Genomic DNA, 115,343 nt, shown 5'->3' on the forward strand with positions numbered 1-115,343 from the left:
AAATATAAGAATCTGGAATGATGAAGGTAAGCTCAGATGGTATTCTAAGTTTTATTTCTGCTTGGAGAAAGAACCGGAAATTATTTCCATTCATATTGATGATGAAATAGTAGAGGATACTGAATCTGCTATAGAAGTCACCATTGAATTTTCTGACAAAACAAAATATTGGATGACCTTCACTACTCCAAAGTATTTAGATAAAATATTGGACGGAAAGTCTTACTTTTCTTCAAAGCATTTTATGATTATAAAATATCTGACTGAAGAATCAATCAAATCAACAGTCCTGAAACTGGATGAACAGAATGAATTGATTGAAAGTTGTAAAAAATACTAATAAGAAAGCCTCATCAGTGATGAGGCTTTTTATATGTTGATTGGTAACTATTAGATAGTCTGTTCCTGCAATTGAGGTCCTGAAGCTACTAATTTTTTACCTTCTTCAGTATCACAGTACTGCTCAAAGTTCTTGATATATCTTGAAGCAAGATCTTTTGCTTTTTCTTCCCATTCTGAAGCGTTCTCATAAGTATCTCTAGGATCTAGAATACCTGTAGAAACGTTTGGCAATTCAGTAGGAATTTCAAGGTTCATGATCGGAACCTGAGTTTTAGGAGCATTATCAATAGAACCGTCAATGATGGCATCAATGATTGCTCTGGTATCTTTTAGAGAAATTCTCTTTCCGGTACCATTCCAACCTGTGTTTACCAGATAAGCTTTAGCTCCGTGCTCCTTCATTTTACCGATTAATGTTTTAGAATACATTGTTGGGTGCAATGTAAGGAATGCTTCACCAAATGCTGGAGAGAAAGATGGCTGAGGTTCAGTAATTCCCCTTTCAGTTCCTGCTAATTTTGATGTATAACCGCAAAGGAAGTGGTATTGAGCCTGATCTTCATTCAGGATAGAAACCGGAGGAAGTACTCCGAATGCATCTGCTGAAAGATAAACGATCTTTTTGGCATGACCTGCTTTGGAAGGCAATACAATTTTGTTGATATGATAGATTGGATAAGAAACTCTTGTGTTCTCAGTGATAGATCCGTCTGTATAATCCGCTACTCCATTGTTAACAACAACGTTTTCAAGAAGTGCATCTCTCTTGATGGCAGCAAAGATATCCGGTTCTTTTTCTGCAGATAAGTCGATAACTTTAGCGTAGCATCCGCCTTCATAGTTGAATACTCCGTTATTATCCCATCCGTGCTCATCGTCACCGATAAGGTATCTTTTAGGATCTGCTGATAAAGTTGTTTTACCAGTTCCTGAAAGACCAAAGAATAAAGCTACATCACCTTTTTCTCCTACGTTTGCAGAACAGTGCATTGAAGCCATCCCTTTTAATGGAAGATAGTAGTTCATCATAGCGAACATCCCTTTCTTCATCTCACCTCCATACCATGTACCTCCGATGATCTGTAGTTTTTCAGTAAGGTTGAACATGATGAAGTTCTCAGAATTTAATCCCTGAGCTTCCCAGTTCGGGTTGGTAGTTTTTGATCCGTTGATAACTGTGAAATCCGGCTCGCCAAAGTTTTCAAGCTCATAGTGAGAAGGACGAATGAACATATTAGTAACAAAATGTGCCTGCCAAGCCACTTCAACGATAAATCTTACTTTAAGTCTCGTATCCGCATTCGTTCCGCAGAATGTATCTACTACATAAATCTTTTTAGATCCGGCAAGCTGGTTCAGCACTAGTTCTTTACAAGACCCGAAAATTTCTGCTGTTGTAGGTAAGTTTACTTTACCATCCCAGAAAATTGTATCTCTTGTAACATCATCCTGAACAATATATCTGTCTTTAGGTGAACGACCTGTGAAAATTCCTGTTTTTACTGATACTGCGCCTGATTCTGTAAGCTCAGCTTTCTCAAACCCCTGATTTTCAGGAGAAACTTCAGCCTGATATAATTCTTCATAAGAAGGATTATACACTACTTCATAGTTTCCTTTAATCCCTAATTTCTCTAAATCCTGGATGATTTTAGTGTTTTTCATTTTACTTATATTTTCTATTTCTTTATTGCTTTCAACAAAAATAATATTAATTATTTGTTAAAGGTGGTTTAAATATACTGATATAAGTCAGAATGGCAAATAAAAAAACAGGATTGTAATATATTGATTATAAACCAATTATATTTTCCCATTCAAAAACAGTTGTAAAACCTTTCTCCCAAAAATAGTTCTTATAGTCCCCAAATTTGGCACTCATCACAAAATCTCCACCCCATGCGCCTAAACTTTTGACAAATGAAGGGCAATCTGAGAAAAATTTTTCTTTAACTGTGAGTATTTCAAGAAAATCGGCAATTTTTCGTTCATGAATCATCATTAATTCAGAAAATTTTTCCAATTCACTGCATACCATTATTTTCTTTGTGATATCCGAAAATTCATCAACCAGTTCCGGGGACTTCTTTTTTGATTTGTAAAAATTGATTCCTTCTCTACTATCCTGCTTCTGATTTAAATGAATAAAAATCAGTTCATTTTTAAAGGACGGATTAAAATCTACTTTCTCATATTTTATCTCAGGCTTGCTTTGGAAAAGGATTGCAGATTTTTCTTTGGCTACAGCGATATCGTATCCACTGCCACCTAAACTAATTGTATTAAGATGAAAAGGATCAATATCTGCCCACTCTGCCAGGTTATTCATCAGGGTGGAACTGCTCCCAAGCCCATAATCCGCAGGAAACTGAAGGTTTGTTTTTAAATAATAAGTAAGGTTTGTTTTGAATTTACTGTCAGAAAGCAGCTGAACATTTTGTAATGTTTTGGTAATAAATTCAGCGCTTGACGGAATATTGGTTTCTAAGATCTGCCAGTTTTTATAATCAATGACAGCTTTTAACCATAATGTATTCTGATGATAGGCTTCCCAAAGAATAAGAGATTTTCCATCTTCTTTTTCTTCAAAGAAAAACTCTTGTCCCAGTCTGGTAGGTACCGCTAAGACAAGAGCTCCATCGATTGCGAAATATTCTGAAGTAAGCATAAGCTTGCCCGGTGAAAAAATCGCGCTCATATTTTTTTATTTAGATTGCAGAAGTTGCTTCTACAGATCCGTCAATTTTTTTGATCAATCCCTGAAGGGTTTTTCCTGGTCCTACTTCCACAAAGTTAGAGGCACCATCTTTAATCATATTCTGAACAGACTGAGTCCATTTTACAGGACCGGTAAGCTGAGCGATCAGGTTTTGTTTGATCTCATCAGGATTGGTTACCGCTGTTGTCGTGATATTCTGATATACAGGAATTGTTGCTTTTCTGAATTTTGTCTTTTCGATAGCTGCTGCCAGTCTTTCCTGTGCAGGCTGCATCAATGGTGAGTGGAAAGCTCCGTTTACCGGTAACAGCAATGCTCTTTTAGCACCTGCTTCTTTCAGCTTTATACAAGCTTCTTCTACTGCAGGTGTTTCCCCTGAAATAACCAATTGTCCCGGACAGTTATAGTTGGCAGGAACAACAACCCCGCTAATCTGTGCACAGATTTCTTCAACCTTGGCATCGTCTAATCCTAAGATTGCAGCCATAGAACTTGGATTGGCGTCACAAGCTTCCTGCATCGCTTTCGCTCTTTCAGAAACTAATTTCAAACCGTCATCAAAGGATAAAACTCCGTTGGCAACCAAAGCTGAAAACTCTCCCAAAGAGTGTCCTGCTACCATTTCAGCACCAAGACCATTTACGGCTTTTAATGCTGCTACTGAATGTATAAATATTGAAGGCTGGGTAACCTCTGTTTTCTTAAGATCCGCATCCGTACCGTTAAACATAATGGAAAGAATGTCGAAACCTAAAATTTCATTGGCAGATTCCATCAGATCTTTAATATCTTTTCTAGAATCATACAATTCTTTTCCCATTCCTACGAACTGAGAACCCTGCCCTGGAAATACAAGTGCTTTCATGTATTGAATTAAATATTATGCAAATATAACTATAATGTTAACAATATTCGTTTTAAGTGCTATAAATCATTTATGGTACTAACCTGATTACTCTGTAACCTGTATTTACATAAGCACCGTTAGCTTTAGATTTTACAAACTCAAATTTGGTCGCAAGCTGAGTCTGAACTTTATTCATTTGTTTAAAGATCTCTCCTTTTTTATTCTCTCTGGTTAACATGTCATTTACCACATCAAAACCTACAATAGCATATTTTGGTGGAGTTTTGCAGTATTTGCTTTTATAAGCAGCCAGAATTTCTTTCTCAAAGCTTCCGTCTGTATTGATCTTTCTATCCATCAGATATACAAGACTTGCCTGGCTCAGCTCATCCACTTTCTTCTCGAAAACAGGAGAATAGAACATACTGAAGGCTTTTATTCCCTGAACTTCTTTAGACATCGCAATTATTCTGTTGGCAAAAGCATCTCCTGCAGTATTATCATCATTTGCTAAAATGGCAATAACCGGTGCAGACTGTCCTGTCATCATATTCTGGTCCGGCTGAATATCTGCCGACGAATTAACAATAATGATATTAGGATTTTTTACAGCTTTTTCAAGTCCGCCTTTAATATAGTTGGCATCTTCTTTTTTAGCATCTGCCACTATATATATTTTCTGATCTGAATACACTGCTTTTACTTCTTCTACAATCTTATCAGCATAGGTCTGATTGTTGGTTTCTACAATAATAAGGTTACTGTAGTTATAGAGTTCCGGAGAGTTGGCAAATGGTGCTACAATCGGGATTTTCTGATTTTTGGTAAAATCAAGAACATCTATTACATTAGATTTGAAGAAAGGTCCGATAATAAGATCTGTATTATCAGGGTTGATCTGCGTCAAAGAGTTTTTGAACGAAGCTTCATTCCCTGAGTCTACTACTTTAATATCCAGTTTTTGTCCTCCTCTTGCATTTCTTTCAATAGCGAGTTTAGCTCCTGTCAAAAAGTCAAGTGCCATTCCTCTGTACTGGGTTTCATTGGTGCTGTACCCGAAAGGAAGCATCAAAATAACACTTAAAGCATCACCATTCTTCTTTATGTATGCAGCATCCTGCTTTTTGATTTTTAAAACCATTCCGGTTTTCAAACCATGTGAAAGATCCGGGTTAAGAGCAATAAGCTCATCAATAGAAACACCGAATTTATTAACAATAGAGAACACTGTATCTCCCTGCTGAACTGTGTAGGTAACATAATCATCACCTGCAGCAACAGTGGAAGCAGCGGTTGATTTTTCGTTGCCTGAATCCATTTTTGCTTTTGGATTTGAAGTTTCAGCAACAGTATCAGTATTATTGTTATTGGATCTTTTTATTGTTATGGTATCACCAGGTTTCAGTCCTTTTTCTTCCAATCCCGGATTTAAAGCATAAAGGTCCTGCTGGCTGATGCCAAACTGTTTTGTAATTCTGTAATAATTATCTTTTGCCTGAATCACATAAGATTCTCCTTCTGCAGCAGCAGTGGTAGCAGATGTAGCAGCAGTTGCTGTTACTTTTTCTACAGGAGCTTCAACGTGCTTTTCTGCTGTTACAGCCTGTTGCTCGCCACCATATTTTTTAATACTGGCAAGAGGTAATGTGATTTCGTCTCCGATTTTCATGTGAGAATCCAGTTCAGGATTCAGTTTTCTTAAATCAGTTTCGGAAATTCTGTATTGTTTTGTAATACCATAGATTGTTTGCTTTGGCAGTAAAACAATTTTACCCAGAGAAGAAGCACCTGTATTTGAAGTTACTTTTTGTGCCGGAGCTGTTTTTGTTAAAGCCGGAGTGGCTGCTTTTTCTGATTTTATCGTTAAAACATCTCCGATCGCCAGTTTGCCATCTTTATGTTTTGGGTTTAGCTTCAGCAATTCATCTACAGTCATTCCATACTTTTTGGCAATGTTGTAAGGATTGTCACCTTGCACAACCGTATGTGATTTCTGGGCTGAAACTCCCAAAACCATACATAAACTGGATAGAATAAAAAACCTCTTTATCATATTCGATAATTATAATTTACAAAAATACTTCTTTAAAATTAAATGGCAACAATTATTAATTTTGAATCTTGAACCACCATTTCTTCCAAACAATTTTCAAGCCACGAATAGCCATAATCCGAAAAGAATACACTAAAGTTATATACCCTCTCCTGCCATGTTTTTGCGGGATGAACATCTAAAAACAGATTTTCAAGTCTTTCCAGCAATTCATTCTGTTTTATTTTTTCTGCATGAAGCAGTCGTTTTTTCATTCTTTTAAAAGATTTCAGCTGTCGTACTTCTTCTGCCTTCACCATATTACCGAAAGATCTCTCCGTAGTTTCCGCGGATGCTTTCAGTGCAGAAAAATTACTAATCAATACTTCTTCTTTTTCTTCGAGCAATCGTAGAACAGAGTTATCTTTTAAAATCTTCCGATTCGTAAGTACCGTAAAATTCTGGAAAAAATCTTCGATTTTAAGATCAAGCTTTTCTATTTTCCCTAAGGTTTTTTCTTTCAGGAAAAGCATAGAATTTCTTGGAATCAGGATAGGAAAAGGAATATTGATTTTTGAGAAATAATCTTTCAGTTCCAGCCAGTACATGATTTCGGCATTTCCACCGATATAAGCCAGATTGGGAAGTACGTTTTCCTGATAAACCGGACGCATTAATGCATTCGGACTGAATTTTTCAGGATGATTTTCCAGTTCAGCCAGAATCTCTTCTTCTGTAAACTGGATGGTCTTATCCACAATGATATACTTCTGACCATTAAATTCAATTCTGTCTCTGGTGTCAGAAAGATAGAAAAGGTTAATTTCACGAGGATTTACCTGAACCTTTCCATATTTCTCAGTAAGAAAATCTACTTTGTCTTTGGAAGTTTTCTGTAAACTGAAGTTCAGAAGCTCATCTTTAAAAATCGTTTTCATCTGATTCTTAAGTTCTACAGAATCTCCATCCAGAATCAAAAGTCCGAATTCTGAAAAAAGACGGTTGACAAGAATCTTAATGGCTTCCGTTAAGGTGTTTCCTGCTTTATAAGCTTCCTTCATCATTAAAATCAGCTCTGTTCCGAAAACAGAATCTTTAAATTCTTTTTCAAATTCAGAAATAAAATAGGTATCACTGATTTCAATTCGTCCTACCGGGCCGCCGGATTTCCCGTTGGTTTCGTAATAGTTATTTTCAGTTTTAAAATGGTTGATCTCTGCAAAATCATGATCCTCCGAAGCCATCCAATATACCGGAACAAAATTAAAATCGGGAAAATTGTCTTTCAGATAGGTGCAGGTCTTTATCGTCTGAAGAATTTTATATACAAAAAAAACAGGTCCGGAAAACAGGTTCAGCTGATGTCCTGTTGTTATCGTAAATGTGTTAGGCAGTTTAAGATTCTCAAGATTTTCTCTCTGCTTTGAGGAAAGAGAAAGGTTTTCTAATTGTCCCTCAAACACATCAGCTAAAATGCTTCTTTTCTCTGATGCGAAAGAATCTTTCTTTAGATGAATCTGCTGACTGAAATGTTCTAAGGAAAATGTGTTATTTTCAAAACCCTCAATTTTCTGATGTAAAAAATCTTTTACCAGCTGAGGAATGCTTTCTATATCGTTAAATGATATTTTATTAATTGTTTTCAACCTGTACAGTTTTTAGTTGAACAAATACCACACAATTCCGATATTCAATCTGAAATCATACACCGGGTAATGTGGAAATGCATATGCTTTGTTGTTGGAGATCACCGTTCCTATCTGCTGTCCTTCTATGAAAAAGAACATTTTCTTCACCTTCATATTAATATAAACATCGGCGATGGGCTGTCCTCCAATTGAAAATGAATCTGCTCTTGGCAGAATGTATTCATTAAGAACCGGGAAATATTCTCTTGAAGCGAATTTAGAGAAATAATATACTTTAACCCCTGCCTGAATTTCTGCTGCTTTTTTAAAGGCCTGTGTCTGATAAAAGAAGTTGGCCCTACCGATAAAACCTGGTAAAGGAAGCAATTCTTTATTGGTTAAAGTATTCTGGAAATGCACTCTTGTATTCAGGTGGAATTTATTGAAGCTGAATGTGGCATCTCCTCCGATCTGAGAAATATTCACAGAATTATTACTTTGCTTCGGACTTCCGTTACTATCAAAATACGTATAGTTATCAATTCTGAAGTAATTGGCGAAAAGCTCTGTTTTGAACCATTTCAGATTGATGCTTCCTCCTACTTCCATTACAGACTGGTTCTTCGCATCTTCAAGATAATAATTGAAATTGTTATAAACGGAAGTATTTAATAAATAATTGAAAGAAGGATAGGCACTCTGGAAGTTTACTTTTGCATTAACGAAATAATCTTTGATTGGTTCAAACTTCAGATTATTGGTTGTTTTCAGATAACTTTTAAACTGGCTTCCGTTTGAAAATTCCAGGAATGAATTCAATTGAATTTTGTCCCAAAGTTTTACCTGCAGATTTCCTACAGCTCCGATTCTGTTTTCTTTCAGTTCACCAGGAAAAGAAACACCGTTCAATGCAACAACATCTCTTATGCCTAATTTAATCATCTGATAACGTACCCCAGCATCCAGCTTGAATTTTTCATTATTAAAGATCAGGCTTACAGTATTGCTGAAGTTTTCAGAATACTTTTTGGTTGTGAGTGGAAAACCATTCACCAATTCAGAAGGATCATCATACCAATATGGCTCTGCAGCAGTTTGATTGTAATAATATTTGTTCCCCTGATGAGAAATAATATGTCTTATACTGAAAGGGAATTTCCCGGAATTGAATGGCGTAAACTGATGACTCAGATAGTATCTTCTGTAAGAAAACTGTGAGCTTGAAGAGGCCAGATTTACCTGCGCATTTTGTCTGTTGCTATAATTACTGTCGCCACTCTGAAACAGATTATCTTCGGTAATCCCTCCACTCTCCTGATTATTTACATTCTGATGAAGATAATGGGCAAAAAGCTCATAATTTCCACTTTTCGAAACATAGTGACCTGAGAATAGCGTATTGTTGTTTGCTGATAACGAGTTTCTGTAAAGTCCCTGAGAACGAAGTCCCATATATTCAAGAGCAAAGTTGAATCTTTTTCCGATATTCTGAGTATAGGTAGACTTTAAAGCGGCCCCGTTTCGCATCGCATTATGATAAATGAATGATGCGGTAGGTGTTTTTACGTCGTAGTATTTCACATCATTGGCTCCAATGATCATGTAAGATTTATTGGAAGGAAGTAATGAAAGATTTTCTTCCGGATTTACTTCAAATACAAGAGGATTAAATCCTGCACCAATGTTGGCAGGCTGCACTCTCCCAAAATTATCTTTATTATTTTGCTGTGAAAAGATATAGGTTTTATCAAAAGTCATTACGGTATCAAAAACTTTCTTTTCAGAAAACTGAGTCTGATATTGGTAATCATTAATGGTAGGCTTAAAAATTTTCAGGGAATCTTTTTTCCCGGAATCTATCACAAGGGTATCTTCTTTTTTGGACTGAGGCTTTGTCTCTGCTTTATTCACGACCTGAGCCTTGGCTATAAAACCTAAAGAGAAGAGTATGAAAAGGATGTACTTCATTATTCATTATTGTACAGCAAAAATAAGAAATAAAAGGACATAAAAAACCCCTGCTTTGAGCAGGGGTTGTATATCAAATGATTATTGTATGATTAATAACCAGGGTTTTGCTGACAATTTGGATTGGCAGAAGTCTCTTGCACAGGTATAGGTAATGTATACTTATAACTATCATTTGGTAAGTTAAGAGATGGTAACGTGATAAAATCATCTTTAATGTTTCTATCCATTGTTACTCCTGCAACTGCAGCAAGTCTCTTTAAGTCAATATATCTGTGTCCTTCTAAAGCAAGTTCAATTCTACGCTCTTTCAAGATATCAGCGTAAGCAAATTGAGCATTAGTATACACAGGAGTTGTTGCAGTACCTAAATAGTTTCTTGCAACTCTCACCTGTTGAATAAGTGCTTGAGCGGAAGCTAAGTTACCTGCCGCTACTTCTGCTTCTGCTAAAATAAAGTACATTTCTGACAATCTGAATACCTTAAGGTCATTTCTCGTTGCTGTACTTGTTTTACCAGGATACTTATCAATAACTAATCTATCATTTCTAGAGTCAACATTCTGGTAGTTTGTCTGTATAATTGACGTTGGATCAATGTAATTATATCTTCTAACATCTCCTTTATCAGGTTGTCCGGCAGGAGTATAAATTAAATTGAATAAGTTTCTACCTAAGAACCACATTGGTACTCCACTTACTGTAGATTGGTTTGTATTCCATCTAGATCCAATCGTTGCACCAGCACCCAAAGGAAGTCTGTTCAAAGAGAAAATAATTTCTCCTCTTGACGAGTCATTCCATAGATTTCTGTATGGGTTGAAAGAAGACGCAGTTCCATAAAATTCACTTCTCCAAGTACTACCAGTACTTAAATCAATTGCAGGTGATGTAGTAGTTACAATAGGATTGGCTACAGTTAACTTAGAACCTGTTGCTGCATCCAAAATAGGAGAATTATTAATCACATCCTGAGCATATTGCTTTGCTAATGTAGTATTCCCTCTATATAAATTGAAACGAGCAGAAAGAGCGTTAACGAATCCTTTACCAACAGTATATCTTGCAGCTGCAGTATTAGAATATGTTAAAATACTTCTGGCATAATCTAAATCTGCATTAATAAGGTCGTAAACATCCTGATTCTTAGCTCTTGGTAATTTAGCATCAGTTGCCGGAACATCTTTTATAAGAATAACACCTAATCCGTTAGGGTCTTTCATATTAGGAGCAAAATAAGTTTCCAATTGAACATAGCAAAATGCTCTGATCGCTCTGGCCTGTGCAATGATACTGTTATATTGAGCAACTTCACCAGAACTAGGAGTGATATTTTTAGCTCCTTCCAATAATCTGTTAACTCTGTTAATTACTTTGTAATTGTTAAGCCAGATTCCATCACTTGAACCAGTACTTACTGATCCCCCTCCTACAATTTGAGTAGATGGATCAAGGAAAAATCTATGTAGTTCGTACTCCTGACCACCACTACCGCTTCCAGGCTTAACTTCATCTGTGAAAACTGCAGTAAAATATATTTCATCGATTGGATCAAACACAGCATATACCGATCCATTTAAAGCTTCGTTCAAATTTGATACATTAGTAAATACTTCTTCAGGCTTCAATTCCCCCGCCTGTTTAATATCTAGTGCATCCTGGCAACTATTTAAAGCAAATCCTGTTGCTGATAAAGTTGCTAAAATTAAAACTGTATTTATAATTCTTTTCATAATTCTTTTTTATTAAAAATCAACATTTAACCCAACTGAAACTGTTTTAGGGTTAGGATATACATTTAACGAGTACGTAGTAACCGGCTCAGGGTCAAATCCTTTCCAGCTGCTCCATGTATATAGGTTTTCAGCCTGAACAAACACTTTAATACCTTTAACAGGTAATTTTCCTAACTGATCTTTAGTAAATGAATATCCTAAAGAAACATTCTTAAGTCTTATGAAATCTGATTTATATAAGAATCTATCTGAAGAACCATCTGTACCAGCGTTATCAGCAAATAAGTTAGGTACATCAGATCCAGTATTTTCCGGAGTCCAAGCATTTAATAAATTAGCAGATACGTTAATGTTAGCAGCTGCATAATCAGGATTCATTACCCAAGAGTATAAATTGTCATAAATATATCCTCCTTGTTGGTATGAGAATAATGTATCAAGGAACCATCCTTTGTATTGGAAGTTAAATCCAAAACCTCCTGTAAATTTAGCATATGGAGATTTCCCTGTCAATCTTCTGTCTGAAGGTTGTGGGTTCTCTGTAATATTTCCATTGATATCAAGGAATTGCATATTTCCATTTGCCGCGTTTACTCCTACGTATGGATATAGCTGATACTGGCTAGCAGGACCTCCAATAGCATTAACAACATCTCCTGACAAATCTTCATTACTCATAGAAACGATTTTGTTAGAGTTGTAAGCTCCGTTAACAAAGATAGATAGTTTTGTGTTCTCTGTTCTTATAGCATTAACCCTGATTAGACCTTCAACCCCTTTGTTATCAAGGATTCCGTCATTCCCTCTAATACCGTAAGTACCTGTAACAGCTGATCTCTGCAACGTATTGAACATTCTTGTTGTTCTTTTTTGATAGTAGTCAAAGCTACCTTCTACAAGACCTTTATAGTTGAAATCAACCCCAACATTTGTTTGTTTTACCTGCTCCCATTTCAAATAAGGGTTAGATAAATTCACAAAATTATATCCCAATAAGTTTTGATATCCAGAGATTCCTGAATATAAATCAAGGAAGTTATTCGGAAGTAATGCTAAAGGGTTTTGGTTATTAGCTGCAACTCCTAAATTCTGGTTACCTGTAGTACCAATAGAAGCTCTTAATTTAAGCAATCTGAATCCAGACTCAGCCATGAAATCTTCTTTGTCAATATTCCATCTTACGGCTGCTGACCAGAAAGTTTCCCATCTGTTAGTAGGTAAGAAACGGTATGATCCATCTCTTCTGATAACTCCACTTACTCCATATTTATCTTTATAATCATAGTCTACAGTACCGAAGTAAGCCAAAGTACCCGCAGTTACTTTTGAAGCTCCTACAGTAGGTCTGTAAATATTCGGTGTATCAGGATTAAATGGAATATATCCTGTTCCAGCACCAAACTGCCATTGTAATGGGTTTAATCCATTTTGAGTTTGTGTATTTGTATTTACATGAGCTTTAATATAATCCATGTAAGCAGCAACTGAAATAGTATGGTCACCGAATGTTTTATTGAAAGTAATGTTTGTGATACTGTTAAATGTCAGATCCTGAGTTGTTGTAAAACTTTCTGATCCTCCATACTTAGCACCAGCTCCCGCTGCTACAGCTGTAGATAAATACCCCTGAGCACCTCTTGCAAAGATTCTTTCGTATTCTTTATATTCTATACCAGTTCTGTTACCTACACTTAGGTAATCAGTAATCTTATAATTTACATTTGCATTAGCAGAAATACTTAATTCAGTAAATCTGTTTCTAACTCCTCCATTAATATTATCCTGAAGGATCCAAGCTCTGTTTCCTGCACTGTTTTGTCCAATAGCATTGAATAGTTCTACTCCATTAGAATATGGATTAGGAGCCACATAAGAAGGAGAAAGTACGCTACCAAATAATGCATTCTGGATTACATTGGAGCTGATTCCTGTATTTTCTTCATCATCTAGCTGATTTCTTTTGGAATATCCTAAACCTAGAATTGTACCGAAAGTTAATCTGCCATCTTTAGACTTACCACTTAAGTTGTTTCTTAATGTAAATCTCTTGAAATCGGTAGATTTTACAGTACCTTCACTGTCTAAATAACCTAAAGATAAGAAGTTGTTTATATTTTCTCCACCTCCTGTAATCGCTAAATTATGTTGCTGAGAAATACCTACACGAGTAAATTGCTTTCTCCAGTCAGTATCTATTGCCCAGTTATCAATATCTTCCTGAGATAGGCCTTGATCTGCCGCAAAACCACCTCCGTAAATTTTTTGTATCTGTAACTGCTGTTTAGCACTAGACATATTATAGTCAGGCTTAGGTATCATTGAGAAAGAAGTCAGGGCATCATAAGAAATCTTCAGTCCTGAATTAAATTTCCCTCCTTTTGTTGTAATTACAACAACTCCGTTTGCAGCTCTGTTACCGTAAATTGCTGTAGCTTGTGCATCTTTCAGAATACTGAATGTCTCAATATCATAAGAGTTTAAGTTTCTGAACTGTGAACCTGAAGTGATAACACCATCTACTACGTATAATGGATCTCTTGAACCATTCAAAGAACTCATACCTCTAATCAAGATATTGAATTTACCAGAACCAGGAGAACCAGATCCAGAGTTAATCACAATACCTGGTGCTGTTCCCTGAATTGAATTCAGAACAGAAATGTTAGGTCTGTTTTCTAAGGTTTCAGCACCTACAGTTACTGAAGAAGTTGTAGATTTTGCTTTTGTAGCGGTCTTACTATATCCTAAGACAACTACTTCCTCAATTTTTGTCTCCTTGTCTTTTTTATCCTTGGAGTCTTTTTCCTGAGCAAATACAGCCTGTCCTGTAAAAAACAAAACACCAGCCGTTAATACACGTAATTTAACATTCATATTAACAAATTTTAATATATTTTAGGAGCAAATATGTTAATAAATATTAACACTAGCAAATTTTTCAGATTCACAAATCATAGATATATTCATGATAAGTCAATCTAAACCCACCACATACATTATAATTCACAATATTAGCTGTAAAAAATTATTACATTTTAAATTAGAAACTAAATTATTTACTTTTTAACACTTTAAAATCAACAGAAAAATAATTATTTATAATGAATCTAAATTAAAACAATACTAATATTCAAGCTTATAGGTATTTTTTTAATTAACGACATCATTAATTTCAATCTTTTTCAACACAACCACTTTCTCTGATTAAAAAGACAAAAAAGCACTGGTTTCTTTTAAAAAGTAATATATTTATAACTTAAAAAAAAATTAAACATGAAAAAAATAGTTTTAACAGCAATAGCCATATTTAGCTTCAGTTTTAGCTTTGCACAAAATACACTATCAGTAAACGGCGCTACAGGAGCACAAGCCGTATTTGATGGCATCAACTCGACTACAGGTAAAACATTTAAATATGATGAGATTTCAGGGGATTCACCATATATTGGTAAAGAATTTTCTGATGCAAAGATTGCTGTTAATTATGAACAGCTTCCCGTACGTTATAACAGTTACACTGATGAAATCGAATTTAAGAAAAACGGACAAGTTCAGGTTCTTCCAAAAACCACTGATTTTTCAAGAATTGAAGTTCTGTCTCCTAAGCAAGTATTAGTTTTAGTTGACACATCAGATGATCTCAACGGCTATTTTTTTGAATTGGCCAACGGAAAAAACACTCTGTACAAAAAAGTCAAAACTAAATTTACAGATGTTGTACCAGCGCCAAATTCTTATGCTAGTGAAAGACCAGCTAATTTCAGGAAATTACCTCCTGTATATTACATCAAAACACAAAACGGCTTTATCAAAAAACCTAAAAACCCAAAGGATATTATCAACCAATTTCCAGATAAAAAAGACAGCTTAGCCAGTTTCTTTAAATCCAATAAAATAAAGTTTGATAAGGATGAAGATTTAATAAAGCTTGTGACTTTTCTGAACCAGAATTAGATTATTTATAACTATTATATTAGTAAAAAGCAGGCATCTGAGATGCCTGCTTTCTTTATCTTAAATTATTTATTATTTCAGTTTTTTCTTAACCGCTACTTCTTCGTAAACTTCAAGAATATCTCCGATTTCAATATCATTATAACCTTTAAGGTTCAGACCACATTCGTAACCTTTTGTTACTTCCTTCACATCATCTTTGAAACGTTTCAAACTTTCAAGTTCACCGTCAAATTTAACAATACCGTCTCTTAGCAAACGTACTTTTGACTGTCTTGTTACTTTTCCGGTAAGAACCATACAACCTGCAATTGTTCCTACTTTAGAAATCTTGAATACTTCACGGATTTCAACATTACCAATCACCTGTTCCTGAATTTCCGGAGAAAGCATTCCCTCCATCGCTTCTTTTACTTCATCGATTGCTTTATAGATTACAGAGTAAGTTCTGATCTCAATTTCCTCACGATCGGCAAGTTCTTTTGCATTGGCACCTGCTCTTACATTGAATCCAATGATAATGGCATCTGATGCTGCGGCTAAGTTGATATCAGATTCAGTGATCTGTCCAACACCGGAGTGAAGAATCTTCACACTGATTTCTTCTGTTGATAATCTTTGTAACTGATCAGAAAGAGCTTCTACAGAACCATCCACGTCTCCTTTCAGGATAATGTTCAATTCTTTGAATTCTCCTAAAGCAATACGTCTACCCAATTCTTCAAGCGTTGTATGCTTCTTGGTTCTGATCGATAATTCCCTCTGCAGCTGTTCTCTCTTATTGGCAATAGCTTTACCTTCACTTTCATCAGCATATACACGGAATTTATCACCTGCAGTAGGCGCTCCGTCCAAACCTAAGATTGTTGCAGGAATTGATGGCCCTGCTTCTTTTAGATTTTTACCTCTTTCATCAAGCAAAGCTTTTACTTTACCGTGATTTTTACCTGCTACTACATAATCACCGACTCTTAAAGTTCCGGTCTGTACCAACATTGTTGCTACATAACCTCTACCTTTATCTAAAGATGCCTCAATAACAACTCCGTTTGCTGCACGGTCAGGATTTGCTTTCAACTCAAGCATTTCAGCCTGTAGTAAAACTTTTTCCAACAATACATCTACGTTATTACCGAATTTAGCTGAGATCTCCTGTGCCTGAACATTCCCACCCCATTCTTCTACTAAAACCGGTGGATTTAATCCTGATAACTGCTGACGGATGTTGTCCGGGTTTGCATTCGGCTTATCTACTTTGTTGATAGCAATAATCATTGGTACTCCTGCAGCCTGTGCGTGAGCAATTGCTTCTTTTGTTTGTGGCATTACATCATCATCGGCAGCAATTACGATAATTGCAATATCCGTGATCTGTGCCCCTCTTGCTCTCATCGCTGTAAAGGCTTCGTGACCTGGTGTATCTAAGAATGTAATTCTCTGACCATTTTCCAGTTTCACATTATAAGCACCGATATGCTGAGTAATACCTCCTGATTCACCAGCAATTACGTTGGTTTTTCTGATGTAATCCAATAATGAAGTTTTACCGTGGTCAACGTGTCCCATTACAGTAACTACAGGAGCTCTCTGCAATAAGCTTTCTTCAGTATCCACTTCATCTTCGGCATCTGTATCTTCAAGATCAGCATCTGAGAATTCGATTTTATAACCGAATTCATCTGCTACTAATAATAAGGTATCCGCTTCAAGTCTCTGGTTCATGGTAACCATTACCCCTAATGAGAAACAAGCAGAGATTACTTCAGTTGGAGAAACATTCATCAAACTTGCCAATTCACCTACTGTGATGAATTCTGTTACTTTAAGAGTTCTGTCTTGTGCTTCAAGCTCCTGCTGGCGCTCATCCTGCTCTCTACGGAAAGTTCTTTTGTCCTTTCTGTGTTTTGCAGATTTAGATTTCCCTCCTTTATTAGTAAGTTTTTCTAATGTTTCTTTGATCTGGTTTTTAACCTGTTCGTCAGTTAATTCAACTGGCATAACTCTTTGCCCTGGTCTGTTGTTCTGACCTCCTTTTTTGAAGCCACCACCTTGACCCTGACGGTTTCCACCACCCTGGTTATTTCCAAAACGGTTTCCACCCTGGCCACCCTGACCTTGAGGACGGTTTCCTTGTCCTCCCTGACCCTGACGGTTTCCGCCTTGTCCACCGTTATTATTCTGACGGTTTCCCTGGCCCTGACCACCTTGGTTATTATTTCCTGAGTTTTGATTATTCCCCTGACCTTGTTGGTTATTCTGACCAGGTTTTTCAATTCTCTTTCTTTTCTTTTTTGCTCCGGCACCCGGCTTCGGCGCAAACTGAGTCAAGTCAATCTTTTCCCCAACGATTTTAGGACCGTCAAGTTTTTGATATACTGTCTCAATTTTCTGTGGTTCCTGAGATTCAGGCTCAGCCTCTGCTTTTGGAGTTTCCACTTTTTTCTCCTCTGCAACCACTGGTTTTGGAGTTTCTTTTACTGGTTCCACAGGTTTAACTTCTTCTTTTTTCTCCTCCATTTTTGGTTTGTCTTTTTTCACAGGTCTGTTTCTAGATTCTATTTGAGACAAATCAATTTTATCCAAAACTTTAAATTCCTGCTTTTCAGGCGCTGCTTTAACTTCCGGTTGTTCTTCTTTCACGATTTCTTCTTTCTTTTCTTCAACCGGTGTCGCAACAGGAGCCACAGGAACTGCAGGAGCTGCAGGAGCCTCTTCAGCTTCAGGCTTCTTAGGTTCCAAATCTATTTTACCTAAAATTCTAGTTTCTGGTTTATTTGCTTTAGCTCTTATCACTTCAGGGGTTTTCTTTTCTTCAATTTCCAGTTTTTCTTCCGGAACTTTAGTGATCACCACCTCATGGGAAGCCTTTCTTTGTTCGCCGTCTTTAGCAAACTCAGCCTCCAATGCAGAATATGCCGCTTCTTCCAATTGAGCGTTAGGATTGCTTTCAACCTCGAAACCCCTTGACTGTAAAAACTCTACTAATCTGGACATCGAAATGTTGAATTCCTTAACCGCTTTATTTAATCTAATTTTTGGCATTTATATTATTTACTGTTTTTAATTTTTAAAATTAAAGTATTTCTTTTTTACTGTTTATTAAAATTTATTTAAAATCTTAATCTTCAAATTCTTCTCTCAGAATACGTTTCACCTCTTCAATAGTTTCTTCTTCAAGGTCAACCATATTTAAAAGACTTTCAGTTTCTTTATCCAATACTGATTTTGCAGTCGTAAGTCCTACTTTCTTAAACTCATCCAAAATCCACTGCTCGATATCATCGTTAAATTCTTTCAATTCAACATCATCATCCTCGCTGGACTCTCTGTATACATCAATCTCATATCCTGTCAACCAAGAAGCCAGTCTGATATTCTGACCTTGTTTTCCGATCACTTTAGAAATTTCTTCAACAGGAGTATATACCAACGCATAGTTGGTCTCCTCATTGATTTCAATTTTGTTAATAGTAACATTTCCTAATGCTCTCTTCACCAAGATCTCAGGGTTTTTAGACCACTGAATAACATCGATGTTTTCATTTCTCAACTCTCTTACAACGCCATGAATTCTGGATCCTTTTACTCCAACACAAGCTCCTACCGGATCAATTCTGTCATCATAAGCATCTACTGCAATCTTCGCCTTTTCACCAGGAATTCTCACTACCTTTTTCAGGATAATTGTTCCGTCCTGGATCTCAGGAATTTCCAGCTCTAATAACTTCTCAAGGAACTTAGGTGCAGTTCTGGAAATAATAATCTGTGGTTTAGAACCTTTAAAATCTACTGTCTCAACAATAGCTCTGATATTCTCACCCTTTTTAAAGAAATCGGATGGGATCTGGTTTTCTTTCGGTAAAATAAATTCATTTCCTTCATCATCCAGCAGAATCACGTGCTTATGACGGATGTGGTGGATTTCCCCTACAACAATTTCACCAATTTTATCTCTGAACTGTTCGTACAGCATTGCATTATTGTGTTCCTGAAGTTTTGTAGCCAGAATCTGCTTAAGGGTAAGAATATTTCTTCTTCCCAACTGTGCAACAGGAATTTCCATTGTAAAGTCCTCACCTACTTCGAAGGTAGGATCAATCTTCTTTGCTTCAGAAATTTCAATTTCCAAATCATCATCTTCAGACATTTCGTCCTCTACAATTGTTTTATTTAAAAATATCTGAAAATCTCCTTTATCCGGGTTTACAATCACATCAAAATGATCATCTGAATCAAATCTCTTTCTTAAAAGAGTTTTCAGTGAATCTTCAATAATTGCCATAAGATCAATCTTACTGATCCCTTTTTCGTCTTTAAAATCACCAAAGGATTCAATCAACGCTATATTATCCATCTATTCTTTTTTCTTTTTAAAATTTAATTACTACTAATGCTTTTTTGATCTCAGGATAAGAAATTTCTTTCTCCTCCTCCACATCTACTTTTCCTTTTCCGATATCTTTCGGTTTCCGGTAACGTAGAACAAGTGTGATCTTCTCATCGTCTACTTTTGACAATTCTCCTTCAATTTTAGAAGAATCCTCCAGCATCACCTCAATCTCTCTTCCAATGTTTTTACTGAACTGTCTTGGTGTGGATAATGGCTCGCTCAGTCCTGCAGACATCACCTGAAGGCTGAAGTCATGCTCTTCGCGATCCATATTGAATTCAATTGCGCGGCTTGCATCAAGACAATCCTGCAAAGAAACTCCGTTATCACCATCCAAAATCACTGTAATATCATCCCCTGCAGAAATTTTAAGATCAATAAGAAACAGATCTTTTCTGGTCTCAAGGAATTCATTTAATAATTCTTCAATTCTTTTTCTAAACTCCATATATTTTTATCTTGATTTACAGTACGAAAAAAGGCTTTCTTCCGAAGCCTTCCCATTTTTTCCGTAAATCCATTGCAAATATAAGCTTTTTTTCTAAAAATGCAAAATAATCTTAAGTATCAAGTAAATAGCGCCAGATTCATTTACAATAAATTAAAAGAATATGTCAGAAGATTTTTATTACTTTTGTCTTAGAATTTAAAAACAGACATTTTGAATATAACGATTGTAGGAACAGGTTATGTAGGTTTGGTTACAGGAACCACTCTGGCAGAACTTGGCAATTCAGTATACTGTGTTGATATTGATGAAAAAAAAGTAGAAGGTATGAAAAACGGCATAGTTCCCATCTATGAGCCGAACCTTGAAGAAATGTTTTTAAGAAACATTCAGTCTGAAAGATTATTTTTCACGACCAACCTTAAAGAAGCTTTAGACAAAAGCGAAGTGATTTATCTGGCATTACCTACTCCTCCGGGAGAAGACGGATCTGCAGATCTGTCTTATGTACTTCAGGTAGCTGATAATATTGGCGAAATGATAACAGGATACAAAGTCATTGTCAATAAAAGTACGGTTCCTGTAGGAACTGCAGACAGAGTAAGAGAAACCATCTCAGCAAAAACAAATATCCCTTTTGATGTTGTTTCAAATCCCGAATTTTTAAGAGAAGGATTTGCGGTTGAAGATTCAATGAATCCCTCAAGAGTAGTGGTTGGTGCAAGTTCGGAAAGAGCCAAAGACATCATGTCTAAAATATACCAGCCTTTTACCAATACCGGAATTCCCATCATTTTCATGGATGAGAAATCCTCAGAACTTACAAAATATGCCGCGAATTCATTTCTGGCAGTAAAAATTACCTTTATGAATGAGATTGCGAACTATTGTGAAAAAGTGGGCGCAGATGTAGATAAGGTAAGACTGGGAATGGGTAGTGATGACAGAATCGGACACAGATTCTTATTCCCGGGAATCGGATATGGAGGTAGCTGCTTTCCTAAAGACGTAAAAGCGCTTATAAAATCCGGAAAGCAGGAAGATTTTAATTTTCAGATCCTTGAAGCTACGGAAAATGTAAATACAGCCCAGAAGGTAATCTTAGTATCTGAAATTGAAAAATATTTCGGAGGAAATATTGAAGGAAAGAAAATTGCTATGTGGGGGCTTGCCTTCAAAGCCAATACGGATGATATCAGAGAAGCCTCATCATTAGACAACATCGCTCTTCTATTGGAGAAAGGTGCAGAGGTAATAGCCTATGACGCTGTTGCAGAAAGTAATGTTCAGAAGCTTTTAGGCGACAAAATACAATACGCCAAAGGAATGTATGATGCACTCGAAGATGTAGATGCACTGTTTATTGCTACAGAATGGCCGGAGTTTAAAAATCCTAATTTTGAACTGATGGCTAAAAAGATGAAAAACAAAGTCATTTTTGACGGCAGAAATATGTACCCGCTGGAAATCCCTGAACAGAACGGATTTCATTATAAAAGTATAGGAAGAAAGACCATCACAAAATAAATCAATGAAAAATATTATCATTACAGGAGGTGCCGGATTCATCGGCTCCCATGTTGTAAGAGAGTTTGTAAAAAACAATCCGGATACTACGATCATCAATCTTGATGCTCTTACCTACGCCGGAAATCTGGAAAACTTAAAGGACATTGAAAATGAGCCGAATTATATTTTCGAAAAAGCAGATATTACAAAACCGGAAGAGCTTAGAAAAGTTTTCGAAAAATATAACCCGGATGCTGTTGTACATTTAGCAGCAGAAAGCCACGTAGACAGAAGTATTACAGATCCAATGGCATTTATCAATACAAATGTAAACGGAACCGCTAATCTTCTGAACCTTTGTAAGGAATTCTGGACATTAAATCCTGATCATACCCACGGCAGATTCCCGGATGAAAAAAGAGACAATCTTTTCTATCATATTTCCACGGATGAAGTATATGGAAGCTTAGGGGAAACAGGTTTCTTTTTAGAAACCACATCATACGACCCTCAATCTCCGTATTCAGCATCCAAAGCAGCTTCTGACCATTTGGTAAGAGCTTATGGAAATACCTATGGAATGCCTTTCATCGTATCGAACTGTTCCAACAACTACGGCCCGAATCATTTCCCTGAAAAGCTTATTCCTCTTTGTATTTCGAATATCATCAACGAGAAACCACTTCCTATTTACGGTGACGGAAAATATACCCGAGACTGGTTGTTTGTCATTGACCATGCCAAGGCGATTCATCAGATCTTTAAAGAAGCAAAAACCGGTGAGACTTACAATATCGGAGGATTCAACGAGTGGCAGAATATTGACCTTGTCAAAGAACTGATCAAACAAATGGATGCCAAACTGGAAAGACCGGAAGGTTATTCAGAAAAACTGATCACTTTTGTAAAAGACAGACCAGGTCACGACAAACGTTACGCTATTGATGCAACAAAACTGAATAAAGATTTAGGCTGGAAACCTTCAGTTACCTTTGAAGAAGGATTAGCAAAAACCATCGATTGGTATCTGGAAAATAAGGAATGGCTGGAGAATGTAACTTCCGGAAATTATCAGGATTATTACAGCAAACAATACAGCTAAATATATTATTTGAGATACAGAGCAATAGAACTCTTTATCTTCCACAGAAATTCAACTCACAACACAAAAGAAATAAGCGTCTTACGCACCAAAACATGAAAGGAATAATATTAGCCGGAGGTTCCGGAACAAGACTTTACCCTCTAACCATTGCAGTAAGCAAGCAGCTGATGCCTGTTTATGACAAACCTATGATTTACTATCCGCTTTCCACACTGCTTTTAGCAGGAATCAAGGATATTCTGATCATCACCACTCCACATGACCAGGAAGGTTTCATCAAACTTTTGGGCGACGGCTCGCAAATCGGCTGTAATATAGAATATGTTGTACAGCCAAGCCCTGATGGTTTAGCGCAAGCTTTTATTCTGGGTGAGCAATTTATTGGTAACGACCCCGCAGCACTGGTATTGGGAGATAATATTTTCTATGGTTCCGAAATGGGAACTTTATTGAAAAACAAAACCAATCCGCAGGGAGGAGTTGTTTTTGCTTACCACGTAGCAGACCCTGAAAGATATGGTGTAGTAGAATTCGACAAAAACCTGAAAGCTGTTTCCATTGAAGAAAAGCCTTTAAACCCTAAGTCAAACTACGCTGTTCCCGGCCTGTATTTTTATGATAACAATGTCGTTGAAATCGCTAAAAACATCAAGCCCTCTGCAAGAGGTGAGCTGGAAATCACAGACATCAACAATGTTTACTTAAGCAATGGAAAACTTGAAGTAGCTGTTCTTAACAGAGGAACGGCATGGCTGGACACAGGGACCTTTGATTCTCTTCATGACGCTTCAGAATTTGTAAGTGTTATCGAAAAAAGACAAGGATTTAAAATCGGCTGCATCGAAGAAATTGCATTCAGAAACAAATTCATTAATGAGGAGAAACTGCTTGAAACGGCTACCAAATATGGTAAAAGCGGATACGGTGAATACCTGAAACAACTTATCAGAAAATAACAATTATAATTTATAAAATTCATAGACTATTGGCTTTATGGCCAATAGTTTTTGCTCATGCCGACAAATATCAATATATTAGTTGTTGATTTTTAGTTTTATGGACTATGAAAATTTATAAACTAATACATACGGTAAGAATTAATTATTATAAATTTGCAAAAACTTACACAGATGAATGAACCACAACAAAAGTGGACAGAAACGATTGATGCTGATCATTCGTTATTTGACTTGAAGCTAAAAGAAGTCTGGAGATACAAAGATCTTGTTTATATGTTTGTAAAAAGAGATTTTGTATCCAGCTTTAAGCAGACTATTTTAGGTCCGATCTGGTTTTTTATCAATCCAATTCTAACGACGATTGTTTATTTAATTGTTTTCGGAAGAATTGCCAACCTTCCAACTGACGGAGCACCACCATTACTTTTCTACCTTGCAGGAGTGACCCTCTGGAATTATTTTTCAGCTTGTTTATTAGGAACATCTTCAACTTTTGTTGGTAATGCAAATATTTTCGGCAAAGTATATTTTCCAAGACTGGTTTCTCCTTTATCCATTGTAATTTCTAACCTGATGCGTTTTGGAGTACAGTTTCTCCTATTTATTATCGGTTGGGGTTATTATTTATCAAAAGGACAGATTCATCCTAATATCTGGATCTTAGCAACTCCCTTTTTAATTTTACTAATGGCATTATTTGCATTGGGAGTAGGAATGATATTTTCTGCGTTAACCACAAAATATAAAGATTTAAGTATGTTGTTGGGGTTTGGAGTGAGTCTGTATATGTATGCAACACCAGTTATTTATCCAACCTCAGCTTTACCGGGATTCTTTAAAAGCATTTCATTTTACAATCCTTTAACAGGGATTTTCGAATGTTTTAAATATGCCTGGCTTGGTGTTGGGGACTTTTCTCCAATAATGCTCACTATCAGTACATTTATCATCCTTATTTTATTGGTAACAGGTACTTTCATTTTCAACAAGGTGGAAAAATCCTTCATGGACACAGTTTAAAAATTTATTAACTTCCCCTAAACAATTTAAAAATGCTAGCTTTAAAAGCAGAAAATATATCAAAACAATACCGTCTCGGACAGGTCGGAACGGGTACCTTATCTCATGACTTAAACAGATTCTGGCACAAAGTAAGAGGAAAAGAAGATCCATATCTTAAAATTGGCGAGGTAAATGACAGAACAACCAAGGGAACTTCTGAGTACGTTTGGTCACTTCGGGATATCAATTTTGAGATTGAACAAGGAACTGCAGTAGGAATTATTGGGCGAAACGGGGCCGGAAAATCTACCCTGTTAAAACTTTTAAGTAAGGTAACAAAACCTACAACCGGTAAAATATACACCAACGGAAGAATTGCCTCTTTATTGGAAGTCGGAACCGGGTTTCATCCTGAAATGACAGGACGCGAAAATGTTTTTTTAAATGGAGCAATTCTTGGAATGACCCGTAAGGAAATTTCAAGAAAATTTGATGAGATCGTAGCTTTTTCAGGGGTAGAAAGATATATTGACACTCCGGTAAAAAGATATTCATCGGGAATGTATGTTCGTCTGGCTTTCGCTGTAGCAGCTCACTTGGAATCTGAAATTCTGATTGTAGATGAAGTATTGGCCGTGGGTGATGCAGATTTTCAAAAAAAATGCCTGGGAAAAATGAACGATGTAGCAAAAGGAGAAGGAAGAACCATTCTTTTTGTAAGTCATAATATGACTGCCGTAAAAGAACTTTGCAACAAAGGAATCCTTTTAAACCAAGGAACTTTGGCCTATGAAGGAGATATGCTAAATACAATTATAGAATATCAAAAAAGCAGTACAACAGCAAGTTCTTATTATTACAATGGAAATATTAATGAAGCTCTAGGAAATAATAACATCAGAATAAAAGAATTTTCTGTAAATCCTATTCATGGAGATCTCATTGATATTGATTCCGGAATTCATGTAAAGCTTGTTTTTCAGAATAATTGTGCTAATATCAATCTGGATGCTACTTTTGAACTAAGAAATTATGAAGAGCTTATTATCTTCCATGTAGGAAAACTTATTACTGAAAATAATAATTCCGAAACTGGGGATTATACAGTAGAATTTGATATTCCGGCAGGTTTAATTAATGCAGGAAATTACTATTTTAAATTAATTTTCGGAAAAAATCAAACTGAAGTATTATTTGCAGTCGACAGTATTGTAGGCTTTGAGGTTGAAAATGTAAAAGTGGGCAGCAAACTTCATCTGTATCCGGGAATTACAAGACCGAATTTTGATTATAAAGTACAGACTCCATGATTCCAAAAATAATAGAACTTCCAAAAATTTATGACAAAAGAGGAAATCTTTCCTTTTTTGAGCACCCCAATCAACTACCTTTTGAAATTAAAAGAACGTATTGGATTTATGATGTTCCGGGAGGGGAAACAAGAGGAAGTCACGCTTTTAAAGAACAGCAGGAGTTTATTATTGCTCTTTCGGGAAGTTTTGATGTAGTGATTCATAATGGTAAAGAAGAGCAGCGGTTTTCTTTAAACAGATCCTATTATGGATTATATATTCCGAAAATGTTTTGGCGGAAACTAGAGAATTTCTCTACCAATTCACTTGCTCTTATTGTTTCTGATCATACTTATAATCAGGATGATTACATCAGAGATTTTGAAGAATTTAAAAAGCTGGCAAATGAAAAATAAGCTTTCAGTATTTGATTGTAGTGTTATAGACCTTGGAAAAATAAGTTTTGATGAGGGTAATCTTACAGTGGTTGAAAACAATTCAAACTTCCCATTTGATGTTAAAAGAATATTTTATTTATACGACATTGCGGGTGGAGAAAGCCGTGGTGCACATTCTCATAAAGAATGTCATCAGTTTTTGATTGCAGCCAGCGGAAGTTTCGAGGTTTCACTGGATGATGGAAAGTTTAAAAGACAGGTTTTTCTGAACCGCCCGGATATTGGGCTTCACATTCCACCGGGAATTTGGGCTTCAGAAATTAATTTTTCATCAGGTGCAATTTGTCTGGTTCTGGCATCTCATCATTATAATGAGGAAGACTATGTCAGAGATTATGATACATTTTTAAAAATACAAAATGAAAAATAAAATTCATCCATTAGCCGATGTCCAAAGTGAAAACATAGGAGAAGCCACCATGATTTGGCAATTCTGCGTTGTTTTAAAAGGTGCTGAAATTGGTAAAAATTGCAATATAAACTGCAATGTTTTTATTGAAAATGACGTAAAAATAGGTGATAATGTAACAATTAAACCCGGCGTACAGGTTTGGGACGGGGTAACATTGGAGGACAATGTATTTATCGGTCCAAATGTAACTTTTACGAATGATCTTATTCCGCGTTCAAAACAATATCCTTTAGAATTCAGTAAAACACTGGTGAAAAAAGGTGCTTCAATTGGGGCCAACTCTACAATTATTGCTGGGAATGTAATCGGAGAAAATGCTTTGATCGGTGCCGGAAGTGTCATTACAAAAAATATTCCTTCAAATACAGTTTGGTATGGAAATCCTGCCAGACAAACTGGTTTTATAACTTTAGACGGAAAGATTTTAGACCTGAATATGAAAGACAAAGAAGGAAATTCCTATGAAATTCAAAATGATTAGAACGTTTTTCATTATGCTCCCTGTAAGTATTTTTGCATATAAAGTAATAGAAAAGCCTTTCAACAAAAAAATAAAAAATTTATTCTCATGATTAAGTTCCTCGATCTACAAAAAATTAATCTACAGCACCAAGAAGAAATTGAGGCAAAGCTCTTGCAGGTTTTCCGTTCCGGATGGTATCTTATGGGCAATGAACTGAATCTATTTGAGAAAAATCTTTCTCAATATATCGGAACAAAACACGCAATCGGTGTTGCCAATGGTTTAGATGCTCTTCGCCTTATCCTAAGAGGATATATCGAAATGGGATTAATGAAAGAAGGAGACGAAATTTTAGTTCCATCAAACACTTATATTGCTTCTATTTTAGCCATTTCTGATAATGGACTCGTACCCGTTTTGGTAGAACCAGATATTGCCAACTATAATATTGACGTATCAAAAATTGAAGAAAAAATCACTCCAAAAACAAAGGGTATTTTAATTGTGCATCTTTACGGAAGAGTTATTTTCTCTGAAGAATTGCAGCAATTGGCTCAAAAATATAATGTAAAAATCATTGAGGATAATGCTCAGGCTATTGGAGCAGAATGGGAAGGAAAAAAGACAGGAAATCTTGGTGATGCCTCTGGTTTTAGTTTCTATCCCGGAAAAAATTTAGGTGCTTTGGGCGATGCTGGCGCAATTACGACTAATGATGAAGAATTGGCAAAAACCATAAGAGCTTTGGCAAATTATGGTTCAAATAAAAAATATGTAAATATTTATCAAGGATTAAATTCCAGACTAGACGAAATTCAGGCTGCTGTTTTAGATATTAAGCTAAAATACATTGATGAAGAAAATGAGGTGAGAAGAAAGATCGCAAGACAATATATCAGCAAAATTTCAAATTCCAACATTATTCTTCCGGAAAACCCTGAAAATGAGAACGAGCATGTTTGGCATATTTTCCTTATCAGAACAGAAAAAAGAGACGAGCTTCAGGCCTATCTTACAGAAAATGGTGTTCAAACTTTGATTCATTATCCGATTCCTCCCCACAAACAGGAAGCTTATAAAGATTGGAATTCACAATCTTTTCCGATCAGTGAAAAGATTCATCAAGAAGTTTTAAGCCTGCCTATTTCTCCGGTAATGGAAAACGAGGAAATAGCTAAAGTTATTGAATTATTAAACAAATTCTAATGGAGAATCCGTTGGTAAGTTTTATTGTTGTTTCATACAAACACTCAGAATTTATCCCTGAGTGTTTAAATAGTATTAAAAATCAAACTTATAAAAACTGGGAACTCATTATTGCTGATGATGCTTCACCAGACAATTCTGTGGAGATCACAAAAAACTGGCTGAACGAAAACAACATTTCTGCAAAAACCAATTTTCATGAAACAAACATAGGATTCGCTGCAACACTTAATGAATGTATTGAGATGACTGAGGGAAAATATGTAAATATTATAGCCGCCGATGACTACCTTCATCCTTCATTTCTTGAAAAGTGTATAGCCTCTTTAGAAAAAAAGGGGAATGATTTCGGAATGATTTTTTCAAGCTGCTTTATCATCAAAGAAGATAAGACGTTAATTAATTATCTTGATGATTTGAGTTTTTATAAAGATGAAAATCAATTTAAAAGTACATTGAAAAAGATCAACCCTATCCCAGCTCTTGCTACATTGGTTAAAAGAACGGTCTTAATTGAGACAGGTCCTTACGATAAAAATATTCTTATCGAAGATTATGACAGATGGTTGAGAATTAATGAGAATTATTTTATTGATTTTATCCCTGAAAATCTTGCATATCATAGAAAGCATGGTGAAAACATTTCTAAAATAAAAGAAAGGATTGTTTTTGTGGAAGAAATACTTTTGAGGTTAAAATATGATCATAATCTTGAAAATAAGACAAAAATAAATAACGACATCAAAAAGATCTACATAACATCCACAGATAAAAAGGAAATCCTGAAAGTGTCTGAACAATATTCTCAATATAGAGGAAAAGAACGTTGGCTGAATCTATGCCTGAAATATAACCTGCCTGTAAAATTATATTATCTGAAATATAAATTTTTCTAAAATGCTTACAAACATAAAAAAAAATATCGCAAAAAAAATCATTACTCTTGTCGAGAATAATGATAAAAGGAAAAAACAGGAAAAATGGAATATTTTCATGTCCAAACCTAATATAAATATTCATCCAAGTTTTTCTCCAAAAGATGCAGATATTTTTAAAGGTGAAAATAATCAAATAGGAAATATTACAATTAGTGAAAATTTTTTATTGAGAGAATACTGCAATATTTTAGTTTTTCCGAATGCTGAGCTTAGAATTGGAAAAGGTGTTTTTTTCAACAATTATTGTTCTATTAATTGTTTAGATAAAATTGAAATTGGTAATGATACCATTTTTGGTGAAGGCGTAAGACTATACGATCATAATCATCTTATCGAAAAAGGTGAAAAACTTTTTGTAGAAAAAGAAAAATATATGACGTCTCCTATTAAAATTGGTAAAAATTGCTGGATTGGAAGCAATACTGTAATATTAAAAGGGGTTACTATCGGAGATAATTCCATTATTGGAGCCGGCTGTGTAATACACAAATCTGTTCCGGAAAACACAATTATGAAAAATAGCCAAAATTTAATTTCTCAAACCCTCTAAAATGAGTACAAAAAAAATATTATTTATTTCTCACGAAGCTTCTTTATCCGGTGCTCCCATTCTTGTTTTAGATTTAATAAAAAGATTAAAAAAAGAAAAAGAGAATTATCAGATCGATATTTTATTGATCAGAGGAGGAGAATTGTATGAAGAATTTGCAAAAGTAGCTAACAATATTGTTGTTGCTCATTATCATTTACAGTCTTTTTCGTTTTTAAAAAGAAATTTAAAAAGAGTTCAATCAATTGTTTTCAGAAAAAAAGAGACTCAACAAGACAAAATTGATAAAATTACTACCTCTCTTCTTGAAAACAAATACGATCTGGTGTATGGAAACACAATGGAATCATTGATTTGGACGCTTCCTTTTTATAAAAAAAATATTCCTACAATTGTTGCTATTCATGAGCTTAGTTTTGGGATTGAAAGTACTTACTCTAAAGAGTTTGTTTTGGAAAACATTTCAAACATCACCCAAATCATTGCAGGTTCGCAAGCTGTTGCCGACAATCTTATCAACAAGTACAATGCAGACCCTCAAAAAGTAACAGCAATACATTCTTTCGTAAACAATGTTCTCAATCTCCAGAAGGATAAAGAATTATTGAAAAAGGAACTGAATATTAAAAATGAAGAATTGATCGTTGGAATTGCGAGTTCTCAGGAATTAAGAAAAGGTACAGAGATGGTTCCTGTCTTGGTTCAGAAAATAAAACAGAAAACTGATCTTAATTTTAAATTTATCAACCTTGGAGGGACATCCAAAAGCGCTGCTGTACGATGTGCCAAACTGGATGCTGAAAAATTAGGGGTAGAAAAGGACATTATTTTTATCGATCATAACAAAACGCCAAATGATTATATAAATATTTTTGATGTTTTTCTTTTAATGTCCCGTGAAGATCCTTTCCCATTAGTTATGCTGACTGCTGCAAAGCTAAAAAAACCAATCGTAGCTTTTGAAAAAAGTGGTGGTGCCGTTGAATTTCTGGAAAACAATCATGGAGTACTTGTTCCCTATCTGGATATGGATGCCATGGCTGAAGAAACCGTTAAACTTATGCAGGATGCCAATCTAAGAGAAAGTTATGGCGAAAATATTTATCAGAGATTGGAAAACGAATATTCTGACAAGAAATTGGCAGGTAAAATTTTTACAATAATTGATAATTTGCTTTAAGATGATCTCCATCATAATCTCATCATACCTTCCTGACTATTTTTCTGCACTTAAAAAGAATATTGCAGAAACGATTGGTGTGTCTTATGAAATCATTAAAATAGACAATCCTGGATTGATGGGAATTTGTGAAGCTTATAACAAAGGTGCAGAAAAAGCTGGTTTTGATTATTTGCTTTTCATCCATGAAGACATCTTATTTAAAAATGAAGATTGGGGGAATACGCTTATAAATCATTTAAACCAGGAAAATACAGGAGTTATAGGACTTGCAGGATCATCCTACGTTCCTTCTGCTCCATCAAGCTGGACCGTTACAGAGAAGTATAATTTCGTAAATATTTTACAGGGAAATAAAGAGAACACCTTGTATTTTCCCATTCAAACAACGAGGGAAAACAGAAATAAAGTCTTTGCTGTTGACGGTGTTTTTCTGGGAATTAAAAAAGAAATATTTAATCAGTTTAAATTCAGCGAAAATCTATTGAAAGGATTCCATGGTTATGATCTTGATTTTAGCTTAAGAGTTTCTACAAAAAAACAGAACTATGTGGTTAACGATATCCTGATTCAACATTTTTCTGGCGGAAATCCGGATAAAAATTGGTTAGATGCCAATATCAAAGTAAGGGAAAGTATAAGATCTGATTTTCAAAAAGAAATCGACACCGAAGCTGAAAAGAAAATATTTTTAGGGTTTTTGCACAATTTTTTTAAATACTACCCTGTTAATAAAAAAAACCTATTTCTGACATTAAAATTTTATCCCAAAAAACTTAATTTTAATGAGCATTTGGAAATAGCAAAAAAATATTACGCCTATATAAGATACGCTGGAAGTATCAATAAAAAACACAACATAAAGAATTAAAATTTATCTAAAACTGTTTAATAAAATATGATCATAGGAAACGGACTTATTGCCAATTCATTAAAAAATATAGACTCAGAGGAAAATCTATTTTTCGCTTCTGGCGTTTCGAATTCTCTGGAAACGACAAGTTCAGAGTTTGAAAGAGAATTTACTCTGTTGGATAAATGTATTGAAAGTAATAGCAATCACAAATTAATTTATTTTTCTACTCTAAGCATTCATGATCAATCAAAACAGGACAGTCTTTACGTTTTACATAAAAAGGAAATTGAAAATTATATCAAAAATAAGTGTAAAAACTACCTGATTCTCAGAATCGGGAATATTGTAGGAAACGGAGGAAACCCAAATACATTATTCAATTTTCTTAAAAATCAGATTAAAAATTCAAATCAGTTTACAGTTCATACAAAGGCCAGAAGACTATTGCTGGATATAGATGATATTTCTAAATTTTTAGAGTCCTACTGCCTGCATCTTTCTAATAAAGTCATTAATTTTTCTTTCCCCTATAATTTTGATTTAAAAGAAATTATAGGTGCTATTGAAAAAGAAACCCATCAAAAAGCCTATTATTCAGAAGTAAACGAAGGAGACTTCTACAGAGTAGATTTTGATAAAGAAATTCACGACTTCTTTTCAGGTATCAGTCCTGAAAGTTATCTGGAAACGTTAACCCGAAAGTATATTTAAAATGGCGGCTATTCATGTAATCATTGTTACTTATAATGCCATGAAGTGGGCAGAAAGATGTTTTTCAAGTTTAAGAACCTCTTCAGTTCCTGTAAAATGTTTTGTAATAGATAACGGATCCACAGACGGCACTCAGGAATATATCAAAAAGTATTTTCCTGAAGTAGACTTCACTCAGTCTCCACAAAATCTAGGTTTTGGAAAAGCGAATAATACAGGGATAGAAAAAGCGTATAAAGAAGGAGCCGATTTTTTCTACCTGATGAATCAGGATGCGTGGATTTATCCGGACAGCTTTCAAAAACTATTGGATGTCTACAACGCGTACCCAGACAAAAATCAGCTGGGAATTTTAAGTCCGATACATATGGATGGCAGCGAGAAAAAGCTCGATATTTTTTTCGAACGTTATCTGGCAAGAAATACTCCGGATAACAGAATATTTTCAGACAGCTTTAACAATAGTCTGAAAGATTATTATGAAATCGATTTTGTGAATGCCGCTCACTGGCTGCTTCCCAAAGCAACCATTGAAGAAATCGGGGGCTTTAATCCTTACTTCTTTCATTATTCTGAAGATTATGAATATGTACAACGTATTTCTTTTTTCAGGAAAAAAATCATCGTATGCCCGCCCAGCAGAGTTGTACATGATGGCAAACAGGATTTCCATAAAACCAGCCATATCAATGCTCTGAGAGTGCAGCGGGAACAACGCTATCTGAATCCGGTGCTCGCGTTTGATTCCAAAATATTGAACAGAGATTTCATTCCTAAAATAATAAAGCAGGCTCTCCAATTGCAGTTTTCTGCTGCTTCCAATACTTTGAAAGAATATCAATATCAGAAAGCCAGATTTAATGAAATCATAAACGCAAGAACCATCATTAAAAATAAAGGTGCTGCTTTTCTCAATATATTGAAGTAATCCCACTGATTAAATATTAATTCAAATTGACACAAATGAACAGAGCCAGTCTTATTAACAACACAATACAAAAGGGAAATCTTAAATATAATCCCCAGGAATTAATAAATTTGATATCTAAAGAGATTCTTCCATCTTTTATTAACAGATTTCATTACTAAATCAATGAAGCCAGAAATATCGGTCATCATGCTCACCTATAATCACGCCCCTTATTTAAAGGAGGCTATTGAAGGTGTGCTCTCCCAAAAAACAGACTTTCCGTTTGAGTTGATTATTTGCAATGATAATTCACCGGATGATTCTGACAGTATTATTTCAGAATTTGCAACGCAATACCCGGATATCATCCGGTATTTTAATCATAAAGCCAATATCGGTTTTGTGGAAAACCAAAGATTTGCATTCGCACAGGCTAAAGGAAAATATTTGGCCTACTGTGAAGGGGATGATTACTGGACTGACCCGCAAAAGCTACAGTTTCAGTATGATTTCCTTGAGAACAATTCAGAATATGTCATGGTGACCGCCAGAAATTTACTGTTCCATCAGGATGAAAATAAACTGACAGACGATGGAAAAGACTCCATGTTCAACGGACAGAAATATATTGATTATACCCAGGACAGCTTTTTTGTACAGCGCCCTACCCAAACTTTTACTTATCTGATCAGAAAAGACTGGATTGATGAGAAATGGATTGACATTTATCCCAATTACAGGGATCTTTATTATTTTTATCATGCCCTTGAATTTGGAAAAGGCAGAAGCTTTAATAAAGTAGTGGGCGTTTACCGGCTTCATAGCGGCGGCGTTTACAGTTCATTAGAAACAGAAAAACAATACCGCACTTCTATTGATATTTTTAAAAATATTAAAAGGATTAATAATGATCAGAGAGCAGACCAGCAGATAGTGAAAACCCTGGATCAGCTCATCAATAAATATTATTACGAAAAGGAGTTTGTTTCTCCTTTATGGAACAGAAAGCTTTATGCAGCCATCTTTGAACGCTTTTCCATTTCCAAAAATATCGGAACGGGAATAAGCCAGCTACTAAAAATTATAAAATATACTTTCACCAGATAATCAATATCTACAATGGCTGATATTGATGATGAGTATCCGACAAAATAAAATCATAGTTATCAGATCCTTGTACACAGATGGTTCAGAACCCAGCAGATTCAATAGTTGTGAGAACAGCCGATATAAACCGATCGAACTTTCCTCAATTTATTGTAATTTAGCTTTACTAAATGATAAAATTAATGATGAAAAATAAAAGCATATGTGCGGAATAGCCGGAATTATAAGCAATAATGCAGCAAATTATCAGGAGGAAATCAAAAAAATGACAGACTCTCTGGTTCATCGCGGACCCGATTCTTCAGACTTTGAATTCTATGATAATGCAATATTAGGCCACCGCAGACTTTCCATTATAGACTTGTCCGAAAACGGGAAACAGCCTATGTTCTCCAATACAAAAAATGAATGTATTGTCCTTAACGGTGAAATCTATGGATACCAGGATATTAAGAGACAATATGCAGAATATCCTTACCATGGAGGTTCCGACACAGAAGTCATTCTTGCGATGTATCAGAGAAAGCAGCAGAACCTCATCCATGATCTTCCGGGAATGTTTGCTTTTGCCATCTGGGATGACCGTGAACAGCAATTGTTCTGTGCAAGAGACCGTTTTGGTGAAAAGCCATTCTATTATGCCATCGGAAATAATAATGAATTTATTTTTGCTTCAGAGATCAAAGCGATTCTTGCATCCGGATTAATCCGTCCTAAGGTAAATCCTGAAGCCATTTCCAACTATCTCCAATATGGATATGTAAGCACCTATCAGAGCATTTACAGCAATATATATACTTTACCACCCGCTCATCAGCTAATCTGGAAAGAGGGAAAGGTGATTGTTTCACGGTATTACAGCCTGCCGTCAAAAGACAGGGTGATCAGCCTCTCTGATGCTAAGGAGGAGTTTCTGTACCTTCTGAAAAATGCTGTTAAAAAACAGCTTATTGCAGATGTGCAGGTTGGCAGTTTTCTGAGCGGCGGCCTGGATTCTTCATCTATAGTTGCTCTTGTGGATGAGTTCTTACCCCATCAGACGACAATCAGTTTCGGTTATGACCATAAAGACAGCGAGCTCAAATATGCCAAAGAAATCGCAGATAAATACAACACCAATCATATAGAAGTTCATGAGCAAAAAAAAGATCTGGCTGAATCATTACTGCATGTTTCTCCTTTCTTTGACGAACCTTTTGCTGATACCTCTTACCTTCCACATTATGAGATCTGTAAAAATGCAAGAAAAAATCTGACTGTAGCCCTTTCAGGCGATGTTGGAGACGAGCTGTTCGGCGGATATCATTTTTATACGGTAGAAAATATGATGAAAAATCATTTCAGTTATAAAAATCTAATCGCCAGATTCGGCCTTAACCTTTACAAAAAAGCAAAGACGGTTTCGTTCGTAACCCAACAGAATTTAAAGTACGACTCCATTCTGGATTTTCATCTGAATTCCGTCAGAAATGTTTTTAATAAATCGGAACGTGCCCTTTTGGGATGTTCACAGGATTATCAGCAGGGATACAGTTTTACTCCGAATCCTGATTTGTTGAATGACATCATGAGAGTGGATCTGGAAAATTATGTCCCTGGAAATATGATGGTCAAATCAGACAGAATGGCGATGGCTAATTCATTAGAAGTAAGAACTCCTTTTCTTGATATTGATTTTGCAGAATTCTGTATTCAGCTTCCTGATCAGCTGAAAATTACCGGTGAAAACGATAAAATTATCCTTCGTGAATCCATGAATAATTATTGGACAGATACAATCAGAAAACGTCACAAGCAAGGTTTCGGACACAGTGTTAAGAACTGGTTTAATGAAGAAAACCTTATTAAGCTCTCCGACGATCTTCTAAGAGATTCGTCTCAAAAGGTTTTTAACTATATTGATTTTGATACTACCCAAAAATTTCTGAACAAAGACCATAAGCACTGGAATTTATTGCAGCTTGCTCTTTGGGCTCATAATAATAAATATGTTCTCTGATGCTTGATATTTCTGTCATTATCCCTGTATATAATGCTGCTGATTTTCTAAAAAAATCAGTACAGTCAGCCCTGCAATTTGAAGAAGTGAAGGAAGTTATTTTAGTTGAGGATAAATCTTCTGATCATTCATTGGAAATTTGTAAAGAATTAGCTGGCGAAGATCAAAGAGTTCATTTGCTACAGCACCCTGACAAAGGAAACCATGGTGCTGCTGCTTCAAGAAATCTGGGTATTGAAAAGGCCGCCTCAAGCTTCATTACATTCCTGGATGCTGATGATTATTATCTTCCCAATAGGTTTGATGCGGAGAAAGAGCTTTTTAAAGAACAACAGGTAGACGGGATCTTCAATGCCATAGGGGTTGAATATCTCACTGAAAAAGGGAAAAAGGAATTTCAGTCTAAATTCAGTGACAATACATTGACAACAGTAAACTATCCGGCAGAAGGAAAAGAAGTATTCAGAGGGCTTCTCGGGCTTACACCGAAAACTTTCGGTACATTCTTTCATTTGAATGGACTAACCGTCAGAAAATCTGCCCTGGATCAGAATAAGCTAAGGTTTAATAATATTCTCCGCGTACATCAGGACTCTGATTTTATCATTAAACTGGCTTATCACTGCTATCTGAAATCAGGTATTATAAACCAGGCCGTTGCGATAAGGGGAATACATGATGATAACAGAATTACCAAGATTGTCCGATACTCGCCACAGTATAACAGCAGACAATTCCTTTTCTGGAATTCCTTATACGAGTGGTCCCTATCTGTGCCCCTGGATAAAGATGCTGCAAATCAACTTTATTTACGGAAAAAAGCATTTGAACTTTCGGAGAAAAAAGGAATTTCTAAAATGATGAGTCTATTGGCTGCTATTCTAAAAAATCCAGATATTCTGAAAACACAATACCGCTTTACGTACATGCACTCATGAAGCTTAATGACCTAAAGAAATATTTTTCAGAAAATTAAAAGCAGAAGGATATTCAATATTCCTTTTATATTTAAAATACTTGTGGTGTCCGCATTTCTATTTCATTTTGCAGAAAAAAGATAACCCATTACTTAAAAATAAAATTAAAAGCTTAAATTCTCCCGGTAAGAAGATAATGCATAAACACAATATAATTTCCAATTGAAAAAATGAAAATCTCAGTCATCATTCCCGTTTATAATGCAGAAAAATATGTCTCCCAAGCAGTAGAATCTGCGCTTCAATTTGATGAAGTTCATGAGGTTATTCTAGTGGAAGACAAGTCTCCTGACAACGCTTTGCAGGTCTGTCAGCAACTCGCTGAAAAATACAGCAGAGTTCAGCTTTATCAACACCCCGACAAAGGCAATCATGGTGCAGGCCCTACCAGAAATCTTGGGATAGAAAAGGCTACCGGTGATTTCATTGCCTTTCTGGATGCTGATGACTATTACCTTCCCAACAGATTTGATGCTGAAAGGGAATTATTTAAAAATCCCGAAGTACAAGGCGTTTATGGTGCATTGGGTGTACATTATTACTCGGAAAAGGCAAAAGAACAGTATTATAGACTTTTCCAGGATCGCTTAACTACGGTGTACAAAATTCATGAGCCTAAAGAGGTATTTCCGGGGCAAATGAATATGTTGGGCAGCTTTGGTTTATTTAGTATTGATACTTTAACGATCAGGAAAGAACCTTTACTTCGCAAGATGAATCCTTTATTCAAAACAAATTTAAGATTGCATCAGGATACTGAATTTTTATTCCGTTTATCCTATTATCTTGATCTTTATCCGGGTATTTTAGACAAAGCGGTTGCAGTAAGAGGTGTACATGAAGACAACAGGATTACAAAGGTAGAATCCAAGAAAATAAAACCTGCCACAACAAGAGTTTTGCTTTGGAAAGAGGTGAAAGACTGGTCTGAAAACGAAAGTACGATTCCCGCTCATATGAAACTTCATATTAAAAGAATGCACCGTAGTTTTGAAATTGCCAATGCTCCCCTCCTCAAAAAGTGGAATATGATTTTAAAGTATCTTGTCACAGATTATCCAAGCATCCGTTCCGGCTTGTATAATATTAATTTCAGGAAATACTTATTCTGATCCGGATCTGAGAGATTATGCTGCGCTACATTCAGGACATTGTACTTATCTTTTTGTTTTAGACAGAATAGAATCTGCTATTTGTGTGGTAAATACTTTTCCGGATTCTTTATACATATGATTTCCATCTGTGTATTGATATTCCCTGGCTTTGGAAGAGAAATCAAAGAAATAAACGCCATATTTTTTGGAGATATCTTCCATTTTTTCATTAAAATTGGGTGAATAAGACTGTTCCAGTGCTAACAATTTTTCTGAAGCAGGAATTCTTACCAGATAAACAGTTCCTTTACTTTTAAGAAATTTGATAATATCTTCTAAGGCATTAATCCTGGCTTGGGAAATATTCTGTTTCTGAGTTAATTGTTTGTAGAAATTTACTTTCTCAATTTCTCTTTTCGCTACAGAATCTTTTTGCATGTTCACCGTTACTTCCATCCAACCATCTTTATGCAGATAGGTGCTTGATCTTCCTGCTTCTTCTCTCTCAGTGTAAATCTTAAACCAACTTCGAACGTAATTTCTCAGCAGATATTCATAATTCGGAGAGAGATCATAAAAATACATATTCTTCAACGGAGAATGATTTTCCGGAAAGTCTTCTTCTTTTTTCACATTTTTATCCAAGGATAGATTCCATGGATCTACAGTGATAATAAATAATCCGTTTTTGGTTTCCGGGTCCAGCTTTCTTTGTAATGCCTTATAATAAATTTGTCCGTACGGAGACTGTACAACGTTCAATGCAAAATTATCAAAGTCTCTTCCCAATTTTTGATTTAAAAGCCGGGGAAGAACTGCCTGAGCTCCTCTTGAATCTCCCAGAATAATATTCTGTGGTTTTTTTACTGCGAAATGCATATAGTTATCATCTGTATTTCCATCCGCAAACGACCCCAAAACTCCAAATATGAGCAGAATTCCGATGATATAAAATGATATTTTAAATAAAAACTTTTTCATATTAAAACTGAAAATAAATAAATTCATTATTCCCGAAATTGGCATACCGGAGAATGATATAGATGATTATTCCGTAAAGAATGCGACGAACCCACGGATTGAATCTTCTTATCTGCAGCCCGTGGAATTGTTCCCTGTTAATCCATTCTATAATCAGCATACAGCCGGACAAAGCAAAAACTTTCACTGGTATCTGAGCTGGAAAGGAGAACAGTTCCACGCTGAAGATACGTTTGATATACTCAAATGCCTGAAGTACAGATTCTGACCTGAAAAATATCCAGGCGATACAGGTAGCAGAAAAGGTAATCAGTATCTGCAGGATTTCCTTAAAAGATGGAAACCATTTTCCCTGTGCTGCAACTTCTATATTGGTTCTGTTTTTCTCCATAATCAGCAGTGGCATAAAGAATAAGGCATTAAGGCCACCCCAGATTATAAACGTCCAGTTGGCACCATGCCAGAATCCGGATACAAGAAAAATGATAAATGTATTTCTTATTTTCATGACCAGGCCTCCTTTACTACCTCCTAATGGAATATAAAGATAATCCCTGAACCAGGAAGACAATGAAATATGCCATCTTCTCCAAAACTCAGCAATATCTCTGGAGAAATAAGGGAAGGCAAAATTCTTGAGAAGTTCTATTCCAAACAGCCTTGAAACTCCTAATGCAATATCTGAATACCCTGAAAAATCCCCATAAATCTGGAAAGCAAACAAAACAGCTCCGATTAAAAGATTGGCAGGACTTTCTGTTTGGTAATGGGTAAAAATCTCGTTCACTAATGGTGCACAATTATCAGCAATCACCATCTTTTTGAAGAAACCCCAAAGAATCTGACGCATCCCGTCTGCGGCCTGCTCGTAGCTGAATGTTCTTTTTTTCTGAATCTGGGGTAACAGATGGGTCGCCCTTTCTATAGGTCCTGCCACCAGCAAGGGAAAATAACTTACAAAAACTGCATAGTCAATAAAACTGCGTTCAGCACGGATCCTCTTCTTATAAACATCAATTACATAAGATAGCCCATGGAAAGTGTAAAATGAAATCCCCACCGGCAGAATCACATTCAGCAGCCAGATATTCACCTTAAATCCCATACCACCGAGGAGGTCTGCAAAACTTTCAATAAAAAAATTATAGTATTTAAAAAATCCCAGAAATCCCAGGTTGATCACAATACTTAAAGTAAGCCAGAATTTTGCTTCACGTTTATTCCTGCTATTTTCGATCTTAATACCTGAAAAATAATCCAAACCAATCGAAAACATCAGTAAAAACAGAAATCTCCAATCCCAGCACGCATAGAAATAAAAGCTTGCCAATAGCAAAAGCTTATTTTGATTCTGATATTTCTTATTAAAAACAAACCAGTATAAACAGAATACTATAGGTAAAAAAATAAGAAATCCTATTGAATTGAATAACATAATGTGTTTTTAAAAGTTATGAGATACAGGACCCTGAAACTATGGATTTCTTCCGGAAATAAATATACATTTCTTTTTCATATAGCTGCCTGACAGTTTTTAGAGAAATACACTTATTTCTGCTTGACCGGAAAATATACGGAATGGTAAATTTTGATTTCATAATTGTGTGTAGGTATGTTGATGTAAATTAATACATTTTTATCTTATTCGTATCTTTTTCAGAGAGTTTCTTAAAGGTTTTTCTATAAACTGATAAAACAAAACTGAAGTACAGGTTAAAACAATAATATAGATCCCAAATACCTTATCGATCCCTATGTTACGGCCGCTCCATTGTATGGCTTCCCTCAATATATATAACACGGGAATATGGGTAATATAAACGGCATAACTCGCTTCTCCCAGATATTCCAGTTGTTTTAAAGAAAAAAATCTGGTAATCAGTCCGTTATTTTTGGATATGAGAACAATAAAAGGGATAAACAATATAGCCATTAAGCCATTGTGATAGAAAAGAGGAATAAAAATAAGTGACAATATGATAAGGATGAAAATGATCACTACAGGTACATCATAATTCTTACGCCTATGATTGTTCACAAAAAATATTCCAGCCAGATTTCCTGCTAAAAATTCGTTGATATGCATTAAAGGAAAATAGTAAAGCAGTTCATGACTTTGCGTATGCGGGCCTTCATAATAAGATGATTCCACATAAAGCCCCGAAAATATCTGTGTAATGATCCAGATAATGACGGTAATCAACCAAATACTTTTATTCCCTTTGACATAGAAATAATTATAAAGAACAGGAAAAATCAAATAAAATAAAAATTCTACAGAAATAGACCAACCTGGAAAATTCAGGATCATTGCTTCTCCCGGAATCCAGCTCTGAAGGCCAAACAGATATAAAAAGGCTTTATAAAAACTGAAATTGGAAGACCTTGTTACCAGATAAAGCAAAAGACCCAATACATAAAGCGGATAAATTCTTGCGAACCTGTTTTTGTAATAATCAAAATAATGTATCCTTTCTTTCTTATGATAGGCTACCACCATGATAAATCCCGAAAGTATAAAGAAATAACTTACTCCTACATTAGCCTTCAGAAAAACATTTGAAATGTAATCTATATTGTAGAGGAACATATCTTTGTTAAAATGGGAAATGACAATAGCCATTGCCGCAATAAACCGTGTAAACGTAATCTGAGGTATTTTCATAAGAACGGTCTAAACAGACGTATTATAAGTATATTTAAACTTTCCATGACCCAGATTTAAATGATTTCCAGCAACAGACTTCCCGCCTGGTCTACTTGATAAAAATTCCGATGTATTTTCCCTCGTATTCTACTACTGTTGTTTCTATATTATTCTTGTCACAGAAATCCTGATAGGCAGAATTATCACCGATATCATCACTGATAAAAACCCCGCCTTTTTTTAAACGCATATAAAGTTCATCATAAGCCCACATTCTCCCGTTATAGCTTTTATCGGAATCATAGTGTAGAACATCAAATACAGCATTTTCAGCAAAAATCTTAGGAAGCGATTCTTTATCTGCAAAACGGAACAGCTTCCAGTTACCTTTCAGGTTTTCAGGAACAACGCATCCTACATACTGATCCCCATCCTGAGCCAAATAAGGCATATCCGAACTATAAAGGGTTCCTCCTCTCTTTGTAAGAGATAAGAGAGATGCCAATGAAGACCATCCGTAGGCAACGCCTGTCTCCACCACATTCTGTGCATGGGTAAATTCGCAGGCATAATAAATAAGTTCCAGCGCTCCCGGGCCCCCCATTTTTACAGGGCAATTTTTTTCTTTCCGTACAGCTTCGTCTAAGACCTCCTGATATTCATTGCGGAAAGCCTTGATTTCGAGTCCGAAAAGCCTGGAAACAGCATCTTCCTGTGAAATGCATCTTTCTGCAGCCCAGGAATTTGTTTTATCCTTTCCTTTAAAGGCATTTCCTCGATTGATTGTATTTTTAATAATTTTCCGGCCTAATTCCGGATAAAGATCGGGCCGTTTTAAATACCCTATAAAAGTTTTGAGAACTCTACTTATTTCACTCACTGTGTTTTCTTTAGTGAAGCAAAAATAAAGATTTTTTTTCACTTTCATTATAAAAATCCCACGTTGTCACAATAATACGGCATAACTTATGCAGGCAGATTGATAAACTTTTCTTAATATTAATCTCAAAGCATGAAATTTTGCTATATTTACAACATACACAATGAAAAAAAATTTTAAAATATGTCTGAAAGTTCTTTTGAACTTATCTCAAGTAGATTATTCTTTGATAAAAATCATTACACGTTTCCCTAATTCAGCAACTCAATGAGTTATTATATGTTATTGATGAAGTAGCATGTCCACATTATGATAATCTACTCAATTTAAATCACTTAAGATGAAATTTTCAATATTAGTTGCCCACTTCAATAATGCAGTCTATTTCAAAGATTGCTATGAAAGTATTATGCAACAGACTTACACCGATTGGGAAGTTATTATTGTAGATGACTGCTCAGAAAAGCAGGAGAAGGATGCCTTAAAGGAGCTTATCCGCAACGATGACCGCTTTTTTTTATATGAAAATGAAACCAATAAAGGAGTAGGATATACCAAGAACAAATGCATAAAACTTGCAACCGGAGATGTATGCGGCTTTTTAGATCCTGATGATGCCCTTACCCCTGATGCGCTGGAAAAAAGTATAAAAGCCTATTCTGATCGGGATATTATAGGAACCTATTCAAGATTTTATATATGTGATGAGCGTCTTACCATTCAAAAGCTGTTTCCCCACTCCGGAAGAATAAAGAACGGAAGCAAATATTTTTTTAATATCAATTTTGAGATCGCCCATTTTTTTACTTTTAAAAGAGATCAATTTATCAATTGGAATACGATTGATGAAACTCTGTCCTCTTCTGTGGACCAGGACCTTTACCTGAAACTTTATGAAAGGGGAAAACTGGTCTTTATCAACAGAGGTCTTTATTTATACAGAAATCATTCACAGGGCGTTTCTCAAAATAAAGATAAAAAAGAAAGGCTTTATAAGAACTGGCACAAGGTATTGTATAATACTCTTATGAGAAGAGGAATTAAAATACTTTATAAAAAAGATATTCAACAGATTTCCAGACTTCCCGATTTTATTTTTAAAAAACAAAATACATTCTTAACCAGGTTCTTTAGAAAAATAATCAGAACAGCAGATAATTTTTATAGGAAAGTATAAGTGTATTACCCTTACTACCTTAATATAAGTCTGAAAGAAAAATCCTGATTACAACTGTAAAGGAATGTTTTATAAACAGATACAGACAACATGGCTTTTACATTACATAAAAAGGGTATATTTGTATAACCCAAATGATAGTATATGTTCTATGATTTTTTTGAAAAAATAAACAGGAAAAAACAACTGTTCCTGCTGAAAAAGCATCCCAATGTATTTTTTGAAGATCTCAAATTAGGTGTTGGAAACCGCTTTATTCTAGATAATAATTTAAAAAAGCTAAGCATCGGCTCAGCTGCAGACTTCAGAAATTACACCTGTATCCTGATCAATAAAAATGCTGTCCTGGAAATAGGAAGCCACTTTTTTATGAACAACTTCTGTTCCATAAACTGTTTAGAACATATATCAATCGGCAACAATACTTTATTCGGTGAAAATGTGAAACTCTATGATCATAATCATGCGTATGAAACCTCCCCTAAAATGAAAATATATTCTTCCGAATTTTCAAAAGCACCCATAAAAATAGGAAACAATTGCTGGCTTGGAAGCAATGTAACCGTACTGAAAGGGGTAACTATAGGTGACAACTGTATCATTGGTGCCGGATGCACAATTTATAAAGATGTCCCACCCAATACCCAGGTCATCAATAAGCAGGATCTGATTTTCAAAACCTTCTAAGTCTGATGAAGTTTTCAGTACTTATTGCTCATTATAACAATGCAGCTTTATTCAAAGATTGTTACCATTCTTTGCTTAAGCAAACCTATCCGGATTGGGAAGCTGTAATCCTGGATGACGCTTCCAGGAAGCAGGAAAAAGAAGAAATACAATTAATCATTCAGGGAGATAAAAGATTTAAATTCTTTGAAAACGAAATCAACTCCGGGGTAGGGGTTACAAAAAGTAAACTTATTGAGCTTGCTGCCGGAGAAATCTGTGGCTTTGTAGATCCGGATGATGCCATTCTTCCTACAGCCATTGAATCTGCGGTACGTCTTTTCAACCAAAAAAAGAATGCTGTTCTTACATATTCCAGATTTATGATCTGTGATAAGGATCTTAAACCTGTTACTCCGTTCAAATCTTCAAGACAGGTAAAAAACGGAGATCCCTATTTTTTCAATTACCCTATTCAGATAGCCCATTTTGTAACGTTCAGAAAAGATGTTTATGAGCAAACTGAAAAAATGAATCCGGAATTAAAAATTGCAGAAGATCAGGACCTGTATCTGAAAATGTATGAGCAGGGTAATATTTATTTTATTAATGATATAAACTATCTTTACAGGACCCATGATGGAGGAATTTCTCAAAATAATAATAAAGAAAAGTCTTACGATTATTTCGCACAGGTAATTTTTAAAGCTATGAAGCGGAGGAACCTTAAAATGATCAATGGGAAAAAAATTCCTGAGCAGTATTCCAGCGACAAGGAAATCTTTGCCCTTCTGGAGTATCAAAACGGAATTTTATATAGGATAAAGAAAAAAATCTCTCTTACTTTACAAAAAATTTTTAGATAATGTCAGAAAACAGGAAAATAAAAGTTCTTTTCAGGCATCGGTCTATGGAAATGGGCGGTGTGGAAAAAGTGATATTAAGTATGCTCAACAATCTTAATCCTGATAAGTTTGATATCACAGTGTGCCTTAACCTTAATCAGGGAGAGCTGCGTAATGAGTTTCCCAAGCATATCAAAAAAGTATATCTTACAGAAGGCAAAGAAAGTTTTTCACAGAATCCGCTGCTTCACAAATTTCAGCTCATCCGAAGAAGACTGAAGCTAGCCAATGTATTAAAAAATCATGCAATTTCTGACCGTATTTTAGGGAATCAAAAATTTGATATTGAAATTGCTCCTACCTACAGTGCTTTTTCATCTGTAATCAACTCCAGTAATAAAGATTCAAAAAAAATAGGATGGTTTCACTCTGAGATCAACGTACCGGGTATGAAACCTCTAGTTCCGGATATCCTTAAGAATTTTCCACAGTTTGACCACATGATTTACTGTTCCCAGAAGATTAAAGAGATTATGCATCAGTCTTATCCTGATCTGAAATATCCTATGGAAAGCGTGGTGATTAATGCCATTCCTATTGAGGAAATTAAAAAGAAAGCAGAAGAGAGCATAGATAACTTTCCTAGCGGGCCAGTATTTGTTTCTGTGGGGCGCCTGCATAGTAGAAAAGGTTTTCATAAATTAATTGACGCACATAAAAGACTTATCGATGAAGGATTTCATCATCATATCGTAGTAGTAGGAAGCGGCGAGGAATTTAAAAACCTGACCGACCAGATCCGGCGCAATAATGTTCAGAACACTTTTATCCTGACAGGAAACAGAATGAATCCTTATCCCTACATTAAAAATGCAGATTATTTTATCTTACCCTCAGAATCCGAGGCATGGCCACTTGTCATAGCTGAAGCACTGATCCTTCAGAAGCCTATTATTGCTACTGATACCGGAGATGTAGGCCTTATGATCAAAGACCGTGAAACAGGATATCTCATCAATTATGAAGTAGATGAAATGTATTCAGCCATGAAAACATTCCTTACCGATCCCGGCCTTATTCACCACATCAGAGAAAATCTTAAAACTATTGAAAATCAGTTTGATAACAAGAAGATATTTGACAGCGTAGAAAACATTATAGAAACACTGTATAAAAAGTAATTACTGTGCAGAATAGCCTCCATCAATCACAAGGTTGCTGCCCGTAACCCATCTTGAGGCATCAGACAACAGAAAAATACAGGCATTCGCTACATCTTTAGGTTCACCTATTCCCAGCGGATGCTTTTTTATGATTTCTGATGAAGCTTCTTCTCCGATATTTTCAAACATTTTCTCTAAAATCGGAGTGTTTACCATTGCCGGACTTATACTGTTGACACGGATATTACTTCTTGAAAGTTCCATTGCCAAAGAACGCGCTCCGGAAATGACCGCACCTTTACTGGCAGAATAAGCCGCTTTTCCTGCCTCTCCTATCATTCCTGCAACGGAAGAAATAAATACGAAACTGGAGTTTTCATCTTTGTATTTTTTTAATGATAAAATTTTAGCAATTTCAAGTCCTGCAATAACATTGACAGCAAATATATCCTGATACAGCTGAGGATTGTGCTTTTTTAATGGTAACGTTTTTTCGATACCGGCACAGTGAATAAATCCTGATATTTTACCCAGTATTGCAACTTTGTCCGCAATAATTGCTTCAAGGTTTTCAGATTGGGTAATATCTTCAGTGATTGTTTCAACTTTTGTTCCAGGATCAAGCATAGAAACGGTTTTCATCAGTTCTTCCCGGTTTCTTCCTACAAGAATCAGATCAGCACCGCTTTTGCTGCATTCTACAGAACAGCTTCTCCCGATTCCGGAAGAAGCGCCTGTAATGAGAATAATTTTATTTTTTAATGAGAAAGCATCCATTAATCTTCAAAATTTTCTTTTCCTATAACATTCATCAGATCTGAAACGGTTTCAATATCTTTAAAATGCTTGGTATCAATTTTTTTGCTGAAATTTTCGTCTACAAAAGCAATAACAGAAAGTAAACTGATAGAATCATAGCTTTCTAAAGATTTCAGGTTCGTTTCAGTAGTCAATGTTTCATCTTCTTCCAATTCTTCCTGTAGTTTTTCTAAAAAAACGGATGTTTTCATATTTTATAATTTTAAATGTTTGTTCTTTAAATTTCCATAATAGTGGCACCCCATGAATATCCAACTCCAAATCCTGCCATTAAAACCTTATCTCCTTCTTTCAGCATTCCTTTATCCATCATATTTTTAAGAGCAATAGGAATCGTAGCAGAAACAGTATTCCCGGTTTTTTCCATGTCAATATAAAACTTTTCTGCCGGTATTTTTGTTTTCTTTCTTAAATAATTCAGCATAAAAGAATTGGCCTGGTGAAAAACAAAATGATCGATATCATCCATGGTCATTCCGTTCACTTCCAATGTTTCCTTTACCAGTCCAGGAATATTTTCAATTGTAAAATTAAAAATTTCAGGGCCGTTCATATAAATATTTTCTGGGCCGAATTCATGTTCCGGATTCAGTTCAAAGTCTTTTTTAAAAGCTCCTTTTTTCACCATAAGATTTTCTGCACCACTTCCGTCTGTTCCCAAGCAGAACTGATAATCGTTACCCTCGGCCTTTTCAATAATAGCAGAGGCAGAGGCATCTCCGAATATGCTCCGGTTTCCTTTATCATCAGGATGAATATGTTTGGTGTACGTTTCTGAAGTAACCAAAAGAATGCTCTTTGCAATTCCAGCAGCAATCAGTCCTTTTGCAAACGCTAATCCATAAACAAATCCTGAACAGCCAAGGTTAAAATCTATAGCTCCGATATTTTTTCTAAGCCCCAATCTGTCCTGCAAAATACAGGCCGTAGTAGGAAGGAAATACTCCGGACTCTGGGTGCAGAACAAAATAAAGTCTACCTTGTTTCTGTCATAGTTTTCGAAAATTTTTTCTGAAGATTGCACAGCCATATCCAGTACGGTTTCGCTGTCAGAAGAAATATGGCGCTGGGAAATACCTACTTTCTCCTGGATACGTTCGGAGCTCCATTCAGGGAACTGCTTTTCAAGATCCTCGTTAGTTAACACCTGCTGAGGAAGATAATATTCTATTTTTGAAATTTTCATCATATTAATAAATTCTCTTTCTTTGCAAAAGTAACGAAAACAAATTTACACTTGTGATGATTTTTATATTCAGAATCTTATTAAAAATAGACTCTCTCTATCATTCTTTTTTGAATAGAGCCAGCCTTGAAGTGGCAAAATACAGAGGTATGAAAGTAGGAAAAAACTTTAATATGCCTGATAAAGTGTATTTCGGAACTGAGCCATACCTTATTGAAATTGGTGATAATGTCAACATTGCCGGAGATGTAAGATTTGTAAACCATGGCGGAACGACTACCCTGCTCAGAAAACTTCCGGGCTATGAAGATGCAAGAATACTGGGAAGAATAAAAATCGGAAACAACTGTACCATTGGTCTCAATGCTGTTATTATGCAGGATGTACAAATTGGAAACAACTGTATTTTGGGTGCCAACTCTGTATTGTCACAGTCTATGCCAGACAATACGGTCTTTATTGGAAACCCGGCTCAATTTTTGTGCACTATTGAAGATTATGGTGACATTGTTCTTAAAAACAACCCGGAATATCCCCGTGAACTGGAGAAAGACAGAAAGAAGCTGGATGCCTATATCAAAGAAAATCTTCCTCACAAGTATAAAAAAGCAAGAAAAATTAAATAAATTTATCTTGTAAAATCATAAAATAGAAAAAAACAAATTGAAAAAGAAAAAACTCCTCATTCGTATAGGTTCATTACGTCATGGTGGTGCTGAGAAAGTATTAATCAACTTTTTGAAGAATCTTCCTGCTGATAAGTATGAAGTTGACCTTCTGCTAAATCTCTATTCGGGGTTATACATTAAAGAGGTGCCGTCATGGGTAACATTGTACTACTTGACAAAAGGAGAAATGATCACGACCAACAGGCTGCAGGATATTCCTGTGAAAGCTTACAGAGTTCTTTATCAGAAAATGTTTCTTTGGTTCCCCTCCCTTCTTTATAAATTTGTTTTAAAGAATAAAAAATACGATGTAGAGATTGCTGCCATCCATGCGATGCATCAGGAAATTCTCTCCAGCCCTCAAAAAGATTCGAAAAAGATTATCTGGGTACAGAATGATATTTTCAATTTAAAAGAATACACTCCTGAAGTGATCAGACAGTTTTTCAGGTTTGACAGAATTCTGGTCATTTCCAACAAGCTTCAGGAAGGGATGCACAATCTGGCTAAAAATGAAGCTGAAAAGGAATCTGTGATTAAGATCTACAATCCTATTGACAAAAATGATACGTTAAGAAAGGCAGATATTGACGTTGATGATTTTCCTTTCAGCAATGATCTTCCCACTTTTGTAACGGTAGGAACCGTATATCCTCAGAAAGGATACGACAGATTACTCAATGTTCACAAAAAACTTATTGATGAAGGGCTGAAGCATCAGCTTTTAATCATTGGCGACGGGTATGATTTTAATACGATTCAGGATCAACTCAATTCACTTGGTCTTCAGGATACTGCAAAAATGCTTGGCTTCAGCAGTAATCCTTATCCTTATATGAAAAAGGCGGATTTCTATATTATGTCCTCAAGACATGAAGGATTCCCTACGATTATTGCCGAAGCTCTTATCCTCAACAAACCTATTTCTGCTACGGATATTTCCGGCATCAGAGATCTTCTGCAGGATGGACAGCTTGGAAATATCACTGCAAATTCCGAAGAAGGAATCTATGAAGGAATGAAAAAGTTTCTTACGGATAAAGATATCACTGAAGGATATAAAAAACGAATTTCGGAAACCGAACTTCCGTTTGTTCTGGAAAAATCTGTGGAACATCTTCAGAAAATAATTGACGAAGTATAAAAACATTTACGATGGCCGATTATTCAATCATTCAAAAAGACTTTTACCGGGAAAGCGGAAAGTGGCTTTCAACGTTTCAGATCTGGAAAAAATGCATCAATCCCAATCTTCACTTTGTTTACATTCTGAGAAAAGCACAGAAGTATCAGAAAACTCCTCTTCTGAATATTTTCTGGAGAATTGTACTAAGACATTATCAGATCAAATACGGTTTTCAGATTTATCCTGAAACGCAGATTGGTGAAGGTTTTTATTTAGGACATTTTGGAAGCCTTGTCATCAACCCGAAAACAGTGATCGGGAAAAACTGCAATATCGCTCATGGAGTCACTATAGGCCAGCAAAACCGCGGAAAAAATGAAGGATATCCGGTTATTGGAGATGAAGTCTGGATAGGCACCAATGCTGTCATTGTAGGAAATATCACGATTGGAAATGATGTATTGATTGTTCCCAATTCTTATGTCAATTTTGATGTTCCCTCCGGTTCTGTTGTCATTGGAAATCCCGCAAAAATCATCCCTACAACAGATGCAACAAAGGATTACATCAACCGTAAGGTGCAGTAAACCCAGTACTTATTGTAAAAATTCCGCATACATCTGAAAAGAGAGTAAATTTGTAGTTCTTCACATCATGGAAGCCATCCGAACCTGGTAACAGATTCTATCTGATTGAAATTGAAAGAACTGATCTGTTATGACGGTTCCATACAATACTTGAAACCAAACAGATCAAATTCCTTATCAACGCTCAACTTAGGCAACAGCTACTTTTCTGTTAATAAGATAGGCAATTAATACATTAGGAACCCAGCACAACCACGCTACAGCAATATAGGAATCTGTAGGATTTCCTGTAATATTTTTCAGCAAAGGAAACCACAATCTCAACGTTACAGCAGCAAAGGTACAGGCATAACTGTAAGTCATCAATTGCTGATGTCTGATGATATCACCTTTTCTGATTTCTACCAAGGCAGCGAGAGTTGTTATGAACCAGATCAATCCCAAACAGATAAATCCAATTGCTGAAATCATTCCTCCATTGGCATAAAATCCCATATAAACAGCTGAGACAGAACTTATCATCACAGCAATTACATAAAAAGTACCAATGATCCGATGAATCTTCAGATATTTATTCCGGAATGAACTTCCAAACTGACGCCAGCCTATAAAAAGAGCAAGTCCTCCAAAGGTAATGTGGGCAAAAAATGCTGTTGTCCAAATAATGCTGTGGAGTAATCCGGGAGATTTTGAACCCAGAAAAGTATTTTTAGATTCAACGAAAGCATAAATAAGAGGATACGCTCCGATCAGCAAAGCCAGTACACCCATCACTACAAATAATAATTTTTTCATAATACCTGATTTCTTTTTTCTGTAAAAATGAGGAATATAAAAGTATCGATTGTCCCAAAATGAAAGGTGGAACATATTTGTAAACCATTATGATTAAACGATATATCTTATCATCAGACCAATCATCACATCTCAATCTCTATGCTTTGGCTCTTTAAAAAATCTCTGGGCGAACAGTTCATATACTTTTTAAAATTCCGGTTAAACGACGTTTTAGAATTAAATCCACTCTCAAATGCTAATGAAAGAATGGTATATTTTCTGTTTTCAGGAAGTACTGCTATCCTTTTAAATTCTTCAATCCTCTGACGATTGATATAATCATAAAAATTTTTATTTTCAATCGAATTAATTGCCTGAGAGAGTATATTAGGATGAACTTTCAGTAATTCGGCAGTATGATTCAGATTGAGCTCAGGATCTTTATAAAGCCTTTCTTTCTCCATTTGATAAACAAGCTTTTCATAAACAGCTATGATCACCTCCTCTCCCGGAGAATTCTTCTGATACTTTACCGCTTCATTATCCATCTCTACTCCATTTACATTGACTTCTATTACAGGTAAGTTCAGAATTCCAACACGGCTGATCCCAAAATATGCGGCGGCAACGATAAACAGAACAACGATGAAAAAAATAAGAATATCATTTCTGATCATCACGGCAATCCATATCAAAGCTAATCCGGCAATAAGATAATACAGCCATTTTAGATTAATTTTCTCTGTATTTGAAAATTGGTCAGTAATCTCTCTTGTATACCTTCTGACGGCAAAAAAATTTAATGCAATATATACTATTCCGGATAGTATCATCATATATTTGAGAATACTGCTTATCATTTTGTATTGGCTGCTTCCGCTTTGATAAATGGCAAGCCTGTCCCATGGAGACAAAATCAATAATTTGAACAGCATTAACAAGACAATCAAAACAGGAACAAAGTGCAGAAGCCAGATCTTTTTGCCCGGTGCTTTTCCTGTAACACACAAAACATACAGATATAACATTGGGCCATGAATAAAGGGAAAGATAACTTCATAGCCCAGAAAATAAGGAAACTTTATATAGCTGCCGGAAAAAAATAACAAAAATAAGATAAGATGTATTCCTATAATCAGAAACCATGCTGCCAGAATATAATCAGCCATTATCTTCTTACGTTTCCCTGCAATCAGAAATGAAGAGAAACAGGCAATGAATACTCCTGCCAGATAAAAAGCCGATGGTAAAGACTGCAGACCAAAATCAGACATCAGATAAATAAATTAATCAGAGCTTTAAATTATTTATTTTTTGACATATACAAAGTCTTTTTATTAACTATTTCAGCAAAAACAATTCATATTGCCTCAAGAATTAAGAATATTTTAATTCATAAATCACAAATTTTAATTTATACTTCGTAATTTTATCCTACTTTTTAAACGTTTGAAGTTCCTCAATAACTGTACTACAAATAATATTGGAATAGTGAATATGATTTTAAGCATATTTTAATATTAAACTTTGTTAAAAGTGATTTATTATTTAGCAAAAATTATATTTTTGCATAATTATTGATTTAGTCTATTGATTTTGGAAATAATTTAAACGAAATAAATAATTATACATTTTAAAATTATGTCACAATCGTACGAGGTTATTTTCGAAAATAATAAAAAATGGGTAGAGTCCAAAGTAGCCGAAGATCCGGATTTCTTCCATGAACTTGCCAAAACTCAGCATCCCGATTATCTGTACATCGGATGTTCGGATAGCAGGGCTACTGCAGAAGAGTTGATGGGAGCAAAACCCGGAGAAGTTTTTGTTTACAGAAACATCGCCAATGTTGTTAATACTTTAGATATGAGTTCCACAGCAGTTATTCAATACGCTGTAGAACATCTGAAAGTAAAACACATTATTGTCTGCGGACATTACAACTGTGGCGGTGTAAAAGCAGCGATGACTCCTCAGGATCTGGGATTATTGAATCCATGGCTGAGAACCATTCGTGATGTATACAGATTACATCAGACAGAGCTGGATTCTATTGAGGATGAAAACAAGCGTTATGACAGACTTGTAGAACTGAATGTTCAGGAGCAGTGCATCAACGTAATCAAAATGGCCTGTGTACAGGAAAGATACATTTTAGAAGAGTATCCTATTGTTCATGGCTGGGTATTTGACCTTAGAACAGGTAAAATCATTGATCTGGAGATTGATTTTGAGAAAATCTTAAAAGATATCCAAAAGATCTATAATCTTACAGGTTCAGATTGGGTAATGAGCAGAAAGACTAAATAGTCTTTCCAAAAAGAAGGTAAAATGAAATTCTGGAGTATTATTGTATTAACGTTTTTTCTGAATTTTACAGCGCTGCCGGGCATTGCTGCGGTGGCGGGCTGGGATATTGCAAGAACGAATGTAATAATCAATGAAGAAGAGCCTCATTCTCACCCATCCTCATTCATTGTTTACGAAAAGACCATTCCGAAACCTTTAGATGTGTTCGATTATCTGAAGTTTTCAGAACCTGATGTTCAGGGTATGTCTTTTATTCTGATTGATGATTCTTTTCATCTTTCGCCTTTACTTACTATATTTTCTCCCCCTCCGGAAGCGTAACTCCTATAGTTAGATTTTTTTGATACCATTTCCATATCATTTTTTGATATCGGAGACTCATGTACATTAAAAATTATTTTTTCTCAACTTTTTATAACTGACTTATTTAAAAACAAATAAGCCGGCTATATCTTACAGCTTCACATTATGAAAAAGACATCATTAATAGGAGGAATCAAGGAAAATTTTCCTTCAGGACTCGTGGTATTTTTAGTAGCACTTCCGTTGTGTTTAGGAATTGCTTTAGCATCAGGTGCGCCACCATTATCCGGTATTATTGCCGGTATCGTAGGCGGCCTGGTAGTAGGAACAATCAGTAATTCCAATATTTCAGTTTCCGGGCCCGCTGCAGGTCTGACAGCTATCGTTTTAACAGCAATTACAGATCTTGGCGCATTTGAACTTTTCCTTTGTGCAGGGATTATTGCAGGACTTATTCAATTGGTTTTAGGGTTTGTAAGAGCCGGAAGTATTTCCAACTATTTCCCTAATAATGTTATTGAAGGAATGCTGGCAGCCATAGGAATCATTATTATTTTAAAACAGATTCCGCATGCTTTAGGATTCGATAAAGATTATGAAGGTCATGAATCTATTTTTGATAACGGCCTGAATTTCGGATATTTTACAGAATTATTGGGAGCGATCCATCCGGGAGCCATTGTTATTACGCTGGTTTCTGTAGCGATCCTTATCGCATGGGACAAAATCCATGTACTGAAAAGAATGAAAATGCTTCCGGGAGCGTTGGTTGCCGTAATTGTAAGTATTCTTTTGAATCAACTCTTTAAGATGTCCGGAAGTTCTCTGGCTATCGAAACCCAGCATTTGGTTTCCCTGCCGGTCCCACAGTCTTTTGATGATTTTAAAAATCTTATCACGACTCCGGACTTTAATGGTTTTACTAATCCAAAAGTATGGATCGTAGGAGCAACAATTGCGATTGTGGCCTCTATTGAAACGTTACTTTGTATTGAAGCCTCAGACCGGTTAGACAGACAGAGAAGAATTACAGATACCAATCTTGAGCTTAAGGCCCAGGGAATCGGGAACCTTGTAAGTTCTTTTATTGGCGGACTTCCAATGACTTCTGTTGTGGTAAGAAGTTCTGCGAATGCCAATGCAGGGGCCACCTCAAAAATCTCGGCGATCATTCATGGAGTCTTCTTATTGATCTGTGTTCTTTCCATTCCTGTTGTTCTCAATTTAATTCCATTAGCTACATTGGCTGCGGTATTAATTTTAGTAGGATATAAACTGGCAAAGCCGGCTACGTTCAAACATTTCTGGCACTTAGGAAAATTCCAGTTCATTCCGTTTGTAGCAACCGTTGTAGCTGTAGTGGCAACAGATCTGCTAAAAGGAGTAGGAATTGGTCTTGCCATCTCTGTTTTCTATATTCTTCAGGGAAATATGAAAAGAGCTTATTATTTAAGCAGAGAAAGACTGGATGACGCTGATGGAATCAATATCAAGCTTGCTGAAGAAGTATCATTTTTAAATAAGGCAGCCATCAAAAAAACTCTTAAAAATATAAAACCCAATTCTACAGTGATCATTGATGCAAGAAGTACGTCCTATATTGCCACCGATGTACTGGAAATGATCCAGGATTTCGCCAATATCCGCGCAAAGGAACAAGACATCAATGTAGAACTGATAGGCTTTAAAACTTCATACAGAGATTACGAAAGAAGTCAGGATTCCCATATTCTTGTGACTCACAAAAGAGCCATGTAATCTCAATAATTAATTAATTTTTTTAACTTTAAATTCGAAAACAATAAAAAATATGAAAGCACATACATACGAAACCCAGTCTACTATTACTCCTGAGAAAGCATTGGAATTCTTAAAAGAAGGAAACCAGAGATTTGTTAACAACCTTAAAGCAAACAGAGACCTTCTTGAACAAGTGAATGCAACACGTGAGGGACAGTGGCCATTTGCAGTAGTTTTAAGCTGTATAGACAGCCGTACTTCTGCAGAGCTTATCTTCGACCAGGGATTGGGAGATATCTTTAGTATCAGGATTGCCGGTAACTTTGTAAATCAGGACATTCTGGGATCTATGGAATTTGGGTGCAATGTTGCCGGTTCCAAGCTTATTGTAGTATTAGGACACACCAAGTGCGGGGCGTTGAAAGGAGGCCTTGACGCAGCACAAATTGAAGGACTGGGAATGGATAACCTTAACCACCTTATCAATCACTTCAATCCGATCATCAATGAGATCATTGAAGAAAACGAAGAACGTTCATCAAAAAACAGCTCGCTTCTTGAAAGGCTTAATCAGCAAAATGTAAGAAGCGCGATAGAAGATATCCGTAAGCAAAGTTCAACACTTAAAAATCTGGAAGCTGAGGGTAAAATTAAAATCGTGGGAGCCAATTATGACGTTGAAACAGGTGCTGTAACCTGGTTGTAAAAAGTAATATTCTTTTAAAATTCAATTATAATTTACACAAAATGCCACCGGAATTCCGGTGGCATTTATTTTTTATCGTATATCATCATAAAATAAGATAATTATAAACCTATCTTGTCAATAAATTGGCTTAAACAGCAATATATTTCATTTCAAAGAGATTTAATTTTAATTATTGAAGATTAATTATATATTGCAGTTTCGTTTCTTTTTAAAGAAAAAAGATACGACATGATTTGTAGCTATTATAAGCTATAGCTTTGAAACTAAAAAAACTAAAACTTATATCTCAAAAAAAATGACTATAACCTGAAATATTTATTATAAAACATACCTCAAACACTGCAGTTTTACTTTTTAGTAATTTAAATTAATGTGTATTAAAAATTAACAAGAGAAAAAGAAATTATATTCCTCTAATTAATTTCTTGTATGCACAACAATCAAGGATATCTCTCTAATTGTTTGTGCAGGGCTTTAGCCTTAGTATCCCATAAAGACTATTGTATTGCGATATCCTGCTTTGTAGCCGGATTATAGTATTATACGCTAAAAACACAAGCTATGAAAACATTCTTTCTGTCAGGATAGCAAGATCCTGCATAAGATCCCATAATAAACGGGATACTTACCCATTATCAGTTAATACAAATTTTTAATTCTAAAAAGACACCAAAATGAAAAAAATCTATTTAGGTGCATTATTATGCACAGGGCTAAGCATATCCTATGCCCAGCAAACCGAGGTCTACTTTAAGTATGACGAATCAGGAAGCCAACGCTACCGGGGGTCTGAAGACATTGCGGGAAAATCTGCAACACAACTTAAAAGTGCTTCCCTTTCCAAAAACCAATTGATAGATGAAAAAACTTTCTGGAAGCAGATACGTCTGTACCCGGTTCCGGTAAATGATATCTTAACCATTGACTGGACGGAACAAACGGACACGCTGATTGAGTCTGTATCATTATATCAACATAGTACAGTACACTGGAAATTTCAGCAGAAGAACATGCCAGGACTTAACAGGCAGTTGAAAATCAACATGACTGGTTATGATTGGGGCGTATACATATTGCGCTTTACCCTGAAAGACGGAAGAATTTTCAGTAAAAACATCACTAAGAGGTAATGGCTATGAAAAAATACAATCATAAGAAAATACAGCTATTTTCAGCGTTGCTATTATCTTTCACTTCAATTTTCTGCTTTTCTCAGTATTTTCATGATACTAAGGGAAATATTGAAGTCAACAGAGCCGGACAGCTACAGTTTTCTTTGCCTCTGGACTTGCCTCCCGGTATTAAAACAGTTTCACCTCAGGTAGGTTTAGTGTACAACAGTGAGACAGGGAACGGTATTGCCGGATTTGGATGGAGTATTTCAGGAATAACCACTATCAGCAGAATAGGGAAGAACATTGAAAATGAAGGAGAGGTAAAGGGAGTTCAGATGGATTACTCTGATTATTACAGCTTTAATGGTAAAAGACTGGTGCTGAAATCAGGTGTATATGGCAAAGACGGAGCTGAATATGTAACAGAGAAATATTCCAACACCAAATTTAAATCAATAGGAGCCGCAGCCGGATGGTATGGTCCGGAATATTGGGAAGTAACTTTTGAGGATGGTTCTCAGGCATGGTATGGCCGTAATCCTGTTTCCAGAATACCCAATGAATATAATATAAGCGAATGGAAAGATCCACAGGGAAATTACATTACTTACAGTTATGTCCAGGGAACCCGTACTGCCATGATAAGCAGCATAAGCTGGGGTGGGAATATGGATCTGAATACCCCTCATATGAACACCATACAGTTCTCCTATAATGATAGAGACTTAAAAGAGGAATCATATGTACAGGGCCTCAAATCTTACCAAAATAAGATTCTTTCAGAGGTAAAGGTACTTACCAATAACAATCAGTTTAAGCGGTACAGCATAGAGTATACAGGCAATGGAACCAATTACCAGTTGTCGGGAAGATCACCGAATATAATGCTAATAACGAGCCTTCCAATCCGGTTACTTTCACTTATCCGGGTATGGTCAATTCTTCCTATGCAGAATATACGGCTGAGCCTGAACCTTTTAATGATGTCAAATTGGTGGCAGATTTTAATGGAGACTCTTATCTGGACTTCCTGATGAATAATGGCACAGTAAAGCTGGGGGCTTTTAACGAAACTTTTACTACAGTTTCTACAGGGAAAACTTTTGCTGGCAATGCTAAAATAGTTAGTACACTATTAGACGAAGAAGGACAGGTATATAATGGGAATGGAATTGTTGAGTTTAAGGATGGCAGGATCTACGGCTATATTTTTAGAAATAATGCTTTTGTAAAGGTATTCGATAAAAGTCTTGGCAATACCGTTTTTTATTCAGCTGGTGATAATTTAATTCTTGAAGTAGGTGATTTTAATGGAGATGGAATACCTGATGCTTTTCTTGATGATGGTGCACCTGCAGGGTTTAATGTAAAAGGTATCGTAGACCTTAAAAATCCGGCTACGCCTTTACTTGGTTTACTGCTTACGTCCGGAATTAATGAAAATGATTATAAAGAACGAAAGTATACGGATATAGATGGAGATGGAAAAGTGGAAATTATTAATGTATCTGGTGCACAATATACTGTTTTTGAATTTGTAAAATACAGTGCTGATACATACCTGCAGAAAATAAGATTTTCCGGAACACTTCTGGAAACCAGAGATCCGGAATTCCCTGTCTTATATGGTGATTACAATGGAGACGGAAAACTTGACTTTGCAATCCCTATTACCGATTATGCGATAGGAAAACCTGACGACTGGAGGTTTTACATGGGAACTGATAAAGGGTTTGCTCCTTTCCTGAAGAAGGAATTCTTCACCTACAGGAAGTTCCAGAAAGAAGTGACAGTTGATTACGCCAAATTTGCCAGACAATATTTCTTTTCGGTTACCGATATGAACAAAGACGGAAAATCTGATATTGTTCAGGTATTTTCCTATAACCAGATCAATATGTATAACGCAGCTGGTTCAAGGGATTTCGGTTATGTTGTAAGTGCAAAGATGGCTAATGGATCAGATGTTAGCGGAACATCTAATTTTACTCCCAACTGGTCATTTCAAAGCCCGGTATATGGTACCCCGGATATTCTGGATCTTACTCTCTTTACCCCGATTACCAATTCAATAAAGTCCGGGAATAATTATTATAATGTCTTTTTATACTGGAAGCAGTTCCTGAAAAAAATAAAAGGGCCTACCCCTGTTTCTGAATTGGCAAGAATGACTTCGATTACTCAGGGAGGGGTGACTACATCTGTAAAATATCTGGAAGTAGTTCCGGGTAATACTACGACTCCTGATTTCTACAAGAAAGAAAAGAAAGAGATTTATCCTAAGTATGCTATGACCAGGGTAGATCAGGCATATGCGGTATCCCAGCTTATAGAAGAAGGCAGAAAGCAGGATTTCCGTTACAGAGGCCTTGTAGGAAACCTTCAGGGAAAAAAATTATTGGGATTCCAACAGATAGCCCGTTCTTCCTGGTATGCAGATGGTTTTGAAAATACTAAAATATGGTCCGGATCACAAATAGATCCAAATTTAGATGGAGCACCGGTAAAAGAATGGAGTATCAGGACTAATAATGAAAGTAATATTTTTCCTGCAGATATTTCAGAGAATAATAACCAGCTGCTGAGCTTCGAATCTGTAGACTACAAAGCAGATAAGCTGTTGAATGGTCAGGTAATTACTTCTATTCCCGCTGGTAGTCAGTCCAAAATTGTTACTGCCATTGTTCCTAAGTTTGTCAAAACAAAAGATTTTTTAACCGGAAAATTTGTCCAGAAAGTAACAACCTATGAGAACTATTACCTGCCAGCCAAAATTGAAATCAGTACGAACAATGGTTACGGAGTATCTACCACTGAGTTTGACTATACCCATAATATCTGGGGAACCGGAAATAATTATTATGTAGGAAGACCGACAAACAAGGCTGAAAAGAATGAAGCATATGGTGATATACAAAATACCTTTACCACGTATACCTATGAGAATAACCTTTTAAAAAGCAGCCAGTTTTATCCGGGAAATAACGCGACCCAGGCAGTAACAGAAGAATTTTCTTATGATGGGTTTGGGAATATCACGGGTAAAAAGACCATTTCAGGATTAGACGGAAATTCAAAAACTCAGAAAGATGAGTATGATCCTACGGGAAGATTTATCATAAAAAAAAACGGATAATCTCGGACTGGAAACCGGGTTTACTTATAACAGCCTTGGACAGGTCCTGACCCAAACAGATCCGAACGGCAATACCCTCACCAACAGCTATGATGTATGGGGTAAACTCCAGAGTTCGGCTTCCAGCTTAACAGGAACTACAACATACCTGTACACTAAAGACAGCCAATACAATGAAACCATTACCCGTAATGATCCCGATGGAGAGGTAGTAAAAGTGTTTACCAACAAGCTGGGACAGGAATATAAAACATCTTCCAAAGCTTTCGCACAGGGACAGTTTGTCTCTAAAGACGTTCAATACGATATCCTGGGTAGAAAGACCAAAGAATCTGAACCTTATTTTGACGGACAGGGAGCCTCTCAATGGAACACCTTTGCATATGATGATACGGTATTCCCGGCTAAGGTAAAAGCGACAGCATTTACCGGGAAGCAGACAGAGACCATCATATCAGGATTGACCACAACAGTAAAAGAAACCAGTCTTCTGGATTACGGCAGAACAACTTCCCAGACGCTTGACGCTTTAGGAAATGTACTATCATCTTCCGATAAGGGCGGTACCGTTCAGTTTTCTTATAATGCAGCAGGTCAACAGATCCAGGCTAAATATGCGGAGCATATTGTAACCACAATGTATGATGACTGGGGAAATAAAATACGGGTAGAAGATCCTTCTACCGGGGTATATGAATATCAGTACCTTGGGTATATGGGAGCTCTGTCAAGAGTAATCAGTCCAAAGGGTGAAAAAAGGTATCAATACAACAGCTTTGGGCAGCTTATCCTACAGAATGAAAAGTCCACCACCGGAAGTGAAACTGATAAAGCGATTAATTTCTCCTATAACAATAAGGGAAGACTTACTGTAAAAGAGGGAACATCCAATGGAAAGAAATATACGTACACGATAAACTATGATCCGCAGGGAAGGACTATTTCTTCTTTCCAGGAAACTCCTGAAGCCTACTTTTCACACAAAAATGTTGTCTATGACAGCAAGGGACGAATAAGCTCCTACGAAAAGGCAATACAGACATCCGTTGGAACAACAACAGTTTCGGTGGAAAATCTTTACAATTCGTGGAATGGTGAGCTTTACCAGGTTAAGGAGAAAACCTCAGGGAAAGTTTTATGGGAACTGAAAGAAACCAACGTTAAAGGACTGCTGGTAAGGGCTAAATTGGGAGCAGCTGAAATTAATAATGAATATGATGGTTACGGATTTTTGACCAATGTTAATCATTCCTCGCTGATAAAACCAGATATTTTTAAGGCCTCTTACAGTTTTGATGCGATTAAAAACGAACTCAAAAGCAGAAAATCTCTTCTCCCTTTTGAAACAGAATATTTTGATTACGACGACAACAATCGTCTGGTTAACTGGACAGATCCTATTTCTGGATTAAAGCCTCTTACCAATAGAAATATTTATGATGCGAAAGGCAGAATACTGGAAAATGACCAGGTGGGAACTATCAAGTATGAAAATGCTGACAAGATCTATCAGGCTACCGGTATGACGCTGAATAATGAAGGGCTGATGAATTATGATCAGGATTTGGTGCAGACTGTCCTTTATAATGAGAATAATGATCCGGTATATATTGTTGGGGAAAAAGGGACGGTGGTTTTCCAGTATGGCTTAACGGGTATGAGACAAAGAGCTACCTATAAAGGAATTTTTGATCCGGAATCTGATGGAGAGTTTACCAAACTATATAGTGAAGAAGGTAGTTTTGAAGTTGTAAAGAACAATATCAATGGAAAAGAAAAACATACAATTTATATTGAGGGTACTCCATATGAAAGCAATATTGTATTTTTGAAAAACTTTGATGAGAATAGTGGTTCTTTTAAATTTTTGCATAAAGATTATCTCGGAAGCATCATGGCCATTAGTGATGAAGCAGGAAATATGCTTGAACAAAGGCATTTTGATGCATGGGGCAATCTGACTCATCTTCGTATTGGGAAAAGTAGATTAGCTGTAGGCAAAGCCAGCATCGATGTCCTGATAAATGCCTCCGGTGGATTATTGATAGACAGAGGATATACTGGTCATGAGCATTATATGGAGGTGGGGATTATCCACATGAACGGAAGACTCTACGACCCGCTTCTAAGAAGATTTTTGAATGCGGATGAAAATATCCAGGACCCGTTCAATACTCAATTTTATAACAGGTATGGGTATGTGGCAAACAACCCGCTAATTTATAATGATCCCAATGGAGAGTTCGCATGGATTATTGTAGGAGCTATCTTAGGTGGCTACTTCACAGGAGTAAAAGCTAATGGCTCATATAACCCTTTAAAATGGAACTGGGGAGCTACATGGGGGAAAATTGCAATGGGAGCTGCCGTAGGTGCCTTTACCGGAGGTGTTGGAGCTGCAGTTGGTTCTGCATCCCTTGCTGCCGCAGCTACCTATGGAATAAATGGTGGTCTTCTGGGAGGAGCGATTGCGGGTGCTTCAGGAGGAGCAATTGCCGGAGCTATTAACGGATTTGCCACTGCCGTAATGTTTGGTGAGGATGTAATAGAAGGAACCCTAATGGGAGGTTTGTCTGGAGCCGTTATTGGGGGAGGTATAGGTGCTATTGCCGGAGCTGGAGGCCAGATTATTAAAAATTGGCAGGCGGCTAAAATAGGTGCTGAACAGGGAACAATCCTTAAGAATGCTCCTATTGCACAGGGTAGAAGTGCATGGACTTTAAACAATACTCCGAAAACTACCACTGTTGGAGCAACTCCTGTGAAAACTACCCCTATAGAAATTGGGGATATTGGTGTCAGTACTGATCAATATGTAGCGACAAAGATTGTGAACGAACAACCAGTAAAAGTTTATGAGGAAGGGCCACAAAAAATATTCAAAGGAAATTATACTAGTAATGAAGGAGCATCAAAGACAACCACTTCATTACGCAAAGTTGGCACAGTTTTAGAAAGTGTTGATGATGTTATGGCTAACCCTAATCTTTTAGATGGAAAATCCTATGGATATGTACGTAGCATTTTAGGTAATTCAAAGAATTGGGTTAATGATGTTATGAGACGAAGTACTCGAGCAAATGGTTGGGTACTTCGTGAAATGAATCAGACAGGTAATGATTTTACAGGAAGAATGATACAATATCATCCAGGTACCCCAAGACATTTCAATGGTATGCCATATTGGAAAGTATCATCAGGAAATGGAACTTTTAGAATACCCTTAAATCCATAAATATGAAAAATCAATATAAAAAAATAGTAGAAAGTTTAAAATTATTAGCATCTTCGTTAGAGGAACAGGAGAAATATTTACCCGATTTTGCAGATGTTCCAGATGATGTTACATCAAGTTTTGAAAATGTCTTTTTATTATTACCTTCTCTTATCGAAAATAATAAATTTTCCAACGCTTCAATAGCATCGATTTTACGTTTGAATATTAAAATACAATGGTGTTTAAGAAATGTTGATTTGGATGATTTTTCAAATTCAGAGTGGAATAAAGTAAGAGAAATGGCAAAAAATACTCTTCAAATAATGGGGGAACCTTTTGGAAAACCCGATCTCAATTATATATGAAAAAACTTATAAAAAATTCACAATTTTAGCAAAATAATATTATAAATGATTTGAAGAGTCAAACATTTTAGCAAAGTGGAAAAAATTGATATTTCTAAATCAGAAGATTTTACCTAAGATTTTAGGAAATCCAGTATAGATTTAGCTAATAAATCACTCTTAAAATGATCAAAGATGACTACCTCTTTTTTGAGGTAGTCATTCTTTTAAATAAAATATTATTATATTTAGATCCTCTTGATTCCAATTCTGAATTATTTTCCGTTAAAAGCAGACATCGTATTATTCAATCCGGCAAAAACGAAAGAAAGAGCGGCTTTGGAAAAGGTTTCAATTCTTTCCGTAAGCTTTTCAGCTTCTTCCTCATTCCACGTTCCTAATACATAGTCTACCTGTCTTCCGGCAGCAAAGTCTGCAGAGATCCCGAAGCGAAGCCTGGCGTAGTTTTGAGTCTGCAATACTTCATTGATATTTTTAAGTCCGTTATGACCCGCATCAGATCCTTTTCCTTTCAATCTTAAAGTTCCGAAAGGAAGGGCAAGGTCATCGGTAACAATGAGCACATTCTCCAAAGGAATGTTTTCTTTCTGCATCCAGTACTTCACAGCATTTCCCGAAAGATTCATATAAGTATCAGGTTTAAGGACAAAAACTTTTCTTCCTTTATGTTTTCCTTCTGCCAGCCATCCGAAATTCGATGTATTAAATGATACTGCAAGGGTTTCCGCTATTTTCTCAGCTATTTTAAATCCTATATTATGTCTTGTATTTTCATATTCAGAGCCTTTGTTACCAAGCCCGACAATTAAATATTTCATCAGAAATTTTTTGCAAAATTAAGGTATAAAAAATAAAAAACTCAATCTTAGGAAAGATTGAGTTTGAATATTGTTAAAAAAATTCTTCTATTGTGGTTTATAGATGTAATTAACGCCATATCCTTTTGTCATGTAAGTCTGAGGATCATAAACGTAATTGGTACTCTTTACAACCGGTGTTGGAATTGGGGGTGTAAGATCTGTTACCGACCATCTCTTAGGGTTGTTCGGAGACAAGATAAGACTTTCTTTATCATTGATTATTGTAGATAATAATCTTGAAATTTTATATACATGCGGTAGCAATGTAAATGGGCTTACCTGCTCATCATATGCGTAGTATTCGTAGCTGTATTTACCGGTAACAGCACCAAATGCACCTCCTGTCATTGTTCCGTAGTGTCTTACTACTTTAGAAACATTATCTCCTACGTAAGTATAAGCTGTCTTAGAATAATCGGTGAAATTAAGTGGGGCTCCGGGAACATCCGGACCGTTTCTCATAATGATTGAATCCAGTTTTCCTGTGGCAGTGCTATACTTAACCTGATAAGATGTTTTCTCTTTTCTCAACAAAGTCTGTGGTCCCGGAGGATCTCCAGGTATTACAGGTGGAGGTCTTCTGAAAATAGAACGATTTTCAGAAATCGTCTGAAGTTTGCTGTTGTTTCCGTAAGAGAATAATTGGGTGTAGGATACACTGTCTTTATCCAGTTTCCCGTTTCCGTCTAGATCAAGGAAACCATTAAAATTAATCTGGCTGATTTTATCGCCACTGTACATAATATCAGTGATAGAAGCACTGTCTGTGATTACTTTAGTCACAAGAAGCCCGCTATAACGATATTCTGCGATGGTATCTTTATCTGTAATTTCTCTGTATAATGCTCTTGGACCGCTTAACCCTCCTGTTTCGTTAAGATCCAGCAAAGGATTTCCATCCTCATCCAGCATATCCTTGCAGGAATGTACTGAGGAGAAACCTGCGATCAGTAAAATAAAATAGAAAATTTGCTTCATTTCCTTGTAATTGATTATTTTTTTGACAAATATAATTTTTTTTTGCCTAAAACTTGTAATATTATTTATATTCTGGTAAGATTAATAACTATATTTCTACTATAAATTTTTATAGGTAAAAGTTACATTCTGATTTTTCTCAACAACCACATACCCCTGATTATCATAAGAATAGCTTTGAGCCGTATTAACAGGCGCAGCCGGTGATGGTAATTCTATAAACATAGAAGTGGGATTGTTTGGAGATATTTTGTAGAATTGTGCCGGATTGATCAGACTTCGGGTGATGAAATATACTGATGGCAAGGTAGAATACGGGCTTTTCTGACTATCATAGTTCTGGAAACTATACTTGCTTATTACGGCCGTACTCATATTCGGGTTTCCGTTGATATCCAGCAGACCTTTGGAACAAACGACCTGAATAACATTATCTCCATTGTACACAAAACTGTAGTCAATAAATCTGTTATAGGCACTGATTCCACCTTCTTTTCTCTTCTCAAGAATTTTGGTAAGCTTATTGGTGGTCGCACTATAGGTAAATGCATAGTCACTTACAACAGATACAGATGGCGTTGCTCCGGTGGCTGTAGAAGTAGCATTATAAATCTTTTTACCTGTAGCATCAGGAACAATATTAAATTCGTAAGAGAGGCTGGATGCTGCTGAACTTACATATTTGACTTTAGTGATATTTTTATTGGTGTATGTTACCGTTGCTGTATAATAAGCACTTCCGCTAAAAGACTCATCTTTGGATACTGCAGTCTGCAGATCTCCGGTTACCGCTGTAGTAGCATATTCTTCCTGAGTAACATTATTCGAACTAACCTTCGATAAAATCTTTTTAGGAGGTGGGCCATCGTCCGGATTCGGGATGGATTCTGTGGGATCAGAGGTAGTAGTACATGCTGTCAGCAGCCCAAGAAAAGCAATACCGGCAAACATTTTAAAAAAATAGTTTTTTACCATATAGAATTTTTTTAGCTTGTCCAAATATAATTCAATTTTTGATAATACACTTTACTTTATCTGAACAAATTCACAAGAAATAGAGTTAATAAACAAAAAAAATCTAAAAACATAACGTTTTTAGATTTCCTATTATTGTATGATCGTGAAAATTAATAAGGCTGCAATATGGATGTCGTCAAAACAGACTGCGACATATCACTGTTGAGAAAAGCAGTATCCACCGCTGTTCCTATTCCAAGTACTGTTCCTGCAATAGCCCTTTTTATACAGGCTACTTTAACGGAATACTGATTTTGGGGAGTAAGATTGGTAAGAGTAGCATTAAGGTTAAAAATCTTATAAGCACCGCTGTCCCCCAATAACACATCCGTCCTCACTGCTCTAAGGGCATCATTTATAAAAACACCACAGGCAAAACTTGCAGAATTTGTACCTGTCTTCTGAACAGTGGTCTGAAATGAAAAAGTAGCTTTGTTTGTACCGTTGGTAACAGAAAATGTATCTACTGTTCCTGGGATTACAGTCCAGCCTCCCGTCAGAGGATCTCCATTACCATAGGGGCTGGTAGCACCACTGGCACCAGAAAAGCTGATTCCGGTTTTATCCGCAACGGTGTTGATAGAAAAAAGAGACATACTTCCCTGCCCGTCAGCAATTTTAATAGCTTTCCAGTCATTTGTACCTAAATCCGCATTATTGTGAAATATATCACCAGCTGTACCGGCAGAACCTTTCAGTAAATCAGTACCTCCTGTTCTTAATTCTTTTCCTACGTTAAGATCTCCGTTCACATCCAGCATATTAGTCGGATTAGGAGTATTAATACCCACCTGGGCATTTGTTGCAGCTGCTAACAAAAGAGATGTAACAAATAATATTTTTTTCATAATCCTTCTTAATTTATAATCGTGTTAAATACTTCCGGAACTTCATACACATCTATTTTAAGGGAAGACTGTGAAATAAAGCTGTTGATATTGCTATACACATTAGTTCCAATGGTAAGTTTATTTCCTGTACCTGAAGCACCATAGGAACCTAGTCTTGTACATGCAACACTTACCGTATGGTCTCCTTTGGAAAGATTGTCTACAATCCCGATCTGAGTATGAGTAAGGAAAGGATATGACGTAGTAATGGCTTTCAAATTCCGCTGTCTCAGGTTGACCAGTTTGTCATCCACAAAAATTCCGCAAGCATAGTCTATAGAGTTATCTGTACTTCCTGCCGCCCCAAAATCTGCCTGTACAACAGTTTCAAACTGAAAATAAGCTTTACTTTGGGTACTGAATACACTGATTACATGTGAAAGCCCGTCTATTTTCTTGAAGTTGGTAAGAGTACTATATTGTTTTCCCTGTGTAAATGTTCCTCCTCTCGAAGTCATGCTTACCGAAGAGTTTTCGGAAGAGGTAAAGGTAATTCCTGTATTATCCGAGAATGAGTTGTTATAAATCAGGTAAAATTTATTAGGTTCGTATTCAGGAATCCGAAGTGATTTCCACATCGGTGGAAAACCTTCACCCTGAGAAACCAGTATCTGGTCATTATTTCCATGAAAAACAGAATTATCAGCAGAATTAAAAACCCCTATTTTATTTCTGAAATTCACATCTCCGTTTACGTCAAGTTTTGCTTTTGGAGACTCTGTTTTTATTCCTACCTGCGCTGTTGTCAAAAGACTTATGCTAAAAAGCAGTGTTGATAATAGTTGTTTCATCATTAGTTGTTTTTATAGCTCACATATTCGATAACATCCATTTTCATGGTAGATTCCAGAGTAAATGCACTGGAAGCTCCATTTGAAGACTGCACATTACGTCCGATCGCAAATTGCGAAGCAGTGCTTGAAGTATCAATCTTTCTGCATGCAATGTCGATATTATGAACACCTACAGGAACGTTCTGCTCAGTATAGTTAAGGGTAAAGATATAATCCTGAAGTCCGGCTTTTCCGCTGTTATTATTGGAAGCGATTCTATCCGGGCGTACGGCTACCAGTGCTCCGTTTCTGAAAACACCGCAGGTAAATCTGACATTTTGTATTGTAGTAGCTGTGGAAGCCTTCATCTCAATACCGGTCTGGAATTGGTAAGTAAGCCTGTTCCTCCCGTTTTTGATGGTAAAAGTATTGCTAAGCCCGTCTATTTTTTTCCAATTTCCTTTTGTGATATCAGAAATGTTATCCCCAACTTTGTTGGTGTAGATACCATCACCCGCAACACCGTCCGTAAGTGAAATAATACCCGTTTGATCCGACGACAGATAAGAATTAATCAGCTTATACTGTCCCTCTTCCATAAAGGAAACATTCAAAGATTTCCACACAGGAGGCAAACCCTCGCCCTGAGAAACCAAAACCTGGCCGTTTAACCCGGCCTCTCCAGCCTGAGTTGAAGTACCTCCTACTCTAAGTTCTTTTCTTAAGGTGGTTTTTCCGTTCACGTCAAGAACGGATTTAGGTTTTGCAGTACCGATTCCCACCTGTGCGTTGGCATAGATTGAAAGAAGTCCAGCCACGCAGCAATGTATTATTGTTTTCATAATTAAGGACTGCAAAGGTACACAACGAAGTCCAAAAAATTCCAGTTATACATCTATAAACCTATAGAAATAAACACATTACAGAATAGAATTAATCACACATAAAAGTAGAATTATTTCTACATAACTCTACTTTTAACATCTTAAAAAAATCATATAACGTCTCAAACCCTTACTGTACGGGGACTTACAGGATTCTTTTAATCATTGAAAAGTGATTTTAAATGCTCAAAAACTGCCTTAATTCTCTTTAACAGGAATATTACAAAACAAAAACATGATAAGAATCACAAAAAAAACGTGCAAAAATTAAGTTTTTTACACGTTTCTAATAATTTTTATGATATTATTTCCAGTAAACAGGAATTAAAATTTAATCATGTTCAATGATTGCTTTCAACAAAAGATTGACCTCATCTACATTTTTAACTTTTTCTTTTCTCATCATCAACTGATTACCTTCTTTTCCGGACTTTTCTTTAAGCTGAGCCTCAGCCGGATTCCGGGTCAGATAATTAATAATATGTCTGAATCTGTCTGTCTGATAAAACTTATCCTGAGGATTTCCCGGGAAATAGCCTAAAAATACTCCGTTTTTCATGACAATCTTTTCAAAGCCAATGTCAGCAGCAAGCCATTTCAGGGAAACACTTTTTAAGAGATTGACAGCTTCTTTCGGCAAAGCTCCAAAACGGTCAATCAGCTCCAGTTCAAACTGATGAAGATCTGCTTCGTTGGTAATTTCAGCAATTTTCTGATACAACAGCAGCCTTTCTTCAGTATTGGAAATATAGGAGTCCGGCAGCATCAACTCTAAATCAGTATCAATATTGACATCCTTCACAGATTTGAAAAGCTTTTGTCTGTCTTCTTCATTTTCAAAAAGACTTTCAAAATCAGCATCATCTTTTAACTCTTCCAAAGCTTCCTGCATTAATTTCTGATAAGTTTCAAACCCCATTTCATTGATGAACCCGCTCTGTTCGGCCCCCAGAAGATCACCGGCACCACGGATTTCCAGATCTTTCATCGCAATCTGGAAACCACTTCCGAGATCTGAAAACTGTTCAATAGCTTCCAGACGTTTTCTGGCATCGGAGGTCATCATATCATAAGGAGGAGTGATCAGATAACAGAATGCTTTTCTGTTGCTTCGCCCTACCCTTCCTCTCATCTGATGCAGATCCGCCATCCCAAACCGATGTGCATCATTGATAAAAATAGTATTGGCATTCGGCACATCTACCCCACTTTCTACAATGGTAGTGGATACAAGAACATCATATTTCCCTTCCATAAAATCCAGAACATTCTTTTCAAGCTGTTTTCCTTCCATCTGCCCATGTCCTGTAATTACTCTCGCATCCGGAACCAGCCTTTGAATAAGCCCTGCAATATCTTTCAGGTTTTCGATTCTGTTATTGATAAAATATACCTGGCCGTCTCTCTGCAGCTCGTAAGAAACCGCATCACGAAGCGTTTCTTCATTGAATCCTATTAACTGTGTATCTACAGGCTGCCTGTTCGGCGGCGGTGTTTTGATAACGGATAAATCCCTCGCTGCCATCAATGAGAACTGTAAAGTCCTCGGAATAGGAGTGGCTGTAAGTGTAAGGGTATCAACATTATTCTTCAGCGTTTTCAATTTATCTTTTACTGAAACTCCGAATTTATGCTCTTCATCAATAATCAATAAACCAAGATCTTTAAATTTCACAGAACTGCTTACCAACTGATGTGTTCCGATGATGATATCTACTTTTCCGTTCTTTAAAGCCTCTAAAGTCTCTGATTTCTGCTTGGCTGTCCTGAATCTGTTGACATAAGCAACATTCACCGGAAAATCTTTTAGCCTTTCTTTAAAACTTCTGTAATGCTGAAAAGCAAGAATGGTTGTAGGCACTAATACTGCAACCTGTTTTCCGTCCGTAGCCGCTTTAAATGCCGCCCTGATTGCAACTTCCGTTTTACCGAAACCTACATCTCCACACACAAGCCTGTCCATCACCGTATCAGCTTCCATATCTCTCTTTACATCTACGGTAGCCTTTTCCTGATCCGGAGTATCTTCATAAATAAAGCTGGCTTCCAGCTCATTCTGCAGGTAGGAATCCGGAGTATATGCAAACCCTTTTGCCGTTTTTCTCTGGGCATATAACTGAATAAGGTCAAAAGCAATCTGCTTTACCTTCGCTTTTGTTTTCTGTTTTAAAGATTTCCACGTCGGAGATCCCAGTTTACTCAGAACGATCTCTTTTCCATCCGGCCCATTATATTTTGAGATCTTATGTAAAGAGTGAATACTTACATATAATAAGTCTCCGTTTTTATAGGTCAGTTTGAAACATTCCTGAATCTTTCCGTCATTGTTCACTTTCACCAATCCCATAAACTTCCCGATTCCATGATCGATATGGGCAATATAATCCCCGATTTTCAGAGACATCAGGTCTTTTAGGGTAAGCTGTTCAGATTTTGCAAAGGTATTTTTGGCTTTATATCTCTGATAACGGTCAAAGATCTGATGATCCGTATAAACCAGCAGTTTGCGCCCATTATCAACAAATCCTTCGTGCAGTTCAGACTTAAAGCTTTTAAATGGGAGTTCATGCTCAAGTTCTTCAAAAATAGACTCCAGCCTTTCTTTCTGCTTTTCTGTTGAAAAGGAAATCCAGGTATCAAATCCGTCATTCTGCTTTTCTTCGATATCTTCGATCAGCAGTTCAAAGTTTTTATGAAAAGAAGGCTGTGGAAGCTGCTCCATTTTTACTTCGGTTACTTCTTTCAGTCCTTCAATAAGTATTCCTCCAAAATCAACCGTTTTGAATTTTTTATAATCGAACAAAAACTCCTGATCAGAAATAAAAAGTTCCTGCGGAGTCCTGTGAGCAATATCTTTACTTAAGCTATCATATTTTTCCAGAGACTTTTCGTAGAATGTTCTTATCTTCTGCATTCCAACCATTCCGTTTCTGGAAATTACAAAGCTTTCCGCAGGCAATAACTGCAGCAAAGAAACCCTGGTTCCCGTCACTGAAAAGTTCATATTGGATACCAGCTGAAAATCTTTTACTTTATCTACCGAAAGCTGGGTTTCGATATCAAAGGTTTTAATACTTTCCACTTCATTACCGAAGAAAGTAATTCTGTACGGCTTTTCATGTGAATAGGAAAAGACATCTACAATTCCTCCTCTTACAGAAAACTCTCCCGGTTCTGAAACGAAATCAGCCTGCTGGAAATGATAATGATTAAGCAGTTCATCCACAAAATCAAAATCAAGCTGATCCCCAACTTTTATATGATGAGAAATTGCTTTAAAATCTTCCTTTTTCAATACCTTTTCAGATAAAGCTCCAGCATAAGCAACAATCACTTTGGGAGACCTCCCGGAATTTATTTTATTCAGGACCTCCGTTCTTAAAACCAGATTCGCATTCTGAGTTTTTTCTACCTGGTAAGGTTCAAGGTGGGTTGCCGGAAAGTATAACACTTTATCCTTACCCAAAAGATCCTCCATCTCCGTATTGGCATACAAAGCATCCTCCTTATCATCTACCAGATAAAGAATATTTTTCTTCTGGACCAAAAATAGCTCCGCCACAAAAATAGAAACTGATGATCCCGCACTTCCCTTTACGGTAATATGCTGATTGTTTTCTAACTGGGTAAAAATTTCTTTTCCAAACTCTTTCTGCATAAGGTCTGGAAGGAACTTTTCATTGATGGATTTTAACTGCATAAATAGTGATGGTATAAACGACAAAGCGATTTCGGGAGTTTTCCGAAACCGTTTTATGATACACAAAGGTAAGGATAATTTTTCTCTTCCTCTGAAAAACGGAAGGACTGACGGTTTAAAATGAACGACTTACCCTTATAATTCTTAATTTTTTACAATTTTATTTAATAACCTGTTAAAAAAATTCAACTATTTTCTCCGTGGCATAGTGTTTGGCTTTTAAGTTATAACCAAACATTTAAGAATAATATTATGAAAAAAGCAATTAAAATCTTAGGAGTTATGATGCTGTTGGTATTTACAGCATTATCTTTTTCGTCGTGCAGTAAAGATGATGATCCGGTAAACAATGAATTTTTCGCAGGAACTTATAAAGGAAAAGTTTCTTATAATGACGGAGGATCCACCAATATCAGCACAGATAACGGAAGTGTATTTGTAACAAAGATTGCCAGTGGCACCAAGTATAATTTTGCTTTCTCCAACAGTATTCCGGATCTTAACGGAATAGAGTTTAATCAGGAAGGAGATCATACTCTTGTTATGGTTGGTTCTACAGCAACTTCTTACATCAGAATTGATAATAATGACTTAAAAATATTATACGCTAAGGATGGCAAAACGTGGACAGCCAATTGTACGCGCTAGCCATGTCTATTTATATATTATGCAAGCCTGTTTCTGTAAATGGAGACAGGCTTTTTCATTGTAAATGAAGTGTTTTAATTTTTTTTTAAGCTGTAATAAACTTTAGTTAAGTTTGAAAATCCCGGTTTTGTAGCCTGCTTTTTGTATATCTTTATTCAACAAAAAACAAACAATAATTCTTATGAAAAAATTCTTATCTGCAATGTCTTTGATCCTGGGATTAGGACTTGCCACTGCTCAGCAGACTGCTCCCGCTAAAAGTACTCCCGCGCATCCACCAGTAAAAGCAACACCAGCTGCCAAACCGGCTGAAGTGAAAGCAGCAAAACCGGCAATGGATGCAAAAGCAGCTAAGCCTGCACAACCGGCTGCCAAAATGAAAAAGGACGGTACTCCGGATAAGAGATATAAAGAAAACAAACACCTGAAAAAAGACGGCACTCCTGATAAAAGGTACAAAGCAAACAAATAAGCATAACATTAACATATAGTTGTTATTTTCATAATCAAATTTCGAAAAGCCGGTGGAACCTGTTCCATCGGTTTTTTTATGTGAAGCCTTATAAAAAATGATTCCAGATTCTCTACTTATTTATAAATTTGACCCATGTTAAACTTCTTCAAGAAAAATGCAGCGCTGATCTGGGCAAAAAAACACGTCCAAAAAGCAGAGGATTTCAAAAAAAATGCTGAGAAAAACCAGGAAGACTTACTCCTTTCTCTGGTGAATACTGCTCAAAAAACACTTTTCGGGCGGGAACATGATTTTGAAAATATTCATTCTGTAAAAGAATTTCAGGACAGAGTTCCTGTAGCTGATTATGAAGATCTGAAACCTTATATTGAAAGGGTAAAAAAAGGACAGGCTAATATTCTATGGACAGAAACTCCGGAGTATTTTGCCAAAACTTCAGGAACCACTTCCGGTTCTAAGTATATTCCGATTTCCAAAGAAGGAATGCCATTTCAGATTGCCGGAGCTCAAAGCGCCTTATTTCATTATATCAGCAGAAAAAACAATGCTGATTTCGTGAATGGAAAAATGATTTTTCTCCAGGGCAGCCCGGAGCTGGAAGAAGTATTCGGAATAAAAACGGGAAGGCTATCAGGTATTGTAGCGCATCACATTCCCAATTACCTTCAGAAAAACCGTCTGCCAAGCTGGGAAACCAATATTATGGAAGACTGGGAGTCTAAGGTAGATAAAATCATTGAGGAAACGGAACATGAAAATATGACTCTGATTTCTGGAATTCCACCGTGGCTGATCATGTATTTTGAGAAACTGACAGAGAAACACGGTAAAAAAATCAAACAGCTTTTCCCCAATCTTCAGCTTATTGTTACCGGAGGCGTTAATTACGAGCCATATCGGGATAAAATGGAAGAATTATTGGGAGGAAAGGTAGATATTGTTCAGACCTTCCCAGCTTCTGAGGGTTTTTTTGCTTTCCAGGATGATTATACCAAAGATGGACTTTTATTATTAACCAATCACGGGATTTTCTATGAATTTATTCCTTTGGAAGAATACGGTAAGCCCGGAGCAAGAAGATTAACTTTAAAAGAAATTGAGCTTCATAAAGATTATGCATTAATTCTTACAACCAATTCCGGTTTGTGGGCTTATTCTATAGGAGATGTGGTAAGATTTATCAGCAAAGATCCGTACAGGGTTTTGGTAAGTGGAAGAACAAAACATTTTACTTCTGCATTTGGAGAGCACGTGATTGCTTTTGAGGTAGAGGAAGCAATGAAAGCTGCCCTTGAAAAATATCCGGCACAGATCACAGAATTCCATCTGGCTCCGCAGGTAAATCCGGCTGAAGGACTTCCCTCTCACGAATGGCTGATTGAATTTGAAAAAGAACCTGAGCATTTAGAAGCATTCAGAGATGAATTGGATCAACAGCTTCGGGCAAGAAACACTTACTATGATGATTTGATTTCGGGAAATATTTTACAGAAATTGCAGATTACGAGACTTAAGAAAGGAGCATTTCATGAATATGCCAAATCCCAGGGAAAATTAGGGGGCCAGAATAAGACGCCAAGATTGGCTAATGACAGAAAGATTGCAGATTTATTGGGAATTTACAAATTTTAATCATATTTTTTCAATTCCAAAAACGTATATTCAAAAAAAATTATAAATTTGAAAAACTAAAAGAAAATAATGAAAGCATCTGTACTGTTGAAATCATCTTTACTAACATCTTTATTTGTTATTACATCTTGTGCTACTACAAAATACAGCGAAGATATTTCAAAAAACAACTACTCTAATCTTGAAGCCGGAAAAATATATAAAGTAACGATGAGAGATGGCTCACCAAAGCAGACCATCTTATTCAGAAACGTTGTTGGTGAAAATCTGGTAGGTACAGCCGGTAAAAAAGACAGTACAGAAGTAATTATTCCTAAAGCCAATGTGGCTGCTGTAAAAGACAGAAGAAAGGCAAGAATTGCTGCAGGAGCTACCATCATTGGCGCAGCAGGTGTTGCCGCTATCGTACTAAGTTCTACAAGAGCTGACTAAAATAGATATTATCTTTTGAGACTTATTTAATATATCTTTTAAAAACTGACATATAAATGGCCCTAAATAAATTTTTAGGGCTATTTTTGTTCATGATTTCCTTTACCCCGTTACAAACATTACAAAATGTTGAATTCAGAAATCTTCTCACCGGGAGATTTTTTATTGTTTTAGCTTTCAGAATGCTTGCCACTTTATTAGGATGGTGGGTGTATCAATTAACAAAAGATCCTTTTTCAATAGGCCTTATCGGACTTTCTGAGGTAATTCCCGCTGTAAGCTGTGCATTGTATGCCGGACATGTTATTGACATGAACGAAAAAAAGAGACTGCTCCTTATTTGTAATTATGCTTATATTTTTCTGATCGGACTTCTACTGATTCCCGCATTCTTTAATGTGGAAATGCACTTTACAGGTCATCAGATTACCTATTATATTTATGGAGTTATTTTTTTCACAGGGATAGCAAGAGCCTTTATCGGCCCTATTGTTCCTTCCATGATTCCTAAAATCGTAAAGAAAGAAAACCTTCCGAATGCAGTAACCTTAAACCAGGCAACTTTCCTGATATCTTCTGTTTGCGGCCACGCTATTGGCGGTGTTCTTATTGGGTTTATCGGGGTAAAATGGACCCTGGTTGCTATTTTAACATTAATATTTGTTGCATCGTTATTCTTCTGGCAGCTTCACAAACAGCATTCGGAATATAAAAAGGAAACAGTAAATGTAGTGGAAAGTATGCGTGAAGGGATTTCGTATATTTTTAAAACCAAAGAAATTCTGGGAGCGCTGTGCCTTGATATGTTTGCCGTACTTTTCGGTGGTGCTGTAGCTATGATCCCTGTATTTGCGACTGATATCTTACATTCGGGAGCTGAAGGTTTCGGCTTGCTGAACGCTGCTTCAGATATTGGCTCCATGTGTATTATTACTATTTTGTCTATTGTTCCTCTTCGGAAAAATCAGGGGAAAATACTTCTTGCGGTTGTTACCGGATTCGGGTTATGCATCATTGGATTCGGGTTATCAAAACTATACTGGCTGTCTTTTATGTTTCTGGTGATGAGTGGAATGCTGGATGGAATTTCAGTGGTCATCCGCGGCACCATTGTTCAGTTAAAAACGCCTGATCATATCAGAGGACGTGTTCTGAGTGTGAATTCAATTTTCATTATGTCCAGCAATGAAATGGGGCAGTTCGAAAGCGGGCTTATGGCCAAATTACTGGGAGTAGTGCGCTCTGTTGTATTTGGCGGCTGTATGACTGTTTTAGTTGCACTGCTTGTAGGAAGCACCAATCCTAAATTGAGAAAGATGCAATATTAACTTATTGTTTACCAGCCTATTTAAAATCGGATATTAAAAAAATCAAAATCCGAAATACTTAAAATCAGAATAGAACGTTTTCTATTCTGATTTTTGTTTTACACTTGTTTTTTAAAAAATTATTGAAGAATTCAATCTCAAATATTTATTAAAACCGCTCATATATTTGCGATCTATGCATTATTGAATCCCAAAAATAAAATACCACATTTAAAACCAATACATTACTTTCATTAAATATATCCTAAAATCTTTAATTTAACGTTAATAATTTTTTATATTTGCTTCATAAAATATCCCCCTATGACTAAACTTTTACTAATTTTGAGCTTTCTCGTGACAGGTTCTCTGATGAATGCTCAATTTTTTTCAGATCAAACCTTACAACAAGCTGTTTTACAATTCGATAACGCTAAAACAGAAAACGATTACGATATGCTATTTTCTAGGTTTTCAGAAGCTAAAACTTCAGATAAATGGCAGGCTAATTATTATGCAGCAGCAGCATTATATCTTAAAACGAATTTCCTTTTAAATAACAGTCCGAACAGCCCTCTTGGAGAGCCTAATGAGACTGCAAGAAAACTGGCCATGCAATCCCTTGCTTCTGAAAAAAACAATGGAGAAGTAAACCTTCTTCTTGCGCTTATTCATTTTCAGAAAATCAGAATAAAAACAGCGGCAGATCCTCAAAAGGAATTAAAGACCGTGACAGGTTTCATGAATAAGGCAGAAACAACTTTAAAGAACAATCCAAGACTTTCCTTTCTGAAAGCCGAAATTGCTGAAAAGCAGGGAAACAAGACTGAAGCTATAAAGTTTTATCAAAAAGCAGCCAAAGAATTTGAAACATCAGGCACTGCATCCAGTTCACCCAACTGGGGAAAACAACTGATCGGAACAAACTAACAATAAGTAAAATGCATGATCTCCTGAGCTAATTGGGACGATCAGTTTTTTTATTATGAAAGATCTGGAAATTCATTATAGTGAAACATTCTTTTATATCAGATAAAAAACAGCAATTTTTAGTAATTAAACAGTTTTAATATTTGTTTTTAAAAATTAATTCTCATGAAAAAAACATTACTTGTTTTATTAATCATATTTTCACATATTTTATTTGCCCAGTCAGATTGTGGTACTGCAATGGCGGTCTGTGGTAACTCTGACATTTCATATACACCAGGCGGACACGGAGACATTGCCGAAGATCTGGGCGGATGTTTAACTTCTGACGAAAAGTACTCGGTATGGTATTCTTTTACTATAGCTACAGGCGGAACCCTTACCTTTGAAATCATCCCTAACGACCAGAGTGACGATTATGACTTTGGTGTTTACGGGCCTGACAAATCCTGCTCAAACCTTGGCACCCCAATACGTTGTTCCTATTCCGGACTAAGTGGGAATACAGGTCTTAACATGACCTCTACAGATCTTAGTGAAACCGCTACAGGAGACAAATGGGTAAAATACATGGATGTATTGCCTGGCCAGACTTACTATATCATTGTGAATAACCACAGAGAAACAGCTAACGGATTCAAATTATCATGGGGCGGAACGGCTACTTTATCTTCTCCGTTCACCGATCCGAATATACAGCCTCACCCATTTGTACCTCCGGGAATTCCAGGGGCTAACCCTAATGACCCAAGAGAAGTCATCATATGTTCTAATCCGGCGACTTTTGATTTTGCATCATTATCAGCAGGAATTCTTAACGGCAATCCAAATTTCAGCATCAGCTATCATACAAGTCAGAATGATGCTTTAACCGGCAACAACCCTCTTGTTGGTCCTCAAACGGTTACTCCTGTTGGTGTTTATTTCTACAGTATCAATTATACTGACCCAACGAACCCTAACAGCCCTATTAATAAGTGTAGACAGACCGGTAAATTTAAATTCAAAGATGGCACCATCAAGGCAACAGACGTAACGTTAACAAGCTGTAACAATAATAATGCAGGTACGGCAACTTATGACCTTACGACTGCAGATGTGTTCCCTGATCCTACCGCAACCAAGAAATATTATTATACTTTATACGACCTGAATAACTCTATTAATGAGATTACCAATATCTATCAATTTGTTTCTGCAGAGGGTAAAATATATGTAAAAGTAACTTCTGTATTCGGATGTAGCGATATTGCAGAAATTACCCTTAAGTTCTATCCGCAAATCATTGCGAAAGACGCAGAATTAAGATCATGTTTTATTGAAGCGAATCCTTCCACAGCCTTATTCAACCTTGATAATGCTGCTGTTATCACGCCACAGGCAGGTATCACTAAAAAATACTTCCCTTCACTGACCGATGCAATTGACGGAACCAACGAGATTTTAAATGCCAATTATATTGCACCAAGCGGTTTAGTATACGTAAGAGTGTCTGACACAAGAGGATGTTATGTAGTGGTAAAGATTGGTTTAACTGTAATTGCCCCGGTAACATCCAGTGTATTGAAAGATAAAATCATCTGTATGGAAGACACTACCACTTTGGATGCGGGACCTGGATTCAAAAGCTATGAATGGAGTACTGGAGCTACAACACAGTCTATCAAAGATGTAGGCGTAGGAGTTTACTGGGTAAAATTAAAAACAGGGGAATGTGTTGCCACTCAAAAAGTAACGGTATATCCTTCTGAGCAGCCGGTAGTAACAAATGTTGATATTTCCAACACTACATTAACGATCAATGTTATTGGAGGAACTCCGGATTACCAGTACTCTATGGATAAAATTTTATGGCAGGCTTCCAATACATTCTCTAATGTAGCAAGAGGAACTTACAAAGTGTATGTAAAGGATGCTTATGACTGCGAGCCTATTGAAGTTACGGTAGTGGTTCCTAATCTTATCAATATGATTACTCCAAACGGAGATGGTATCAATGATGTTGTAGATTATTCTGCGATGGCAGACAAACAGAATCTTATTTTGAGTATCTTTGACAGATACGGAACAAAAATCCACCAGGGAGACAAATCCAATGGTTACAAATGGGATGGCCGAATTGGCGGCAAGAATATCCCAACAGGTACCTACTGGTATTCTGTAACATGGAACGAGAATGACAAGAAGAACACTCCTTTCAAGTTTTCAGGTTGGATTGTTGTAAAAAACAGAGAATAAAACACCTTAGAATACAAAAAGCCGCTTTGGCGGCTTTTTCTTTTACAAATAGTGATAAAAATTTATTGATTTCAAGTTTGTTTAACAAAAAAAAGTTTTAACAATGAAAAAAATATTACTCCTTTTTATTTTATTGATAACGCAAATGGCCTTTTCACAGTCAGATTGTGTCACAGCAATTCCCATCTGTGGTAATTCTGACATTTCATACACCCCTTCAGGCCCGGGGAATATAATAGAAATTCTTAACCAAAACGGTGGATGCCTCAGTACCAATGAAAGATATACAGTTTGGTACACTTTCACAGTATCTACACCAGGAACACTGGCATTTACAATAAAACCTAACGATCAGGATGATGATTATGATTTTGCAGTTTACGGACCAACAGCTAACGGCTGTGCTTCGTTACAGAATGCGGATCACGTTTTCATACAGCCTATAAGATGTAACTATAGCGGTACTTCAGGAGATACAGGTCTCGATCTGACTCTTGCTCCACCAGCCGTATTCCCTACCAATCCTCCGGGTGTTACATCAAGCATGAACAATGGTAAATGGAGTCCTTATATGGATGTATTGGTTGGCCAGACTTATTATCTGGTTATTGACAACTTCAGTAGATCTGTTAATGGTTTTTCTTTAGAATGGACAGGGACTGCAAGCTTAAGTTCAGCATTTAATGATCCTGTTCTTTCTCCGAACCCATTTATCGCGCCAGGTATTCCGGGAGCAGCTCCTAATGATCCTAATCAGGTAATGGTTTGTGCCCTGCCTACCCAGTTTGATTTTACAACATTATCTGCAGCTATTATTAATGGTAACAGCACGAACTTCAAGGTTACTTATCACAAAACAACCAACGACGCCCTTACAGGACAGAATCCTCTTACAGTAACTACTGTAGACGGAGTTACAACATATTATTACAGAATTGTGTATCAGGATCCCACCAATCCGACCAATCCTATCAACGGATGTTTCATAACCGGAAAATTCAAGTTTGTCAATGTAGGTATCTCTGCCAATTCAGCTACTTTATACTCCTGTAACAACAACGGAGCGGGTACTGCAAAATATGACTTGACAACAGCCAATGTATTTGGAGGAACCGGAGCAACGATCAAGTATTATGAAACGGCGGCAGATATGAATGCAGATATTAATGAAATTACAGATCCTGCCAACTATGTTTCTGCTGAATCTACCATCTATGTAAAGGTAGTTTCTTCCTTCGGATGTATTGCCACCACTACCATCAGACTATTATTCTATCCGACGGTTGTGCTTAAAGATGCTGTACTCCAAAACTGTTACATCGATAATGATGTGACGCGTTCGACATTTGATCTTTCCAAAGCAGATATTGGTGTACCTGTTCCAACCCCTACCGGAACTATTATTAAGTATTACACAACAGTAGCTGATGCGAAAGCACAGACAAACCCTATTATAGCGGCATTAAACTATCTTTCAGAAAGCAAAACAGTATATGCAAGAGTAGATAATGACAAACAGTGTTATTCAATTGCTAAAATAGACCTGGTAGTATTACCTCCTGTAAAATCAGCGGTATTAAAAGATAAAACAATCTGTGCTGAAGCCAAAACTACCCTGGATGCAGGTCCTGGATTTGTAAGCTACGAATGGAGCACTGGTGAAACTACACAATCTATCAGCAATGTAGGTGTTGGTGCTTATTGGGTAAAGCTTCAGACCGGAAAATGCTTCACACTTCAGGAAGTACGTGTACATGCAAGCCTTCAGCCGGTGGTATCAGGAATCGAAATTACCAACAACAATATTACTGTAACAGCTACAGGAGGAGTTCCTCCTTACCAATATTCCGTAGACGGTATTAACTGGCAGGATTCCAATACATTCACAGGACTTCCAAGAGGAGAAAATACAGTATACGTAAAAGATACTTATAACTGTACACCTATCCAGGTAACAATAACAGTTCCTAATCTTATTAACGCCATTACTCCGAACGGAGATAATGTAAATGATGTTATCGACTATTCAGCATTAGCTTACAAGAAAAACCTTATCTTCATTGTATATGACAGATATGGAAACAAACTTCATGAAGCTAAGAAATTCAATAACTTTACATGGGACGGAACTGCCTTTGGTAAGAAAATTCCAACAGGAACGTACTGGTATACGATCTCCTGGAATGAAAACAATAAAAACAATACCGAAACTAAATATTCAGGATGGGTATTGGTAAAAAATAAAGAATAAGTTATACTTCACCTTTTTAAAAAATCACCTCAGACCGGGGTGATTTTTTTTATCAACAAGACCAACCTCCTGTTTACAGCATTTTACGAAAGACTGCTAATAATTTGTTGAATACTATTTTTTTATTATTTTTTAAATAAACTATCTTTGCACCATGGCGCAGAAAGAAACATTATCATCCCTGACACACGGAAACTTTGCAAAAGAATTGTCTATTGCGGATGGAAAAATGCCTCCCAATGCAGTGGACTTTGAAAGACTGGTTATCGGAACTTTTTTGATTGACAAAAAAGGTCTTGACCATTCCATTGACCTTCTTACCCCGGAGGTATTTTATGACCCCAGACATCAGGTCATCTTTTCTACTATTCTAAAATTGTATGAAGGCAACCACCCGGTAGACTTAATGACCATCATTCAGGATTTAAAAAAAGAAGACAAGCTGAGCCAGGCAGGTGGTGATCATTACATTATTGACCTCACCATGGGAGTAAGCTCATCCGCCCATATCGAATATCACGTACGTGTTATTCTTGAAAAGTATATTTTAAGAAGCCTTATCAATGTTTCTGCTAACGTAATTGATTCTTCCTACAAGGAATCGACAGATGTTTTTGAACTTCTGGACAAGGCAGAGCAGTCTTTCTTCGAGATTACCAACGGAACTATCAAGAAAGGATTCGATACTGCCAACTCATTGGTAAAACAAGCTATTGACACAATTAAATCGTTAAAAGATAAGCAGGGACTTTCCGGAGTTCCTTCAGGATTCAGAGATGTAGATAAGGAAACCGGAGGATGGCAGAATTCTGACCTCATCATTATTGCCGCCCGTCCCGCGATGGGTAAAACAGCCTTTCTTCTTTCCATGGCAAGAAATATTGCAGTAGGCCACAAAATCCCTATGGCGCTGTTCTCTCTCGAGATGGCCTCAGTACAGCTTATCACCAGAATGATTGCTTCTGAAACAAGGATCTCTTCGGAGAAACTAAGAAAAGGAACCCTGGATGATGAAGAATGGCAGAGACTGTTTTCCAATGTATCTGAACTGGAAAACGCCCCTTTATATATTGATGAAACACCTTCCCTTTCTATATTCGATTTTCGTGCAAAATGCCGAAGATTGGTGATGCAGCATGGAGTAAGACTTATCATGGTAGACTACCTTCAGCTAATGACAGCTGGTGGCGGTGGAAAAGGAGTTGGAAACCGTGAACAGGAGATCTCCATGATTTCACGTTCATTAAAAGCGATTGCAAAAGAACTTAACGTACCGGTAATTGCTCTTTCCCAGCTTTCAAGAAGTGTGGAAGCCCGTCCCGGAAAAAGACCTCAGCTTTCAGATCTGAGGGAATCCGGAGCAATTGAGCAGGATGCGGATATCGTATCTTTCATCTTCAGACCGGAGTATTATAAAATTACCGTTTGGGATAATGATGAAGAAGGACAGGAAACTTCTACTGAAAACCAGGCCGAACTTATCATTGCAAAACATAGAAATGGTGCTACAGCAGATGTCAGATTATCTTTCTTAAAACATTTTGCCAAATTCGGTGACATTGAAGCTGCATTTGATGGTGGTGCCGGAGGAGGATATCCTTCCAACTTTGGAGAACCAAGCGGCTTTGACAAGATTAAAACAACGATTCAGCCAGGAGCAGCATTTGATCTTCCGGACAACTCAAAACTTTCCGGTTCTTCAATGAATGATTTTGATGACGATGATGATTTCCCGTTTTAAGAAAGACTAAAGTTTAGATTAGTTTAATTGTAGTCAATACATCCATTTTTAAAAAACAGGTTTGAGAATCGAAATTTATACCGACGGGGCTTGCAGCGGAAATCCGGGAAAAGGCGGATATGGAATTCTCATGCGTGTTCCTGAAAAAAATTACCAGAAAACATTTTCCAAAGGCTTTCGGAAAACGACCAACAACAGAATGGAACTTCTGGCGGTCATTACAGCATTGGAAAAGCTGAAATCTACAGAAAACGATATCCACGTTTACACAGACAGCAAATATGTATCTGATGCGATCAACCAGAACTGGATTGCCGGATGGATCAAAAGAGGCTGGAAAAACGTAAAAAATCCAGATCTATGGAAAAAATTTGTAGAGCTGTATAACAAACACTCCCCAAAAATGCATTGGATAAAAGGTCATGCCGGGCACTTTGAAAACGAGCTTTGCGACAAATTAGCCGTTGCAGCAGCGAGCTCTCCCGATCTTGAAATCGATACTTATTTTGAAGGGTTGGACAACAATTCGTTATTTTAATTTAATTAATGTAAATACTTAATAGATACTATAATATTCACCATTATCTCATAATTAGCAGTATTTTTTTAAAATATTATTAAAATTTAAGCGAAATTAACATTAAATACACATTATTTAACTGGGATTTAATATCTTTACATATTAATCTAAGTCCCATTATAAATGAATAAAAATCTATTATTGTATTTATCTGTTTTTTTACTCTGTATAGCCGGGAAGTCCTTTGCCCAGACTTACCAGCTTATCGGAAACCCGGTAACAACTACCGGATGGACCATGGTTTCTCCCACCCAGGTAAACACAGATTTTATTCAGCTTACACCGGATACCAACAACCAGTCCGGTTCTATCAGGCTGAATGACCCCATCAATTTAAAATATTGCGACAAATGGAGAGTGGAATTTGACTTCAGAATGGACTCCAACCAAACCTCCAACGGAGATGGAATTGCCTTCTGGTATCTTGCTAACCCTCCTGTTGCCAGCGTATTAGGATCCGGACTTGGGGTATCTCAAAATGCAGTGGGTCTGGTGGTAGGACTTGACACTTACAACAATACCACAACTGCTACCATGAGCAAGGTTCACGTGGCTTACGGGCAGGTTCAAAATACAACAGACACCAATAACGTTGAGTTCTTTAATGTTCCCGGAAGTTCTTTCCATTCACCGGATCTGAATACTACACAACCGTTTCAGGGAACCACTTTTAAACATGTGGAAGTGACAGCACAGGTAGATCCCGCAGCTCCTACCAGCTGGATCATAAAAATAACAATAGACGGTAACGTAATTTGTAATCAGTCTTTTGCGCCTTCAGGCACTGCTGCCGCAATGACAGTAGGATATTTTGGCTTTTCAGCATCTACAGGAGGAGCAAGATCAAGACATTCCATTAAAAATGTAAAAATTTATACGGATAAAGTTCCTATTTTACAGGATTCAGCAACACAGTCATTCTGCCCTAACCCTACAACCGGATACGGATCTGTAAACCTGACTACTTTCAACTCACAATTTGTCAGCAATCCTTCCAATTATACGTTTACCTATTACCCACTGGGGAGCTCTACACCAATTGCCAATCCTGCCAATTACCAGTTCAATGCCAACACAACGGTTACAGTGGTTATTAAAGATAATGCAGGACTGCTTTGTGATAACCCGGATGGCAAAATTTTATTGGTTCTTGCTCCTTTCAAAGCGGAAGACAAAACGATTACGGTATGTAACAATAACAAAGCAGGAACAGCCACTTTCAACCTGAATACAGCAAATGTTACAGGTGTTCCCGGTGCTGTTAAAAAATACTACAAAACGTTAGCAGATCTTAATGCACATACGAATGAAATTCAAAATCCCGGCAACTACTTCTCTGCTCCCGGAGAAGTTTATGTAAAAGTAACAACCCCTCAGGGATGTACAGGTACAGCAAAAATCACGCTGGCCTTTTACCCGGACACTCCTGTGCAGGAAGCTACCCTAAGATCATGTTTTATTGAAAATAACATTACCAGTGCTATTTTTAATCTCACTACCGCAGATGTTACTAGTTTAGGTACTGGTGCTGCCAAAAAATATTACACCTCTATAGCGAATGCTCTGGACGGAGTCAATGAAATCATGAATCCTCTTCAGTATTTATCTACAACTACTGCCGTGTATGCTAAAGTAACGGATGCCAACGGCTGTTTTAATATTGCTAAAATAAACCTTATTGTATTACCTCCTGTAACGTCCTCTGTCCTGAAAGACAAAACCATCTGTATCGGAGAAAAAACAGATCTGGATGCAGGACCTGGATTTGACGGTTATGAATGGAGTACGGGAGCAACAACTTCATCGATTAAAGATGTAGGAGTAGGTCCTTATTGGGTAAAATTGAAGACCGGTAACTGCATCACTACACAGACTGTTAATGTAAAAGCATCTGCAAATCCTGTGATCTCCAGCATCGATATTGACAACAACACCATAACAGTAAATGTAGCTGGTGGAACACCTCCATATCAGTTTTCTCTGGATGGAGTGAACTGGCAGCCAGGCAATATATTCACAGGTTTAGCAAGAGGCGAAGTAAGAGTGTATGTAAAAGATTTTTACAACTGTACCCCTGTTGAAGTTCAGATTACCGTTCCTAATCTTATTAACGCCATCACTCCAAACGGGGACAACGTAAATGATGTTATTGACTATTCAGCGCTGGCTTACAAAAAGAATCTTGTATTCATCGTTTACGACCGATATGGCAATAAATTGTATGAAGCCGGAAAAATGAGAAACTTCACCTGGGACGGCACAGCTTCCGGTAAAAAGGTTCTTACAGGAACTTACTGGTACACCATTTCATGGAACGAAAACAATAAAGACAATACTGAAACAAAATACTCAGGCTGGGTATTGGTTAAAAACAGAGAATAAAATTACTATCAGAAACTACCTCATTTGGGGTAGTTTCGGTGTTAAAAAACAGAATTTGCCCAAACAGAGATCAGGATCAGATATTAATTTTTCACTAATAATTTAAACTTAAAAACAATTTTATATCAAAAAACAATAACATCATAATCCATCCACTATGAAAAAAAATATACTCTTTTTTTTACTGGCTATCTTATTATGCCTGCCGGGAAGATTTCTTTCGCAAACCTATCAACTTACCGGAAACCCTGTAAATACAACGGGCTGGGACCTTGTCTCTGATGCTGTAGTAAGCGGAGACTTTGTAAGACTGACAACCGATCAGACCAGCAGATACGGGGCCGTAAAATTATCCACTCCTATCACTCTGAGCTATTGTGATAAGTGGAAAGTGGAATTCGATTTCAGAATTGACGGAAACGGAACCACACAATTTGGAAAAGGAGACGGTTTTACCTTCTGGTATCTCGCTAATCCACCAACAGGATTTGTATCAGGAGGAGGACTGGGAATTCCGGCCAATGCTTCCGGGCTCATGGTTGGTTTTGATATCTTCAATAATACCACTGAAGGCCAGATGAGTAAAGTTCACATTCTTTATGGCACCAATAATACAGCCGGGAACAATATTGAATTCAACACGACTCCGGGAAGTACTTTTCACTCTCCGGATCTTATTGCTACCAATCCGTTTGTAGGAGATACTTACAGACATGTTGAGGTAAATGGAGAAACAGATCTTACCAACCCGACAAACTGGATTATCAAAGTGAGAATAAACGGTGTTCTTATTGTAGATCAGTCTTTTGCTCCTTCCGGAGGTGCCGTGGGAATGTCACAGGGATATTTTGGCTTCTCTGCAGCAACCGGAGGTGCCAGCGCAAGACATTCTATTAAAAATGTTAAGGTATTTGTGGATAAAGTTCCTATCCTAAGCAATACCATAACGCCTTTTGTATGTACAAATCCTGCTACAGGAAATGGTACAGTAGACCTTACTTCTTATAATTCCCAATTTGTAAATAATCCCGGAAATTATATTTTCACATATTATGTATTAGGAAGCTCAACGCCTATCGCGAATCCTTCAAGTTTCCAATATTCAGGAAATACGACAATCAAAGTGGTAGTCAAGGATCCTACTTCTACTCTTTGCGATAATGGCGACGGTGTTATCCAGCTTAATCCTACTCCATTTGCAGCAACAGATGCCACTCTGACCGGATGTAATAACAACAATGCCGGGACAGCAACATTTGACCTCAACACGGCTGCTGTAACAACTGTTGCCGGAGTTACCAAAGAATTCTACCCTACCTTATACGATTTGAATAATGGTACGAATCAGATAACAAACCCTTCTGCCTATGCATCTGCAGCAGCAACAATATATGTAAAAGTAACGACTCCTCAGGGATGTGTGAGTACTTCTAAAATTACATTGAACATTTACCCTGTTGTGGTTGTGAATGATATTGAAATAAAATCCTGCTTTATTGAGACCAACCCATCTATGGCATCCTTTAATCTTACAGGAGCTGTCGTTTCTCAGGGCGGACTTACAAAAGAATACTATCCGTCCCTGACAGACGCTATCAGTGGAACCAATGCAATATCTACTCCGGCAGCATACATTGCTCCTAACGGTGTGGTTTATATTAAAGTATTCAGCTCAAACGGATGTTATTCTATTGCTAAAGTTACATTAACTGTAATCCCTCCCGTTTATTCAAGAACTTTGCTTGACAAGACAATTTGTATAGAAAATACAACTACTTTAGATGCAGGCGCAGGTTTCAAAAGCTACGAATGGAGCACAGGAGCTACTACTCAATCTATCAAAAATGTAGGAGTAGGTACTTACTGGGTAAAACTTAAAACCGGAGATTGTGTTGCAACACAGAAAGTAACAGTATACCCTTCCGACAATCCGGTTATTACAACGGTTGACATTTCGGGAAGCACGGTAACAGTATATGCCAATGGCGGAACTCCTCCTTATCAGTATTCTATGGATAATATCAACTGGCAGGATTCCAATGTGTTTACCAATATTACCAGAGGAGAAGCAAAAGTGTATGTCAGAGACGGTTATAACTGCGTTCCTGTTGAAGTCAATATTACAGTACCTAACCTTATCAATATCATTACACCTAACGATGACGGCAAGAATGATTTTATAGATTATTCAGCTTTGGCCAATAAACAAAACCTGGAAATAGCCATTTTCGACAGGTATGGTTACAAAATGTTCCAGGCCGATAAAACCAATGGTTACAAATGGGCAGGAACTACCAATGGAAGTAAAAAAGTTCCTACAGGAAACTATTGGTATTCTGTTTCATGGAATGAAAATAATAAAAACAGTACTCCGATAAAATTCTCAGGCTGGATTGTTGTAAAAAACAGAGAATAATTACACTTTCCAAAACATCAAAAGAATCACCCCGCCGGCCGGGGTGATTTTTTTGTATGAACAGGCAGGAGATATTTCATTTTAAAGACTCTTTATTCATATTCAATGCTTAAATTTGTCGTATGAATTATTTGGAAGCTTTAAGCAGAATAAATTTCATCAAAAAATTTACATGGATTTAAAGAGTTTAGAAGAAAAAATTATTTCGAATTTTAAGGCAGAAAATATACATGGGATTCTTCTTGCAGGAAGCTATGCTACAAATACACAAACTGAAGATTCTGATATTGACATTAGACTTATTTTCAGCAATGACAGGAAACATACTGTGAAAGGAATAAAATATATTGATGGACTAAAAATCTCATACTTTGGAGAAAACGCAGACAGGGTAAGGAGAAGAATGTCTGTTGACTTTTCAAGAAACAGCCGTTTTGAAGCAAGATTATTTGCTTTAGGCAAGATTTTATATGATTGTGAAGGAAGCGTTGAAGAATTAGTGCAATATGCTAAAATTTTCATGGAAAATTCTTTTCAAAAAAAATTAACTCAAGACGACGTTATTTTAAAAATGTACTCATTGCATGTACGTCATGAATCTCTGTCAAATACTACAGTTTCAAGCCCTATATATGTGTACAACTATATATCTTTTATGAAAGCAGTTCTTGTTACCTATTCAGCTATTCTTAATTACGAAACAATAATTGATATTAAACCTGATAAGATATTGACCAATACCACTTACCGGGAAATCAATCAATGGAAAGATTTTCCTGATCAGGATTTTGTTGAATTATGGATAAAGGCAATATCTGAAATAACCCCTAATAAATTAGAGGTTATTTATCAATATTTACAATCTAAAACTTTAGTTATTGAAAGAAAAGATTTTGAAGTGGTTTATAGGGATTAATTCAAATCAAGTTGGTTTTTAATTAGCTCAAAATAAGCTCCTTTGGCGTTGACAAGCTCATTATGTGAGCCTTCTTCAATAACCTTCCCTTTATCTAATACTATAATTTTATCTGCATTCTTTACAGTAGAAAGGCGGTGCGCTACAATCACGGCTGTTCTTCCTTTGAAAAACTGATTTAAATTATCAATAATCACTTTTTCATTATTGGCATCTAAAGAACTTGTTGCTTCATCAAAAAAAATAAAATCAGGAGCTTTATAAACAGCCCTTGCTATAAATAACCTTTGTCTCTGTCCACCACTTATCCCTACTCCTTCGTTTCCAATTTTAGTATTATAGCCCAGAGGTAAGCTTTCTATAAATTCTCTCACATTGGCAACATTTACGGCATTAGCAAGTCTTTTCTTATCTATATGATCATCTCCTACTGCTATGTTATCTGCCACTGTATCATTAAATACATATCCGTCTTGCATTACAATACCAACATTCTCTCTCCACATTCCCGGAGAAATTCTGCTAAAATCTGCTGTATCAATTTTTATATTCCCCTCCTGAGGCTCATAAAATTTCAGCAATAACTTAATAAGGGTTGATTTCCCACTTCCACTTGCACCAACAATAGCTGTAGTTTTTTGATAAGGAATTATAAGGTTTAAATTTTCAAAAATATTTTTATACCCGCCAACATATTTATAACTGACGTTATTTAAAACAATATCTCCTCTTGGCACCTCATACAAGTAATGTTCAGTATTGCTTTCTTCATTATCTTTCTCATGTATTTCATTTAATCTCTCCAGAGAAATATTTGCATCCTGTAATTGTTTTACAAACGAAACTACCTGTCCAATAGGTCCATTCAACTGTCCTATAATGTATTGGATAGACATCATCATTCCTAAGGTAATTTCGCCATCTACAACTAATTTCGCAGATAAGAAGCTGATTACCATATCTTTCATTTGGTTAATAAATCCTCCTCCTATTGACTGCCATTGTTCCAACTTTAGTCCCTGTATATTGAGTTTAAAAATCTGAACCTGTGTGGATTCCCAGCCCCAACGCTTTTTTTGCTCGGCGTTGTTCATTTTAATTTCCTGCATGCCGTTGATAAGTTCAATCACTTTACTCTGAGTTTCGGACAGTTGAGAGAAATTTTTATAATCCAGTTCTTTTCGCTTCTTAAGAAAAAAAAGTACCCATGAGGTATACAAAATAGCGCCTATAGCAAAAACAATAAATAACCTGTAATCATAGAGCAGTAATATAACACTGTAAATAAAGAAGTTGACAACTGAAAAAAGGGTTGTAAGGGTTGATGTTGTTAACAGCTGCTGAATCCTTGAATGATCACCAATTCTTTGCATTAGATCTCCTGTCATTCTTGTATCAAAATAATTAATAGGAAGCTTCATTAGCTTAATAAAGAAATCGGACACTAAAGAAATATTGATCCGGGAACTAATATGCAATAAAATCCAACTTCTTACAATTTCTACCCCCATTCTTCCCAGGTAAAGCATAAATTGGGCAATGAGAATAAGATATATAAAATTTATATCATTATTTTGTATCCCCACATCCACTATACTCTGAGTAAGAAAAGGAAGTATTAATGACAACATACTTCCTGCTAACAAACCTATTGCCAATTGAAGTATTAATCTTTTATATTTCAATGCATAAAGACTCAGAAACTGAATATCAAGTCTGTTTTTTTTATCATCCCAATCCGTTTCATAAAAAGCTGGGGCAGTCTCTAGAAGCAGCGCTATTCCCTCCTGAATATTTTCATCTGCATTATTTCCTATCCAACGTTTTAAAAACTCACTTTTTGTAAATGTAAGCAGCCCATAACTTGGATCGGATACATATACCATTTCATCCTTCCCCTTCTTTATCTTATATACAACAACAAAATGCCTTTTATCCCAATGGACAATACAAGGGAGAGGCACTCCGGCAGCAAGTGTCCTAAAACTAATTTTAACCCCTCGGGACCTAAATCCTATTTTTTCTGCTGCAGTGCCAAGATGCAATAAATTACTTCCAATTCTTGTTGTTTGTGTAAGATCCCTTATCCGCTGCAGATTTATGTTTTTACCATAATATTTACTAATAATCCTCAAACAAGTAGGACCGCAGTCTTTTGCGTCAGGCTGCTTATAAAAAGGAAACTTATTCAAAGTATACTTTCTGAACATTTAATTGTTGTATAATGATACTGATTTTACTTCCCTTGCTACAATAGACTGATATTTTTTATAAAGAAAAAAGTAAACTCTAAACTCGTTAAAACGCTGCTTTTCGGAGAATAATCTATTTACTGTCATATGAATATAACTTCCTAAAACATTAAAATATTCATCCTTGATTTCATTTTTAATGCTCAATAAAATATTTTTTACTTCAGAGTTATTAATAACTTCAATAATAGCGGGGTTAAGTCCTTTTGAAATAGTGATATCCTTAATTCTCCGAAGTTCATCATGCAAAGAGTTCCTTAACAGTTTATCGCTTTCATAATTAAATTCTTTTGCAAAATAATTGAAATTCCGCTCAAGAAACCTTAACTTATCATGATTCATCCCTAATGTATCCAAATACTCCTCTATTGTGAAATAACTGATCAGAAACAGATAATTATAGTTTATAGGGCTGAAAGATTTGTATAAATTATAGACAAACTTAGAATCGTGATAAAAAAATGTTTCAGAGTTGATTATATTTTTACCTTTATATCTTTCCAACTCCCTTGTATAGGTATCCTGAACCACTCCGGACACTTTACCGGATTTTATATACGTATTAAAAATTTGGCTTATACCTGTTGTAACAACAGAGATATTAGCAGGATCTTTTACATTCAAACGAATTCTAAGATGACGTTTAGGATCTGCATATCTTATGAAAAACCATTTTTCAACAAGTCCTTTCTTCACTAGTTTTTTTTCAATATAGTCTGCTATAGCCACCAAAAATTTATTGGAAAACTTATCCCCAATATAGACTTTAAAATAAACCCACTCCGAGCCTGGAATAAATGTTCTTGTTATAGCGTCTTTGCTTGAAGCTCTTATCTTTAATGGATAATTTTTTTTGCTTTCCTTCTTGATAAAAGGCACTACTAATTCTTTACTGTACTTTGGTAAAGAATTGTCATCTGTTATTTCCAATAGACATTCATGTAAAATAATCTGTTTATCGTTTTGATTGATATATTTTTGGAACAATTCAATTCCTAAATCGGTTGAAAAATCAAAATAAAGGATGTTATCACTCTCTTTGAAAACAACCATATCCGTAACATTCAATTTACTTTTTATCTCAGCAAAATTCTTTTTAAACTGATCAAAATCTTTAGATTTTCTTAATTTACTAAAGTTGTTTCCTTTTATAATCCAATAAGCTTGTTGAATAATAATCCCTTTATAGACAACTCTTGGTAAATACTCTTGTATATCCTGCACAATTCCCCAATCCCAAATAAGTTGAGAATCAAAATTCTGAAACTGCATATCGCACAAAAAATGATAAATAGGTAATCCATTTCTTCTATAGCTATGAGCATTCGAAAGTCTTGGCTTGATAGGTTTATTTAATTTTTCTGAAAACAAATAAAGTTCATTGTTGATCATTTGTATATATAAATCATTAACATAAACCTTTTGATTTTCAGAAAGCAGCGAATTGGCTAAAAATGGGATCTCATATTTTCCAAAATAGGGCCTAGCAATTACATTTCCTACTCTGGCTTGTGGCAAATGAACTATTTCCGCATATATATAATTATTATTTCTAGCTTCTATAATATCCACCAAATCATGAAGTTTCTCATAAAATCCCTGATGCATACCACAAAACCTTCCAGAAAGGCCTGTCATTGCAGGAGAATATGATGTTACATGAAATAATGGCTGTTCTTTTCCCGGATATACGTTGAGCAAGTAAGTAAATCCCGGCTCTGCTGTTTCAATATTTATAACATCAGAAAAGTTCTCTTTTATATCACGATCAGTAATTTCAATTTGTTCAGAATTATTTTTTAAATATTCATGATATTTTTTTAAAGCAAAAGCAGTAAACTTTGTTTTGCCCGTTGTTTTAGATTCATAAATATCTTTTGTACTTACTGCGGATTTATATCCAATTCCAATTTCTTCATCTAATACTTCCGTAAGTTTTACTTTTCTATCTTCATATCTTTCTGAAAATGCTCTTTTAAAAATTTCAAGCTGAAAATGCTTGGGAGGATAGGATTTTGAAAAAGCTGAAAAAACAGATAGTAAATTGCCAAGGTCATGCCTTAAATCAGATGACAAAGTATAATCTTTTATAGGACTTACCACATCCAACTGTATCAGATTTTTTTCAGGGAGATTTGGCAGGAACTCTTTTAACAGTATGTATATTTTTTTATAGAATTCAATATTAGACTGCCTGGCATTAACTTTCCTTAACAAGGATTTTATCTCTTGTAAAATATTTTTCAGCAATAAAATTTCATCATCAGTATCAGAATTAATATCTCTTAGAAATGCCAACAATACATCAAAATAATCACGACCTGTAATATTAACATCAAGATTTGTTGTTAAAAGTTTACAATCTATAAGGCGATCAATATAAACCTCAATATCTTCTTGCTCTACATCATATTGATCAAGGATTTTGTTAATCAATGTTTCATATTTGATTCCTTTTCTGGAAATTTTAATAATAAAATTGATAAGGTCATCAGATTCTATGGAAACCAAATGATGTGTTCTCATCCCTTTTCTAAACCTATATTCTATATATCTGTAATCATCTTTAGTTTTATAAAGACTTGTATTATTAGAAAGAATAAAGTATTTTTTAACACCTTTAATTTTTGAAATATATTCTCCTATCTGAAAAAGAACTTCCATATCCAGTTTAGGATAGTAATCTAATACTTCAGTGGCTGAATCATTTTTACATTCGCCGGAATTAAAGTTTCCTTCCCTAAAATTTGCAAATAGCCCAAAAGGTGTGGCTCTGGTCGAAGCCCTTATATAATATTTAGTCAAAGAATGCACCATTCTTTTTCTTTCTTTATCAGACAATCTGGAAGGTACTGTTTTATATTTTATAACCTCGTTATATAAGATATCAGAAGCAAGGTATAGACCTTCTTCCAACTGGTAGTTCTCAGTAAATTGTTTTACAAGATAATCCAATATAAATTGTTCATTACCCTGATTGATGATACTATAAAAATCAAAAAAATTATTGATTGGTAAAAGCGGTTGCCTTGCAGCGTAGAAGGTACTTTCGTACATATACAAAATAATTTTAAAATTTAAATCAGTAAGGCTTCTCCCCATTTAATATCAGGATTAACAAGAGACAACAAAGTAAGTCCAACTCCGCTTAATCCTTGCAAAAAACCAAAATCATTATAATGGTTTATTTGATTATTCCAAGCACAATGTCCTGTAATCAACTTATCATTATCTGTATTTAAAAGTTCAAGAGAAGCATTTTTCCAGTAATCAACGCAGTCTTTATACTTATTTCCTTCAGTTAAAATACTAAACTTATTAAAAATATGCATTATCCCCGATGAACCATGACATACTGCAGCATCTCTTACAAAACCTTCCTGCAAGTCTTTCCGTAGAGCTGATTTTTCCATACATTGTAAAGCTTCTTGCTGAAACGAAGCATTCCCTAATCTCTTCCCAACATCCCATAAGGCTGCTGCAACACCAAGATCACCATAACACCACCCCATGCGTGATCCTTTTGAATAGAAATCTGTTTTTTCTAAGGCAGGAATAGAAGATGGATAAAGTGAGTTTCTGTTATCCTTATATTTATAATCTATGATTGTTTGAGTTGTATCCTCAATTAATCTTTTCAGTATGTTATCATTAGGATTTAACTCATATGCTTTTGACAGAACTGACACCACAGCCGGCTGGCCATGAGCAAGCCCGAAATTGATAAATTTATTTAGTTTTTGAGTATCCTCTAAACTAAAGAAAGGCCAATACATTTTTCCTTCAGGAGTATATTCCACAATAGAATGCAATTTAGAAATAATTCCTTTTGCATATTCATTTAAAGCTTTCTCATCAGTAAGGAAATAATGCAAAGCCCCAGTAGCACCATGAAGAAAATCAAAATTTCCCTTATCTAATTCATTAATAGCATAATTGAAAATAAGTTCATCCAGATCTGATAATACATCGCCTGCTTCAAAATCTACAAACTCTTCTTGGTTAAAAAACTTCAGAAGCCATGCAAAACCTACTACTCCATTACTATATCTGATATCACCTCGTTTAAGCGCAACACTAATATTAGAAATAATTTCATCACTAAGTTTTTCTCCTCTTTCTAGGCTATCATTATCATTAAATTGCTTACTATGATAATAATAAAACAAACCCAACCCACCAAGATCACCTAAAAGACCTGTTTTAAGATTTGCAACATCCATATATGAACTGGTTTTTGATTTAATCTTTTCCAGCTCTTCAAAAATAATATTCATATAATTTATCTGGTCACACAAAAAAGGATAACACTGCAATACTGTTATCCTTAATATGTTCTGTAGTTTTAAATACCGTTATTAAGTTCTATTACATTCAGGAGATACATCCTGTGTGAGTTGACACCATCCTGATGCACAGTTATCACTCATTCCACAAAGATCACTATACTCTATAACACCACTACAAGGATCTGTTTCTACACCACAATAGCGAGAGCATTGATCTGTATTACAGTCCGAAGCTTTAGTGTATGGAACAGTGGTAGTATCATCACCCCCGCCAATTACTTTTTGAGCTTCATCCATAGATAAATTAAGAATATCTTCTTTCTTAATTTCCAGTTTTGCGATTTTCTTTTTTTGCATGTCTAAATGTTTGGTTAAGTTCTAATTTATACTAAAATTATCTTGTATTATGTTCTGTTACACTCAGGAGAAACCTCTTGTGTCATTTGTCCTCCTCCCGTTCCACAATTATCAGTCATTCCACAAAGATCCGTATATTCAATAACTCCACTACAAGGATCTGTTTCTACCTCACAATAGCGAGAGCATTGATCTGTGTTACAGTCCGAAGCTTTAGTGTATGGCACAGTGGTAGTATCATCACCTCCGCCAATTACTTTTTGAGCCTCATCCATAGATAAATTAAGAATATCTTCTTTCTTAATTTCCAGTTTTGCAATTTTTTTCTTTTGCATAATAAGTTATGTATTTAATGACTAGATAAATATATAATTTTTTCAATATGCAGAGATATTTTTATATTTTTTTAACATTAAAATATTCAATACTAAGGGATATATTTTTACACTTATTAAAAAATATATTTAAGAATTAATTTACTTTATTCCATCTTCAATTCCTAAATTTGTCCTATGAATTATTTGGAAGCTTTAAGCAGAAGATATTCTGTAAAAAAATTCAATCATCAGATTATTCCTCAGGAAACCCTTCACAACATTCTTGAGTCAGGAAAGCTGTCTGCCAGTTCGCTGGGACTTCAGCCTTATAAAATTGTGATTGTTGAAAGCGAGGAGATGAAACAGAAATTAATTCCCGCCTTTTATAATCCATCTCAGATTTCCACCTGTTCCCATCTTATTGTTATTATCTCAAAAAAAATCATAGAAGAGAACTATATCCGGGGCTATTTTAATCATATTTCTGAAGTAAGGGATACTCCAATGGAGAAACTTGATTCTTTCAGAAACAGCATTAATCAGCATATTAACCAGAAAACACATGATGAAATTTTCAACTGGGCAGAAAAACAGTCTTATATAGTATTGGCCAATCTTATGTATGCCGCAGCTATTGAAAATATAGACTCCTGTCCTATGGAAGGTTTCCGCCAGGATCTTATAGAAGACATTCTGAATGTCAATCCTGAAACAGAAAAAGTAACCGTTACCCTCGCTTTAGGTTACCGCTCCGAGGAAGATCACTTCCAGCACATGAAAAAAGTAAGAAAACCAAACGAAAAATTGTTTAAATTTATTTAATATTTTAAACGATTGTACCTAAAGCCAGCATATGATAAAAGCGGATGTATTAGTAATCGGTTCCGGCATTTCCGGACTTTCCTATGCCATTAAAGTTTCTGAACAGCACCCTGATGCCAAAATTATTATTGTAACCAAGTCTGATGAAGACGAAAGCAATACCAAGTATGCACAAGGCGGTCTCGCCGTCGTTACAGATTTTCAGAATGACAATTTCCAAAAACATATAGACGATACCATGCGTGCCGGCGACGGTGAAAACAAACGTGACGTCGTAGAAATGGTGGTAAGAGAAGCTCCCGCGAGATTCAATGAAATTGTAGAATGGGGAGCACAGTTCGACATGAAGAACGGTAAATTTGCTTTAGGAAGAGAAGGAGGCCATACTGAAAACAGGATCGTACATCATAAAGATATTACAGGTTTTGAAATCGAAAGAGCTTTATTGGAAACGGCCAATAACAGCCCGAATATCGAAATCCTGGATCATCATTACGTTATTGATATCATTACACAGCACCATGTTCCCGGAAAAGAACTTAACGAAGGAGACATCCACTGCTACGGTGCTTACATTCTGGATGAGAAGTCCAAAACCATCAAAAAAATTACTTCTAAAATAACGCTTGCTGCCACAGGAGGTGCAGGACATGTTTACAAAAACACCACCAATCCTACGATTGCAACAGGGGACGGAATTGCTTTTGTTGCCCGTGCCAAAGGAAAGGTTTCCAATATGCAGTATTACCAGTTTCACCCAACAGCTCTCTACAGCAAAATGGATGGAATGTTGTTTTTGATTTCTGAAGCCGTTCGTGGAGACGGAGCAAAATTAAGAACCAAAAGGGGCGAAAAATTCATGCATAAATATGATGAACGTGAAGAATTAGCTTCCAGAGATATCGTTGCAAGAGCCATTGACGCTGAAATGAAAATTACCGGAGACGAATTTGTCGGCTTGGATTGCAAGGAAATGAACCATGAAAAATTCCTGGAACATTTCCCTAATATTTATAAAAAATGTAAAGATGAAGGAATTGATCCTTTCACTCAGCTGATTCCTGTTGTACCTGCCTGCCACTATTTAATGGGAGGTATCGAAGTAGACAGAGACGGACAATCCTCCATCAGAAATCTTTTTGCTGTAGGTGAATGTACCAACTCAGGACTACACGGTGCCAACAGGCTTGCTTCAAACTCTCTCCTTGAAGGTTTGGTTTTCGGGCATAATGCCGCAATGAAAACAGTAGAACTTCTGAATGAAAACAGTTTCAACTTTGATGACCTGAAAGCCGTTCCGGAATGGAATGAAGAAGGAATGAAAATCATGGACGAAATGGTCATCGTAAGCTATCTCAGAAAGCAACTTCAGGAAATGATGAGTGATCTGGTCGGAATCGTCAGAAGCAACAGACGTCTGAATATGGCATTACAGAAGCACCAGGAAATTGCCGCCGCAGTTGATGAAATATACCACTACTCTATTCTTTCCCCCCAATTATCGGAATTAAGAAACCTTACAACCGTTGCCCATCTCATCATTACCCAATCCATGGAAATGACGGAGAATAAAGGAGCATTTTATAATAAAGACTTAGCCTAACAGAAATCACACAATGAAAAGACCAGCATACGTAACAGATAAAGCATTAAAGACATTTATAAAAAACGCTCTTGAAGAAGATATTCAGGATGGAGACCACTCTACTCTTTCTACCATACCACAGGACCTTGTACAAAGTGCTAAACTTTTGGTAAAACAGGACTGTATTCTTGCAGGCGTTGAGCTGGCAGAAATCATCTTTAAAACATTTGATAAGAATTTAAAAGTAGAGGTTTTCATTAAAGATGGAACTCCATGTAAATTCGGAGATGTAGCGCTTATCGTTACGGGAAGTGCAAGATCTATCCTTTCCACAGAGAGATTTGTTCTTAACTGTATGCAGAGAATGAGTGGGATTGCAACTCTTACTCATGAATGGGACTCAAGGTTAGTAGGGACCAAAACTAAACTTTTAGATACAAGAAAAACGACTCCCAATTTCAGAATGTGTGAAAAATGGGCAGTGGCTATTGGCGGCGGAACCAATCACAGGTATGGTCTTTATGACATGATCATGCTGAAGGACAATCATATTGATTACAACGGAAGCATTACCAATGCAGTAGCAATGGCAAAGGATTACGTTAAAAAGAATAAGAAAAAGTTAAAAATAGAGGTTGAAACAAGAAATCTTGAAGAGGTACAGGAAGCTATCAATGCTAAAGTTGACAGAATCATGTTAGACAATATGGATGTAAAAACGATGAAGGAGGCTGTAAAAATGATCAAAGGTTCTTGTGAATCTGAAGCATCAGGAGGAATTACCCGCGATATGCTGAAAGAAATTGCCTCTACAGGTGTTACCTATATCTCTGTAGGAGCCCTTACCCACTCTGCTGAGAATATAGATTTGAGTCTCAAAGCAGTGAAATAGCGTTGAATTTTTAACAAAAACACCCCCAGTTTGTTAAAAATTCAATAACATGACTTTTTTCATACAAAAATTCAATTTTCAGCCACAATACTGATTTTTAACACTTTAACATTATTAAGACTTATTAAAAATTAACATTGAGTTAATAATAGTTAAATTTAATTTTGCGAATTTTGCAGAAAATTAAATCTAATTATTACTAACGATTATGAAATTAATCAACAAATCGATGCTAACTGCAGTAATTACTTTATCTACAGCTAGTGTCTATTATGCTCAACAGGTTCAGGACTCTACAAAAATTAAGTCCAATGATATTGAACAAGTTGTATTAACTGGTGTTGCAGATATCGCCAAGGATAGAAAGACTCCAGTAGCAGTTTCAACAATTAAAGAAGCACAGATTGTTGAAAAATTAGGTAACCAGGAGTTTCCTGAGATCCTAAACACAACTCCATCCGTTTATGCTACTAAAGGAGGTGGTGGTTTTGGAGACTCTAAACTAAATATTAGAGGATTTAACCAAAACAATATTGCCGTAATGGTAAACGGTATGCCAGTAAATGATATGGAAGGAGGATCAGTTTATTGGTCAAACTGGGCAGGACTATCTGATGTAACTTCTGCAATGCAGGTACAGAGAGGACTTGGGTCTTCCAAATTAGCAATTGCGTCTGTGGGTGGCACTGTAAATATTCTTACAAGAGCTGCCGACAAAAAACAAGGTGGAATAGTTTCTCTGGGAGTTGGTAACAATGACTATGTAAAATCTCTTTTTGCATACAATACAGGAAAATCTGAAAAAGGATGGTCTTCTTCATTTCTAATGTCCAGAACTGCAGGTTCTATGTATGCGGACGGAACCAAGTTTGAAGGATATAACTATTATTTTGCATTAGGATACAAAAAACCGGGAGGTAATCATGATTTTCAATTTACCATTACTGGGGCACCTCAATGGCATAACCAAAGGTCATATGCTATTGCTATTTCCGATTATATAAAATTCAACCCTGATCATGATGGAACTCCAGACAGAAAATATAACTCAGATTGGGGCTATCTGAATGGAAGACAGTATTCAGCAAGAGTAAACTATTATCATAAGCCTGTATTATCCTTAAACTGGGACTGGACACTGAGTGAAAAGTCTAAACTTAACACGGTATTATATGGTTCTTTTGGTAGAGGAGGAGGAACAAACACTACCGGTTCTGCCAATGGAAAGAGCTTAAGTACTTTTAGAGATCAGAATACCGGATTATATAATTTTGATAATGTTGTTGCAGCTAACCAAGCGTCTACACCAGATAAAGGAGTGCTTATCAGAAATGCATCTATTAATTCACACAACTGGTTTGGTTTAATTTCAAGCTTCAACCACACCATCAATGATAACTTTAAGTTCTCTGCGGGTGTTGATGCAAGATACTATTATGGATACCATTACCAGGTAGTAACTGATCTACTAGGTGCAAGCGGATATATTGATAAAAATAACAAAAACATTCCACCTAACTTAGTAACAGCAGTATCCAAACCAGAAGCTAGCTGGAATCCATTTGGCGGAAAAATTGACAATATAAATAATCAAATTGGCTATAGCAATGATGGGGAAGTACTTTGGTATGGAGCTTTTGGCCAGTTCGAATATACAAATGATAAAATCTCTGCGTTCGTTCAAGGGTCTGTATCTAACCAAGGATTTCAAAGAATTGATAACTTTATTGTTGATGGAGTTACAAAATCAAAGAAAGGAGAAATTATGAATACTAAAACAGGTTTCAAAAATCTGTTCGGATACAATATCAAGGCTGGAGTTAATTACAATATTAACGAACAACACAATGTTTTTGGGAATGTTGGATACTATGAAAAACAGCCGTTTTTCAATGCAGTATACAGAAGTAATGAGAACATCGTTTCTCCGGATCTTACAAATGAAAAAATATTTGGTGTAGAATTAGGGTACGGTTTCAGATCTGCAAATTTCAATGCTAATGTTAACTTATACAGAACAACTTGGGATGACAGATATCTTAGAAGATCTAACCTAAGAGATCTTGTTGCAGGTAAGACGGCTTATGTAGAAATGAATGGACTGAATGAAGTTCACATGGGAGTGGAAGTAGATGCTAACTATAATCTTAATAAAATATTAACCATCAATGGTATGTTCTCTATAGGAGACTGGTACTATAAAGGAAATGCAACTGCTACTCTTTTTGAAGACAGCACAAACCAGCCACTTAACTTCCCTGGAAGCACAAGTAACGAAGCTACATTATACCTAGATAAAGTAAAAGTTGGTGACGCAGCACAAATGACAGCTGCTTTAGGAGTAACAGTAAAACCTATTAGAAACCTAAGCTTCGATGCTACATGGAGAAATACAAACAATCTGTACGCTAGTTTAGATGCTTTCAATTTCAGAACTCAAGCTGCTGCTCAAAAAGGTACATTAGAATTACCTAGCTACAATTTGTTTGATTTAGGACTTTCATATAGAATCAACCTAAACAACAAACAACAGTACTTCACGATTAGAGGTAACGTTTATAACTTATTCGATACAACATACATCGCTGAATCAAATACAAATACTCACGCCAACCTTACAGCACAGGAATATGCTGAAATCAAAGGTGGAACAGTTGCTGGTCTTGCTAAAGAATATGCAGCTTACCAGGCAGCAGGCAATTACAAAGGAATCAGCCAAACTAACCAGGTATTCTTCGGATTCGGAAGAACCTGGGCAGCAACATTATCATTCAATTTCTAATAATATCACAATATTAGATTTTCTCAATATCAATCCCGGCTTTGAGCCGGGATTTTTGTTATCTTTGTGTACAAAAAAATAGGATTATGGATTTTTACAACATTTTACTTAATGCCCACAAAGGATTCGGGTATCTTGAAATTCTTTTGGTAACATTATTTGTCATTGCACTTTTGGCTACCATGTTCGGTTTCAGTGGAAAAGTGAACAAATTTTTGAAGAAAACAACGCTTTTCACAATGATTTTCTTCCACGTTCAGTTTTTATTGGGAATCATTATGCTGATCACCACGTTCAGCAAAGGATTAAATATGGGAGAAGTAATGAAAAATGCGGCATTGAGATTCCAATATGTTGAACATCCATTCTCTATGCTTATTGCGGCAGTTTTGATGACGATTGTCAACAAAAAAGTAAAATCCAATGATACTATTTCTTTAGGAGTAGTAATTATGGGATTGATTGCAGTAGGTTTATTTGCATTTGCATTCCCTTGGACAAGAGTCTTCGGGGCTTAAAACAGACAAAAAAATTATATGCGTTATAATTTATAAATAGTTTAATCTTAAATTTTTAATTAAATCAATGAAAGTAGCTGTAGTAGGTTCAACAGGAATGGTTGGACAAGTTATGCTTAAAGTTTTGGAGGAGAGAAACTTCCCTGTAACAGAATTAATTCCGGTAGCATCCGAAAGATCTGTAGGCAAGAAGGTGAAGTATAAACAGAAGGAATTTACCATCGTAAGCATGAAGGACGCTATAGCTGCCAAACCGGATATTGCTATTTTCTCTGCAGGTGGATCTACTTCGCTTGAATTCGCTCCTCTGTTTGCAGAAGCAGGAACAACAGTAATTGATAATTCTTCTGCCTGGAGAATGGATCCTGATAAAAAATTAGTCGTTCCTGAAATCAATGCTGATGTTTTAACAAAAGAAGATAAAATCATCGCAAATCCGAATTGTTCTACCATTCAATTGGTAATGGTTCTTGGGCCATTGAACAAAAAATATGATTTAAAAAGAGTAATCGTTTCTACTTACCAGTCTGTAACAGGAACAGGTAAAGCTGCTGTAGACCAGTTAAACGGTGAAATAAGTGGAGATGAAACTACTGAAAAAGTATATCCTTATCAGATCTTCAAAAATGCATTACCACACTGTGATGTATTTGCTGATGATGATTACACAAAAGAAGAGATCAAACTGATGAAGGAGCCTAAGAAGATTTTAGGAGACGATACCTTTAACTTAACAGCAACTGCTGTAAGAGTTCCGGTTCAGGGAGGACATTCTGAAAGTGTAAACATCGAATTCGAAAATGAATTCGAACTGGATGAAGTAAGAAAAATTTTATCTGAAACTCCTGGTGTCATTGTAATGGATGATGTGAAAAACAACCACTACCCGATGCCGTTATATTCAGAAGGAAAAGACGAAGTTTTCGTTGGAAGAATCAGAAGGGATCTGTCTCAGCCTAAAACGCTCAACCTCTGGATCGTTGCAGACAATCTGAGGAAAGGAGCAGCAACCAACGCTGTACAAATCGCAGAATACCTTGTAGCAAACAACTTAGTATAAACTAACAAAATTAAAAAGAGTCTCAGAATTGAGATTCTTTTTTTTATCAAACACAATTATGAACACCCAGAAAAATGCCCATAAAGAGAAAATAGGATTTCAGAAGCTCATTGCTACGTTCGGAATCATCCTTTTTGTCGGAAAAATTATTGCATGGAAGCTTACCAATTCTGATGCTGTGTTTTCTGATGCTATGGAAAGTATCGTCAATGTCATCAGTGCATTCATGGGACTCTATTCTCTCCATCTTGCAGCCAAACCTAAAGATGATGACCATCCGTATGGCCATGGGAAAGTAGAATTCGTAACTTCCGGTATAGAAGGCGCCCTTATCGCTATTGCCGGTGTTATGATCATTTATGAAGGGATTCATAGCCTTATTATAGGGAAAACGCTAAGCAAAATTGATCTTGGGATCTGGATTATTGCAGCCACCGCGGTTGTGAATTATCTTCTGGGATATATTTCCATAAAAAAAGGAGAAAGAGAAAATTCTTTGGTTCTTATTTCATCCGGTAAACATCTTCAGTCCGATACTATTACAACTCTCGGAGTAGTTGCCAGTTTAATTATTGTGTACTTCACCAGAATCTATTGGCTGGATTCTGTAGTAGCATTAAGTTTTGGGCTTTACATCATATTTGTAGGTTATAAAATCGTTCGAAAATCTCTGAGTGGTATTATGGATGAGCAGGATCCTGAAATATTAAATCAGGTGATTAAAATCCTTGAAGAAAACAGACAAACAGAATGGATTGATGTGCACAATATGAAAATCCAGCAATTCGGTTCCTCCTTACATATTGATGCCCATATTACCCTGCCGTGGTATTATGACCTTCGTGATGCTCATGATGAAATGGAAAAGGTCATTATTCTCCTTGCCAAAAACATTAAACGTACGATTGAATTCAATTTCCATATGGATGATTGTAAACCAATTTCATGCCCGGTATGCCAGATCAAGGACTGCCCTGTCCGCGAAAAAGATTTCGTCAAACGTGTAGAATGGACTCCGGAAAACGTAACGAGTATAGATAAACACACAATTATTGAGGAAGAATAAAATTCAGATTAGCTTTTCCTGCTTTCTTTACTGATCATCTGTTTTCTGTAATAAAACATCGGAACAATCAGCAGTATAATTAATGGCTGAATCACGAACCTCCTCATATAAAAGGAAAAAAGATATCCTATTTCAAATTTACTATGAATGCAATACAGATAAATCGGTAATGTAATGACAAAGACGACAATCATCATCACTGCTCCCTGTATGGTCCAGTCTTTATTTCTGAATAAACCGTAAATAATCAGACAGGAAAAAAAAAGATTTAAAATAAATCTGAACACATGACCGGCAATCAGTCTTGCCCATTCGAAAGCAGGGAATTCAATATGTTTATTGGCTTCGTGAAAGTAGTCTAAAAAAGGGTCATAAAAAAGAGTTCCTTCCAAAGCTCTTACTCCTATCAATCCGCATACGCCTGCGATCACCAGAAACCAGCTAAGAATTTTCATGTTTTAAGGCAAAAAATTTAATCCAGATCAGCCAAAGGACAACTACACTTCCGTAAATGATAGCAGGAAAAATAAAATCGTGAAACATCTTTCCATATTCCTTATGGTCGGACATCACGATATTTAACCCTACAATTCTCAAAAGGTTGATCATGTATAATAACACTAGTCCTGCTCCCACAAAAACAAAAGTTTTCATTCCCTTATAAAAGGCAAAAACAAAAGATACAAATAAAATGATGACAGAAACGGCATTGCACCCTTCCACCATTCTCGTCACATAATTCTGTTTAACATAAAACCAAACCTGCTCGTTCTTTACATCGTCATAAAGTTCTGTAGGATAACCTATCGCGTTCTGCAGAGAAGTTACCTGACTGGCAATCATTCTTGAAAATGAATCCAATCCGGAGTCTTTCCCACTATTCAGATAAAACTGATAGGCAAAAAGCAACACCAGGTAGATAACAATAAAACGCAATAAAATACCTAAAACAGGTTTAAAGTCTTTCAGCATACTACAAAGATAAAAATTAGCCTGTAATATCCTGAATTTGAATAAAGAAAGTTAAAAATCAAAAGTAAAACACAACCGATTTGGCCCATAAGACTTAAAATTTTTCATAAAAACATTCAATAAAATCAAAATTCTACACCACCATTCTCATACTCTTCCACCTTCTTAATCACTTCTTTACACTATAATTTCCAACTCACGTTAATTTAGTATATTTGTTCCATATTATGACTTCTGAAAACGCAAAACGATTTTTTGAAAACCATTTAGGTAAAAAATCTTCCGAATTCGTCACATTAGCTCAAAGCGGCTCCGCGAGGGTCAATTTTCTGGCCGCTGCCGGTACCGAGAAATACATTATCACGTACAATGAAAACATTCCGGAAAATGAAAGTTTTCTTTACTATTCCCAGGTATTCTCAGATCTGAGCCTTAATACTCCTTCCATCCTTGCTGTTTCAGAGGACAGAAAGATGTATATCCAGGAATTTTTGGGGCAGCAAACCCTTTCTGAGGTAATTGCAAAAGATCACTTGTCTCCCACTGTAAAATCTTTGGTTAAGCAGACCTTAGAAAAGCTTTACCAACTGCAGATGCAGACGCAAGGTAAAATAGACTTTTCCAGAACCTTTGAATATGAAAGCTATGATGAACTTCCTGTGATTCATGATTTGTATTACTTTAAAAATTTTGTCGCCGATTTTCTGGAGCTTGAATACAACAAGTCGACTCTCCTTAAAGAGTTCAAAAAAATTGCTGTACTTATTGAAAATCTTAAACCTAAAGGAATTATGATCCGCGATTTTCAGGCAAGAAATATCATGGTGAATGAAAGAAATGAGGTCTCTTTCATCGATTACCAATCGGCAATGAAAGGTCCGTTGATGTATGATGTCATCTCTTTTCTTTTTCAGGCTAAGGCTAATTTCCCGGACGATTTTAAACAGGAAATGCTGGAATATTATATTGAGCAGTTTGAAGATCCTGAAACAAAGGTTCAGTTAAGAAATGCAGTGATGCCTGTACAAATGATGCGATTTCTGCAAGTTTTGGGAGCCTACGGATTCCGGGGGCTGATCCAGAGGAAACAGCATTTCATAGCCAGTCTGGAGCAAGGAATTCAGAATATTACTCAATTTGCAGACTCATGGCAACAGATGAACAACTACCCGGAATTGCAGAAAGTAATTCAGCAACTGACCTCAGAGAAGGCAAAGCAAAAAATTGAGGAAATAATAAATTTAAACCATTAAGAATGCTTTAAGTCATTAAGAACATTAAGGTTATGACCAAAAAAGAAATTACTCAACTGTCATATGAAATTACTGGCTTTGCTATCAAAGTCCATAAGACTCTTGGTCCTGGTCTACTTGAAAGCGTTTATGAAGAGTGCTTAAAAATTGAGCTTGTTAAAAATGGGTATGATGTTAAACAACAATTATATTTTCCCATCAATTATGAAGGGGTAGAAATTGAGACAAAACTTGTTGTAGATCTCCTAGTAAATGATACAATTATTATAGAGTTAAAAGCTGTGGAAGACGTATTACCAATACACGAAGCACAATTACTCACTTACATGAAAGTTCTTAAAAAACCACAAGGTCTTCTTATTAATTTTTTTACTAGCAATATTACAAAGTCAATGAAACCCTTTATTAATGAATTTTTCAAAGAGCTTCCAGACTAAATTTTGATTTATCAAAATCTTAACTTACCTTAAAAACTAAATAATCCTTAATGGTTTAAAAATTTAAAAGAAAGAATATGCTACACATCGAGATACACAGTTTTTCATACAAAAAAGGAGGAATCCCTAAAGACAACTCAGGAAATGGCGGAGGGTTCGCTTTCGACTGCCGTGGAATTTTAAATCCGGGAAGAGTTGAAGAATATAAAATCCAGACCGGAAATGACATAGGAGTTCAGGAATATCTGGAAACAAAAACGGAAATGCCAAAGTTCTTAGAACTGGTAAAATCTCTCGTTTCCATCAATATTGATAATTATTTGGAAAGAGGCTTTGAGCATCTGCAGATTAATTTCGGATGCACTGGCGGACAGCACAGATCGGTATATTGTGCCATAAAAATTGCAGAATTTATCAAAGAAAAATATCCTGAAGGTACTGAGGTCACCCTTCAACACGATGAACAACCGCAACTGAATAGTAGTAATCAGTAAAGAGTAATAAGTAATTTTCTTATTACGATTATCTATTACTCATTATTCATCACTCATTACTTATACTATTATGAAAGCTCTAATTTTCGCAGCAGGGAAAGGTACCAGATTGAAACCTTTTACAGATCACCACCCAAAAGCACTTGCCAAGGTAAATGAAGTTCCACTTCTCGAAAGAAATATTAATTACCTTAAAAGCTTCGGAATAAAGGATTTTGTTATCAACATTCATCATTTCGGAGAACAAATTGTTGATTTCCTGAATAAAAACAATAATTTTGGATGCAAGATTGAAATCTCTGATGAGACCAGCGAACTGCTGGAAACAGGTGGCGGCTTGATATTTGCAAGAAAATTTCTTGATCACGGAGAAGATTTTTTAATCATGAACGCTGATATTCTAACTGACCTGAATATCAATGCACTGGTAGAATACCACAAAAAGATAAAAGATTTTGCTACTTTAGCGGTTTCGGACAGAGAAAGTTCGAGAAAACTCCTTTTCAATGATGATATGGTTTTGAGAGGCTGGCTCAATGTGCAAACCGGAGAACAAAGGCTGGCTGAATTCAATAAAGGCTTTAAGGCCCTTGCTTTCAGTGGAATTCATTGTATCAATCCCGTCATCTTTGAAAAAATAAAAAGAACAGGCAAATTCTCTGTTATGGAAGAATATCTGGATCTGATGCAAACCGAGCACATACATGGTTTTGTACATGACAGTATTCTTATTGACGTTGGAAGACCAGCATCCGTAATAGAAGCCGAAAAACACTTTAAATAAATTTTGCAATGGAAATTGATGAAACCAGAGATGAAAGCTTAATAAATCCGGAACTTGATATTAACGAAACAAAACTACATAACAGTTTCAGACAGAAAACCTGGGATGAAACAATCACCAAGGACAGCTGGATGGTCTTTAAGGTCATGGCTGAATTTGTAGACGGCTATGAAAAACTGGCTAAAATCGGCCCATGTGTTTCTATATTTGGTTCTGCCCGACTGAAGCCGGAGAACAAATATTATGAAATGGCTGTAGATATTGCTGAAAAGATTACCAAGCTAGGTTTCGGAATTATTACCGGAGGCGGCCCGGGGATCATGGAAGCGGGGAATAAAGGGGCTTTTAATGCCAAAGGAAAATCCATAGGCCTTAATATTGATCTGCCTTTTGAACAGCATTTCAACCCTTATATCAATAAATCTTATTCCATGAATTTTGATTACTTTTTCGTGAGAAAAGTAATGTTTGTAAAATACTCTCAGGGATTCGTAGTAATGCCTGGAGGTTTCGGAACGCTGGATGAACTCACGGAAGCGATGACACTGATTCAGACCAATAAAATTGGAAAATTTCCAATCGTTTTAGTAGGAAGCGAATTCTGGGGAGGATTACTGGATTGGTTTAAGGCAACTCTGTTAAAAGAAGGAATGATTGCTGAAGATGATCTTGAACTTTATCGTGTGGTAGATACTGCTGATGAGGCTGTAGCACATATTAAAGCATTTTATGACAAGTATTCTGTGAATGTAAATTTTTAATTGGCATATTATTTGTGACTTATAACGAACAACTATGATTGTAAATCTATTAATTAAGATGAAAAAACTTTTATATATATCAGGAATTTTAACATTTTTTGTGTTAATGAGTTTTATGTATGTAGACTTTTTCTCTTCAATGACCAAAGTGGACTATATTGATGGAAGCAAGACATTGAAGTTTACCACAAAAATGAATACAAGCCATATCTCTGACGCTATTAAAATCAACCCTAATACGGCAGGATTTGAAGCAGAGGTAAAAAAATATGTGAACAATAATTTTGATGTATTTGTCAATGGCTCTCCTAAAACGATTACCTTCACAGGAAGTCAGGTCAGCGGAGAAACTGTATGGGTATATTTTGAAACCGGAGGTGTTTCGGATATCAATACCTTAAAGATTAAAAATACGATCCTTTTAAGTGCTTTTCCTAAGCAGATCAACATTGTCAACATTGCCTATAAAGGCAGCCAGAAAACAATGAACTTCCAGAGAGGAAAAGAAGTGAACGAGGTTTCTTTTTAAACGAAAATTAGATTTAACCATTATAAAATGGGTACCCTGGAAAGTCAAATTTTTCAGGGTATTTTTTTTGGCTGATAAAAAATCACCACAAAGAGATTAATTAAGTACAAATACCTAATCATAAATTTCAGCATTTCCACTCTAATATTTTCATTTTCAGCAGTGTACATTTGTATTGTAATTACAACCAGGAAGGTGAAGCCGGATTCACTTAAATAACGGGGCGGAATCTGAAAAGCCAGACGAGTAAGAAACACCAGACAAAAACTAAATATCATGGAAGATGCAGACTTAAAATCATCCAGTCAGGAAATTGATGTCCTGATCGTTATTGACACAGATTATGTAAGATCTACTTATCCAAATCCAAGTAAGGATCCTAATAATCCTACAGGAATTGATCATAACAGCCAGCATATGATCGTTTCAAATGCCAACGCTATTTCCGGACAGGGCACAGCTGATCTGAACTTCAGTGCAAGAGCCGGAGATATAGTTTCTTTCAGAGGAACATCAATCTATCAAAATTCTGATGATGCTGTGATCATCTACAATATTAAATACTGGTCCGGTGATCAGGTTTTTAACACCTTTATGTACAATTCTGTTGAAAGAAGACAGGCTGCGGTACCTAATTTAAATTCTCAAAATGGTCTTCCTGCTGCCAGCGCTGATATTACTTTTGCAAGTATCGATTCTAAAGTAAAAGCTACAGGAACAGAGAATTTCTATGTACAGTTTGGACTTTATATTTTAGATCCGAATGACAGTAACAAACAGATTCTGTACGGTTACTTTTACTGGGATCCAACAATTACGGTTAAATAAAAGAAAATAAAAACCACTGCATCAGTGGTTTTTGTTTTTCAGAGATTAAAATCCTGCACTCCATAAAAGTGTTGGAAGGTCTAGTTCACTGATATTAAAATCAACCTTAATGTGGAAAAATTTCAAGAGGCAAAATATATGAACAATAATTTTAATGTATTTGTTAATGAAACTCCTAAAATGATTACCTTCACAGCAACTACAAGCAAAATTCCTACAGCATAGCAATCGAAAATATTGTTATTAATACTGGAAGTATTATATGAAACGTATGTACAAACTATTGCTAAACAGCGCAGGAAATATTGTTAATCAGGAAGTAAAATAATTTTTATTCAATGAAGAGAGAGAATAAGGTTTTATTAATAATAATAATCTGTGGTATAGGTTGGATCACCTATTTTTTAAAGTATAAGGCTATAAGCCCGCCAACCGCAATAATACTTAAAAATGCCAAATATACTGTAGGAGAAATTACTTCCGTTTATTATGGAGACAGAGCACGTAAAAAGGGAAATGATTTTACTTTTAGTTATAAGGAAGGAGTTATTAGAAATGCTCATCAAGACGGAGAATTTATTTATGGGCGAAAATATCTCGTTGTTTATGATTCTATGAACATCAGAAATGGATATCTGGTATTAGACAAGTTTGATATTACTGATTCTTTAAATAAATATCACATCTATAAAAATTATGATCATTATAATGTTGGATGGTCATTGTCTGAAATACCGTTTAAATGGGATAAGAGTGACATTGATCAGGAAGTAAAGATGCATCTGAGAAGTGAATAAAACTATAGTTTTGATAAAACCAATCTCCAAAACATAAAAAAGGCTGTTTTCAATTGTGAAAACAGCCTTTTTATTTAGGACTAATCAGTCGTCTTTAATAAAAAATACCAATGTATTATTCAATTTTGATATTATCAATCTGAAGATCATACACTCCACCATTCCCGGTTTTGATAGCAAACATATCTTTTCCGGCTGTAGTGTTAATATCTGCAATTCCTGTAAGGGTAAGCTCAACTAATCTCCACTGTCCATTTGTATTGATAGAACCGTTGTAAGAGTTAGCACT

100 protein-coding genes (2 of these 100 running past the window's edge) are annotated in these 115,343 nt (G+C 36.1%); 65 read left to right on the top strand and 35 right to left on the bottom strand.

Annotated features, from left to right (window positions below):
* A protein-coding gene (locus LIV57_RS00855) for a hypothetical protein (RefSeq protein ID WP_202841637.1) crosses the window boundary here: on the top strand, positions 1-340 show its 3' portion. It extends 98 nt beyond the left edge of the window; the window shows 340 of its 438 coding nt (coding positions 99-438); the start codon falls outside the window, past its left edge; the stop codon is at positions 338-340.
* 50 nt (positions 341-390) lie between these two features.
* On the opposite strand, the gene pckA is transcribed toward LIV57_RS00855, so the two are convergent.
* From pckA to LIV57_RS00895, 8 genes are all read right to left on the bottom strand, one after another.
* Positions 391-2,007, bottom strand: a complete 1,617-nt coding sequence (pckA, locus tag LIV57_RS00860; RefSeq protein WP_227941034.1) for a phosphoenolpyruvate carboxykinase (ATP) — start codon at positions 2,005-2,007, stop codon at positions 391-393.
* A 127-nt stretch (positions 2,008-2,134) separates the two neighbouring features.
* Positions 2,135-3,040 carry a GYDIA family GHMP kinase gene (locus LIV57_RS00865; RefSeq protein ID WP_227941037.1) on the bottom strand — a complete coding sequence of 302 codons (906 nt, stop codon included), beginning with the start codon at positions 3,038-3,040 and terminating at the stop codon, positions 2,135-2,137.
* Positions 3,041-3,050: 10 nt separating this feature from the next.
* Positions 3,051-3,926 (bottom strand): ACP S-malonyltransferase, encoded by an 876-nt coding sequence (gene fabD / locus LIV57_RS00870; protein ID WP_137904380.1) that lies wholly within the window; start codon positions 3,924-3,926, stop codon positions 3,051-3,053.
* Positions 3,927-3,996: 70 nt separating this feature from the next.
* The gene (locus LIV57_RS00875; RefSeq protein WP_227941039.1) at positions 3,997-5,961 is read right to left on the bottom strand and encodes a LysM peptidoglycan-binding domain-containing protein; all 1,965 of its coding nucleotides are present in this window, start codon (positions 5,959-5,961) and stop codon (positions 3,997-3,999) included.
* A gap of 38 nt (positions 5,962-5,999) precedes the next feature.
* The gene (gene bshC / locus LIV57_RS00880) at positions 6,000-7,586 is read right to left on the bottom strand and encodes a bacillithiol biosynthesis cysteine-adding enzyme BshC (RefSeq protein WP_227941041.1); all 1,587 of its coding nucleotides are present in this window, start codon (positions 7,584-7,586) and stop codon (positions 6,000-6,002) included.
* A gap of 12 nt (positions 7,587-7,598) precedes the next feature.
* On the bottom strand, positions 7,599-9,536 hold the full coding sequence (locus LIV57_RS00885) for a putative porin (RefSeq protein WP_227941050.1): 1,938 nt from the start codon (positions 9,534-9,536) through the stop codon (positions 7,599-7,601).
* A gap of 92 nt (positions 9,537-9,628) precedes the next feature.
* Positions 9,629-11,269, bottom strand: a complete 1,641-nt coding sequence (locus tag LIV57_RS00890) for a RagB/SusD family nutrient uptake outer membrane protein (RefSeq protein WP_227941051.1) — start codon at positions 11,267-11,269, stop codon at positions 9,629-9,631.
* 12 nt (positions 11,270-11,281) lie between these two features.
* Complete coding sequence (locus tag LIV57_RS00895; protein WP_110008477.1) at positions 11,282-14,146, bottom strand: SusC/RagA family TonB-linked outer membrane protein; 2,865 nt, start codon at positions 14,144-14,146, stop codon at positions 11,282-11,284.
* A gap of 399 nt (positions 14,147-14,545) precedes the next feature.
* Between LIV57_RS00895 and LIV57_RS00900 the strand changes: the two genes are divergently transcribed.
* A complete protein-coding gene (locus tag LIV57_RS00900; protein ID WP_227941052.1) occupies positions 14,546-15,226 on the top strand; it encodes a hypothetical protein in 681 nt (226 codons plus the stop codon).
* Between the two features lie 72 nt (positions 15,227-15,298).
* Here the strand turns inward: LIV57_RS00900 and infB are convergent, their stop codons facing one another.
* From infB to rimP, 3 genes are all read right to left on the bottom strand, one after another.
* A complete protein-coding gene (gene infB, locus LIV57_RS00905; protein WP_227941053.1) occupies positions 15,299-18,268 on the bottom strand; it encodes a translation initiation factor IF-2 in 2,970 nt (989 codons plus the stop codon).
* 76 nt (positions 18,269-18,344) lie between these two features.
* The gene (nusA, locus tag LIV57_RS00910; RefSeq protein ID WP_002982960.1) at positions 18,345-19,580 is read right to left on the bottom strand and encodes a transcription termination factor NusA; all 1,236 of its coding nucleotides are present in this window, start codon (positions 19,578-19,580) and stop codon (positions 18,345-18,347) included.
* A 16-nt stretch (positions 19,581-19,596) separates the two neighbouring features.
* Complete coding sequence (gene rimP / locus LIV57_RS00915; protein ID WP_034691441.1) at positions 19,597-20,064, bottom strand: ribosome assembly cofactor RimP; 468 nt, start codon at positions 20,062-20,064, stop codon at positions 19,597-19,599.
* A 213-nt stretch (positions 20,065-20,277) separates the two neighbouring features.
* Between rimP and LIV57_RS00920 the strand changes: the two genes are divergently transcribed.
* The 19 genes from LIV57_RS00920 to LIV57_RS01010 all read left to right on the top strand — a co-directional run bounded on the left by LIV57_RS00920 (position 20,278) and on the right by LIV57_RS01010 (position 38,810).
* The gene (locus tag LIV57_RS00920) at positions 20,278-21,591 is read left to right on the top strand and encodes a UDP-glucose dehydrogenase family protein (RefSeq protein ID WP_227941056.1); all 1,314 of its coding nucleotides are present in this window, start codon (positions 20,278-20,280) and stop codon (positions 21,589-21,591) included.
* A 4-nt stretch (positions 21,592-21,595) separates the two neighbouring features.
* A complete protein-coding gene (gene rfbB / locus LIV57_RS00925; RefSeq protein ID WP_227941057.1) occupies positions 21,596-22,675 on the top strand; it encodes a dTDP-glucose 4,6-dehydratase in 1,080 nt (359 codons plus the stop codon).
* A 95-nt stretch (positions 22,676-22,770) separates the two neighbouring features.
* On the top strand, positions 22,771-23,634 hold the full coding sequence (gene rfbA / locus LIV57_RS00930) for a glucose-1-phosphate thymidylyltransferase RfbA (RefSeq protein ID WP_227941058.1): 864 nt from the start codon (positions 22,771-22,773) through the stop codon (positions 23,632-23,634).
* Between the two features lie 174 nt (positions 23,635-23,808).
* A complete protein-coding gene (locus LIV57_RS00935; RefSeq protein ID WP_110008470.1) occupies positions 23,809-24,657 on the top strand; it encodes an ABC transporter permease in 849 nt (282 codons plus the stop codon).
* Between the two features lie 32 nt (positions 24,658-24,689).
* Positions 24,690-25,949, top strand: coding sequence for an ABC transporter ATP-binding protein (locus LIV57_RS00940; protein WP_227941059.1), 1,260 nt, complete (start codon positions 24,690-24,692; stop codon positions 25,947-25,949).
* Complete coding sequence (locus LIV57_RS00945; RefSeq protein ID WP_227941060.1) at positions 25,946-26,347, top strand: sugar 3,4-ketoisomerase; 402 nt, start codon at positions 25,946-25,948, stop codon at positions 26,345-26,347. The genes LIV57_RS00940 and LIV57_RS00945 overlap by 4 nt, the downstream gene beginning before the upstream one ends.
* Positions 26,337-26,759, top strand: a complete 423-nt coding sequence (locus tag LIV57_RS00950) for a sugar 3,4-ketoisomerase (protein WP_227941061.1) — start codon at positions 26,337-26,339, stop codon at positions 26,757-26,759. The genes LIV57_RS00945 and LIV57_RS00950 overlap by 11 nt, the downstream gene beginning before the upstream one ends.
* Positions 26,749-27,282, top strand: coding sequence for an N-acetyltransferase (locus LIV57_RS00955; RefSeq protein WP_227941062.1), 534 nt, complete (start codon positions 26,749-26,751; stop codon positions 27,280-27,282). The genes LIV57_RS00950 and LIV57_RS00955 overlap by 11 nt, the downstream gene beginning before the upstream one ends.
* Before the next feature lie 87 nt (positions 27,283-27,369).
* Positions 27,370-28,470 (top strand): DegT/DnrJ/EryC1/StrS family aminotransferase, encoded by a 1,101-nt coding sequence (locus LIV57_RS00960; protein ID WP_227941063.1) that lies wholly within the window; start codon positions 27,370-27,372, stop codon positions 28,468-28,470.
* The gene (locus LIV57_RS00965; protein WP_227941064.1) at positions 28,470-29,366 is read left to right on the top strand and encodes a glycosyltransferase family 2 protein; all 897 of its coding nucleotides are present in this window, start codon (positions 28,470-28,472) and stop codon (positions 29,364-29,366) included. The genes LIV57_RS00960 and LIV57_RS00965 overlap by 1 nt, the downstream gene beginning before the upstream one ends.
* A gap of 1 nt (position 29,367) precedes the next feature.
* The gene (locus LIV57_RS00970; RefSeq protein ID WP_227941065.1) at positions 29,368-29,958 is read left to right on the top strand and encodes an acyltransferase; all 591 of its coding nucleotides are present in this window, start codon (positions 29,368-29,370) and stop codon (positions 29,956-29,958) included.
* Position 29,959: 1 nt separating this feature from the next.
* Positions 29,960-31,138 (top strand): glycosyltransferase family 4 protein, encoded by a 1,179-nt coding sequence (locus tag LIV57_RS00975; protein WP_227941066.1) that lies wholly within the window; start codon positions 29,960-29,962, stop codon positions 31,136-31,138.
* 1 nt (position 31,139) lies between these two features.
* Positions 31,140-32,009 carry a glycosyltransferase gene (locus tag LIV57_RS00980; RefSeq protein ID WP_227941067.1) on the top strand — a complete coding sequence of 290 codons (870 nt, stop codon included), beginning with the start codon at positions 31,140-31,142 and terminating at the stop codon, positions 32,007-32,009.
* Positions 32,010-32,036: 27 nt separating this feature from the next.
* On the top strand, positions 32,037-32,705 hold the full coding sequence (locus tag LIV57_RS00985; protein ID WP_227941068.1) for a hypothetical protein: 669 nt from the start codon (positions 32,037-32,039) through the stop codon (positions 32,703-32,705).
* 1 nt (position 32,706) lies between these two features.
* Positions 32,707-33,633, top strand: coding sequence for a glycosyltransferase family 2 protein (locus tag LIV57_RS00990; protein WP_227941069.1), 927 nt, complete (start codon positions 32,707-32,709; stop codon positions 33,631-33,633).
* A 165-nt stretch (positions 33,634-33,798) separates the two neighbouring features.
* Positions 33,799-34,722, top strand: a complete 924-nt coding sequence (locus LIV57_RS00995; protein WP_227941070.1) for a glycosyltransferase family 2 protein — start codon at positions 33,799-33,801, stop codon at positions 34,720-34,722.
* Positions 34,723-34,924: 202 nt separating this feature from the next.
* A complete protein-coding gene (gene asnB / locus LIV57_RS01000; protein WP_227941071.1) occupies positions 34,925-36,721 on the top strand; it encodes an asparagine synthase (glutamine-hydrolyzing) in 1,797 nt (598 codons plus the stop codon).
* Positions 36,721-37,659, top strand: coding sequence for a glycosyltransferase family 2 protein (locus LIV57_RS01005; RefSeq protein WP_227941072.1), 939 nt, complete (start codon positions 36,721-36,723; stop codon positions 37,657-37,659). The genes asnB and LIV57_RS01005 overlap by 1 nt, the downstream gene beginning before the upstream one ends.
* 209 nt (positions 37,660-37,868) lie before the next feature.
* Positions 37,869-38,810 carry a glycosyltransferase family 2 protein gene (locus tag LIV57_RS01010; RefSeq protein WP_227941073.1) on the top strand — a complete coding sequence of 314 codons (942 nt, stop codon included), beginning with the start codon at positions 37,869-37,871 and terminating at the stop codon, positions 38,808-38,810.
* 45 nt (positions 38,811-38,855) lie between these two features.
* On the opposite strand, the gene LIV57_RS01015 is transcribed toward LIV57_RS01010, so the two are convergent.
* The 4 genes from LIV57_RS01015 to LIV57_RS01030 all read right to left on the bottom strand — a co-directional run bounded on the left by LIV57_RS01015 (position 38,856) and on the right by LIV57_RS01030 (position 43,300).
* A complete protein-coding gene (locus tag LIV57_RS01015; protein ID WP_227941074.1) occupies positions 38,856-39,773 on the bottom strand; it encodes a hypothetical protein in 918 nt (305 codons plus the stop codon).
* A gap of 1 nt (position 39,774) precedes the next feature.
* Positions 39,775-41,208 carry an MBOAT family O-acyltransferase gene (locus tag LIV57_RS01020; protein WP_227941075.1) on the bottom strand — a complete coding sequence of 478 codons (1,434 nt, stop codon included), beginning with the start codon at positions 41,206-41,208 and terminating at the stop codon, positions 39,775-39,777.
* Between the two features lie 201 nt (positions 41,209-41,409).
* Positions 41,410-42,438, bottom strand: a complete 1,029-nt coding sequence (locus LIV57_RS01025; protein WP_227941076.1) for an acyltransferase family protein — start codon at positions 42,436-42,438, stop codon at positions 41,410-41,412.
* 91 nt (positions 42,439-42,529) lie between these two features.
* The gene (locus LIV57_RS01030) at positions 42,530-43,300 is read right to left on the bottom strand and encodes a class I SAM-dependent methyltransferase (RefSeq protein ID WP_227941077.1); all 771 of its coding nucleotides are present in this window, start codon (positions 43,298-43,300) and stop codon (positions 42,530-42,532) included.
* A gap of 340 nt (positions 43,301-43,640) precedes the next feature.
* On the opposite strand from LIV57_RS01030, the gene LIV57_RS01035 reads away from it, so the two are divergent.
* The 4 genes from LIV57_RS01035 (at position 43,641) to LIV57_RS01050 (ending at position 47,169) form a co-directional block, all read left to right on the top strand.
* Entirely contained in the window at positions 43,641-44,477 is an 837-nt protein-coding gene (locus LIV57_RS01035; protein WP_227941078.1) for a glycosyltransferase family 2 protein, read from the top strand.
* Positions 44,478-44,621: 144 nt separating this feature from the next.
* Positions 44,622-45,164, top strand: coding sequence for an acyltransferase (locus tag LIV57_RS01040; RefSeq protein ID WP_227941079.1), 543 nt, complete (start codon positions 44,622-44,624; stop codon positions 45,162-45,164).
* Positions 45,165-45,169: 5 nt separating this feature from the next.
* Positions 45,170-46,009, top strand: a complete 840-nt coding sequence (locus LIV57_RS01045) for a glycosyltransferase family 2 protein (RefSeq protein WP_227941080.1) — start codon at positions 45,170-45,172, stop codon at positions 46,007-46,009.
* Positions 46,009-47,169, top strand: a complete 1,161-nt coding sequence (locus tag LIV57_RS01050; protein WP_227941081.1) for a glycosyltransferase — start codon at positions 46,009-46,011, stop codon at positions 47,167-47,169. The genes LIV57_RS01045 and LIV57_RS01050 overlap by 1 nt, the downstream gene beginning before the upstream one ends.
* Here LIV57_RS01050 and LIV57_RS01055 read toward each other — a convergent pair whose 3' ends face one another.
* The 3 genes from LIV57_RS01055 to LIV57_RS01065 are packed head-to-tail and all read right to left on the bottom strand — an operon-like array spanning position 47,170 to position 49,159.
* Positions 47,170-47,928, bottom strand: coding sequence for an SDR family NAD(P)-dependent oxidoreductase (locus tag LIV57_RS01055; protein ID WP_227941082.1), 759 nt, complete (start codon positions 47,926-47,928; stop codon positions 47,170-47,172).
* Positions 47,928-48,161, bottom strand: coding sequence for a phosphopantetheine-binding protein (locus tag LIV57_RS01060; RefSeq protein WP_047380387.1), 234 nt, complete (start codon positions 48,159-48,161; stop codon positions 47,928-47,930). Before LIV57_RS01060 ends, LIV57_RS01055 begins: the two co-directional genes overlap by 1 nt.
* 26 nt (positions 48,162-48,187) lie before the next feature.
* Complete coding sequence (locus LIV57_RS01065; RefSeq protein ID WP_137904394.1) at positions 48,188-49,159, bottom strand: 3-oxoacyl-ACP synthase III family protein; 972 nt, start codon at positions 49,157-49,159, stop codon at positions 48,188-48,190.
* Positions 49,160-49,305: 146 nt separating this feature from the next.
* Between LIV57_RS01065 and LIV57_RS01070 the strand changes: the two genes are divergently transcribed.
* From LIV57_RS01070 to LIV57_RS01080, 3 genes are read left to right on the top strand one after another with little or no spacing between them, the layout of a single operon-like run.
* Positions 49,306-49,782 carry an acyltransferase gene (locus tag LIV57_RS01070; protein ID WP_227941083.1) on the top strand — a complete coding sequence of 159 codons (477 nt, stop codon included), beginning with the start codon at positions 49,306-49,308 and terminating at the stop codon, positions 49,780-49,782.
* A 37-nt stretch (positions 49,783-49,819) separates the two neighbouring features.
* On the top strand, positions 49,820-50,968 hold the full coding sequence (locus LIV57_RS01075) for a glycosyltransferase (RefSeq protein WP_227941084.1): 1,149 nt from the start codon (positions 49,820-49,822) through the stop codon (positions 50,966-50,968).
* Between the two features lie 11 nt (positions 50,969-50,979).
* A complete protein-coding gene (locus LIV57_RS01080) occupies positions 50,980-51,537 on the top strand; it encodes a serine O-acetyltransferase (protein ID WP_227941085.1) in 558 nt (185 codons plus the stop codon).
* 189 nt (positions 51,538-51,726) lie between these two features.
* Here LIV57_RS01080 and LIV57_RS01085 read toward each other — a convergent pair whose 3' ends face one another.
* Positions 51,727-52,332, bottom strand: coding sequence for a DUF2306 domain-containing protein (locus LIV57_RS01085; RefSeq protein ID WP_227941086.1), 606 nt, complete (start codon positions 52,330-52,332; stop codon positions 51,727-51,729).
* A 125-nt stretch (positions 52,333-52,457) separates the two neighbouring features.
* The gene (locus tag LIV57_RS01090; RefSeq protein ID WP_227941087.1) at positions 52,458-53,588 is read right to left on the bottom strand and encodes a helix-turn-helix domain-containing protein; all 1,131 of its coding nucleotides are present in this window, start codon (positions 53,586-53,588) and stop codon (positions 52,458-52,460) included.
* Positions 53,589-53,955: 367 nt separating this feature from the next.
* Here LIV57_RS01090 and LIV57_RS01095 point away from each other — a divergent pair, with 367 nt between their 5' ends.
* From LIV57_RS01095 to LIV57_RS01135, 9 genes are all read left to right on the top strand, one after another.
* Positions 53,956-54,624: a carbonic anhydrase gene (locus LIV57_RS01095; protein WP_227941088.1), complete on the top strand. Its 669-nt coding sequence runs from the start codon at positions 53,956-53,958 to the stop codon at positions 54,622-54,624.
* A 21-nt stretch (positions 54,625-54,645) separates the two neighbouring features.
* Positions 54,646-54,945 carry a hypothetical protein gene (locus tag LIV57_RS01100; protein ID WP_227941089.1) on the top strand — a complete coding sequence of 100 codons (300 nt, stop codon included), beginning with the start codon at positions 54,646-54,648 and terminating at the stop codon, positions 54,943-54,945.
* A 147-nt stretch (positions 54,946-55,092) separates the two neighbouring features.
* Positions 55,093-56,685: a SulP family inorganic anion transporter gene (locus tag LIV57_RS01105; protein ID WP_227941090.1), complete on the top strand. Its 1,593-nt coding sequence runs from the start codon at positions 55,093-55,095 to the stop codon at positions 56,683-56,685.
* A gap of 52 nt (positions 56,686-56,737) precedes the next feature.
* Entirely contained in the window at positions 56,738-57,373 is a 636-nt protein-coding gene (locus LIV57_RS01110; protein ID WP_330745010.1) for a carbonic anhydrase, read from the top strand.
* Positions 57,374-58,050: 677 nt separating this feature from the next.
* Complete coding sequence (locus tag LIV57_RS01115) at positions 58,051-58,506, top strand: hypothetical protein (RefSeq protein WP_227941091.1); 456 nt, start codon at positions 58,051-58,053, stop codon at positions 58,504-58,506.
* Between the two features lie 5 nt (positions 58,507-58,511).
* Complete coding sequence (locus LIV57_RS01120) at positions 58,512-59,525, top strand: SpvB/TcaC N-terminal domain-containing protein (RefSeq protein WP_227941092.1); 1,014 nt, start codon at positions 58,512-58,514, stop codon at positions 59,523-59,525.
* Entirely contained in the window at positions 59,423-61,627 is a 2,205-nt protein-coding gene (locus LIV57_RS01125) for a VCBS repeat-containing protein (RefSeq protein WP_227941093.1), read from the top strand. The genes LIV57_RS01120 and LIV57_RS01125 overlap by 103 nt, the downstream gene beginning before the upstream one ends.
* Positions 61,628-61,844: 217 nt before the next feature.
* The gene (locus LIV57_RS22935; protein WP_227941094.1) at positions 61,845-64,862 is read left to right on the top strand and encodes an RHS repeat domain-containing protein; all 3,018 of its coding nucleotides are present in this window, start codon (positions 61,845-61,847) and stop codon (positions 64,860-64,862) included.
* Between the two features lie 2 nt (positions 64,863-64,864).
* Entirely contained in the window at positions 64,865-65,209 is a 345-nt protein-coding gene (locus tag LIV57_RS01135) for a hypothetical protein (protein ID WP_002982852.1), read from the top strand.
* A gap of 254 nt (positions 65,210-65,463) precedes the next feature.
* On the opposite strand, the gene pth is transcribed toward LIV57_RS01135, so the two are convergent.
* The 7 genes from pth to mfd form a co-directional block, all read right to left on the bottom strand.
* A complete protein-coding gene (pth, locus tag LIV57_RS01140; protein ID WP_227941095.1) occupies positions 65,464-66,027 on the bottom strand; it encodes an aminoacyl-tRNA hydrolase in 564 nt (187 codons plus the stop codon).
* An 87-nt stretch (positions 66,028-66,114) separates the two neighbouring features.
* Positions 66,115-67,047 (bottom strand): hypothetical protein, encoded by a 933-nt coding sequence (locus LIV57_RS01145; protein WP_227941096.1) that lies wholly within the window; start codon positions 67,045-67,047, stop codon positions 66,115-66,117.
* A gap of 99 nt (positions 67,048-67,146) precedes the next feature.
* Positions 67,147-68,022, bottom strand: coding sequence for a hypothetical protein (locus tag LIV57_RS01150; protein ID WP_227941097.1), 876 nt, complete (start codon positions 68,020-68,022; stop codon positions 67,147-67,149).
* Positions 68,023-68,174: 152 nt separating this feature from the next.
* Complete coding sequence (locus LIV57_RS01155) at positions 68,175-68,912, bottom strand: hypothetical protein (protein WP_202841701.1); 738 nt, start codon at positions 68,910-68,912, stop codon at positions 68,175-68,177.
* A gap of 8 nt (positions 68,913-68,920) precedes the next feature.
* Positions 68,921-69,748 carry a hypothetical protein gene (locus LIV57_RS01160; protein ID WP_227941098.1) on the bottom strand — a complete coding sequence of 276 codons (828 nt, stop codon included), beginning with the start codon at positions 69,746-69,748 and terminating at the stop codon, positions 68,921-68,923.
* Positions 69,748-70,569 carry a hypothetical protein gene (locus tag LIV57_RS01165; RefSeq protein WP_227941099.1) on the bottom strand — a complete coding sequence of 274 codons (822 nt, stop codon included), beginning with the start codon at positions 70,567-70,569 and terminating at the stop codon, positions 69,748-69,750. Before LIV57_RS01165 ends, LIV57_RS01160 begins: the two co-directional genes overlap by 1 nt.
* A 373-nt stretch (positions 70,570-70,942) precedes the next feature.
* The gene (gene mfd, locus LIV57_RS01170; RefSeq protein ID WP_227941100.1) at positions 70,943-74,311 is read right to left on the bottom strand and encodes a transcription-repair coupling factor; all 3,369 of its coding nucleotides are present in this window, start codon (positions 74,309-74,311) and stop codon (positions 70,943-70,945) included.
* A 252-nt stretch (positions 74,312-74,563) separates the two neighbouring features.
* Between mfd and LIV57_RS01175 the strand changes: the two genes are divergently transcribed.
* The 13 genes from LIV57_RS01175 to LIV57_RS01235 all read left to right on the top strand — a co-directional run bounded on the left by LIV57_RS01175 (position 74,564) and on the right by LIV57_RS01235 (position 92,259).
* The gene (locus tag LIV57_RS01175) at positions 74,564-74,959 is read left to right on the top strand and encodes a hypothetical protein (RefSeq protein WP_227941101.1); all 396 of its coding nucleotides are present in this window, start codon (positions 74,564-74,566) and stop codon (positions 74,957-74,959) included.
* A gap of 181 nt (positions 74,960-75,140) precedes the next feature.
* Positions 75,141-75,431 (top strand): hypothetical protein, encoded by a 291-nt coding sequence (locus tag LIV57_RS01180; protein WP_227941372.1) that lies wholly within the window; start codon positions 75,141-75,143, stop codon positions 75,429-75,431.
* A gap of 135 nt (positions 75,432-75,566) precedes the next feature.
* Positions 75,567-77,066 (top strand): GH3 auxin-responsive promoter family protein, encoded by a 1,500-nt coding sequence (locus LIV57_RS01185; protein ID WP_227941102.1) that lies wholly within the window; start codon positions 75,567-75,569, stop codon positions 77,064-77,066.
* Positions 77,067-77,135: 69 nt separating this feature from the next.
* Positions 77,136-77,498 carry a hypothetical protein gene (locus LIV57_RS01190; protein WP_110008421.1) on the top strand — a complete coding sequence of 121 codons (363 nt, stop codon included), beginning with the start codon at positions 77,136-77,138 and terminating at the stop codon, positions 77,496-77,498.
* Positions 77,499-77,590: 92 nt separating this feature from the next.
* Positions 77,591-78,826 carry an MFS transporter gene (locus LIV57_RS01195; RefSeq protein ID WP_110008420.1) on the top strand — a complete coding sequence of 412 codons (1,236 nt, stop codon included), beginning with the start codon at positions 77,591-77,593 and terminating at the stop codon, positions 78,824-78,826.
* A 303-nt stretch (positions 78,827-79,129) separates the two neighbouring features.
* Complete coding sequence (locus LIV57_RS01200; RefSeq protein ID WP_227941103.1) at positions 79,130-79,735, top strand: tetratricopeptide repeat protein; 606 nt, start codon at positions 79,130-79,132, stop codon at positions 79,733-79,735.
* Positions 79,736-79,900: 165 nt separating this feature from the next.
* On the top strand, positions 79,901-81,973 hold the full coding sequence (locus tag LIV57_RS01205; RefSeq protein ID WP_227941104.1) for a T9SS type B sorting domain-containing protein: 2,073 nt from the start codon (positions 79,901-79,903) through the stop codon (positions 81,971-81,973).
* Between the two features lie 103 nt (positions 81,974-82,076).
* Positions 82,077-84,224 carry a T9SS type B sorting domain-containing protein gene (locus LIV57_RS01210; protein WP_227941105.1) on the top strand — a complete coding sequence of 716 codons (2,148 nt, stop codon included), beginning with the start codon at positions 82,077-82,079 and terminating at the stop codon, positions 84,222-84,224.
* A gap of 154 nt (positions 84,225-84,378) precedes the next feature.
* Positions 84,379-85,965 carry a replicative DNA helicase gene (gene dnaB / locus LIV57_RS01215; RefSeq protein WP_110008416.1) on the top strand — a complete coding sequence of 529 codons (1,587 nt, stop codon included), beginning with the start codon at positions 84,379-84,381 and terminating at the stop codon, positions 85,963-85,965.
* A gap of 61 nt (positions 85,966-86,026) precedes the next feature.
* A complete protein-coding gene (rnhA, locus tag LIV57_RS01220) occupies positions 86,027-86,503 on the top strand; it encodes a ribonuclease HI (protein WP_227941106.1) in 477 nt (158 codons plus the stop codon).
* A gap of 165 nt (positions 86,504-86,668) precedes the next feature.
* Positions 86,669-88,927 (top strand): lectin-like domain-containing protein, encoded by a 2,259-nt coding sequence (locus tag LIV57_RS01225; protein ID WP_227941107.1) that lies wholly within the window; start codon positions 86,669-86,671, stop codon positions 88,925-88,927.
* A gap of 157 nt (positions 88,928-89,084) precedes the next feature.
* Positions 89,085-91,343 carry a T9SS type B sorting domain-containing protein gene (locus LIV57_RS01230; RefSeq protein ID WP_227941108.1) on the top strand — a complete coding sequence of 753 codons (2,259 nt, stop codon included), beginning with the start codon at positions 89,085-89,087 and terminating at the stop codon, positions 91,341-91,343.
* A gap of 172 nt (positions 91,344-91,515) precedes the next feature.
* Complete coding sequence (locus LIV57_RS01235) at positions 91,516-92,259, top strand: nucleotidyltransferase domain-containing protein (RefSeq protein WP_202841724.1); 744 nt, start codon at positions 91,516-91,518, stop codon at positions 92,257-92,259.
* On the opposite strand, the gene LIV57_RS01240 is transcribed toward LIV57_RS01235, so the two are convergent.
* From LIV57_RS01240 to LIV57_RS01260, 5 genes are all read right to left on the bottom strand, one after another.
* On the bottom strand, positions 92,256-94,451 hold the full coding sequence (locus LIV57_RS01240; protein ID WP_202841725.1) for a peptidase domain-containing ABC transporter: 2,196 nt from the start codon (positions 94,449-94,451) through the stop codon (positions 92,256-92,258). The two genes, LIV57_RS01235 and LIV57_RS01240, sit on opposite strands and share 4 nt — an antisense overlap.
* An 18-nt stretch (positions 94,452-94,469) precedes the next feature.
* Entirely contained in the window at positions 94,470-97,568 is a 3,099-nt protein-coding gene (locus LIV57_RS01245; protein WP_227941109.1) for a lantibiotic dehydratase, read from the bottom strand.
* Positions 97,569-97,588: 20 nt separating this feature from the next.
* Positions 97,589-98,788, bottom strand: coding sequence for a lanthionine synthetase C family protein (locus LIV57_RS01250; RefSeq protein ID WP_202841728.1), 1,200 nt, complete (start codon positions 98,786-98,788; stop codon positions 97,589-97,591).
* Between the two features lie 81 nt (positions 98,789-98,869).
* The gene (locus LIV57_RS01255; RefSeq protein WP_202841730.1) at positions 98,870-99,157 is read right to left on the bottom strand and encodes a class I lanthipeptide; all 288 of its coding nucleotides are present in this window, start codon (positions 99,155-99,157) and stop codon (positions 98,870-98,872) included.
* Positions 99,158-99,204: 47 nt separating this feature from the next.
* Positions 99,205-99,492 carry a class I lanthipeptide gene (locus LIV57_RS01260; RefSeq protein ID WP_202841732.1) on the bottom strand — a complete coding sequence of 96 codons (288 nt, stop codon included), beginning with the start codon at positions 99,490-99,492 and terminating at the stop codon, positions 99,205-99,207.
* A 177-nt stretch (positions 99,493-99,669) separates the two neighbouring features.
* On the opposite strand from LIV57_RS01260, the gene LIV57_RS01265 reads away from it, so the two are divergent.
* From LIV57_RS01265 to LIV57_RS01295, 7 genes are all read left to right on the top strand, one after another.
* Positions 99,670-100,296, top strand: coding sequence for an NAD(P)H-dependent oxidoreductase (locus LIV57_RS01265; RefSeq protein WP_202841733.1), 627 nt, complete (start codon positions 99,670-99,672; stop codon positions 100,294-100,296).
* Positions 100,297-100,327: 31 nt separating this feature from the next.
* Positions 100,328-101,899: an L-aspartate oxidase gene (nadB, locus tag LIV57_RS01270; RefSeq protein WP_137904406.1), complete on the top strand. Its 1,572-nt coding sequence runs from the start codon at positions 100,328-100,330 to the stop codon at positions 101,897-101,899.
* A 13-nt stretch (positions 101,900-101,912) separates the two neighbouring features.
* Entirely contained in the window at positions 101,913-102,773 is an 861-nt protein-coding gene (gene nadC / locus LIV57_RS01275) for a carboxylating nicotinate-nucleotide diphosphorylase (protein WP_202841735.1), read from the top strand.
* 208 nt (positions 102,774-102,981) lie between these two features.
* A complete protein-coding gene (locus LIV57_RS01280) occupies positions 102,982-105,555 on the top strand; it encodes a TonB-dependent receptor (RefSeq protein ID WP_202841737.1) in 2,574 nt (857 codons plus the stop codon).
* Between the two features lie 86 nt (positions 105,556-105,641).
* The gene (locus LIV57_RS01285; protein WP_034691532.1) at positions 105,642-106,073 is read left to right on the top strand and encodes a hypothetical protein; all 432 of its coding nucleotides are present in this window, start codon (positions 105,642-105,644) and stop codon (positions 106,071-106,073) included.
* 67 nt (positions 106,074-106,140) lie between these two features.
* Complete coding sequence (locus LIV57_RS01290) at positions 106,141-107,133, top strand: aspartate-semialdehyde dehydrogenase (protein ID WP_062673335.1); 993 nt, start codon at positions 106,141-106,143, stop codon at positions 107,131-107,133.
* A 58-nt stretch (positions 107,134-107,191) separates the two neighbouring features.
* Positions 107,192-108,199, top strand: coding sequence for a cation diffusion facilitator family transporter (locus tag LIV57_RS01295; RefSeq protein ID WP_227941110.1), 1,008 nt, complete (start codon positions 107,192-107,194; stop codon positions 108,197-108,199).
* An 8-nt stretch (positions 108,200-108,207) separates the two neighbouring features.
* Here LIV57_RS01295 and LIV57_RS01300 read toward each other — a convergent pair whose 3' ends face one another.
* On the bottom strand, positions 108,208-108,654 hold the full coding sequence (locus LIV57_RS01300; RefSeq protein WP_227941111.1) for an exosortase F system-associated membrane protein: 447 nt from the start codon (positions 108,652-108,654) through the stop codon (positions 108,208-108,210).
* Positions 108,641-109,171, bottom strand: coding sequence for an exosortase family protein XrtF (xrtF, locus tag LIV57_RS01305; RefSeq protein WP_202841743.1), 531 nt, complete (start codon positions 109,169-109,171; stop codon positions 108,641-108,643). Before xrtF ends, LIV57_RS01300 begins: the two co-directional genes overlap by 14 nt.
* A 227-nt stretch (positions 109,172-109,398) precedes the next feature.
* Here xrtF and LIV57_RS01310 point away from each other — a divergent pair, with 227 nt between their 5' ends.
* The 8 genes from LIV57_RS01310 (at position 109,399) to LIV57_RS01345 (ending at position 115,054) form a co-directional block, all read left to right on the top strand.
* The gene (locus tag LIV57_RS01310) at positions 109,399-110,424 is read left to right on the top strand and encodes an aminoglycoside phosphotransferase family protein (RefSeq protein ID WP_227941112.1); all 1,026 of its coding nucleotides are present in this window, start codon (positions 109,399-109,401) and stop codon (positions 110,422-110,424) included.
* A gap of 32 nt (positions 110,425-110,456) precedes the next feature.
* Positions 110,457-110,861 carry a GxxExxY protein gene (locus tag LIV57_RS01315; RefSeq protein ID WP_227941113.1) on the top strand — a complete coding sequence of 135 codons (405 nt, stop codon included), beginning with the start codon at positions 110,457-110,459 and terminating at the stop codon, positions 110,859-110,861.
* A 77-nt stretch (positions 110,862-110,938) separates the two neighbouring features.
* Positions 110,939-111,355, top strand: a complete 417-nt coding sequence (locus LIV57_RS01320; protein WP_227941114.1) for an RNase adapter RapZ — start codon at positions 110,939-110,941, stop codon at positions 111,353-111,355.
* A 70-nt stretch (positions 111,356-111,425) separates the two neighbouring features.
* Positions 111,426-112,139, top strand: a complete 714-nt coding sequence (locus LIV57_RS01325; RefSeq protein WP_227941115.1) for an NDP-sugar synthase — start codon at positions 111,426-111,428, stop codon at positions 112,137-112,139.
* An 8-nt stretch (positions 112,140-112,147) separates the two neighbouring features.
* Complete coding sequence (locus tag LIV57_RS01330) at positions 112,148-112,900, top strand: TIGR00730 family Rossman fold protein (protein WP_110008400.1); 753 nt, start codon at positions 112,148-112,150, stop codon at positions 112,898-112,900.
* 58 nt (positions 112,901-112,958) lie between these two features.
* Complete coding sequence (locus LIV57_RS01335) at positions 112,959-113,429, top strand: DUF6702 family protein (RefSeq protein ID WP_227941116.1); 471 nt, start codon at positions 112,959-112,961, stop codon at positions 113,427-113,429.
* Positions 113,430-113,705: 276 nt separating this feature from the next.
* Positions 113,706-114,257, top strand: a complete 552-nt coding sequence (locus LIV57_RS01340) for an inclusion body family protein (RefSeq protein WP_227941117.1) — start codon at positions 113,706-113,708, stop codon at positions 114,255-114,257.
* Positions 114,258-114,595: 338 nt separating this feature from the next.
* Positions 114,596-115,054, top strand: a complete 459-nt coding sequence (locus LIV57_RS01345; RefSeq protein WP_227941118.1) for a hypothetical protein — start codon at positions 114,596-114,598, stop codon at positions 115,052-115,054.
* 115 nt (positions 115,055-115,169) lie between these two features.
* On the opposite strand, the gene LIV57_RS01350 is transcribed toward LIV57_RS01345, so the two are convergent.
* Positions 115,170-115,343, bottom strand: partial view of a DUF5689 domain-containing protein gene (locus LIV57_RS01350; protein ID WP_227941119.1) — the final stretch only. 1,233 nt of this gene lie beyond the right edge of the window; 174 of the gene's 1,407 nt are visible here — the last part of the coding sequence; its start codon lies beyond the right edge, outside the window; its stop codon occupies positions 115,170-115,172.

Source organism: Chryseobacterium sp. X308 (genome assembly GCF_020733145.1).
Lineage (GTDB): Bacteria > Bacteroidota > Bacteroidia > Flavobacteriales > Weeksellaceae > Chryseobacterium > Chryseobacterium cupriresistens.

Excerpts from the sequence above, each read along its gene's own strand:
- LIV57_RS00950 (WP_227941061.1), top strand. The coding sequence starts at position 26,337 with ATGAAAAATAAGCTTTCAGTATTTGATTGTAGTGTTATAGACCTTGGA.
- LIV57_RS01055 (WP_227941082.1), bottom strand. The coding sequence starts at position 47,928 with ATGGATGCTTTCTCATTAAAAAATAAAATTATTCTCATTACAGGCGCT.
- LIV57_RS01340 (WP_227941117.1), top strand. The coding sequence starts at position 113,706 with ATGGAAGATGCAGACTTAAAATCATCCAGTCAGGAAATTGATGTCCTG.
- LIV57_RS01320 (WP_227941114.1), top strand. The coding sequence starts at position 110,939 with ATGCTACACATCGAGATACACAGTTTTTCATACAAAAAAGGAGGAATC.
- LIV57_RS01120 (WP_227941092.1), top strand. The coding sequence starts at position 58,512 with ATGAAAAAATACAATCATAAGAAAATACAGCTATTTTCAGCGTTGCTA.
- LIV57_RS01005 (WP_227941072.1), top strand. The coding sequence starts at position 36,721 with ATGCTTGATATTTCTGTCATTATCCCTGTATATAATGCTGCTGATTTT.
- LIV57_RS01190 (WP_110008421.1), top strand. The coding sequence starts at position 77,136 with ATGAAAGCATCTGTACTGTTGAAATCATCTTTACTAACATCTTTATTT.
- LIV57_RS01165 (WP_227941099.1), bottom strand. The coding sequence starts at position 70,569 with ATGAAAACAATAATACATTGCTGCGTGGCTGGACTTCTTTCAATCTAT.
- rfbA (WP_227941058.1), top strand. The coding sequence starts at position 22,771 with ATGAAAGGAATAATATTAGCCGGAGGTTCCGGAACAAGACTTTACCCT.
- LIV57_RS01150 (WP_227941097.1), bottom strand. The coding sequence starts at position 68,022 with ATGGTAAAAAACTATTTTTTTAAAATGTTTGCCGGTATTGCTTTTCTT.
- LIV57_RS01195 (WP_110008420.1), top strand. The coding sequence starts at position 77,591 with ATGATTTCCTTTACCCCGTTACAAACATTACAAAATGTTGAATTCAGA.
- LIV57_RS01155 (WP_202841701.1), bottom strand. The coding sequence starts at position 68,912 with ATGAAAAAAATATTATTTGTTACATCTCTTTTGTTAGCAGCTGCAACA.
- LIV57_RS01295 (WP_227941110.1), top strand. The coding sequence starts at position 107,192 with ATGAACACCCAGAAAAATGCCCATAAAGAGAAAATAGGATTTCAGAAG.
- LIV57_RS00960 (WP_227941063.1), top strand. The coding sequence starts at position 27,370 with ATGATTAAGTTCCTCGATCTACAAAAAATTAATCTACAGCACCAAGAA.
- LIV57_RS01060 (WP_047380387.1), bottom strand. The coding sequence starts at position 48,161 with ATGAAAACATCCGTTTTTTTAGAAAAACTACAGGAAGAATTGGAAGAA.
- mfd (WP_227941100.1), bottom strand. The coding sequence starts at position 74,311 with ATGCAGTTAAAATCCATCAATGAAAAGTTCCTTCCAGACCTTATGCAG.
- LIV57_RS01345 (WP_227941118.1), top strand. The coding sequence starts at position 114,596 with ATGAAGAGAGAGAATAAGGTTTTATTAATAATAATAATCTGTGGTATA.
- LIV57_RS01110 (WP_330745010.1), top strand. The coding sequence starts at position 56,738 with ATGAAAGCACATACATACGAAACCCAGTCTACTATTACTCCTGAGAAA.
- LIV57_RS01280 (WP_202841737.1), top strand. The coding sequence starts at position 102,982 with ATGAAATTAATCAACAAATCGATGCTAACTGCAGTAATTACTTTATCT.
- LIV57_RS00980 (WP_227941067.1), top strand. The coding sequence starts at position 31,140 with ATGATCTCCATCATAATCTCATCATACCTTCCTGACTATTTTTCTGCA.
- LIV57_RS01065 (WP_137904394.1), bottom strand. The coding sequence starts at position 49,159 with ATGATGAAAATTTCAAAAATAGAATATTATCTTCCTCAGCAGGTGTTA.
- LIV57_RS01235 (WP_202841724.1), top strand. The coding sequence starts at position 91,516 with ATGGATTTAAAGAGTTTAGAAGAAAAAATTATTTCGAATTTTAAGGCA.
- nusA (WP_002982960.1), bottom strand. The coding sequence starts at position 19,580 with ATGGATAATATAGCGTTGATTGAATCCTTTGGTGATTTTAAAGACGAA.
- LIV57_RS00995 (WP_227941070.1), top strand. The coding sequence starts at position 33,799 with ATGAAGCCAGAAATATCGGTCATCATGCTCACCTATAATCACGCCCCT.
- LIV57_RS00885 (WP_227941050.1), bottom strand. The coding sequence starts at position 9,536 with ATGAAGTACATCCTTTTCATACTCTTCTCTTTAGGTTTTATAGCCAAG.
- LIV57_RS01125 (WP_227941093.1), top strand. The coding sequence starts at position 59,423 with ATGGTCAATTCTTCCTATGCAGAATATACGGCTGAGCCTGAACCTTTT.
- rfbB (WP_227941057.1), top strand. The coding sequence starts at position 21,596 with ATGAAAAATATTATCATTACAGGAGGTGCCGGATTCATCGGCTCCCAT.
- LIV57_RS01100 (WP_227941089.1), top strand. The coding sequence starts at position 54,646 with ATGAAATTCTGGAGTATTATTGTATTAACGTTTTTTCTGAATTTTACA.
- LIV57_RS00945 (WP_227941060.1), top strand. The coding sequence starts at position 25,946 with ATGATTCCAAAAATAATAGAACTTCCAAAAATTTATGACAAAAGAGGA.
- LIV57_RS01040 (WP_227941079.1), top strand. The coding sequence starts at position 44,622 with ATGTTCTATGATTTTTTTGAAAAAATAAACAGGAAAAAACAACTGTTC.
- LIV57_RS00890 (WP_227941051.1), bottom strand. The coding sequence starts at position 11,269 with ATGAAAAGAATTATAAATACAGTTTTAATTTTAGCAACTTTATCAGCA.
- LIV57_RS01050 (WP_227941081.1), top strand. The coding sequence starts at position 46,009 with ATGTCAGAAAACAGGAAAATAAAAGTTCTTTTCAGGCATCGGTCTATG.
- LIV57_RS01230 (WP_227941108.1), top strand. The coding sequence starts at position 89,085 with ATGAAAAAAAATATACTCTTTTTTTTACTGGCTATCTTATTATGCCTG.
- LIV57_RS00990 (WP_227941069.1), top strand. The coding sequence starts at position 32,707 with ATGGCGGCTATTCATGTAATCATTGTTACTTATAATGCCATGAAGTGG.
- LIV57_RS01135 (WP_002982852.1), top strand. The coding sequence starts at position 64,865 with ATGAAAAATCAATATAAAAAAATAGTAGAAAGTTTAAAATTATTAGCA.
- pckA (WP_227941034.1), bottom strand. The coding sequence starts at position 2,007 with ATGAAAAACACTAAAATCATCCAGGATTTAGAGAAATTAGGGATTAAA.
- LIV57_RS01205 (WP_227941104.1), top strand. The coding sequence starts at position 79,901 with ATGAAAAAAACATTACTTGTTTTATTAATCATATTTTCACATATTTTA.
- LIV57_RS01260 (WP_202841732.1), bottom strand. The coding sequence starts at position 99,492 with ATGCAAAAGAAAAAAATTGCAAAACTGGAAATTAAGAAAGAAGATATT.
- LIV57_RS01310 (WP_227941112.1), top strand. The coding sequence starts at position 109,399 with ATGACTTCTGAAAACGCAAAACGATTTTTTGAAAACCATTTAGGTAAA.
- dnaB (WP_110008416.1), top strand. The coding sequence starts at position 84,379 with ATGGCGCAGAAAGAAACATTATCATCCCTGACACACGGAAACTTTGCA.
- LIV57_RS00900 (WP_227941052.1), top strand. The coding sequence starts at position 14,546 with ATGAAAAAAATAGTTTTAACAGCAATAGCCATATTTAGCTTCAGTTTT.
- LIV57_RS01010 (WP_227941073.1), top strand. The coding sequence starts at position 37,869 with ATGAAAATCTCAGTCATCATTCCCGTTTATAATGCAGAAAAATATGTC.
- LIV57_RS01025 (WP_227941076.1), bottom strand. The coding sequence starts at position 42,438 with ATGAAAATACCTCAGATTACGTTTACACGGTTTATTGCGGCAATGGCT.
- LIV57_RS01265 (WP_202841733.1), top strand. The coding sequence starts at position 99,670 with ATGAATTATTTGGAAGCTTTAAGCAGAAGATATTCTGTAAAAAAATTC.
- LIV57_RS01245 (WP_227941109.1), bottom strand. The coding sequence starts at position 97,568 with ATGTACGAAAGTACCTTCTACGCTGCAAGGCAACCGCTTTTACCAATC.
- LIV57_RS01290 (WP_062673335.1), top strand. The coding sequence starts at position 106,141 with ATGAAAGTAGCTGTAGTAGGTTCAACAGGAATGGTTGGACAAGTTATG.
- LIV57_RS00955 (WP_227941062.1), top strand. The coding sequence starts at position 26,749 with ATGAAAAATAAAATTCATCCATTAGCCGATGTCCAAAGTGAAAACATA.
- LIV57_RS01285 (WP_034691532.1), top strand. The coding sequence starts at position 105,642 with ATGGATTTTTACAACATTTTACTTAATGCCCACAAAGGATTCGGGTAT.
- LIV57_RS01325 (WP_227941115.1), top strand. The coding sequence starts at position 111,426 with ATGAAAGCTCTAATTTTCGCAGCAGGGAAAGGTACCAGATTGAAACCT.
- LIV57_RS01160 (WP_227941098.1), bottom strand. The coding sequence starts at position 69,748 with ATGATGAAACAACTATTATCAACACTGCTTTTTAGCATAAGTCTTTTG.
- LIV57_RS01035 (WP_227941078.1), top strand. The coding sequence starts at position 43,641 with ATGAAATTTTCAATATTAGTTGCCCACTTCAATAATGCAGTCTATTTC.
- LIV57_RS01185 (WP_227941102.1), top strand. The coding sequence starts at position 75,567 with ATGTTAAACTTCTTCAAGAAAAATGCAGCGCTGATCTGGGCAAAAAAA.
- LIV57_RS00895 (WP_110008477.1), bottom strand. The coding sequence starts at position 14,146 with ATGAATGTTAAATTACGTGTATTAACGGCTGGTGTTTTGTTTTTTACA.
- pth (WP_227941095.1), bottom strand. The coding sequence starts at position 66,027 with ATGAAATATTTAATTGTCGGGCTTGGTAACAAAGGCTCTGAATATGAA.
- nadC (WP_202841735.1), top strand. The coding sequence starts at position 101,913 with ATGAAAAGACCAGCATACGTAACAGATAAAGCATTAAAGACATTTATA.
- LIV57_RS01330 (WP_110008400.1), top strand. The coding sequence starts at position 112,148 with ATGGAAATTGATGAAACCAGAGATGAAAGCTTAATAAATCCGGAACTT.
- fabD (WP_137904380.1), bottom strand. The coding sequence starts at position 3,926 with ATGAAAGCACTTGTATTTCCAGGGCAGGGTTCTCAGTTCGTAGGAATG.
- LIV57_RS01180 (WP_227941372.1), top strand. The coding sequence starts at position 75,141 with ATGAAAAAATTCTTATCTGCAATGTCTTTGATCCTGGGATTAGGACTT.
- LIV57_RS00940 (WP_227941059.1), top strand. The coding sequence starts at position 24,690 with ATGCTAGCTTTAAAAGCAGAAAATATATCAAAACAATACCGTCTCGGA.
- LIV57_RS01200 (WP_227941103.1), top strand. The coding sequence starts at position 79,130 with ATGACTAAACTTTTACTAATTTTGAGCTTTCTCGTGACAGGTTCTCTG.
- LIV57_RS01080 (WP_227941085.1), top strand. The coding sequence starts at position 50,980 with ATGGCCGATTATTCAATCATTCAAAAAGACTTTTACCGGGAAAGCGGA.
- LIV57_RS01115 (WP_227941091.1), top strand. The coding sequence starts at position 58,051 with ATGAAAAAAATCTATTTAGGTGCATTATTATGCACAGGGCTAAGCATA.
- LIV57_RS01145 (WP_227941096.1), bottom strand. The coding sequence starts at position 67,047 with ATGAAGCAAATTTTCTATTTTATTTTACTGATCGCAGGTTTCTCCTCA.
- LIV57_RS01015 (WP_227941074.1), bottom strand. The coding sequence starts at position 39,773 with ATGAAAAAGTTTTTATTTAAAATATCATTTTATATCATCGGAATTCTG.
- LIV57_RS01085 (WP_227941086.1), bottom strand. The coding sequence starts at position 52,332 with ATGAAAAAATTATTATTTGTAGTGATGGGTGTACTGGCTTTGCTGATC.
- LIV57_RS01105 (WP_227941090.1), top strand. The coding sequence starts at position 55,093 with ATGAAAAAGACATCATTAATAGGAGGAATCAAGGAAAATTTTCCTTCA.
- LIV57_RS01095 (WP_227941088.1), top strand. The coding sequence starts at position 53,956 with ATGTCACAATCGTACGAGGTTATTTTCGAAAATAATAAAAAATGGGTA.
- LIV57_RS01315 (WP_227941113.1), top strand. The coding sequence starts at position 110,457 with ATGACCAAAAAAGAAATTACTCAACTGTCATATGAAATTACTGGCTTT.
- LIV57_RS00865 (WP_227941037.1), bottom strand. The coding sequence starts at position 3,040 with ATGAGCGCGATTTTTTCACCGGGCAAGCTTATGCTTACTTCAGAATAT.
- LIV57_RS00975 (WP_227941066.1), top strand. The coding sequence starts at position 29,960 with ATGAGTACAAAAAAAATATTATTTATTTCTCACGAAGCTTCTTTATCC.
- LIV57_RS00935 (WP_110008470.1), top strand. The coding sequence starts at position 23,809 with ATGAATGAACCACAACAAAAGTGGACAGAAACGATTGATGCTGATCAT.
- xrtF (WP_202841743.1), bottom strand. The coding sequence starts at position 109,171 with ATGCTGAAAGACTTTAAACCTGTTTTAGGTATTTTATTGCGTTTTATT.
- LIV57_RS01335 (WP_227941116.1), top strand. The coding sequence starts at position 112,959 with ATGAAAAAACTTTTATATATATCAGGAATTTTAACATTTTTTGTGTTA.
- LIV57_RS01020 (WP_227941075.1), bottom strand. The coding sequence starts at position 41,208 with ATGTTATTCAATTCAATAGGATTTCTTATTTTTTTACCTATAGTATTC.
- LIV57_RS01210 (WP_227941105.1), top strand. The coding sequence starts at position 82,077 with ATGAAAAAAATATTACTCCTTTTTATTTTATTGATAACGCAAATGGCC.
- nadB (WP_137904406.1), top strand. The coding sequence starts at position 100,328 with ATGATAAAAGCGGATGTATTAGTAATCGGTTCCGGCATTTCCGGACTT.
- LIV57_RS01250 (WP_202841728.1), bottom strand. The coding sequence starts at position 98,788 with ATGAATATTATTTTTGAAGAGCTGGAAAAGATTAAATCAAAAACCAGT.
- LIV57_RS00970 (WP_227941065.1), top strand. The coding sequence starts at position 29,368 with ATGCTTACAAACATAAAAAAAAATATCGCAAAAAAAATCATTACTCTT.
- LIV57_RS01045 (WP_227941080.1), top strand. The coding sequence starts at position 45,170 with ATGAAGTTTTCAGTACTTATTGCTCATTATAACAATGCAGCTTTATTC.
- LIV57_RS00985 (WP_227941068.1), top strand. The coding sequence starts at position 32,037 with ATGATCATAGGAAACGGACTTATTGCCAATTCATTAAAAAATATAGAC.
- LIV57_RS00875 (WP_227941039.1), bottom strand. The coding sequence starts at position 5,961 with ATGATAAAGAGGTTTTTTATTCTATCCAGTTTATGTATGGTTTTGGGA.
- LIV57_RS00965 (WP_227941064.1), top strand. The coding sequence starts at position 28,470 with ATGGAGAATCCGTTGGTAAGTTTTATTGTTGTTTCATACAAACACTCA.
- infB (WP_227941053.1), bottom strand. The coding sequence starts at position 18,268 with ATGCCAAAAATTAGATTAAATAAAGCGGTTAAGGAATTCAACATTTCG.
- LIV57_RS01070 (WP_227941083.1), top strand. The coding sequence starts at position 49,306 with ATGAAAGTAGGAAAAAACTTTAATATGCCTGATAAAGTGTATTTCGGA.
- rimP (WP_034691441.1), bottom strand. The coding sequence starts at position 20,064 with ATGGAGTTTAGAAAAAGAATTGAAGAATTATTAAATGAATTCCTTGAG.
- LIV57_RS01255 (WP_202841730.1), bottom strand. The coding sequence starts at position 99,157 with ATGCAAAAAAAGAAAATCGCAAAACTGGAAATTAAGAAAGAAGATATT.
- LIV57_RS01175 (WP_227941101.1), top strand. The coding sequence starts at position 74,564 with ATGAAAAAAGCAATTAAAATCTTAGGAGTTATGATGCTGTTGGTATTT.
- LIV57_RS01090 (WP_227941087.1), bottom strand. The coding sequence starts at position 53,588 with ATGTCTGATTTTGGTCTGCAGTCTTTACCATCGGCTTTTTATCTGGCA.
- asnB (WP_227941071.1), top strand. The coding sequence starts at position 34,925 with ATGTGCGGAATAGCCGGAATTATAAGCAATAATGCAGCAAATTATCAG.
- LIV57_RS01300 (WP_227941111.1), bottom strand. The coding sequence starts at position 108,654 with ATGAAAATTCTTAGCTGGTTTCTGGTGATCGCAGGCGTATGCGGATTG.
- LIV57_RS01225 (WP_227941107.1), top strand. The coding sequence starts at position 86,669 with ATGAATAAAAATCTATTATTGTATTTATCTGTTTTTTTACTCTGTATA.